At 73.1% G+C, this 112,914-nt stretch carries 99 protein-coding genes and 1 riboswitch (1 of these 100 running past the window's edge); of the genes, 41 read left to right on the top strand and 58 right to left on the bottom strand.

The features are described from left to right. Positions 1-77: 77 nt before the first annotated feature. Positions 78-1,676: an ABC-F family ATP-binding cassette domain-containing protein gene (locus OG764_RS26910; protein WP_328971006.1), complete on the bottom strand. Its 1,599-nt coding sequence runs from the start codon at positions 1,674-1,676 to the stop codon at positions 78-80. A gap of 132 nt (positions 1,677-1,808) precedes the next feature. Next, positions 1,809-2,558, bottom strand: coding sequence for a hypothetical protein (locus OG764_RS26905; RefSeq protein ID WP_328971005.1), 750 nt, complete (start codon positions 2,556-2,558; stop codon positions 1,809-1,811). 149 nt (positions 2,559-2,707) lie between these two features. On the opposite strand from OG764_RS26905, the gene ypfJ reads away from it, so the two are divergent. Together ypfJ and OG764_RS26895 are read left to right on the top strand one after the other, a co-directional pair. Beyond that, positions 2,708-3,598, top strand: coding sequence for a KPN_02809 family neutral zinc metallopeptidase (gene ypfJ / locus OG764_RS26900; RefSeq protein ID WP_328971004.1), 891 nt, complete (start codon positions 2,708-2,710; stop codon positions 3,596-3,598). A gap of 59 nt (positions 3,599-3,657) precedes the next feature. Further along, on the top strand, positions 3,658-4,053 hold the full coding sequence (locus tag OG764_RS26895) for a VOC family protein (RefSeq protein WP_328971003.1): 396 nt from the start codon (positions 3,658-3,660) through the stop codon (positions 4,051-4,053). 99 nt (positions 4,054-4,152) lie between these two features. Here the strand turns inward: OG764_RS26895 and OG764_RS26890 are convergent, their stop codons facing one another. Further along, positions 4,153-5,556: a hypothetical protein gene (locus OG764_RS26890; RefSeq protein ID WP_443056056.1), complete on the bottom strand. Its 1,404-nt coding sequence runs from the start codon at positions 5,554-5,556 to the stop codon at positions 4,153-4,155. Between the two features lie 213 nt (positions 5,557-5,769). After that, positions 5,770-6,897 (bottom strand): alpha/beta hydrolase, encoded by a 1,128-nt coding sequence (locus OG764_RS26885; protein WP_328971002.1) that lies wholly within the window; start codon positions 6,895-6,897, stop codon positions 5,770-5,772. Between the two features lie 295 nt (positions 6,898-7,192). Here OG764_RS26885 and OG764_RS26880 point away from each other — a divergent pair, with 295 nt between their 5' ends. The 7 genes from OG764_RS26880 (at position 7,193) to OG764_RS26850 (ending at position 16,009) form a co-directional block, all read left to right on the top strand. Then, positions 7,193-8,452 carry an inorganic phosphate transporter gene (locus OG764_RS26880; RefSeq protein ID WP_328971001.1) on the top strand — a complete coding sequence of 420 codons (1,260 nt, stop codon included), beginning with the start codon at positions 7,193-7,195 and terminating at the stop codon, positions 8,450-8,452. A gap of 31 nt (positions 8,453-8,483) precedes the next feature. Continuing rightward, positions 8,484-8,705, top strand: a complete 222-nt coding sequence (locus OG764_RS26875) for a hypothetical protein (protein ID WP_328971000.1) — start codon at positions 8,484-8,486, stop codon at positions 8,703-8,705. A 251-nt stretch (positions 8,706-8,956) separates the two neighbouring features. Then, a riboswitch (cobalamin riboswitch) is annotated at positions 8,957-9,081 on the top strand. A 57-nt stretch (positions 9,082-9,138) separates the two neighbouring features. Continuing rightward, complete coding sequence (locus OG764_RS26870) at positions 9,139-10,110, top strand: cobalamin biosynthesis protein (RefSeq protein WP_328970999.1); 972 nt, start codon at positions 9,139-9,141, stop codon at positions 10,108-10,110. Next, positions 10,107-11,657: a cobyric acid synthase gene (locus OG764_RS26865; protein WP_328970998.1), complete on the top strand. Its 1,551-nt coding sequence runs from the start codon at positions 10,107-10,109 to the stop codon at positions 11,655-11,657. Before OG764_RS26870 ends, OG764_RS26865 begins: the two co-directional genes overlap by 4 nt. A gap of 187 nt (positions 11,658-11,844) precedes the next feature. Further along, complete coding sequence (locus tag OG764_RS26860; RefSeq protein WP_328970997.1) at positions 11,845-13,959, top strand: putative cobaltochelatase; 2,115 nt, start codon at positions 11,845-11,847, stop codon at positions 13,957-13,959. Continuing rightward, entirely contained in the window at positions 13,959-14,558 is a 600-nt protein-coding gene (gene cobO / locus OG764_RS26855; protein WP_328970996.1) for a cob(I)yrinic acid a,c-diamide adenosyltransferase, read from the top strand. Before OG764_RS26860 ends, cobO begins: the two co-directional genes overlap by 1 nt. A gap of 5 nt (positions 14,559-14,563) precedes the next feature. After that, entirely contained in the window at positions 14,564-16,009 is a 1,446-nt protein-coding gene (locus OG764_RS26850) for a cobyrinate a,c-diamide synthase (protein ID WP_328973186.1), read from the top strand. Positions 16,010-16,023: 14 nt separating this feature from the next. Here the strand turns inward: OG764_RS26850 and OG764_RS26845 are convergent, their stop codons facing one another. After that, the gene (locus OG764_RS26845) at positions 16,024-16,761 is read right to left on the bottom strand and encodes a ZIP family metal transporter (protein WP_328970995.1); all 738 of its coding nucleotides are present in this window, start codon (positions 16,759-16,761) and stop codon (positions 16,024-16,026) included. Positions 16,762-16,829: 68 nt separating this feature from the next. Here OG764_RS26845 and cobC point away from each other — a divergent pair, with 68 nt between their 5' ends. Continuing rightward, positions 16,830-18,278, top strand: a complete 1,449-nt coding sequence (gene cobC / locus OG764_RS26840) for an Rv2231c family pyridoxal phosphate-dependent protein CobC (protein ID WP_328970994.1) — start codon at positions 16,830-16,832, stop codon at positions 18,276-18,278. A gap of 271 nt (positions 18,279-18,549) precedes the next feature. Here cobC and OG764_RS26835 read toward each other — a convergent pair whose 3' ends face one another. Both OG764_RS26835 and OG764_RS26830 read right to left on the bottom strand, forming a co-directional pair. Further along, a complete protein-coding gene (locus OG764_RS26835) occupies positions 18,550-19,500 on the bottom strand; it encodes an SCO1860 family LAETG-anchored protein (RefSeq protein WP_328970993.1) in 951 nt (316 codons plus the stop codon). 347 nt (positions 19,501-19,847) lie between these two features. Next, the gene (locus OG764_RS26830; protein ID WP_328970992.1) at positions 19,848-20,948 is read right to left on the bottom strand and encodes an amidohydrolase family protein; all 1,101 of its coding nucleotides are present in this window, start codon (positions 20,946-20,948) and stop codon (positions 19,848-19,850) included. 230 nt (positions 20,949-21,178) lie between these two features. Between OG764_RS26830 and OG764_RS26825 the strand changes: the two genes are divergently transcribed. Beyond that, a complete protein-coding gene (locus OG764_RS26825; protein WP_328973185.1) occupies positions 21,179-22,261 on the top strand; it encodes an aminotransferase class V-fold PLP-dependent enzyme in 1,083 nt (360 codons plus the stop codon). Between the two features lie 143 nt (positions 22,262-22,404). Here the strand turns inward: OG764_RS26825 and OG764_RS26820 are convergent, their stop codons facing one another. The 8 genes from OG764_RS26820 to OG764_RS26785 all read right to left on the bottom strand — a co-directional run bounded on the left by OG764_RS26820 (position 22,405) and on the right by OG764_RS26785 (position 30,812). Next, the gene (locus tag OG764_RS26820) at positions 22,405-23,478 is read right to left on the bottom strand and encodes an aminotransferase class V-fold PLP-dependent enzyme (RefSeq protein WP_328970991.1); all 1,074 of its coding nucleotides are present in this window, start codon (positions 23,476-23,478) and stop codon (positions 22,405-22,407) included. 107 nt (positions 23,479-23,585) lie between these two features. Further along, positions 23,586-24,296 (bottom strand): DsbA family oxidoreductase, encoded by a 711-nt coding sequence (locus OG764_RS26815; protein WP_328970990.1) that lies wholly within the window; start codon positions 24,294-24,296, stop codon positions 23,586-23,588. 159 nt (positions 24,297-24,455) lie between these two features. Further along, complete coding sequence (locus OG764_RS26810; protein ID WP_328970989.1) at positions 24,456-24,998, bottom strand: GNAT family N-acetyltransferase; 543 nt, start codon at positions 24,996-24,998, stop codon at positions 24,456-24,458. A 58-nt stretch (positions 24,999-25,056) separates the two neighbouring features. Continuing rightward, on the bottom strand, positions 25,057-26,511 hold the full coding sequence (locus OG764_RS26805) for a peptidoglycan D,D-transpeptidase FtsI family protein (protein ID WP_328970988.1): 1,455 nt from the start codon (positions 26,509-26,511) through the stop codon (positions 25,057-25,059). Positions 26,512-26,573: 62 nt separating this feature from the next. Continuing rightward, positions 26,574-27,260: a response regulator transcription factor gene (locus OG764_RS26800; protein ID WP_328973184.1), complete on the bottom strand. Its 687-nt coding sequence runs from the start codon at positions 27,258-27,260 to the stop codon at positions 26,574-26,576. Positions 27,261-27,316: 56 nt separating this feature from the next. After that, positions 27,317-28,606 (bottom strand): sensor histidine kinase, encoded by a 1,290-nt coding sequence (locus OG764_RS26795; RefSeq protein ID WP_443056247.1) that lies wholly within the window; start codon positions 28,604-28,606, stop codon positions 27,317-27,319. Between the two features lie 107 nt (positions 28,607-28,713). After that, complete coding sequence (locus OG764_RS26790; protein WP_328970986.1) at positions 28,714-29,586, bottom strand: hypothetical protein; 873 nt, start codon at positions 29,584-29,586, stop codon at positions 28,714-28,716. 455 nt (positions 29,587-30,041) lie between these two features. Further along, positions 30,042-30,812, bottom strand: coding sequence for an IclR family transcriptional regulator (locus OG764_RS26785; protein ID WP_328970985.1), 771 nt, complete (start codon positions 30,810-30,812; stop codon positions 30,042-30,044). Between the two features lie 176 nt (positions 30,813-30,988). Here OG764_RS26785 and OG764_RS26780 point away from each other — a divergent pair, with 176 nt between their 5' ends. The 4 genes from OG764_RS26780 (at position 30,989) to OG764_RS26765 (ending at position 34,798) form a co-directional block, all read left to right on the top strand. Beyond that, positions 30,989-32,590 carry an aldehyde dehydrogenase (NADP(+)) gene (locus tag OG764_RS26780; RefSeq protein ID WP_328970984.1) on the top strand — a complete coding sequence of 534 codons (1,602 nt, stop codon included), beginning with the start codon at positions 30,989-30,991 and terminating at the stop codon, positions 32,588-32,590. A gap of 388 nt (positions 32,591-32,978) precedes the next feature. Further along, the gene (locus OG764_RS26775; RefSeq protein WP_328970983.1) at positions 32,979-33,200 is read left to right on the top strand and encodes a hypothetical protein; all 222 of its coding nucleotides are present in this window, start codon (positions 32,979-32,981) and stop codon (positions 33,198-33,200) included. A gap of 92 nt (positions 33,201-33,292) precedes the next feature. After that, complete coding sequence (locus OG764_RS26770) at positions 33,293-34,540, top strand: TerD family protein (RefSeq protein ID WP_328970982.1); 1,248 nt, start codon at positions 33,293-33,295, stop codon at positions 34,538-34,540. Between the two features lie 78 nt (positions 34,541-34,618). Next, positions 34,619-34,798, top strand: coding sequence for a hypothetical protein (locus OG764_RS26765; protein ID WP_328970981.1), 180 nt, complete (start codon positions 34,619-34,621; stop codon positions 34,796-34,798). Between the two features lie 121 nt (positions 34,799-34,919). Here OG764_RS26765 and OG764_RS26760 read toward each other — a convergent pair whose 3' ends face one another. Both OG764_RS26760 and OG764_RS26755 read right to left on the bottom strand, forming a co-directional pair. Next, a complete protein-coding gene (locus OG764_RS26760) occupies positions 34,920-36,365 on the bottom strand; it encodes an alkaline phosphatase PhoX (protein ID WP_328970980.1) in 1,446 nt (481 codons plus the stop codon). 167 nt (positions 36,366-36,532) lie between these two features. Next, positions 36,533-38,077 carry a hypothetical protein gene (locus OG764_RS26755; protein ID WP_328970979.1) on the bottom strand — a complete coding sequence of 515 codons (1,545 nt, stop codon included), beginning with the start codon at positions 38,075-38,077 and terminating at the stop codon, positions 36,533-36,535. 271 nt (positions 38,078-38,348) lie between these two features. Here OG764_RS26755 and OG764_RS26750 point away from each other — a divergent pair, with 271 nt between their 5' ends. The 3 genes from OG764_RS26750 (at position 38,349) to OG764_RS26740 (ending at position 41,118) form a co-directional block, all read left to right on the top strand. After that, the gene (locus OG764_RS26750; RefSeq protein ID WP_328970978.1) at positions 38,349-40,181 is read left to right on the top strand and encodes an endonuclease/exonuclease/phosphatase family protein; all 1,833 of its coding nucleotides are present in this window, start codon (positions 38,349-38,351) and stop codon (positions 40,179-40,181) included. Positions 40,182-40,242: 61 nt separating this feature from the next. Then, on the top strand, positions 40,243-40,701 hold the full coding sequence (locus OG764_RS26745) for a GNAT family N-acetyltransferase (RefSeq protein WP_328970977.1): 459 nt from the start codon (positions 40,243-40,245) through the stop codon (positions 40,699-40,701). A gap of 162 nt (positions 40,702-40,863) precedes the next feature. Next, positions 40,864-41,118 carry a hypothetical protein gene (locus OG764_RS26740; protein ID WP_328970976.1) on the top strand — a complete coding sequence of 85 codons (255 nt, stop codon included), beginning with the start codon at positions 40,864-40,866 and terminating at the stop codon, positions 41,116-41,118. Between the two features lie 163 nt (positions 41,119-41,281). Here OG764_RS26740 and dapD read toward each other — a convergent pair whose 3' ends face one another. Both dapD and OG764_RS26730 read right to left on the bottom strand, forming a co-directional pair. Next, on the bottom strand, positions 41,282-42,259 hold the full coding sequence (dapD, locus tag OG764_RS26735) for a 2,3,4,5-tetrahydropyridine-2,6-dicarboxylate N-succinyltransferase (RefSeq protein WP_328970975.1): 978 nt from the start codon (positions 42,257-42,259) through the stop codon (positions 41,282-41,284). Between the two features lie 9 nt (positions 42,260-42,268). Beyond that, positions 42,269-43,486, bottom strand: coding sequence for an MFS transporter (locus tag OG764_RS26730; protein ID WP_443056245.1), 1,218 nt, complete (start codon positions 43,484-43,486; stop codon positions 42,269-42,271). A gap of 216 nt (positions 43,487-43,702) precedes the next feature. Here OG764_RS26730 and OG764_RS26725 point away from each other — a divergent pair, with 216 nt between their 5' ends. Continuing rightward, positions 43,703-44,581 carry a winged helix-turn-helix transcriptional regulator gene (locus OG764_RS26725; RefSeq protein WP_328970974.1) on the top strand — a complete coding sequence of 293 codons (879 nt, stop codon included), beginning with the start codon at positions 43,703-43,705 and terminating at the stop codon, positions 44,579-44,581. A 118-nt stretch (positions 44,582-44,699) separates the two neighbouring features. On the opposite strand, the gene OG764_RS26720 is transcribed toward OG764_RS26725, so the two are convergent. Together OG764_RS26720 and OG764_RS26715 are read right to left on the bottom strand one after the other, a co-directional pair. Further along, positions 44,700-45,242, bottom strand: a complete 543-nt coding sequence (locus OG764_RS26720) for a TetR/AcrR family transcriptional regulator (protein WP_328970973.1) — start codon at positions 45,240-45,242, stop codon at positions 44,700-44,702. After that, complete coding sequence (locus tag OG764_RS26715) at positions 45,242-45,562, bottom strand: DMT family transporter (RefSeq protein WP_328970972.1); 321 nt, start codon at positions 45,560-45,562, stop codon at positions 45,242-45,244. The genes OG764_RS26720 and OG764_RS26715 overlap by 1 nt, the downstream gene beginning before the upstream one ends. A 96-nt stretch (positions 45,563-45,658) precedes the next feature. Between OG764_RS26715 and OG764_RS26710 the strand changes: the two genes are divergently transcribed. Next, positions 45,659-46,876 (top strand): hypothetical protein, encoded by a 1,218-nt coding sequence (locus OG764_RS26710; protein ID WP_328970971.1) that lies wholly within the window; start codon positions 45,659-45,661, stop codon positions 46,874-46,876. Positions 46,877-47,002: 126 nt separating this feature from the next. On the opposite strand, the gene OG764_RS26705 is transcribed toward OG764_RS26710, so the two are convergent. The 8 genes from OG764_RS26705 to OG764_RS26670 form a co-directional block, all read right to left on the bottom strand. Then, positions 47,003-47,350 (bottom strand): metal-sulfur cluster assembly factor, encoded by a 348-nt coding sequence (locus OG764_RS26705; protein WP_328970970.1) that lies wholly within the window; start codon positions 47,348-47,350, stop codon positions 47,003-47,005. Next, positions 47,347-47,808, bottom strand: coding sequence for a Fe-S cluster assembly sulfur transfer protein SufU (gene sufU, locus OG764_RS26700; RefSeq protein ID WP_328970969.1), 462 nt, complete (start codon positions 47,806-47,808; stop codon positions 47,347-47,349). The genes OG764_RS26705 and sufU overlap by 4 nt, the downstream gene beginning before the upstream one ends. A 30-nt stretch (positions 47,809-47,838) precedes the next feature. After that, positions 47,839-49,095 carry a cysteine desulfurase gene (locus OG764_RS26695; RefSeq protein ID WP_328970968.1) on the bottom strand — a complete coding sequence of 419 codons (1,257 nt, stop codon included), beginning with the start codon at positions 49,093-49,095 and terminating at the stop codon, positions 47,839-47,841. Next, positions 49,092-49,856 (bottom strand): Fe-S cluster assembly ATPase SufC, encoded by a 765-nt coding sequence (gene sufC, locus OG764_RS26690; protein WP_328970967.1) that lies wholly within the window; start codon positions 49,854-49,856, stop codon positions 49,092-49,094. The genes OG764_RS26695 and sufC overlap by 4 nt, the downstream gene beginning before the upstream one ends. Positions 49,857-49,863: 7 nt before the next feature. After that, positions 49,864-50,181, bottom strand: a complete 318-nt coding sequence (locus tag OG764_RS26685; protein ID WP_328970966.1) for a non-heme iron oxygenase ferredoxin subunit — start codon at positions 50,179-50,181, stop codon at positions 49,864-49,866. Then, complete coding sequence (sufD, locus tag OG764_RS26680; RefSeq protein WP_328970965.1) at positions 50,181-51,359, bottom strand: Fe-S cluster assembly protein SufD; 1,179 nt, start codon at positions 51,357-51,359, stop codon at positions 50,181-50,183. The genes OG764_RS26685 and sufD overlap by 1 nt, the downstream gene beginning before the upstream one ends. A gap of 85 nt (positions 51,360-51,444) precedes the next feature. Then, positions 51,445-52,866, bottom strand: a complete 1,422-nt coding sequence (gene sufB / locus OG764_RS26675) for a Fe-S cluster assembly protein SufB (RefSeq protein WP_328970964.1) — start codon at positions 52,864-52,866, stop codon at positions 51,445-51,447. Beyond that, positions 52,863-53,600: a helix-turn-helix transcriptional regulator gene (locus OG764_RS26670; protein ID WP_328973182.1), complete on the bottom strand. Its 738-nt coding sequence runs from the start codon at positions 53,598-53,600 to the stop codon at positions 52,863-52,865. Before OG764_RS26670 ends, sufB begins: the two co-directional genes overlap by 4 nt. 228 nt (positions 53,601-53,828) lie before the next feature. On the opposite strand from OG764_RS26670, the gene OG764_RS26665 reads away from it, so the two are divergent. From OG764_RS26665 to OG764_RS26650, 4 genes are all read left to right on the top strand, one after another. Further along, positions 53,829-54,755 (top strand): ABC transporter ATP-binding protein, encoded by a 927-nt coding sequence (locus tag OG764_RS26665; protein ID WP_328970963.1) that lies wholly within the window; start codon positions 53,829-53,831, stop codon positions 54,753-54,755. A gap of 76 nt (positions 54,756-54,831) precedes the next feature. Next, positions 54,832-55,614 (top strand): ABC transporter permease, encoded by a 783-nt coding sequence (locus OG764_RS26660; RefSeq protein ID WP_328970962.1) that lies wholly within the window; start codon positions 54,832-54,834, stop codon positions 55,612-55,614. A 96-nt stretch (positions 55,615-55,710) separates the two neighbouring features. Then, positions 55,711-56,892: a hypothetical protein gene (locus tag OG764_RS26655; RefSeq protein WP_328970961.1), complete on the top strand. Its 1,182-nt coding sequence runs from the start codon at positions 55,711-55,713 to the stop codon at positions 56,890-56,892. Positions 56,893-56,896: 4 nt separating this feature from the next. Further along, positions 56,897-57,886, top strand: a complete 990-nt coding sequence (locus OG764_RS26650) for a COX15/CtaA family protein (protein ID WP_328970960.1) — start codon at positions 56,897-56,899, stop codon at positions 57,884-57,886. A gap of 27 nt (positions 57,887-57,913) precedes the next feature. Here the strand turns inward: OG764_RS26650 and OG764_RS26645 are convergent, their stop codons facing one another. The 3 genes from OG764_RS26645 to OG764_RS26635 all read right to left on the bottom strand — a co-directional run bounded on the left by OG764_RS26645 (position 57,914) and on the right by OG764_RS26635 (position 60,464). Next, positions 57,914-59,023 (bottom strand): amidohydrolase family protein, encoded by a 1,110-nt coding sequence (locus OG764_RS26645; RefSeq protein WP_328970959.1) that lies wholly within the window; start codon positions 59,021-59,023, stop codon positions 57,914-57,916. A 163-nt stretch (positions 59,024-59,186) separates the two neighbouring features. Then, entirely contained in the window at positions 59,187-59,498 is a 312-nt protein-coding gene (locus OG764_RS26640) for a hypothetical protein (RefSeq protein WP_328970958.1), read from the bottom strand. A gap of 24 nt (positions 59,499-59,522) precedes the next feature. Then, positions 59,523-60,464, bottom strand: coding sequence for a heme o synthase (locus OG764_RS26635; protein WP_328970957.1), 942 nt, complete (start codon positions 60,462-60,464; stop codon positions 59,523-59,525). Between the two features lie 289 nt (positions 60,465-60,753). Between OG764_RS26635 and tkt the strand changes: the two genes are divergently transcribed. Genes tkt through pgl form a run of 5 tightly spaced genes read left to right on the top strand, consistent with a single transcriptional unit; the run spans position 60,754 to position 67,403 of the window. Next, positions 60,754-62,862, top strand: coding sequence for a transketolase (gene tkt / locus OG764_RS26630; protein WP_328970956.1), 2,109 nt, complete (start codon positions 60,754-60,756; stop codon positions 62,860-62,862). Positions 62,863-62,897: 35 nt separating this feature from the next. After that, the gene (gene tal, locus OG764_RS26625) at positions 62,898-64,016 is read left to right on the top strand and encodes a transaldolase (RefSeq protein WP_328970955.1); all 1,119 of its coding nucleotides are present in this window, start codon (positions 62,898-62,900) and stop codon (positions 64,014-64,016) included. Between the two features lie 2 nt (positions 64,017-64,018). Further along, on the top strand, positions 64,019-65,548 hold the full coding sequence (gene zwf / locus OG764_RS26620; protein ID WP_328973181.1) for a glucose-6-phosphate dehydrogenase: 1,530 nt from the start codon (positions 64,019-64,021) through the stop codon (positions 65,546-65,548). After that, on the top strand, positions 65,545-66,618 hold the full coding sequence (gene opcA / locus OG764_RS26615; protein ID WP_328970954.1) for a glucose-6-phosphate dehydrogenase assembly protein OpcA: 1,074 nt from the start codon (positions 65,545-65,547) through the stop codon (positions 66,616-66,618). The genes zwf and opcA overlap by 4 nt, the downstream gene beginning before the upstream one ends. Before the next feature lie 2 nt (positions 66,619-66,620). Then, the gene (gene pgl / locus OG764_RS26610; protein WP_328973180.1) at positions 66,621-67,403 is read left to right on the top strand and encodes a 6-phosphogluconolactonase; all 783 of its coding nucleotides are present in this window, start codon (positions 66,621-66,623) and stop codon (positions 67,401-67,403) included. A 128-nt stretch (positions 67,404-67,531) separates the two neighbouring features. Here pgl and pgi read toward each other — a convergent pair whose 3' ends face one another. The 13 genes from pgi to OG764_RS26545 all read right to left on the bottom strand — a co-directional run bounded on the left by pgi (position 67,532) and on the right by OG764_RS26545 (position 83,300). Next, positions 67,532-69,187: a glucose-6-phosphate isomerase gene (gene pgi / locus OG764_RS26605; RefSeq protein ID WP_328973179.1), complete on the bottom strand. Its 1,656-nt coding sequence runs from the start codon at positions 69,185-69,187 to the stop codon at positions 67,532-67,534. A gap of 150 nt (positions 69,188-69,337) precedes the next feature. Next, positions 69,338-69,673 carry an RNA polymerase-binding protein RbpA gene (locus tag OG764_RS26600; protein ID WP_328970953.1) on the bottom strand — a complete coding sequence of 112 codons (336 nt, stop codon included), beginning with the start codon at positions 69,671-69,673 and terminating at the stop codon, positions 69,338-69,340. A 151-nt stretch (positions 69,674-69,824) separates the two neighbouring features. After that, the gene (gene secG, locus OG764_RS26595; RefSeq protein WP_328973178.1) at positions 69,825-70,055 is read right to left on the bottom strand and encodes a preprotein translocase subunit SecG; all 231 of its coding nucleotides are present in this window, start codon (positions 70,053-70,055) and stop codon (positions 69,825-69,827) included. Positions 70,056-70,199: 144 nt separating this feature from the next. Further along, on the bottom strand, positions 70,200-70,985 hold the full coding sequence (gene tpiA / locus OG764_RS26590; RefSeq protein WP_328970952.1) for a triose-phosphate isomerase: 786 nt from the start codon (positions 70,983-70,985) through the stop codon (positions 70,200-70,202). A 7-nt stretch (positions 70,986-70,992) separates the two neighbouring features. Further along, on the bottom strand, positions 70,993-72,204 hold the full coding sequence (locus OG764_RS26585; RefSeq protein ID WP_328970951.1) for a phosphoglycerate kinase: 1,212 nt from the start codon (positions 72,202-72,204) through the stop codon (positions 70,993-70,995). A 131-nt stretch (positions 72,205-72,335) separates the two neighbouring features. Further along, positions 72,336-73,340: a type I glyceraldehyde-3-phosphate dehydrogenase gene (gene gap / locus OG764_RS26580; RefSeq protein ID WP_328970950.1), complete on the bottom strand. Its 1,005-nt coding sequence runs from the start codon at positions 73,338-73,340 to the stop codon at positions 72,336-72,338. Between the two features lie 208 nt (positions 73,341-73,548). Beyond that, a complete protein-coding gene (locus OG764_RS26575; RefSeq protein WP_328970949.1) occupies positions 73,549-76,503 on the bottom strand; it encodes a M14 family metallopeptidase in 2,955 nt (984 codons plus the stop codon). A 168-nt stretch (positions 76,504-76,671) separates the two neighbouring features. After that, positions 76,672-77,661 (bottom strand): DNA-binding protein WhiA, encoded by a 990-nt coding sequence (gene whiA, locus OG764_RS26570; protein WP_328970948.1) that lies wholly within the window; start codon positions 77,659-77,661, stop codon positions 76,672-76,674. After that, positions 77,652-78,737 carry a gluconeogenesis factor YvcK family protein gene (locus OG764_RS26565; protein WP_328970947.1) on the bottom strand — a complete coding sequence of 362 codons (1,086 nt, stop codon included), beginning with the start codon at positions 78,735-78,737 and terminating at the stop codon, positions 77,652-77,654. Before OG764_RS26565 ends, whiA begins: the two co-directional genes overlap by 10 nt. Next, positions 78,734-79,684, bottom strand: a complete 951-nt coding sequence (gene rapZ, locus OG764_RS26560; RefSeq protein ID WP_328970946.1) for an RNase adapter RapZ — start codon at positions 79,682-79,684, stop codon at positions 78,734-78,736. Before rapZ ends, OG764_RS26565 begins: the two co-directional genes overlap by 4 nt. Continuing rightward, entirely contained in the window at positions 79,681-81,726 is a 2,046-nt protein-coding gene (uvrC, locus tag OG764_RS26555) for an excinuclease ABC subunit UvrC (protein ID WP_328970945.1), read from the bottom strand. Before uvrC ends, rapZ begins: the two co-directional genes overlap by 4 nt. 132 nt (positions 81,727-81,858) lie before the next feature. Then, the gene (locus OG764_RS26550; RefSeq protein ID WP_328973177.1) at positions 81,859-82,671 is read right to left on the bottom strand and encodes a hypothetical protein; all 813 of its coding nucleotides are present in this window, start codon (positions 82,669-82,671) and stop codon (positions 81,859-81,861) included. A gap of 5 nt (positions 82,672-82,676) precedes the next feature. After that, positions 82,677-83,300, bottom strand: coding sequence for a papain-like cysteine protease family protein (locus tag OG764_RS26545; RefSeq protein WP_328970944.1), 624 nt, complete (start codon positions 83,298-83,300; stop codon positions 82,677-82,679). 240 nt (positions 83,301-83,540) lie between these two features. Here OG764_RS26545 and OG764_RS26540 point away from each other — a divergent pair, with 240 nt between their 5' ends. Beyond that, positions 83,541-84,527, top strand: coding sequence for a hypothetical protein (locus OG764_RS26540; RefSeq protein ID WP_328970943.1), 987 nt, complete (start codon positions 83,541-83,543; stop codon positions 84,525-84,527). Positions 84,528-84,615: 88 nt separating this feature from the next. Here OG764_RS26540 and OG764_RS26535 read toward each other — a convergent pair whose 3' ends face one another. Next, positions 84,616-85,032: a Rieske (2Fe-2S) protein gene (locus OG764_RS26535; RefSeq protein WP_328970942.1), complete on the bottom strand. Its 417-nt coding sequence runs from the start codon at positions 85,030-85,032 to the stop codon at positions 84,616-84,618. A gap of 92 nt (positions 85,033-85,124) precedes the next feature. Between OG764_RS26535 and OG764_RS26530 the strand changes: the two genes are divergently transcribed. Then, positions 85,125-85,988 carry a carbohydrate kinase family protein gene (locus OG764_RS26530; RefSeq protein WP_328973176.1) on the top strand — a complete coding sequence of 288 codons (864 nt, stop codon included), beginning with the start codon at positions 85,125-85,127 and terminating at the stop codon, positions 85,986-85,988. 334 nt (positions 85,989-86,322) lie between these two features. On the opposite strand, the gene uvrA is transcribed toward OG764_RS26530, so the two are convergent. Next, complete coding sequence (uvrA, locus tag OG764_RS26525; RefSeq protein WP_328970941.1) at positions 86,323-89,403, bottom strand: excinuclease ABC subunit UvrA; 3,081 nt, start codon at positions 89,401-89,403, stop codon at positions 86,323-86,325. A gap of 173 nt (positions 89,404-89,576) precedes the next feature. Here uvrA and OG764_RS26520 point away from each other — a divergent pair, with 173 nt between their 5' ends. The 3 genes from OG764_RS26520 (at position 89,577) to OG764_RS26510 (ending at position 92,688) form a co-directional block, all read left to right on the top strand. Beyond that, complete coding sequence (locus tag OG764_RS26520; RefSeq protein ID WP_328970940.1) at positions 89,577-90,281, top strand: maleylpyruvate isomerase family mycothiol-dependent enzyme; 705 nt, start codon at positions 89,577-89,579, stop codon at positions 90,279-90,281. Positions 90,282-90,339: 58 nt separating this feature from the next. Beyond that, positions 90,340-90,996 carry an MBL fold metallo-hydrolase gene (locus OG764_RS26515; protein WP_328970939.1) on the top strand — a complete coding sequence of 219 codons (657 nt, stop codon included), beginning with the start codon at positions 90,340-90,342 and terminating at the stop codon, positions 90,994-90,996. A gap of 408 nt (positions 90,997-91,404) precedes the next feature. Then, the gene (locus tag OG764_RS26510; RefSeq protein WP_328970938.1) at positions 91,405-92,688 is read left to right on the top strand and encodes an MFS transporter; all 1,284 of its coding nucleotides are present in this window, start codon (positions 91,405-91,407) and stop codon (positions 92,686-92,688) included. A 120-nt stretch (positions 92,689-92,808) separates the two neighbouring features. On the opposite strand, the gene OG764_RS26505 is transcribed toward OG764_RS26510, so the two are convergent. From OG764_RS26505 to OG764_RS26485, 5 genes are all read right to left on the bottom strand, one after another. Beyond that, positions 92,809-93,792: a TerC family protein gene (locus tag OG764_RS26505; protein WP_328970937.1), complete on the bottom strand. Its 984-nt coding sequence runs from the start codon at positions 93,790-93,792 to the stop codon at positions 92,809-92,811. A gap of 318 nt (positions 93,793-94,110) precedes the next feature. After that, positions 94,111-96,141 carry a TerD family protein gene (locus OG764_RS26500; RefSeq protein ID WP_328970936.1) on the bottom strand — a complete coding sequence of 677 codons (2,031 nt, stop codon included), beginning with the start codon at positions 96,139-96,141 and terminating at the stop codon, positions 94,111-94,113. A 47-nt stretch (positions 96,142-96,188) separates the two neighbouring features. Continuing rightward, positions 96,189-96,767 carry a TerD family protein gene (locus tag OG764_RS26495; protein WP_328970935.1) on the bottom strand — a complete coding sequence of 193 codons (579 nt, stop codon included), beginning with the start codon at positions 96,765-96,767 and terminating at the stop codon, positions 96,189-96,191. Positions 96,768-96,918: 151 nt separating this feature from the next. Next, positions 96,919-99,057, bottom strand: a complete 2,139-nt coding sequence (uvrB, locus tag OG764_RS26490) for an excinuclease ABC subunit UvrB (protein WP_328970934.1) — start codon at positions 99,055-99,057, stop codon at positions 96,919-96,921. 51 nt (positions 99,058-99,108) lie between these two features. Further along, positions 99,109-99,960, bottom strand: a complete 852-nt coding sequence (locus tag OG764_RS26485) for an MHYT domain-containing protein (protein WP_328970933.1) — start codon at positions 99,958-99,960, stop codon at positions 99,109-99,111. 297 nt (positions 99,961-100,257) lie between these two features. Between OG764_RS26485 and OG764_RS26480 the strand changes: the two genes are divergently transcribed. The 3 genes from OG764_RS26480 to OG764_RS26470 all read left to right on the top strand — a co-directional run bounded on the left by OG764_RS26480 (position 100,258) and on the right by OG764_RS26470 (position 103,400). Beyond that, positions 100,258-101,319 carry a glycerophosphodiester phosphodiesterase gene (locus tag OG764_RS26480; RefSeq protein ID WP_328970932.1) on the top strand — a complete coding sequence of 354 codons (1,062 nt, stop codon included), beginning with the start codon at positions 100,258-100,260 and terminating at the stop codon, positions 101,317-101,319. A gap of 47 nt (positions 101,320-101,366) precedes the next feature. After that, a complete protein-coding gene (locus OG764_RS26475) occupies positions 101,367-101,912 on the top strand; it encodes a methylated-DNA--[protein]-cysteine S-methyltransferase (RefSeq protein WP_328970931.1) in 546 nt (181 codons plus the stop codon). Positions 101,913-102,191: 279 nt separating this feature from the next. Next, the gene (locus tag OG764_RS26470) at positions 102,192-103,400 is read left to right on the top strand and encodes an MFS transporter (protein ID WP_328973175.1); all 1,209 of its coding nucleotides are present in this window, start codon (positions 102,192-102,194) and stop codon (positions 103,398-103,400) included. An 84-nt stretch (positions 103,401-103,484) separates the two neighbouring features. Here OG764_RS26470 and OG764_RS26465 read toward each other — a convergent pair whose 3' ends face one another. After that, complete coding sequence (locus tag OG764_RS26465) at positions 103,485-103,853, bottom strand: cupin domain-containing protein (protein ID WP_328970930.1); 369 nt, start codon at positions 103,851-103,853, stop codon at positions 103,485-103,487. A gap of 138 nt (positions 103,854-103,991) precedes the next feature. On the opposite strand from OG764_RS26465, the gene OG764_RS26460 reads away from it, so the two are divergent. Next, positions 103,992-104,927 carry a pseudouridine-5'-phosphate glycosidase gene (locus OG764_RS26460; protein WP_328970929.1) on the top strand — a complete coding sequence of 312 codons (936 nt, stop codon included), beginning with the start codon at positions 103,992-103,994 and terminating at the stop codon, positions 104,925-104,927. Beyond that, on the top strand, positions 104,924-105,865 hold the full coding sequence (locus tag OG764_RS26455; RefSeq protein ID WP_328970928.1) for a carbohydrate kinase family protein: 942 nt from the start codon (positions 104,924-104,926) through the stop codon (positions 105,863-105,865). The genes OG764_RS26460 and OG764_RS26455 overlap by 4 nt, the downstream gene beginning before the upstream one ends. 9 nt (positions 105,866-105,874) lie before the next feature. On the opposite strand, the gene OG764_RS26450 is transcribed toward OG764_RS26455, so the two are convergent. After that, entirely contained in the window at positions 105,875-106,525 is a 651-nt protein-coding gene (locus tag OG764_RS26450) for a uridine kinase (protein WP_328970927.1), read from the bottom strand. Positions 106,526-106,616: 91 nt separating this feature from the next. On the opposite strand from OG764_RS26450, the gene OG764_RS26445 reads away from it, so the two are divergent. Then, positions 106,617-108,056, top strand: a complete 1,440-nt coding sequence (locus tag OG764_RS26445) for a WGR domain-containing protein (RefSeq protein ID WP_328970926.1) — start codon at positions 106,617-106,619, stop codon at positions 108,054-108,056. A 27-nt stretch (positions 108,057-108,083) separates the two neighbouring features. On the opposite strand, the gene OG764_RS26440 is transcribed toward OG764_RS26445, so the two are convergent. Continuing rightward, positions 108,084-108,488, bottom strand: coding sequence for a cupin domain-containing protein (locus tag OG764_RS26440; protein WP_328970925.1), 405 nt, complete (start codon positions 108,486-108,488; stop codon positions 108,084-108,086). Positions 108,489-108,691: 203 nt separating this feature from the next. Between OG764_RS26440 and OG764_RS26435 the strand changes: the two genes are divergently transcribed. Beyond that, positions 108,692-109,351 carry a DUF2293 domain-containing protein gene (locus tag OG764_RS26435; protein ID WP_328970924.1) on the top strand — a complete coding sequence of 220 codons (660 nt, stop codon included), beginning with the start codon at positions 108,692-108,694 and terminating at the stop codon, positions 109,349-109,351. A 13-nt stretch (positions 109,352-109,364) separates the two neighbouring features. On the opposite strand, the gene OG764_RS26430 is transcribed toward OG764_RS26435, so the two are convergent. The 3 genes from OG764_RS26430 to OG764_RS26420 all read right to left on the bottom strand — a co-directional run. Then, on the bottom strand, positions 109,365-110,054 hold the full coding sequence (locus OG764_RS26430; protein ID WP_328970923.1) for a chaplin: 690 nt from the start codon (positions 110,052-110,054) through the stop codon (positions 109,365-109,367). A gap of 140 nt (positions 110,055-110,194) precedes the next feature. Further along, positions 110,195-111,403 (bottom strand): SWIM zinc finger family protein, encoded by a 1,209-nt coding sequence (locus OG764_RS26425; protein ID WP_328970922.1) that lies wholly within the window; start codon positions 111,401-111,403, stop codon positions 110,195-110,197. Further along, positions 111,400-112,914, bottom strand: partial view of a DEAD/DEAH box helicase gene (locus tag OG764_RS26420; protein WP_328970921.1) — the 3' portion only. It continues 1,377 nt past the right edge of the window; 1,515 of the gene's 2,892 nt are visible here — the last part of the coding sequence; its start codon lies off the right edge, out of view — the gene reads right to left on this strand; its stop codon occupies positions 111,400-111,402. Before OG764_RS26420 ends, OG764_RS26425 begins: the two co-directional genes overlap by 4 nt.

The following is a 112,914-nucleotide window of genomic DNA, read 5'->3' as shown; positions in this document are numbered from 1 at the left end:
GAGACCGTCTCACTCAGATGATGGATCACCCATGGGCCGAATGATCCAGAACGCCGTGGATCACCCGCCGCGCGGCCTCAGGCCAGCGCCACCAGGTCCTTGTAGTCGGGGCCCCACAGGTCCTCGACGCCGTCCGGGAGCAGGATGATGCGCTCCGGCTCCAGGGCGTCGACCGCGCCCTCGTCGTGCGTGACGAGGATGACGGCGCCCTTGTACGTGCGCAGCGCGCCGAGGATCTCCTCGCGGCTGGCGGGGTCGAGGTTGTTGGTGGGCTCGTCGAGGAGGAGCACGTTGGCGGAGGAGACGACCAGGGTGGCCAGGGCCAGCCGGGTCTTCTCGCCGCCGGAGAGCACGCCCGCAGGCTTGTCCACGTCGTCGCCGGAGAACAGGAACGAGCCGAGGGTCTTGCGGACCTCGACCAGGTCCAGGTCGGGGGCGGCCGAGCGCATGTTCTCCAGGACGGTGCGCTCCGGGTCCAGGGTCTCGTGCTCCTGGGCGTAGTAGCCGAGCTTGAGGCCGTGGCCGGGGGTGACCTCGCCGGTGTCCGGCTTCTCGGTGCCGGAGAGCAGCCGCAGCAGGGTGGTCTTGCCGGCGCCGTTGAGGCCGAGGATGACGACGCGGGAGCCCTTGTCGATGGCCAGGTCGACGTCGGTGAAGATCTCCAGGGAGCCGTACGACTTGGACAGGCCCTCTGCGGTGAGCGGGGTCTTGCCGCAGGGCGCGGGGTCCGGGAAGCGCAGCTTGGCGACCTTGTCGGAGACGCGGACCGCCTCCAGGCCGGAGAGCAGCCGCTCGGCGCGCTTGGCCATGTTCTGCGCGGCCACGGTCTTGGTGGCCTTGGCGCGCATCTTGTCGGCCTGCGAGTTGAGGGCGGCGGCCTTCTTCTCGGCGTTCTGGCGCTCGCGCTTGCGGCGCTTCTCGTCGGCCTCGCGCTGCTGCTGGTAGAGCTTCCAGCCCATGTTGTAGACGTCGATCTGGGAGCGGTTCGCGTCGAGGTAGAAGACCTTGTTGACGACGGTCTCGACCAGGTCGACGTCGTGGGAGATCACGATGAAGCCGCCGCGGTACGTCTTGAGGTAGTCGCGCAGCCAGACGATCGAGTCGGCGTCGAGGTGGTTGGTGGGCTCGTCGAGGAGCAGCGTGTCGGCGTCCGAGAAGAGGATCCGGGCGAGCTCGACGCGGCGGCGCTGACCACCGGAGAGGGTGTGCAGCGGCTGGCCGAGCACCCGGTCGGGCAGGCCGAGGGCGGCCGAGATGGTGGCGGCCTCGGACTCGGCCGCGTACCCGCCCTTGGTGAGGAACTCGGTCTCCTGGCGCTCGTACTGGCGCAGGGCCTTCTCGCGGGTGGCGCCGGCGCCGGTGGCGATGCGCTCCTCGTTCATCCGCATCTTCTTGATCAGTACGTCGAGCCCGCGCGCGGAGAGGATCCGGTCGCGGGCGAGTACGTCGAGGTCGCCGGTGCGCGGGTCCTGCGGGAGGTAGCCGACCTCGCCGGAGCGGGCGATGCTGCCGGCGGCCGGCTGCCCCTCGCCCGCGAGGCACTTGGTGAGCGTGGTCTTGCCGGCGCCGTTGCGGCCGACGAGGCCGATGCGGTCGCCCTTGGCGACGCGGAAGGACGCGGACTCGATGAGGACGCGGGCGCCGGCGCGCAGCTCGATGCCGGTGGCGGTGATCACGGAAATACTCCAGGGCGGTATGGACGGCGGAAGGACAGCGCTGCTCGCGCCTTTGAGGCAGGGCGCGATTCTTCGACGCCGCTAATGCACAAGGAGATGTGACATGAGGACCAGTCTAACGGGGGTGCGCAACTACTTTCCGGGGCTGTGAGTGGCCTCACCCGGGCGCTCGTTGCCCAGCGGCCTGCGGTGCGGGCCGACTCGGCCGAGGGAGTCGACGGCGATCACGCCGTCCGTCCACGACGCGTCCGGTCCGGTGCAGGGCCGGGCGATCAGCAGGACGGCGCCCAGGCGGGCCTGCCGGGCCGGGTCGTGGGCGCAGCCGGGCGGGGCGGTGGCGATCCAGCGCAGGTCGCCGTCGGCGGTGCGGAACGCGGCGATCCGGGCGGGGGTGACGACGGCGATCATGCGGGCCGCCGGGTCCAGGGGCTGGAGCACGCCGGCCGGGTCGGCGGGCAGGCCGGGCACGGCCCGGTGCCAGCGGACCGTGCCGTCGGCGGGTGCGGTGTCGGTGACCAGGCCGTCGTCCCAGAGGGTGAGGGCGTGGCCGGGGTGGGACCGGACGACGAGCGGGCGGCGGCCGTCCCGGCGGTACGTCCACACCGGCGGGCCGCCGGCGGGCGGGCGGCCCTCGACGGCGTCGCCGTGCAGGCGGGGTACGGGGTCGGGGACGGTTCCGAGGACGGGGGCGGCGGCGGGCCCGGGGGCGCCGGCGGTGGCGGGCCGGGGGGTGAGGCGGTCCCCGAAGGGGGCGGGGCCGGCGTGCCGGGCGGCGGCGCCCGCCAGCGGCAGGGCAAGGAGGGCGAGGGCCAGGGCCAGGCCCGGCGGCGGGAGGGCACGGCGGATCCGGCGGCGCCGGCGGCCGGGCGGGGGGCTGGTCACGGGCCCCGGATCCTAGCGGCGCGGGGGGCCGGGGGGCGGGCACCGGGGGCGGTGGTCCCCCGTTCGGCCCTCGCCCAGCGCCGGAGGGGAGGGTACGCACCAGGATGAAGGGGTCGGTGTTCGACGCGGGACGACGAGGGTGGTGCGGGATGCAGTTCGACGACGACGCCAACCTGGACACGTCGGAGGTCCAGGATGTGCGGGGCAGCCGCATCCCCGGCGGCAAGGCCACCGTCGGCGGTGGCATCGCCGCCCTGATCGCGCTGGTGCTGGGACTGCTCTTCGGGGTGGGTCCGGAGCAGCTGGGGCTGTCGTCGGGGGACGATCCGCCGGCCGCGAGCGCGTCCTCGGCGGCGCAGGTGCAGACGGCCTGCCGGACCGGGGCGGACGCCAACAGACGGGAGGACTGCCGGATGGTGGCGGTGGTCAACAGCGCGCAGGACTTCTGGCGGCAGGAGTTCGGCCGGCGCGGCGGCCGGTACTCGCCCGCGCAGACGGTGTTCTTCACCGGCCGCGTGGGCACGGCGTGCGGTTCGGCGACCTCGGCGGTGGGCCCGTTCTACTGCCCCGCCGACCACAAGGTCTACCTGGACCTCGGGTTCTTCGAAGAGCTGCGGACCAAGTTCGGGGCCAGCGGCGGCCCGTTCGCGCAGGCGTACGTGGTCGCGCACGAATACGGGCACCACATCCAGAACCTGACGGGCACTCTGCAGAAGGCGCAGGACGGCCGGCAGGGCGCGAACAGCAACGCGGTCAAGGTGGAGCTGCAGGCCGACTGCTACGCGGGGGTGTGGGCGCGCAACGCCACCCGGACTCCGGACGAGACCACGGGCCGGCCGCTGATCACGACCCTGACGGACGAGGACATCAACGACGGGCTGAGCGCGGCGGCGGCGGTCGGCGACGACCGGATCCAGGAGAAGTTCCAGGGCCGGGTGAGCCCCGAGTCGTGGACGCACGGCTCGGCCGAACAGCGCCGGCAGTGGTTCTACGAGGGGTACCGGACCGGCGACATGGCCCGGTGCAACACCTTCCGCTGAGCGCCACGACCGCCTGCCACACTGTGGCGCGGGTCACGTTACGAGAGGGAGTGATCGTCATGGCAGGCGTTCCGTCCATCTGTCCGACACTGCTCTACAGCGACGCGGCGGCGGCCATCCAGCAGCTGACGGAAGCGTTCGGTTTCACCCGGGTCGCTGTGTACGAGGGTGACGACGGCAGCGTGATGCACGCGGAGCTGGCGTACGGGAACGGCGTGGTGATGCTCGGCAGCAAGGGCCGCGGCGGGGTCTTCGACTCGGCGATGGCGGGCGCCGGGCCCGCGGGGGTCTACGTGGTGGTGGAGGACGTGGACGCGCACCACGCGCGGGCCGTGGAACACGGCGTGGAGATCGTGACGCCGCCCACCGACCAGGACTACGGCTCCCGCGACTACCTCGCCCGCGACCCGGAAGGCAACCTCTGGAGCTTCGGCACGTACGCCCCCACCCTCTGACCCGCCCTCAGCCTGAGCGGGCCGATCCAGCCTCGCCGGCGAGGCTGGAAGTTGCTCCTCGGGCGGCCTGCGAGGCTGAAGGGGAGGTGGGCGGCGGGGTCATTCGCCGCCGGTGTGGACCTGGAAGGCGGCTCGGCGGAGGGCTTTGGCCAGGGCCGGGTCGGGGTGTGCGGCCGCCAGGGCGATGAGCACCTGGACGGTACGCGGATGCCCGACGGCCCGCACCTCGTCCAGCAGCCGCGGCACCGTCGTCCGCACCGCCGAATCCAGATGCCGCACCAACAGCTCCGCCTCGCCGTGGTCGGCGACGGCCGCAGCCGTGTCCACCCACAACCAGGTGCTCTCCTCCCGGGTCAACGCGTCCTGCGCGTCCTCGGGATCGGCGCCGTCGTGCTCCGCCAGCCACAGCAGCGCGTACGGCCGCAGGGCGGATTCCCCGGCCGCGGCCCGCACCTCGGGCTCGGCGGGGGCGCCGACCACCCGGAGCGCCTCGAAGGCCAGGCCCCGTACGAGCGCGTCCTCGCCGCGCGCGGCCTGGAGGAGTTCGGTGACGGCGCTGCCGACCGGCCGGGCCGCGAGCCAGGCCCGGTACTCGGCGCGCGCCGGACCGGGCGTGAGCCGGGCGCAGCCGCGGAGCATCGCGGCGGCGGACTGTTCGATGTTGCCGGCGGGGCTCTGCGCGGCGACGCAGATCTGCTCCAGCTTGACCCAGACCGCCCAGCTGCCGAGCGGTGTGAGGGTGGCTCGGGCGGGGCCGAGGGTGAGCGCGTCGACGGCGCCGAGGCAGCCGAGGGCCCAGCGCAGCAGCCGGGCGAGGGAGGCGGCGTCCGGGGAGGGCGCCGTCTCGGGGGTGCCGTAGGGGACTTCGCAGCGCTCGTCGCGGAGTTCGGCGACGCGCTGGCCGAGCATGTCGAGCAGGGCGGGCACGGTGACCGGGCCGGCGGAGAGCTGGAGGAGGGAGAGCAGCTGCGGCATCGCCTCGACCACCTCGGCGACGGCGGCGGGTGCGATGCCGTCGGGCGCGGGGTGGATGAGGGACCAGGCGTCGAAGACGGCGACCCAGCCGCGGAGCACGGCGGAGTCGTCGCGGTCCCAGGCGTGCAGCCGCCAGCCGGGGCGGGCGCTGCCGCCGTGCACCTCGACGAGGCCGGAGAGGCGGGCGCGGTCCCAGCCGACGCGGACCTGGCCGGACGTCAGGCCCAGTTCGGCGGCGGCCTGTTCGACGTCGGCGTCGGAGAGCAGCGGTCGCGGCCCGGTGTATCCGGTGCCGGCCGCGTTCGCGGTGCGCCGCTCGGCCCAGCGGGCCAGTCTGGCGGCGTCGGAGAGTGAAGCCCTGACGCGTTGTGCGAGTTCGGCCGGGCCGGGGGTTCCCTCGGGCGGCCGGGGCGCGGGCCGGGTTCGCCGGTTCGTCACCGCCGTACGTGCCGTGGTGATGGAACGCGGCGAGACGAGTCGGAGTCTGGAGTCGCGAGCCAACTGCTCATCAGGCTTTCGGGACGTCACGAGGAGCAGTCTCGCCCGTCCTCGGCCGAAAGCCCAAACGGAACCGGTCGTTACCGCTGGTGGCAGAGGGTACAGATCGGGACAAGACGACCGGCTCCGGCGTGACTCCGCCGGTTCTCCGGCGCTCCGGGGCGCCGTCACCCCCACGGCGGACCCTTCCGTCACATCAGGCACACCACACCCGCCGGTCACGTCAAGAGGATGCGGCCGACGTCACATCAAAGGGGTGAGGAAGCGTCGCAGCGCCTCTTCGTACGCGGCGGGCGAGGCGTTCCACATCGCGCCGTGCGGGGCGTCGGCGACGGGGTGCAGGGAGACGAGTCCGGGGCGGCTCGCGGCCAGCTCCCGGGAGAGCCCCCAGGGGGCGAAGGTGTCGCCGGGCCCGTGGAAGATCAGGACGGGGACCCGCAGCCCGGCCGGGTCGGCGGCCTCGGGCAGCCGGTCGCCGCGCAGCCCGGCCCGGCCCTCGGCGGCCCGGATCGCCAGCGGGAGCAGCGGGCCGGGGGTGCGGCGGGCGGCGGCGAGGGCGCGCAGGGTGAGGTGCCAGTCGAGGACGGGCGAGTCGAGTACGAGTCCCGCGACGCGGTCGCGCAGGGCGGAGCGGGAGGCGGCGTGCAGGGCCATGGCGGCGCCGGTGGACCAGCCGTGCAGGACGACCCGCTCGGCGCCGAACCGCACGGCGTAGCGGATCGCGGCGTCCAGGTCCCGCCATTCCGATTCGCCGAGGTGGCAGAGGCCGTCCGGGGAGGGCGGGGCGCCGAGGTCGTTGCGGTAGGCGAGGTCGAGGACCGGCATCCGCTGCGCGTGCAGGAAGGGCATGAGGTTCATGGCGTGCTCGCGGGTGGCGCCGAGGCCGTGCACGGTGATCACCCAGGTGCGGCGGGCGCCGGGCAGGAACCAGGCGGGCAGCGCGCCGAGCTCGCCGGGCACGTCCACGTCGGCGTGGTCGAGGCCGAGGGCGGTGCGCGGGTTGCCGCGGTACAGCTGAGGGGTGAGGCGGACCCGCAGGCCCGGGGTGAGCTCGCCGTGGGTGATCCGTTCGAGCCGGCGTACGACGGTGTCGGGGGCGTGCGGGGCCTCGCCGAGCACCGGCCCCACCACGGCGTGCACACCGGGCGCGTCGAGTCCGTAGACGCCGGGCAGCAGGGCGGGCAGGGCGCGGGTCAGCTCGACCCGTCCGGCGTCGGCGGAGTGGACGCTGAGCCGGGGGCTGCCGGGCAGGGGCTGTCCGGGGGCGGGCCGCAGGGCCGCGTCGCCGGCGTACCGGCCGGCGGCGACCGCGGCCGCGCCGGCGCCGATGAGGGTGGTGACGGCCGCGGCCGTCACTGTTGCGGTGCGCACCGCTCCAGTGTCGGGCGAGTGCGGCGGACCGGCCAGTTCGCAGGGTGATCTGGATCTCTTCGGGGTCCGGGCGCGGCCCGCCGTAACCGGCGGAAACCCTTCCGGTCTGCTTCCGTTTACGTGGCTCTGACGTGCGTAAATCGCAGCAGGCAGGAAAAATTCGGAGCAAATCGCCACGGTGGGGACCAGTCGGCCGTCGAGCCGGTACACCACTCCGACCGTGTCAGTTCATCTTCCGTTCACCCAGGTTGCCTACGGTCGCCGAGCCACTGACCTCAAACAGAAGCCTGGGTAAATGGAGCACATAACGCTTCTCCTCGGGATCGTGATCGTCACCGCTCTCGTGTTCGACTTCACGAACGGTTTTCACGACACTGCCAACGCGATGGCCACCACCATCTCGACTGGCGCTCTCAAGCCCAAGACGGCGGTGGCCATGTCCGCCGTGCTCAACCTCGTCGGCGCATTCCTGTCCGTGGAGGTCGCCAAGACGATCTCCAAGGGCCTGGTCAACGAAGAGGGCATCCAGCCTGAAGTGATCTTCGCGGCACTGGTCGGCGCGATCCTCTGGAATCTCGTCACCTGGCTGGTCGGCCTGCCGTCCAGCTCGTCGCACGCCCTGATGGGCGGCCTGATCGGTGCCGCGGTCGCTTCCGCCGGCATCGGAGCCGTCAACGGCGACGTCGTCGTCACCAAGGTGCTGATCCCCGCGATCGCCGCGCCGATCGTGGCCGGTGTGGCCGCGATGCTGGCCACCAAGGTCACGTACAAGGTCGGCGGCAAGGTGGGCGACAAGACGTCCGCCAAGGGCTACCGGGCCGGGCAGATCGCCTCGGCCGGTCTCGTCTCCCTCGCGCACGGCACCAACGACGCGCAGAAGACGATGGGCATCATCACCCTGGCACTCGTCGCCGGCGGCGCCATCGCGCCCGACGCGAACCCGCCGGTCTGGGTCATCGTCTCCGCCGGCATGGCGATCGCGCTCGGCACCTACCTCGGCGGCTGGCGCATCATCCGCACCATGGGCAAGGGCCTGACCGACCTGCAGCCGCAGCAGGGCTTCGCCGCCCAGACCTCGGCCGCGAGCGTCATCCTGGCCTCCTCGCACCTGGGCTTCTCGCTCTCCACCACCCACTCGTGCTCCGGCGCGGTGATGGGTGCCGGCCTCGGCCGCAAGGGCGGCGTGGTCCGCTGGTCCACCGCCACCCGCATGTTCGTCGCGTGGGGCCTGACCCTGCCGGCCGCCGCGCTGGTCTCCGCCGGCGCCGAGCTGGTCATGCGCACGGGCGACATCGGCATCGCCGCCGTCACCGCCTTCCTCGTGGCCTCCTGCTTCGCCATCTGGCGGATCTCGCGCCGCCAGGTCGTCGACCACCACAACGTGAACGAGGTCGACGAGGCCGCGGAGCAGCCCGGCGTCGTGACCACCGCCATCGCGGCCGTCACCCCGCCCCCGGCCGGCACCACCGCCGCCGTCACCGACGAGGACCTGAAGGCCACCATCCCGGCCCCGGCCCACGGCGAGACCCCGGCCGCTCCGGCCGCCGCGGTCTGACGCGGCCGGACCAGAACAGAGGATCAGCAGTATGAAGATCGACTGGGCAGCTCTCGGCTCCGTCTTCGGGGTCAGCCTCACCGCCACCGTGGTGCTCGTCACCCTCTTCACCCTCGGTCTCGTCGGCCTCTCCAAGCACGAGGCCGCCACCGAGCAGGGCGGCACCGCCGCCCTGGCCCGTACCGGCGCCTACGCCGCCTTCGCGCTGTGCGCGGCGGCCGTCGCCTACGGGATCTACCTGATCGTCATCTGACGACCGTCGCGAAGCTCCCCCGGAGGACGCCTCAGGGGGAGCTTTCGCGTACCCGCGCGGGCCCGTCGGCGCTCGGCCCGGGGCCGTCCGGCGCTCGCCCGAGGGTCCGCTGCGGGCCCGCTGCGGGCCTGCTGTGGGCCTGCTGTGGGCCTGCTGTGGGCCTGCGCACACTGTCCCGCCGCAGGTCAACGGCGAGTTGACGGGCCATCTCGCAGCGTGGTGGACTGCCCGAGCCAATACGGCGGCAGGAGAGGAAGTCCGGTGTGAATCCGGCGCGGTCCCGCCACTGTCACCGGGGAGCGCTCCCCCACCGTGCGTCACGGCCCCCCGCGGGCTGGAAGGCCGGGGGAAGCGTCGATCCGGGAGCCAGGAGACTCTCACCGCCGGTCACGTCGAACCAGGGCGCGGACCCTGAGTGAGGACATACCTGCCCATGCGTGCCGATCGCGTTTTCGCGTACGGCGCGGCGGCCGGGCTGATCGGCGACCGGATCCTGGGCGATCCGCGCCGTGGGCACCCCGTCGCCGCCTTCGGCCGTGCCGCCGCCGCCGTGGAACACGTCCTGTGGAAGGACGACCCCCGCCGGCAGCGCGGCCGCGGAGCCCTGCACACCCTGCTCTGCGCCGGGGGCGCGGCCGCCCTGGGCGCGCTCGGCTCCCGGGCCGTGCGGACCGCCCCCGCCCCCCTACGGATCGCCCTGACCGCCGCCGCCACCTGGACCGTCGTCGGCGGCACCTCGCTGGGCCGGGAGGCCCGTGCCATCGGCGGGGCGCTCGCCGCCGGCGACGCCGACGTGGCCCGGGAGCGGCTCCCCCACCTGTGCGGGCGCGACCCGCACTCCCTCGACGAGCAGCAGATCGCCCGGGCCGTGGTGGAGTCCGTCGCCGAGAACACCTCGGACGCCGTGGTCGGCGCGCTCGTGTGGGGCGCCGTCGCGGGCGTCCCCGGGCTGCTCGCCTTCCGCGCCGTGAACACGCTGGACGCGATGGTCGGGCACAAGTCCCCCCGTTACCTGCGCTACGGCTGGGCCTCGGCGCGCCTGGACGACGTGGCCGGCTGGCCGGGCGCCCGGCTCACCGCGGCCGCGGCCGTCCTCGCGGGTCCGGACCGTCGGGGGGCGGTCCGGGCCTGGCGTGCCGATGCCGCCAAACACCCCAGCCCCAACGCCGGCCCGGTGGAGTCGTCGTTCGCCGGCGCGCTGGGCGTGCGGATGGGCGGCACCCTCGCGTACGCGGGCCGCGTCGAGCACCGCCCGGTCCTGAACGGGGCGGCGGGGCGGCCGGTCCGGGCCGCCGACATCGAACGGGCGGTACGGCTCTCCCGCCGGGTGACCTGGCTGGCGCTGGGCGCCTGCGTGGCGGGCCGCTCGCTCGTCTCCTCGTACGTACGGAAGGGACGCCGATGAGCGGGGCACTGGGGGGCGGACTGCTGGTGGCCGGCACCACCTCGGACGCGGGCAAGAGCGTGGTCACCGCGGGCATCTGCCGCTGGCTGGCCCGCCAGGGGGTGAAGGTGGCCCCGTTCAAGGCGCAGAACATGTCCCTGAACTCCTTCGTGACGCGCGAGGGCGCCGAGATCGGCCGGGCCCAGGCCATGCAGGCCCAGGCGGCCCGGGTGGAGCCGACCGCGCTGATGAACCCGGTGCTGCTCAAGCCCGGCAGCGACCGCAGCAGCCAGGTGGTGCTGCTGGGCAAGCCGGTGGGCGAGATGAGCGCGCGGGGGTTCTTCGGCGGTCCCGCGGGGACGGCCGGACCGGCCACGCCCGGCGGCCGGGAGCAGCTGCTGGGCGTGGTCACGGACTGCCTGGCGCAGTTGCGGGGCACGTATGACGCCGTGATCTGCGAAGGCGCCGGCAGTCCGGCCGAGATCAACCTGCGGCGCACCGACATCGTCAACATGGGGATCGCGCGGGCCGCCCGCTTCCCCGTCGTCGTGGTCGGCGACATCGACCGCGGCGGGGTCTTCGCCTCCTTCTTCGGAACCACCGCGCTGCTGGGCGCCGCCGACCAGGAACTGGTCGCGGGCTACCTCGTCAACAAGTTCCGCGGCGACGTCTCGCTGCTGGAGCCGGGCCTGGAGATGCTGCGCGGCCTCACCGGCCGCGCCACCTTCGGGGTGCTGCCGTTCCAGCACGGGCTGGGCATCGACGAGGAGGACGGGCTGCGGGTCTCGCTGCGCGGCGCCGTCCGCGAGTCGGTGGTGGCGCCGCCGGTCGGCGAGGACGTCCTGCGGATCGCGGTCTGCGCCGTCCCGCTGATGTCGAACTTCACGGACGTGGACGCGCTGGCCGCGGAACCCGGCGTGGTGGTGCGGTTCGTGGACCGGGCCGAGGAACTGGCCGACGCCGACCTGGTGGTCGTGCCCGGCACCCGCGGCACGGTGAAGGCCCTGGAGTGGCTGCGCGAGCGCGGTCTCGCCGCGGCGCTGGCCCGGCGGGCCGCCGAGGGGCGCCCGGTGCTGGGGATCTGCGGCGGCTTCCAGGCGCTGGGCGAACTGATCGAGGACGACGTGGAGTCGCGGGCGGGCACCGTCGAGGGCCTCGGACTGCTTCCGGTCCGGGTCCGCTTCGCCGCGGAGAAGACCCTCGCACGCCCGGTGGGCAGTGCCCTCGGCGAGCGCGTCGAGGGCTACGAGATCCACCACGGGGTGGCCGAGGTGCTCGGCGGAACTCCCTTCCTGGACGGCTGCCGGGTGGGCGAGGTGTGGGGCACCCACTGGCACGGATCGCTGGAGAGCGACGGCTTCCGCCGGGCGTTCCTGCGGGAGGTCGCGCGGGCCGCCGGGCGGCGGTTCACCCCGGCCCCGGACACCTCCTTCGGAACCCTGCGCGAGGAGCAGCTGGACCTGCTGGGCGACCTGATCGAGGAGCACGCCGACACGGACGCGCTGCTGCGGCTGATCGAGACGGGGGCCCCGGCGGGGCTGCCGTTCGTGCCGCCGGGTGCGCCGTGAGGGGCGCGGCCCTGCGGGGCGGTTCCCCTACCCGCCCCTTCCCGAAACCGGGCTCTGCCCGGACCCGCGCCTCGATCGCCGGCGAGGCTGACGGCGTGCACCACATCCAGCCCCGCCGGCGATTGAGGCGCGGGGGCCGGGGCGGAGCCCCGGCAACGGTCCGCACCATCGAAGGAGTGAGCAACGCATGAGCAGCACGCCCTACCCGTTCACCGCAGTGGTCGGCCAGTCCGACCTGCGGCTGGCGCTCCTGCTCAACGCCGTGAGCCCAGCGGTCGGTGGTGTGCTCGTGCGCGGCGAAAAAGGGACCGCCAAGTCCACCGCCGTCCGCGCGCTGTCGGCGCTGCTGCCGCAGGTGGACGTCGTGCCCGGATGCCGGTTCTCGTGCGCGCCCGGGACGCCCGACCCGGCCTGCCCCGACGGCCCGCACGAGCCCGGCCCGGGTCAGGCCCGGCCCGCCCGCATGGTCGAGCTGCCCGTGGGCGCCTCCGAGGACCGGCTGGTCGGCGCACTCGACATCGAGCGGGCCCTGGCGGACGGCGTGAAGGCCTTCGAGCCCGGGCTGCTCGCGGCCGCGCACCGCGGAATCCTGTACGTGGACGAGGTCAACCTGCTCCACGACCACCTGATCGACGTCTTGTTGGACGCGGCCGCGATGGGCGCCTCCTACGTCGAGCGCGAGGGCGTCTCCGTCCGGCACGCCGCCCGCTTCCTGCTCGTCGGCACCATGAACCCCGAGGAGGGCGAGCTGCGCCCGCAGCTCCTCGACCGGTTCGGCCTGACCGTCGAGGTCTCGGCCTCGCGGGACCCCCAACAGCGCGTCGAGGTGGTCCGCCGCCGGCTCGCGTACGAGGACGACTCCGCCAACTTCGCCGCCCGCTGGGCCGGTGACGAGGAGGCCGTACGGGCCCGGGTGGTGGCCGCGCGGGCGCTGCTGCCGAAGGTGGCGCTGGGCGACGCGGCGCTGCTCCAGATCGCCGCGGCCTGCGCCGCGTTCGAGGTGGACGGCATGCGCGCCGACATCGTCATGGCGCGCACCGCGACGGCGCTGGCCGCGTGGGCCGGGCGTACGGCCGTGCGCAAGGAGGACGTCCGGCAGGCTGCGCTGCTGGCGCTCCCGCACCGGCGCCGCCGCAATCCCTTCGACGCGCCCGGGCTGGACGAGGACCTGCTGGACCGGATCCTCGACGGACTGCCCGACGACGAGCCGGAGCCCGAGCCGGAGCCGGAGGGTCCGGGCGACGACGGGCCCGAGGGCGGCCCGGACGGCGGCGGACCCGACGGCGGCCCCGGCAACGGCGGGGTGCCCCCGCAGGGCGGCGCGCCCGACGGGCCGCAGCAGGACGGGGAGCCCGAGCCCCCGCAGGACCCGGCCGCGCCGGAGCCCGAGGGGCCGGGCCCGGAGCAGGATGCCCAGCCGGAGCCTGCGCGCGGCTCGGCGCCCGAGCAGGCCGCCGTACGCGCCGCCGCCCCGTTCCGTACGAAGGTCCTCAGCGTGCCCGGTCTCGGCGAGGGCGCGTCCGGGCGGCGCTCGCGGGCCCGTACCTCGCACGGCCGCACCACCGGCGCGCACCGGCCCCGAGGGCAGCTGACGAAGCTGCACCTGGCGGCGACCGTGCAGGCGGCCGCCCCGCACCAGCGGGCCCGCGGGCGTTCCGGTCCGGGGCTGCTGATCCACCGCGACGACCTGCGGCAGGCGGCCCGCGAGGGGCGCGAGGGGAACCTCGTGCTGTTCGTGGTGGACGCCTCCGGGTCGATGGCGGCCCGGCAGCGGATGAGCGCGGTGAAGGGCGCGGTGCTGTCGCTGCTGCTGGACGCCTACCAGCGGCGCGACAAGGTCGGTCTGGTCACCTTCCGGGGCAGCACGGCCGAGCTGGCGCTGCCGCCCACTTCCTCGGTGGACGCGGCGGCCGTGCGGCTGGAGCGGCTGCCGACCGGGGGCCGCACCCCGCTCGCCGCGGGCCTGCTGAAGGCCCGTGAGGTGCTGCGCGTCGAGCGGCTGCGGGACCCCTCGCGGCGGCCGCTGCTGGTCGTCGTCACCGACGGGCGGGCCACGTCGGGCCCGGACGCGGTGGGGCAGGCGGCCCGCTCGGCGCGGCTGCTCGCGGACGGCGGCGTCGCATCGGTGGTCGTGGACTGCGAGTCCGGGCCGGTGCGCCTCGGCCTGGCGGGGCGGCTCGCGGCCGACCTGGGCGGCACGGCCGTGACCCTGGACGGGCTGCGGGCCGACTCGATCGCGGGCCTGGTCAAGGACGTACGTACGGCTTCGGACATCAACCACAGCAACAGGAGGGCCGCGTAATGCCCCAGGGACAGCCGAGCGTCATCCCGCAGGACGGTCTGACGACGCGCCAGCGCCGCAACCGCCCGCTGGTCTTCGTGCACACCGGCCCGGGCAAGGGCAAGTCGACGGCCGCGTTCGGTCTGGCGCTGCGCGCCTGGAACCAGGGCTGGCCGATCGGGGTGTTCCAGTTCGTCAAGTCGGCGAAGTGGAAGGTCGGCGAGGAGAACGCGCTGAAGGTGCTCGGTGCCTCCGGCGAGGGCGGCTCCGTCGTCTGGCACAAGATGGGCGAGGGCTGGTCGTGGGTGCAGCGCGACGCGCAGCTCGACAACGAGCAGGCGGCCAAGGAGGGTTGGGAGCAGGTCAAGCGCGACCTGGCGGCCGAGACCCACAAGCTGTACGTGCTCGACGAGTTCGCGTACCCGATGCACTGGGGCTGGATCGACACCGACGAGGTGATCGAGGTGCTGCGCACCCGTCCCGGCACCCAGCACGTGGTGATCACCGGCCGCAACGCGCCGGAGAAACTGGTGGAGTTCGCGGACCTCGTCACCGAGATGACCAAGGTCAAGCACCCGATGGACACGGGTCAGAAGGGCCAGAGGGGCATCGAGTGGTGAGTTCCGTGCAGATCCCGCGGCTGGTCGTGGCCGCGCCCTCGTCGGGCAGCGGGAAGACCACCGTCGCGACCGGCCTGATGGCGGCGTTCACGGAGCGCGGCCTGGCCGTGTCGCCGCACAAGGCCGGTCCGGACTACATCGACCCCGGCTACCACGCGCTGGCCACCGGGCGGCCGGGGCGCAACCTGGACGCCTTCATGTGCGGGCCGGAGCTGGTGGCGCCGCTGTTCGCGCACGGCTCGGCGGGCTGCGACCTGGCGGTGGTCGAGGGCGTGATGGGCCTGTACGACGGGGCCGCGGGCCGCGGTGAGCTGGCTTCCACGGCGCACGTGGCGAAGCTGCTGCGGGCGCCGGTGGTGCTGGTCGTGGACGCGTCCTCGCAGTCGCGGTCGGTGGCGGCGCTCGTGCACGGGTTCGCGTCCTTCGACCCCCAGGTGCGCATCGGCGGCGTGATCCTCAACAAGGTCGGCTCGGACCGGCACGAGGAGATGCTGCGGGAGGCGCTGGACGAGGCCGGGATGCCGGTGCTGGGCGTCCTGCGCAGGGCTCCGCAGGTGTCGGCGCCCTCGCGGCACCTGGGGCTGGTACCGGTGGCGGAGCGCCGCGCGGACGCGCTGGAGTCCGTACGGGCGCTGGCCGATCAGGTGCGTGCGGGCTGTGATCTGGAGGCGCTGCTGGCGCTGGCCCGGACCGCGGGCCCGCTCTCCTGCGAGCCGTGGTCGCCGGTGTCCGAGCCCGAGCGCAAGGCGACGGTGCCGTCGTTCGAAGCGCCGGGCCCGGAGTTCTGGTTCACGCCCGAGCGCCCGGTGATCGCCGTCGCCGGCGGGCCCGCGTTCACGTTCTCGTACGCCGAGCACACCGAGCTGCTGGCGGCCGCCGGCGCCGAGGTCGTCGCCTTCGACCCGCTGCACGACGAGGCGCTGCCCGAGGGGACGGCCGGGCTGGTCATCGGCGGCGGCTTCCCCGAGGTGTACGCGCCGGAACTCGCGGCGAACGAGCCGCTGCGCAAGGCGGTCGCGGAGCTCGCGGCGGCGGGCGCGCCGGTCGCCGCGGAGTGCGCCGGGCTGCTGTACCTGGCCCGGTCGCTGGACGGGAAGCCGATGTGCGGGGTTCTGGACGCGGACGCCCGGATGTCGGAGCGGCTGACGCTCGGCTACCGGGAGGCGGTGGCGGTCTCGGACAGCCCGCTCGCGGAGGCGGGGACGCGGCTGCGCGGGCACGAGTTCCACCGCACGGTGATCGAGCCGTCCGCCGGGCCGTCCGCGGCCTGGGGGTTCGCCCTGCCGGAGCGCCGGTTGGAGGGCTTCGTGCAGCGGGGTGTGCACGCCAGCTACCTGCACACGCACTGGGCCGCTGTGCCTTCGGTCGCCCACCGGTTCACCGGTGCCGCCGCCGCCTGGGCGGGGGCGGTCGCCGCGGCCGCGGCCGGAGTGGGCGGCGACAGACCGTGACCCCGGCGCACCCCTCACTCCGCGATGCCCACCACCAGCCAGATGCCGGCGACGCCGCCGACGGTGCACAACAGGGTGGACAGCGCGGGGTGCTTGTGGTGCGCCTCGGGGAGGATCTCGGCCGCCGCGAGGTACAGCAGGACACCGCCGAAGAAGCCGAGATAGGCCCCGAGCGCTTCCTTCGGAAGAGTGAAGAGCAGAGTGGACGCCGCGCCCACGACGGGGGCCGCGGCATCCGCGAAGAGCATCATGAGGGCCTTGCGGCGGGCGTTGCCGTAGAGGCTCGTGAGGGTGTACGTGTTGAACCCGTCGGCGAAGTCGTGGGTGATGACGGCGAGTGCGACCGCCACCCCCATCCCGCCGCCCACTTGGAACGCCGCCCCGAGCGCCACGCCGTCGGCGAGGCTGTGGGCGACCATCGCGGCGGCGGCGGTCAGGCCGACCTGCGGGACCCGGCCGTCCGGGCCGCTGCCGTTCTCGGCGCCGTGCGCTGCCTGGCGTACGGCCAGCAGCCGCTCCCCGACGTGTGCGACGAGGAAGCCGGCCACGAACAGCAGCAGGGCGACCGGCACGCCGAACACCGGGCTGCCGGCCGCCTCCAGCGCCTCCGGCAGCAGGTCCAGGCCCACCACGCCGAGCATCAGCCCGCCCGCGAGGCCCAGCACGAGGTGGCGGCGGTCGGTGACGCGCTGCGCCGTCCACCCGCCTGCCAGGGTCATCAGGAACGCGCCCAGTGCCACGATCACCGCCATACGCCCCTGCTTACAGACTGGCGGGCTTTCGTGCACGCTGATCCCCCACGTTTCGAGAGGACCCTGGATTGACCGGTCACATATCCGGCGCTGCTCCGGCACGCGTCGTCGTCGGTGTGGGTGCCCGTACGGGCGTGTCCGTGGACGAGGTCTGCGCGCTGGTCGAGGTCGCGCTGAGCGGGGCGGGCCTGCCGCGCAGCGCCGTCACGGCGCTGGCCACGGTCGAGGGGAAGGCCGGGGAGGCCGGGATCGTGGGGGCGGCCGAACGTTTCGGGGTGCCGCTGGTGTCGTACGGGGCGGGGGTGCTCGCGGGCATCGCGGTGCCGCATCCGTCCGCGGAGGTCCGGGCGGCCGCCGGCACGCCCTCGGTGGCGGAGGCCGCGGCGCTGGCCGGCGGCGGCCGGCTGCTGGTGCCCAAGACCCGCTCGGCCGGGGCGACCTGCGCGGTGGCGGTGGCCCCGGCGGCGGTGCAGCACGACCTGCGCCACCACGGGGACGCGGAGGTGCGGGGCGCCGCCGGGGCGGGTCTCGTCGACCTGGCTGTCAACGTGCGCTCCGACACCCCGCCGGGCTGGCTGCGGCAGCGGATCGCGGGCTCGCTGGACGGGCTGGCCGCCTACCCGGACGGGCGGGCGGCCCGGGCGGCGGTCGCGGCCCGGCACGGCCTGCCGGTGGAGCGGGTGCTGCTGACGGCGGGCGCGGCGGAGGCGTTCGTCCTGCTGGCGCGGGCGCTGCCGGTGCGCCGGCCGGTCGTGGTGCACCCGCAGTTCACGGAGCCGGAGGCGGCGCTGTGGGACGCGGGGCACACGGTGGAGCGGGTGCTGTTGCAGGAGTCGGACGGCTTCCGGCTGGATCCGGCGACGGTGCCGGACGACGCGGACCTGGTGGTCGTCGGCAATCCGACCAACCCGACGTCGGTGCTGCACCCGGCGGACCTGCTGGCGAAGCTGGCCCGGCCGGGCCGGTTCCTGGTGGTCGACGAGGCGTTCATGGACGCGGTGCCGGGCGAGCGGGAGGCCCTCGCGGGGCGCACCGACGTGCCGGGGCTGGTGGTGCTGCGGAGCCTGACCAAGACGTGGGGGCTGGCGGGGCTGCGGATCGGCTACGTGCTGGCCGAACCGGAGACCATCGCGGCGCTGGAGCGTGCGCAGCCGCTGTGGCCGGTGTCGACGCCCGCGCTGGTGGCGGCGGAGGCGTGCGTGTCGGAGCGGGCGCTCGCGGAGGCGGAGGCGGCGGCCCGGCAGATCGCGGTGGACCGGGCCCACCTGCTGGCCGGGCTCGGGGAGTTCGACGAGATCCGGGCGGCGGGGCCGGCCGAGGGGCCTTTCGTACTGATCCGGCTGGAGCACGCGGACGAGGTGCGGGAGCGGCTGCGGCGTCTGGGGTTCGCGGTCCGGCGGGGCGACACGTTCCCCGGTCTGGGGCCGGACTGGCTGCGCCTGGCGGTCCGCGACCGCGCCACCACGGGCCGCTTCCTCCAGGCCCTCGACCAGGCCCTCACCCTGGCCGGCCACTGACCCCCGCCCCGGCGGCAACACCCAGCCTCGCCGGCGCTTGAGGCGGCCTGAACGGGCAGCCCCCGCCCCGGCGGCAACACCCAGCCTCGCCGGCGTTTGAGGCGGCCTGAACGGGCAGCCCCCGCCCCGGCGGCAACACCCAGCCTCGCCGGCGCTTGAGGCGCGGGTCCGGGCGGAGCCCGGTGCCCGGCGGAGCCGGGTTGCCTTGGGGCTCCGCCCCGAACCCCGCGCCTCAAGCGCCGCCGAGGCTGAAGACGGCCCGCCGGGCCGGTCAGACGCGGCCTCGGCTCCCACGCCCGCGCGTGAGCGCCAACGCTCCGGCACCGGCGCCAAGCAACAGCAGCGCACCCCCCGCGACGTACGGCGTCATGGAGGAGCCCCCGGTCTCCGCCAGGTTCTCCCCCGTCCCCCCGGATTGCGGCTTCACGTCGTTCTTCACCTCCGGCTTCACGACGGCGGGCTTGGCCGGCTTGCTGGGCTCCGGGGTCGGCCGGGTGGCGGTCGGCGCCTTGCAGGTGGCCTGGGCCAGGACGACCTCGCCCTCGACCTCGGCGACGTTCAGCTTGAGGGGGTTGACGGAGACCCGCAGCCGCAGGGCGGTCGCGGCCGCCGTGCGCGAGGTGGTCTCGGTGCTCGACAGGTCGAGGGTGACCTCGCCGACGGCCGGGACGGTCACCTTGGTGGTGCCGCCCGAGGTCAGCGTGACCTTTTTGCCGAGCACGGTGACCGCGCCGAGGACGTTGGACGTGGCGACGGGCCGCTTGCCCGCCTCGCAGACCGCGCGGGAGGTGACCTCGTCGACCTGGATCAGGGAGAGCAGCGGCAGTCCGGGCAGGTGGACCCGCGCGTGGGCGAGGTTCGCGTAGCCCTCGGCGCGGTGCCGGTCGGCGGTCGCCCGCGCGGTGGCCGCGTCCGCCCTCAGCACCTGGAACGGGCGGCCCTGGTCGACGCCGTCCAGGGTTACGCTGAGCGCCGTCTTCCCGGCCGACGCCGGGGCACTGACCTCGTTCAGGGACGCCTTGAGCGGTACGTGGACGGTCTTGTTGAGCAGCCCGATGTCGAGTCCGGTGCGCAGGACGACGGCGCTCGCCTTCCCGTCCCCTCCGGTGGTGGCGTGCGCGGGACTCGCGGCGGCCAGGGCGAGGGGGCCTGCAGCCAGCGCGGCGGCGGCCAGCGCGGCGGAGGAACGGCGTGCGGGCATGCGGAAGGTGTTGCTGTTCAAGGTGGTGGAACCCCCAACGAGAAATGGAGCCGGCGGCGCAGCCAATGGGGGACATCGCGTGCGCCGAGGGCTTCGACTCGGGAATCTTTACGCACTGAGAGTGAACGGGCGGCAACCTGAGGTGAGTTCACTCCAAAGGGGGGTTTCCGTGCTCACATTCGAATCTAAGGGCACGGGGGTTCCCAAACACCCCGTCCGTCACGGGCAGAGGTGGCGCGAGCCCGCGCCCGCACCACCTCCACGCGCCCGCGCAGCGCTCCGGCGACCATCGGGAACGAGCCACGCCGGGGCCGGGTAACGGCCCGTCAACACGGCTCCTCGACCGCCGTGGCCGCCATGGCCGCCGGTCAGGCGACGGGCCGCCCGTTCAGCACGACCCGTCGCGGATCGGCCAGTACGCCGACGTCCGCGCGCGGGTCCGACCCGTACACGACGAGGTCGGCCGGTGCGCCCTCGACCAGCCCGGGCCGGCCCAGCCACTCGCGGGCCCGCCAGGCCGTCGCCGACAGCGCGTCACCCGCCGGCAGGCCCGCCTTGACCAGCTCCGCGACCTCGGCGGCGACCAGCCCGTGGGGCAGCGAGCCGCCGGCGTCCGTGCCGACGAAGACCGGCACGCCCGCGTCGTACGCCGCGCGGACCGTGTCGTAGCGCCGCTCGTGCAGCCGCCGCATGTGCGCGGACCAGCGGGGGAACTTCGACTCGCCGCCGTCGGCGAGACGGGGGAAGGTGGCGATGTTCACCAGGGTCGGGACGATCGCCACGCCGCGCTCGGCGAACAGCGGGATCGTGTCCTCGGTCAGCCCGGTGGCGTGCTCGATGCAGTCGATGCCCGCCTCGACCAGGTCCCGCAGCGAGTCCTCGGCGAAGCAGTGCGCGGTGACGCGGGCGCCCAGCCGGTGGGCCTCCGCGATGGCCGCCTCGACCTCGGCGCGCGGCCAGCAGGCGGTCAGGTCGCCCGCGTCCCGGTCGATCCAGTCGCCGACGAGCTTGACCCAGCCGTCGCCCCGCTCCGCCTCGCGGGCCACGTAGGACACCAGGTCCGCGGGCTCGATCTCGTGGGCGTAGTTGCGGATGTAGCGCCGGGTGCGGGCGATGTGGCGGCCCGCCCTGATGATCTTCGGGAGGTCGGGCCGGTCGTCGATCCAGCGGGTGTCGGACGGCGAGCCGGCGTCGCGGATCAGCAGGGTGCCGGCGTCCCGGTCGGCCAGCGCCTGCTTCTCGCTCGTCGCGTCGTCGACCGGCCCGTGCCCGTCGAGGCCCACGTGGCAGTGGGCGTCGACCAGCCCGGGCAGGGCCCAGCCGGTCACCGTCACGGTCTCGCGGGCGGTGACCGGGCGTTCGAACGACACCCGCCCGCCGATCACCCACAGCTCGTCGCGGACCTCCTCCGGCCCGACGAGCACCCGCCCCTTCACGTGCAGCACAGCCTGATCAGCCTGATCGCTCATGCCCGCACTGTACGAGGCGCCCCGGGGACCGTACGAGGCCTCCCGGGGGCGCCGGTTAGGCTCGGGGCACAGCCCCGGACGATCCCGGACGTAACCGGACGCCTCCGGCCGGCTCCGGCCGCCTCCCTCGCGTCCGCCACGGCCCGACCCCGTCCGCCACGGCCCCGACCAGCCCCACCGCACCACCCCGTACGGTTCCGAACGAAGAGAGCAGCAGCGTGAATCCCGCCGTGCCCCACCCCTTCCTGGACCTGGCCCCGCTCACCGCGGAGCGCTTCGCCTCGATCGAGAGGCGGGTCGCGGCCCTGCTCTCCACCCGGCAGGACGTCGTGATCACGCAGGGCGAGGCGCTGCTGCCGCTGGAGGCGTGCATCCGGTCGGGGGCGCGGCCCGGTTCGACCGCGCTGAACGTCGTCACCGGCCCGTACGGGACCACCTTCGGCAACTGGCTGCGCGACTGCGGCGCCGACGTCGTCGACCTGGTGGTGCCGTTCGACTCGGCGGTCACCGGCGCGCAGGTCGCGGCGGCGCTCGCGGACCGCCCGGAGATCGACTTCGTGTCGCTGGTGCACGCGGAGGCGGCGACCGGGAACACCAACCCGGTCGCGGAGATCGGCGAGGCCGTACGGGCCCACGGCGCGCTGTTCATGCTGGACGCCGTGGCCTCGACGGGCGCCGAGCCGCTGCTCCCCGACGCGTGGGGCGTCGACCTGTGCGTGATCGGCGCGCAGAAGGCCCTGGGCGGGCCGGCCGGGGTGTCGGCCGTGTCGGTCAGCGAGCGCGCGTGGGACCGGTTCGCGGCGAACCCGGCGGCGCCGAGGCGCTCGTACCTGTCGCTGCTGGACTGGAAGGAGCGCTGGATCGACGGCGGGCGCAAGGCGCTGCTGCACGCGCCGGCGCAGCTCGAGATGCTGGCCCTGGAGGCGTGCGCCGAGCGGGTCGAGGCGGAGGGCCTGGCGGCGGTGGAGCGGCGGCACGCGGCCGCCGCGGCGGCCGTCCGGGCGGGCGCGGTGGCGCTCGGCGGCGGCGTCTGCCCGTACGTGCGGGAGGCGGCCGCGGCCGCGCCGGTCGCGACGACCCTGCGGGTCGCGGACGCCTCGCTGGTCGCGGCGAAGGCCGTGGCGGCCGACCCGGCCGTGCCGGTGGCCGCCGGCGGCGGGGCGCTGGCCTCGCAGATGCTCCGGGTCAACCACTACGGTCCGGCGGCCTCCTTGGCCACCGTCCGCGCCTCCCTGACCGCCCTGGCCACCGCCCTCGGCGTGCCCGCGGCCCCGGCCCTGGACGCGGCCGAGGCCGCCTGGGCGGCACGCTAGTGCTGTGACCGGCAAACCTCTCCGGCCACAGGACCAGCGGTGGGCGCCCCGGCCTGTCCGGCGCCGCCGGTTCGCCGGGCGCGCCCGCTCGGCATGCGGGCGCGCGTCGGCGGGTGGTCGGGGTGTGGGCGGTCCGGGGCGCGTCAGCGGGTGGTGGGGCGGTCGGCGAGGGCGTTGAGGAGGCGGTCCACGTCGGCCTCGGTGTTGTAGAGGTGGAAGGACGCGCGCAGGGCGCCGGCGCGGGCCGCGGTGAGGATGCCCGCCGCGGCCAGTTCCGGCTGCCGGTCCGCGAGCCCCGGCACGGCCACGATCGGGGCGCCGCCCGGCACCGGACGGTGGCCGAGCTCCGCCAGGCCGGCCCGGTAGCGGGCGGCGAGGGCGGTGTCGTGGGCGTGGACGGCGGCCATCCCGACGCCCAGCAGGAGTTCGAGCGCGGGCTCGGCGGCGTGGTAGGCGAGGAAGGCCGGGCTCTCGTCGAACCGGCGGGCGGTGTGCGCGAGTTCCGGCATGGGCCCGTAGGTGGCGTCCCAGATCGACTCCGCGGCCACCCAGCCCGCGTACAGGGCGGGCAGCGCCTCCTGCGCCTCCTCCGACACCGTGAGGTAGGACGCGCCGCGGCTGGCGAGGAGCCACTTGTAGCCGGCCGTGACGGTGAAGTCGTACGGGCTCGCGTCGAAGGGGAGCCAGCCCGCCGCCTGCGTGGCGTCCACCAGCATCCGCGCCCCGTGGCCGGCGCTGGCGGCGCGGACCGCGGCCAGGTCGGCCTGCCGTCCGTCCGCGGACTGGACCGCGCTCAGCGCGACCAGCGCGGTGCCGCTGTCGACCGACTCGGCCAGCGACTCCAGCGGCGCGAACCGCACCTTGAGGTCGCCGCGCACCACGAACGGGTTGATCACCGAGGCGAAGTCGTCCTCGGGCAGCAGCACTTCCGCACCGGACGGCAGTGCGGCGGCGACCAGGGCGACGTGCGTGGCGACCGCGGAGCCGAGGGCCACCCGGTCCGGGCCCACCCCCACGAGGCGGGCGAAGGACTCGCGGACCCGCGCGATCCGCTCGAAGTCGCCGAAGCCGGCGGCCTCGCCGGCGCCGGCCGCCTCCGCCATCTCCCGTACCGCCGCGACACCGCGGCGCGGCATGATCCCGCAGGTGGCCGTGTTGAGGTACGTGGTCGTGCGCGCGAACTCCGCGCCGGTCAGTTCGGCAAGGGGAAGGTCCATGCGCCCACTCTGGGCCCCCTCCGACCCAAAGTCCATTGACTAAAATCCCATGACGGACCTAAGTAATGCTTATAGATGCACGTCGGAGGGGTAAGAGCAGGAGATCGTCAGGCGCCGGGGGACGGAACGGCGCAGGCGCCGTCGGGGTCGCAGGCTTCGGCCGCGACCGTCTCGACCTCGTCGCGGCCCTGCCAGGCCTGCTCCAGCGCCTGAGTGAAGACCTCGGCGGGCTGCCCGCCCGAGACGCCGAAGCGACGGTCGAGGACGAAGAACGGCACGGCGTTCGCGCCGAGTTCGGCCGCCTCCCGCTCGTCGGCGCGCACCGCGTCCGCGTACGCGTCCTCGTCGGCGAGGACCGCGCGGGCCTCGGTCTCGTCCAGTCCGGCTTCGACGGCGAGGGCGATCAGCACCTCGGGGTCGAACACCGAGCGCTCCTCGGCGAAGTTGGCGCGGTACGCGAGGTTCAGCAGCGCGTCCTGGCGGCCGCGGTCGGCGGCCAGGTGCAGTAGCCGGTGGATGTCGAAGGTGTTGCCGTGGTCCCGGCCCTCGGTGCGGTAGCCGAGCCCCTCGGCGCGGGCGTTCTGGGCGACGTTCTCCTCCATGCCGCGCGCCTCCTCGACGGTGCGCCCGTACTTCCGGGCGAGCATCTCGACGACGGGGCCGGTGTCGCCCTTGGCGCGGTGCGGGTCGAGCTCGAAGGAGCGGTGCACGACCTCGATCGCGTCCCGGTGCGCGAACGCGGCCAGCCCCTTCTCGAACCGGGCCTTGCCTATGTAGCACCAGGGGCAGGCGATGTCGCTCCAGATCTCGACGCGCATGTCTTCCTTCTCTCCGGTCCGTGGGTCGGGGTGGCCGTGCGGTGACGCAGCCGGTGCGGAGGGATCCCCTCCGGTCACCGGGCAGCACAACAAGCCCCCCGCCCGCCCCATTCCCGCCGACCGCCCCGACCCCACCGGATCACCGCGACACCAGGCCGCCTAGTCCCCCGCGCGCCCCGCTCCGGCGGTGCCGCCGACGCCGTCCGGCGCCGCGGATCCGCTGCCGCGGAAGGGCGGTACCGCGAGCCACAGGACGCGGTGCGAGCCGGCACGCGGATCCGGCTCGGCGGGCCGCCAGCCGTGCGCGGCGTAGAAGGCCTGGGCGCGGAGGTTGTGCTCGTAGACCTCCAGCCGGGCGCGGACCACCCCGGCGCGCCGCCACACCTCGACGCACACCGCGTGCAGTTCGCGGCCGATGCCCTGGCGCCAGTGGCCGGGGTCCACGTGGAGCTGGGTGAGCGTCATCTCGCTGTCGACGACCCGGAAGGCCGCGACCCCGGCCACCTTGCCACGCCGCTCGGAGCACAGGACGCTGCCGTCGCCGCGCTCGACCGCGCGCGCCCACCCCTCGCGGGTGCGGGCGAGTTCGGCCTCGCCCTGGTAGGCCTCTTCCGGGATCCGGCCGCTGTAGTACGTGGCGCGCGCCCGGGTGTGGAGCGCGGCGATCTCGTCGAGGTCTGCGGGGAAGGCGTTCCTGATCATGGGAGGGGAGACGCTTCCGGCATCCGGACCGTTCCCGCCGCCGACGTGGCGTGCAGCACTACTTCCCCAGCGCGGCCGCCATCATCTTCTGGGCGACGGGAGCCGCCAGCTTGCCGCCCGCGATCTCGGAACGGTCGGTGTCCGAGTTCTCGATCACCGCCGCCACCGCCACCTGCTTGCCGCCGGCCTTGCCGTACGAGGTGAACCAGGCGTACGGGTTCAGGCTGTTGTTCACGCCGCGCTGGGCGGTTCCGGTCTTGCCACCGACCTCGGCGCCGCTCACCTTGGCGGTGCCGCCGCCTCCCTCCTCGACCACGGTCCGCATCGCGTCGCGGATCTTCGAGGCGGTGTCCTCGCTCATGATCTCGGTGGATTCGGCGTCCTTGAAGCTCTCCAGCACGTTGCCGTTGGCGTCGGTGACCTCGGAGACCATGTGCGGGGCGACCAGCTTGCCGCCGTTCTCGATGGCCGCCGAGACCATCGCCATCTGGAGCGGGGTCGCCGTCACGTCGAACTGGCCGATGCCGGTCTGCGCGACCTGGTCGGGCGACATCTTCTTCCGGGGGTAGTTGCTCGCCGTGGCGCGCACCGGGATGTCCTGCTTCTCGTCGTTGAAGCCGAACTTCTGCGCCATGTCGAGCATCTTGTCCTGGCCCAGCTTGTAGGCGAGGTGCGCGAAGACGTTGTTGCAGGAGTACCGCAGCGCGGTCCGCAGCGAGGCGTTCTTGCAGGGCGCCGAGGCACTCTCGTTCTTCAGGACGTACCGGGTGCCGGGCAGGGTGTACGGGTCGGGGCTGTCGGTGGGCTCGTCGATGGAGTCGTAGAGCCCTTCCTCCAGCGCCGCCGCCATGGTGACCAGCTTGAACGTCGAGCCGGGTGCGACCGGCTGGCGCAGGGCCAGGTTGAGCATGGCCTTGCCGTTCTCGGCGGACAGTTCCTTCCAGGCCTTGCCGTCCTTCTTGGTGCCGCCGGAGATCCGGCCGGGGTCGTAGGACGGGTTGACCACGATGCCCAGGACCGCCCCGGTGGCCGGGTCGATCGCGACGGCGGCGCCGGTCTTCCCCTTGAGCGCCTCGTAGCCGGCCTTCTGCACCGCCGGATCGATGGTGGTCAGCACGTTGCCGGGGTCGGACCGCTTGCCGGTGAGCACGTCGAGCGGGTCCTTGAGCCGGTTGTCCGACCCGTCGAGCACCTTTTCGTACAGCTTCTCCAGCTGGTTCTTGCCGAAGACCTGCGAGCTGTAGCCGGTGACCGGCGCGTACAGCGGGCCGTCGGTGTAGGTCCGCATGTACGCGTAGTTGCCCTGGTCCACCTTCTTGGAGCCGGTCACCGCCTTCCCGCCCACGATGATGTTCCCGAGCGGGCCCGAGTACCGCGCGATGGTCGTCCGTGTGTTGTTCTCGTCGTCTGCGAGGGCCTGGCCTTGGTACGCCTGGACCCAGGTGACCCGCACGAGCAGAGCGAGTACCAGGAGCAGACAGAAGACCGACGCACGCCTGATCGTTTTGTTCATCCCTCTGGATGACGCACGAACCGGCCCGGGCGTTCCGGTCTGCCCCGTTTGTGGCGGGGTTCTCAGCTTTTCCTCATCATCAGACCTCCTTCGAAGGCGGCGATGACCGCCTGGGTGCGGTCCCGCGAGCCCGTCTTGGCCAGGACGGCGGCCACGTGCGTCTTGACGGTGGCCGGGCCCACTCCGAGCCGCTCGCTGATCTCGTGGTTCGACAGCCCGCCGGCCATCAGGCGCAGGACGTCCGCCTCCCGCCCGGTGAGCCGCGCCGCCCACGCCGGGGCCGCCGGCTCCCGCCGGGCGTGCTCCGCCGCGAGGGCCCGGACGGCGGCGGGGAAGAGCACCGAGTCACTGCGGGCGACCAGCCGGACCGCCCCGATCAGCTCCTCGGCCGCCGCCCGCTTGAGCAGGAACCCGGCGGCCCCGGCCCGCAGCGCCTCGTACACGTAGGCGTCGTTCTCGAAGGTGGTCACGACCACGACCCGCGGCGGCTCGGCCAGGGTGGCGAGGATCTGCTCGGTGGCCCGGATCCCGTCGATACCGGGCATCCGCACGTCCATGAGGACCACGTCGGGCCGCAGCTCACGGACGACGGACACCGCCTCGGCCCCGGTGGCGGCCTCCCCCACCACGTCGAGGTCCGGCTCGGCATCGAGGATCACCCGCAACGCCGTGCGCACCATCCGCTCGTCGTCGGCCACCACCACCCGCAACACGCCCCCACCAGGCCCCCCGGCCGACCCGCCGGACATCGACCCGCCGGACATCGACCCGTCGGACATCGAATCCCCGGCCTCGGGCTGCCCGGTCACGGCCGGGGCCCCGGCCGGGCGGCGAGGGGGAGGGCAGCGCGCAGTCGCCAGTGGCCGTCGCGCTCCCCGGCCTCGGCCGCGCCGCCCAGCAGCGCGGCCCGCTCCCGTATCCCGTGCAGGCCGCGGCCCCCGGTGCCGCCCCCGGTCTCGCGGCCGGCAGGCACCGCCGCCGCCCCGGCCGTCGGATTGGTCATCACGATCTCCAGCTCCTTCCCGTCTGCGTCCCCGTCCACCGCGATCCGCACGGCCACGGGCCCCGTGCCGTGTTTCAGCGCATTGCTCAGGCCCTCCTGGACGATCCGGTAGGCCTCCCGCGAGACGGTCTGCGGCACTCCCGACCAGTCCCCGCCCACCGCCTCCACCGCGATCCCGGCCGCGCGGGTCCGGTCCAGCAGCCCGTCCAGATCGGCAGCCAGTGTCGGTGCCGGTGCGGTGTCCGGCCGCGCCCCGTCGCCGTCCCTCAGCAGCCCCAGGACGGTGTCCAGCTCCCCGACCGTGCGCCGGGTGGTCTCCTCGATCGCCGCCAGCGCCTCCCGTACGAATTCCCGGTCCGTGTCGAGCACCCTGCGGGCCGCGCCCGCCTGCAGGGTGACCGCGCTGAGCGCGTGGCCCACCGAGTCGTGCAGCTCCCGCGCCAGCCGGTTGCGTACGGCCAGGTCGGCCGCCCGCTCCTCCGCGGCGGCCAGCCGGTCGGCGGGGGTCGGCCCGAGCAGCACCGGTGCCAGCCGGGCCAGCAGCGCCCCGGCAGCCGCCGCACAGCCGGCCAGAGCCACCAGCAGCGCCAGTCCCACCAGCGGAGCCACGAGCACACCGCCGTGGGAGAACCAGGGGTACACGACGGTCTGTGAGTGCCGCACCCGCGATGAGAACGGCACCACCAGCAGCACCAACGCCATCGGCGGCACGGCCAGGGTGAGGCCGCTGAGCACCGCGCCCACGCCCAGGTGCAGGGTCCACCAGCCCGAGGTCCGCCCGCGCGCGGCCCAGGTCCGGGCGGGCCCGTCGGCCAGCCGTTCCCCCGGCACCGCGCACATCGCCCGTACCGCGGCCACCGACATCGGCCGCACCAGCCGGAACACTCCGCTGACCGCGACCACCGGCAGTGCCATGCCGTACGCCATCAGGGAGAGCCCGAGCGAGCTGAACGCGCTCCGACCGCCGGTGAGGACACTGCCCACCACCCCGGCGAGCAGGAAGTACGGCATGAACAGGGCGCCGCCGAGTATCAGGTGCACCCACCGCAGCCCGGCCGCGGCCCCCGCGAGCCGCGCGGCCGCCCGCCGCAGCCGACGCCCGGCGCCGACCCCGGCCTCAGCGCCGGCCCCGGCCCCAGCCCCGGCCCCAGTCCCAGTCCCAGTCGCGGCCGCGGTCCCCGGACTGTTCCGTGCGGCGCTCACACGGTGCGGCGGGCCGTGAGGAACCGGGTCAGGACCGCCGCCACGATGCCCCCAGTGATCATTTGGCCAGCGTAGGCGAACAACAGTGCGGTGGGGGCCTGTTGGTCCGTGTCGAACAGCTCACCCGCCAAGGCGATCGTCATCCAGGCGCCCCAGCAGGCGGTGGCGGAGGATCCGATCCAGGCGACGGCCAGCGGCATGCGCGCCCGAACCCGGCCGCCGCGGGCGAGTATCAGTGCTCCCGCCCCCGCGCCAAGGGCGAAGAGCGCGTGGACGCCGTGCATCATGCGGGCTGTGGAGGATTCCGCGTCCACCCCGGCCCCGCCGAGCCCAGCGGCGCCCCCGAACGCCCAGTACAGGTGGGGCGCGGCCACCGCCAGGGCGGCCACCGCCGCCGCACCGGCCGCGACACGGGCCGCGTCCGTCATCCGGGCACCGAGGGGCCCCTGCCAGCGTCTGCCCCACCGCTCCCGGGCGTACGGCACGAACAGGCCGGCCAGCGCGAGGGCCTGGACGATGAAGCCGGTGTAGACGACGGCGAACACCCACGGTTCGAGGAAGGGCTCCGCGTCCGCCTTCAGTGGCGTGCCCCCGAAGGCCTTCAGCACCAACTGGGCCGGATACCCGGCGCATATGGGCGCCAGCAGCCCGGTCGCCACGTACACCGGCACGGTCAGCAGCCAGGCCGGAACCCGCAGCCCCCACGGCCGGGTCAGCAGCAGCACCAGGACGGCGAGGGTGGCGTCCATGGCGATCGTGGTCGCGTTGGCCACGGTGAGCGTGAGGTCCGGGTCCCGCAGAACGCTGCCTTCGGGTATCCCGATGTGACTCCCCGCCACCCAGGCCGTCTTGAGCGCGAGGTAGGGCACGGTGGCCGCCAGCGCGACGGCCCGCAGAGCCCGGCGCGCGGGAGTGAGTGAGCCTCCGGCGACGGTCCGGGCCGACGTGGATACCGAGACAGGGGCGGAGATGGAGACGGAGACGGAGGCGGGCGCAGGGCCAGGTTCGCGAGCCGAGGCAGAGACAGGGGCAGGGACAGGGACAGAACGAGAAGGAGTGGGAGCGGGAGCGGGAGAGACAGGTTCAGGGGCAGGGGCGGCGCTTCGCGTGGTCATGACCCCACCATCCCGGCCGACCACCACCCTCCACCTCCCCCGCCGAGGGGATCCGCCTCCCCCACGCGGGGGAGAAACGCCCACTACCCCGGGTGCCCCACCCGGCCCGGCTGCCCCGCGCCCGGGCGTCCCCACCCGGCCCGGCAGCCACTCGCCCCCGCCGACCGCGGCTGCCTCTCAGCGCCGCCGCGACGACGCCCGACCCCCGCTCAGAGCCGCCGCGTCGCCAGTATCAGGCGGTCTCGGGCGTCGAACAGCGCGGCCTTGATCACCTGCTCGTGCCCCGGGGTCAGCCGGGCGCCCGGCACCGAGCAGCTGATCGCGTCCCGGGCCGGCGTGCGGTACGGCACGGCCACCCCGAAGCAGCGCAGCCCGAGGGTGTTCTCCTCGCGGTCCACCGCGTAGCCCTGTTCCCGCACCAGCGCCAGCTCCTCGATGAGCACCTCGCGGTCGGTGATGGTGTGCTCGGTGACCGGCTTCAGCCGCTCCGGCAGCAGGGCGCGCACCTGCTCGTCGGTGTGCGTGGCCAGCAGCGCCTTGCCGAGCGCCGTCGAGTACGCGGGCAGCCGCCGGCCGACCCGGGTGAAGGGGCGCAGGAAGTGCTGGGACTGCCGGGTGGCGAGGTACACCACGCTCGCCCCGTCCAGCCGGGCCAGGTGGATGGTCTCGGTGGTGTCGTCGGAGAGCCGGTCCAGGGTGGGCCGCGCGGCCGCGACCACCTCGTCGCCGTCGATGTACGAGCTGCCGACCAGGAGCGCGCGGACCCCGATCCCGTACCGGGTGCCGGTCGTGTCCGTCTCCACCCAGCCCAGGTCGACCAGGGTGCGGAGCAGCATGTAGAGGCTGGACTTGGGGTACCCGATCGCCTCCTGGATCTCGGCCAGGCTGTGCAGGCCCGGCCGGGCCGCGCACCACTCCAGCAACTCGACCGTGCGGACGGCGGATTTGACCGGTGCCGCCCCTGACTCGGCTGTAGCCATCGCCTCTTTGCCCCTCTTGTCATGCGTCCGGTGCGGAAATAGAGTCCGGACCAGAACCGATCATTCACCCTTACGAACGCCGTTCAGAATACTGAACGGACTCGCGCGGGCCAGTACGGACCCGGAGCCCCCGCAGGGCCGGGCCGGCCCGGGCAGATCCAGGAGGCAGTGGCGCCATGGCAGCAGCACCAGTCTGGAGTGTGGACCCCCGCACCGGGAAGCAGCGCGAACAGGTTGCGGCGCAGGCCACACCCCAGGCGGTGGACGCGGCCGTGCGAGCGGCGCACGACGCGCGCACCGCGCTCGCCGACCGCACCGCCCGGATCGCCTTCCTGCGCGCCGCGGCCCGGACGCTGGACGAGGCGGTGGCGGCCGTGGTCGAGACCGCCGACGCCGAGACGGCCCTCGGCACCGCCCGCCTCACCGGTGAACTCGCCCGCACCACCTACCAGCTGCGCGCCTTCGCCGACCTGGTCGAGGAGGGCGGCTACCTGGACATCCGGATCGACCACGCCGATCCCGCGCTCACCCCGCCCCGCCCGGAGCTGCGCCGCTACAAGGTGCCGCTGGGCGTCGTCGCCGTGTACGCGGCCTCGAACTTCCCGCTCGCCTTCTCGGTCCCCGGCGGCGACACGGCCAGCGCCCTCGCGGCCGGCTGCCCGGTGGTGGTCAAGGCGCACCCCGACCACCCCGCGACCTCCGAACTCTGCGGCGCGCTGCTGCGCCGGGCCGCCGTCGAGGCGGGGCTGCCCGAGGACGTCGTCACCGTCGTGCACGGCTTCGACGCGGGGCTGGAACTGATCCGCCACCCGCTGGTGACCGCGGCCGGATTCACCGGTTCCATCCGGGGCGGGCGGGCCCTGTTCGACGCGGCCGCCGCCCGGCCGGTGCCGATCCCCTTCCACGGCGAGCTCGGCTCGCTCAACCCGGTCGTGGTCACCGCCGCGGCCGCCGCCGAGCGCGCCGAGGAGATCGGCGCGGGGCTCGCGGGTGCGATGACCCTCGGGGTCGGCCAGTTCTGCGTGAAGCCCGGCCTGGTGCTGGTGCCGGAGGGCCCCGACGGCGACCGGGTCGCCGAGGCCCTCGCCAAGTCCGTCGCCGGGACCGCCCCCGGTGTGCTCCTCGACCTCCGGATGCGGGACAACTTCCTGGCCGGGGTACGTGAGCGGGTCGCGCTTCCCGGGGTGACCGCGCCGGTCGCGCCGGGGGCGGGCGCGGACGCGCCTGCCGAGTCGGGCGCGGACGCCGATGTCGGCGCCCGTGCCGGTGGCGGCTCCGGTGAGCTGACGGTCGGCGCGGGCTTCCTCTCGGTGCCCGCCCGTCACCTGACCGAGCCCGAGGGCCCGTACGGGCTCCTGCTGGAGGAGTGCTTCGGTCCGGTCACCGTCCTCGCGCGGTACGCCGGCCAGGACGAGGCGGCCGCGGTGCTGGGGCGGCTCCCCGGGAACCTCAGCGCCACCCTCCAGCTGTCGGACGCCGAGGCGGCGGGCGCGGCGGGCCCGGCCGCGGAACTGATCGCCCAGGCGGCCTCGCTGGCCGGGCGGGTCCTGGTCAACGGCTGGCCCACCGGCGTGGCCGTGGCGCCCGCCCAGCACCATGGCGGGCCGTACCCGGCGGCGACCTCGCACTCCACCTCGGTCGGTGGTACCGCGATCGAGCGGTGGTTGCGGCCGGTGGCCTACCAGTCCGTACCGGATGGACTGCTTCCGGCGGAGTTGCGCGAGGGGAATCCGCTGGGGCTCCCCCGCCGGGTGGACGGCTCCCCCGCCAACGCCTGACTCCCGCCCCCGCCCAGCGCCCCTCGGCTCCGCCGGCTGACCGTGGCGCGCCGATTCAGCCTCGCCGGCGTTCGAGGCGCGGGTCCGGGCGGAGCCCGGTGCCCGGCGCCAGCCGGGTTGCAGTCCCGGGGCTCCGCCCCAGACCCCGCGCCTCAAACGCCGGCGAGGCTGGATGTGCCCCGCTCAGGCCGAGGTTCGCCTCAGGGCGTTGGCGAGGCTGGAGGTTGCCCCAGGGCACCGGCAAGGCTGAGGTGGGCTCTGCCCAGCCCCGCGCCTCAAACGCCGGCGAGGCCGGGGGTCGGCCGGACGGCACCCCGGGCCCCCGGCGGTGTCCGGGCGGGCAGAAAGTGCGTTGCCGGGTCGTGGGGTGGGGCGCCAGACTCGGGGGGTGCCCAGACCCCATGGATTCACGTACGAGCAGCGCGGCGACGGCAGCGTCGTCATCACCCACCAGGGCCGGGCCGCGGGCACCCTCCGCGGCGGCCGGGCCGAGAAGTTCCTGGCCGAGGTGGAGTCCGGGGACGGGCAGCTGGTGATGGCCCGGTGGACCGGCGCCTACAAGTTCGGCAACGAACGCGCCGCCCGCAACCACCCGCGCAACCGCCGCTGAGCCGCCGAGCGGCCACTGAGCCGCCCGGCCGAACTTCCCGCAGGGTAAGGGAACGGCAAAGGCACTCCGGTCGTTCACCGGGCATGACCGCTATGACCCCTGGTTCGAACCTGCCGCTGAACACCGTCCGCGTGACGGTCGACGTGGCCGCTCCGGTACGGCTCGACGTGTCCGGGCTGCTGCTCGCCGCGGACGGCAAGGTCCGCTCCGACGACGACTTCATCTTCTACAACCAGCCGTCGGGTCCCGGCGTCGCCTACCGGTCCGGCGGCGGTACGGCTCCCGACGCGATCGTCGTGGACACCTCCGCCGTTCCGCCCGGCATCGAGAAGATCGTGGTCACGGCCAGTCCGGACGCCGCGGGGCAGAGCTTCCAGGGCATCGAGCCCACCGCGACCGTGCGCAACGCGGACGACGGCAGCGTCATCGCGTCCTTCACCCCGCCGCAGCTGGGCTCCGAGACCGCGCTCGTGGTCGTCGAGGTCTACCTGCGCGGCGGGGTCTGGAAGGTCCGCGCGGTCGGCCAGGGGTATGCGAACGGCCTGGCGGGCATCGCCACCGACTTCGGCGTGTCCGTGGACGAGCAGCCCGCCGCCGCGGCCCCCGTCGCCCCCGTGGCCCCGCCGGCGCCCCCCGCCCCGCCGGCCGCCCCGCAGCCCGGCGCATGGCCGGCCCCGCCCGCGACCCAGGCCCCGCCGGCGCCCCCCGCACCCCCCGCAGCCCCCGCGCCGCCCGTCGCCGCCCCGGCCGCCGCCCCGAGCGGCAAGATCAACCTCGACAAGGGGCGGGTCAGCCTCCAGAAGAACCAGACCGTGTCCCTCGTCAAGGGCGGCCGCCCGCTGCTCTCGCAGGTCAAGATGGGCCTCGGCTGGGAGCCCGCGTTCCGCGGCAAGGACATCGACCTCGACGCCTCGGTCATCGCGTACGGCCCGCAGCGCAACCACCTGGACAGCTGCTACTTCGGCAAGCTCTCCATCCTGGGCGGCTCGATCAAGCACTCCGGTGACAATCTGACCGGTGACGGCTCAGGGGACGACGAGGTGATCGTGGTCGACCTGGGCCGGCTGCCCGCCGAGGCCACCGGTCTGGTCTTCACCGTCAATTCGTTCTCGGGCCAGAAGTTCACCGAGGTCGCCAAGGCCTACTGCCGCCTGATCGACGCGGCCACCGGCGAGGAGCTGGTCCGCTTCGACCTCACCAGCGCCGAGCCGCAGACCGGCGTGATGATGGCCAAGCTGATCCGCCAGTTCTCGGGCGAATGGGAGATGACCGCCCTCGGCGAGTTTGTGAAGTCGCGCACAGTCCGGGGCATGGTCAAGCCCGCTGCGCAGGCACTTTGACGAAAGGGCGGGTCCGAGGTGACACATTCAGGCGATATTCGAGGATGACTGTCAGTGCCCGCCCCTAACCTGGATCCCATGTACGACACACTCATGCCTGCGGGCCCGGCTCGCCCATCCGCCGCCGAGGCGAATGAGGCGATACGGCTGCTCGTGGAAAACCTCGCGGGCGAGGAGTGGCCGGCCGAAGCCTACGAATTCCTGCTGGAGGAGTGGGCCGCGGCCTCGCGCGCGGAAGCCGAGGCGGCCGAGCTCTGATCCGGACGACGCAGGGAAGGGCCGGCCGCGCCACGCGCGGCCGGTCCTTCCCCGTCCCGGTCCCGGTACCCTTCCTGGCCCCCGTCCCGGTCCCCGTCCTCGTCCCGCTCGGGCCGGTGGATCAGTGCTTGCGGCGCCACGGGCCGGTGATCGCCAGCATGATCCCCGGGTCCTGGATGCTGGCGAACAGCGTCCGGCCGTCGGGCGAGAAGCAGACCCCGGTGAACTCCGAGTACTCCGGCTCCGCCTCGGTGCCGATGTTCAGCTCGTTGCGCGCCAGCGGGTAGGTACGTCCGCTCTCGGTGGCACCGAAGAGGTGCTGCAGCCCGGAGCCGTCCTCGGCGATGATCAGACCGCCGTACGGGGAGACGGTGATGTTGTCGGGCCCGTCGTAGCCGCCCTCCACCGACGGGTCGGCGTTCACCCCGATCAGCACCGTCAGCCGGACCGTGCGGCGCTTCGGGTCGTAGAACCAGACCTGGCCGTCGTGCGCCGCACCCGGGCTCTCCTCACGCGCGAACGAGGAGACGAAGTACGCCCCGCCGTCGGCCCACCACATGCCCTCCAGCTTCCGGGCCCGGGTGACCTCGCCCTCGCCGAACTGCTTGCGGACCGGCACCGTACGGGCGTCGCGGTCCGGCACGTCCACCCAGTCGACGCCGTAGACGGTGCCGATCCGGGTGGCCCGGGACAGGTCGTCCACGAACCGGCCCGAGCTGTCGAAGCACTTGGCGGCCTGCAGCACGCCCGCGTCGTCGGCGAGGGTGCGCAGCCGGCCGCGGCCGTGCCGGAAGCCCTGCGGCGGGACCCAGCGGTAGAGCAGGCCGTTCGGGCCGGAGGCGTCCTCGGTGAGGTAGGCGTGACCGCGCTTGGGGTCGATGACCACGGCCTCGTGCGCGTACCGGCCGAACGCCTTGACGGGCCGCGGGTCCTGGTTGGCGCGCCGGTCGTGCGGGTCGACCTCGAAGACGTAGCCGTGGTCCTTGGTCATGCCGTTCTTGCCCGCGAGGTCCTCGTTCTCCTCGCAGGTCAGCCAGGTGTCCCAGGGGGTGCTGCCGCCGGCGCAGTTGGTGGACGTGCCGGCGATGCCGACCCACTCGGCGACCTCGCCGCCGCGCCGGACCTCGACGACCGTGCAGCCGCCGGCCGCGCCCGGGTCGTAGACGAGCCCCTCGGTCAGCGGCACCGGGTACGCCCAGCCCGAGCGCTTGCCCTTCAGCTCGTGGTTGTTGACGAGCAGCGTGACCCCGCGGTGGCCTTCGAAGGCGGCGGTGCCGTCGTGGTTCGAGGGCGTGGACTCGCCGGACTCCAGCTTCGTGACACCGCTGTGCGTCAGGACGCGGTACGAGAATCCGGCGGGCAGCGCGAGGAGGCCGGCCGGGTCGGCGACCAGCGGACCGTACCCCGGCGCGCAGTGCTTGCCGTCCGCGCCGGCGCCCTGCGCCGTGCTCTCGTCGGCGGCCAGGGCGCCGGGGGCGGTGGCCAGGGCCCCGACCGTGCCGGTGAGGGCGACTCCGGCTCCCGCGATCGCGGTGCGGGCGGTGAATTCTCTGCGGCTGAGCGGCATCGGTTCTCCTTGTGGGGACGCGTGCGCCTGTACGGGCGTCCCCCGGAGGAAGTCCGGGGGAGGTCGCGGACAGGCTCGCGGCCGTGCCTGAACGGCAGTTGAACTTCCCGCGAAGGACGGTCGCCCCGTTGGATGAAAACCGGCCCGGCGGCCGGATTCCGTCCGTGTCAGCCCTGCCGCGAGCGCGCCTTGAACGCCGCCTTCCGGGCCTCCTTCGCCGCCTTCTTGTCGGGGTGCAGCCGGCCCATGGCCTCCAGCACCTCCGCGGTGGCCGGGTGCGCCACCCGCCAGGCCGCGTCGAAGAACCCGCTGTGCCCTTCGGTCAGTCCGGCCATCAGGGCTGCCAGCCCCTCCGTCTCCCCGTCCGCGGCCAGCTGGGCCGAGATCGTGTCCACGGTGAGCCAGAAGACCATGGCCTGGTCCGGCACCGGCACGTCTGCGGCGCCGCGCTCGGCCAGCCAGACCCGGGCCAGCCCGCCCAGTTCCGGATCGTCGAGCACCGCGCGCACGGCGGGCTCGGCGGCGCCGTCCGTGAGAGCAAGCGCCTGCTGGCAGCGCAGCCTGCGCAGCGGGCCGCCGGCGTCGCCGCCCCGCGCGGCGGCCAGGAGTTCGGCCGCGGCGCCCGGCACCTCGCGGCGGGCGAGCCACTGCTCGATCTCCGCCTGCGCCGTGTCCTCGGAGAAGTACGAGACGGCGTCCAGCAGGGCATCGGCGCCCTTGTCCGCGAAGTCGCCGACGGCGGGGGCCTCCACCCCGGCCTCCTGCATCCGGGCGCGGACGCCGAACAGGCCCAGCGGGGTGAGCCGCACCAGCCCGTACCGGGACACGTCCTCCACGTCCTCCGCGTCCTCGCCCCCTTGCCCGGCACCGGCACCGGGCACACCCTGCGCCCCCGCCGGGAGCGCCCCGTCCCCGAACGCCCCGTCCGCGTACGCCTCGTCCGATTCGTCCACCTCGGCCATCAACGCCTCGTCCACCGGCCGGTATTCGACCAGCCCGATCGGCTCCAGCTGCCGGAACTGGTCGTCGAGCCGCATCATCGCGTCGGAGACCTGTTCCAGCACCTCGTCGGTCGGATCGGCCATGTCGTCGGGCACGATCATCGAGGCGGCGAGCACCGGCAGCGGAACCGGCCCGTGCGCGGCCCCGCCTTCCGCGACGGTGAGCAGGTAGAGGTTGGCGAGCACCCCGTCCAGGAACTCCGATTCGCGCTGCGGGTCCCAGTCCAGCCGTCCGAAGTCGATCTCGCCGCCGGAGTCCAGCGCGTCCACGAGGTCGTCGAGGTCCGGCACGGCCGCGTCGGCGAGCACGGCGTCCAGGGCGGTCAGCCACAGGTCCAGGACGTCGGCGGGCGCGCCGCCGGCGACCAGCCCGAGTTCCTCGCCGTGCACCACCGTGCCGCCGGTGTCGCCGGCCCCGCCGGTGTCCTCGGCTTCCTCGGTCACCTCCACCAGCCCGGTGTCCACGGCGATCCGCCAGGCCTCGCTCGCGTACGCGAGGCCCTCCGGGTCCTCGTCGAGGCCGAGGTGCACCGCCGCCTGCGGCAGCAGCTCCTCGACGAGCTCGCCGCCGGCGCCGACCCTGGTGGCGGGCCCGGCCCAGCGGGCGAGGCGCACCGCGCGGGCGAGCAACGGCGTCCCGAGGGCGTCTCGGGCGAGCTCCGCGTCGGAGTGCAGCCGTACCGGCGGCAGCGTGGGGCGCTCTGCGGACATCGGGTGATTCTCCTCGTCGCGGTGGGGTGCAAGGTCGGGGCGCAGGTCGGGTCCGGACGCGTGCGGGACCGCCTTGGGCGGGCCCCAGCGTAGACGCATTTCACCGCATCCCGGCCGGTTCATCGCACCGTCAGGTTCCGTACCCCCGGTAGACCTTGACAACATCCCTGGTCACACAAGACATTGACGCGCGTAGATCTATGCAGATCGCACCGCCACTCCGTTCCCTCATCAACACACCGGAGTCCTGCCCATGCGTTCCCGTCCTCAGGTGACCGGACCCCTTTCCCGTTCCGCCGCCGTCGCGGCCGTCGTGGCCACCGCCCTGGCCACCGGCCTGCTCGCCGGAACCACCGCCGCCGCCGACGGCGAGGCCTCCCTGCGCGTCCACGACATCCAGGGCGCCACCCGAATATCCCCGTACGCCGGCAAGCAGGTCGCCGGCATCGAGGGCGTCGTCACGGGCGTCCGCACCTACGGCTCGCGCGGCTTCTGGATCCAGGACCCGCAGGCCGACGACGACGCGGCCACCAGCGAGGGCGTCTTCGTCTTCACCAGCTCGATCCCGACCGTCGCGGTCGGCGACGCCGTCCAGGTCTCCGGCCTGGTCGGCGAGTACGTCCCCGGTGGCCTGAACTCCGGCAACCAGTCGGTCACCCAGATCAGCAAGCCCACCGTGACGGTGGTCTCCTCCGGCAACGCGCTGCCCGAGGCCGAGCACATCAACGAGTACTCGGTTCCGGAGCTGTACGCGCCCCAGGGCGACGCGGCCGCGGCCGGCAGCATCAACGGCCTCACCCTGGACCCGTCCACCTACGCCCTCGACTACTACGAGTCGCTGGAGGGCATGAACGTCCGCGTCGGCACCTCCCGCGTCGTCGGCGCCACGGACCCGTACGCCGAGCTGTGGGTCACCGTGAAGGGCTGGGAGAACAACACCCGGCGCGGCGGCACCCTCTACGGCTCGTACGAGTCGCAGAACACCGGCCGCCTGCAGATCCAGCAGCTCGCGCCGCTGGCGCAGCAGCCCTTCCCGGTGGCGAACGTCGGCGACAAGCTGACCGGCATCACCGAGGGCCCGCTGGACTTCAACCAGTTCGGCGGCTACACGCTGGTCGCGCGCACCCTGGGCACCCTCCAGACCAAGGTCCTGGAGCGCGAGAAGACCAAGGCGCAGAAGCCGGGCGAGCTCGCCGTGGCCACGTACAACGTCGAGAACCTCGACCCGAGCGACGCGCAGGAGAAGTTCGACGCGCTCGCCAAGGCGGTCGTCGAGAACCTCGCCTCGCCCGACATCGTCGCCCTGGAGGAGATCCAGGACAACAACGGCGCGAAGAACGACGGCACCGTCGCCGCCGACCAGACCCTGGTCAAGTTCACGGACGCGATCAAGGCCGCGGGCGGCCCCGCCTACCAGTGGCGTTCGATCGACCCGGAGAACAACAAGGACGGCGGCGAGCCCGGCGGCAACATCCGCCAGGTCTTCCTCTTCAACCCGGAGCGGGTCTCCTTCACCGACCGCGACGCGGGCAACGCGACCACCGCCACCGGTGTCGTCGCCGACGGCGGGCACGCCGCGCTGACCCACTCCCCCGGCCGGATCGACCCGGCGAACACCGCCTGGGAGGCCAGCCGCAAGCCGCTCGCGGGCGAGTTCGTCTTCCGCGGCCGCACCGTGTTCGTCATCGCGAACCACTTCGGCTCCAAGGGCGGCGACGAGGCCCTGACCTCGCACCACCAGCCGCCGGTGCGTTCCTCGGAGGCCAAGCGGCTGCTCCAGGCTCAGGCCGTGAACACCTTCGTGAAGGACCTGATCTCGGTCCAGCGCAACGCGAAGGTCGTCGTCCTCGGTGACATCAACGACTTCGAGTTCTCCGGGACCACGAAGGCGCTGACCGACGGCGGCGCGCTGTACCCGGCGGTCAACTCGCTGCCGCGCTCGGAGCGGTACTCGTACGTGTACCAGGGCAACTCGCAGGTGCTGGACCAGATCCTGACCAGCCCGGCGGTCAAGAACTTCACGTACGACAGCGTGCACATCAACGCGGAGTTCGCCGACCAGAACAGCGACCACGACCCGCAGGTGCTGCGCTTCCTCCCGTAGTCGGGGAGGAGGGCGGGTGCCCGGCCGCCGTCCCGGCCGGGCACCCTGCCACACTTCGGCCATGATCTTCCGAGTTGCCGTCCGCGCGGACCTGCCCGCGGTCCTCGCCCTGCTGGCCGACGAGGAGCGGGTCGTCGACCCGGCCTCGATCGTGGTCGGCGAGGCGCACGAGCGGGCCTTCGCCGACATCGAGCGCGATCCGCGCAACGAAGTACTGGTGCTGACCGAGGCGGATCCGGACGGCGCCGTGCTCGGCTGCCTGCAACTGACGTACATCCCCGGGCTGGGCCAGGGCGGCGCCGAGCGCGCGCTGGCCGAGGCGGTCCGGGTCCGGGCCGACCGGCGCGGCGGCGGTCTGGGCCGGGAGCTGATGGCGCGGGCCACGGAGCGGGCCCGGCGGCGCGGCTGCGCACTGCTCCAGCTGACCAGCAACAAGCGGCGCTCCGACGCGCACCGTTTCTACGAGTCGCTCGGGTACGCGCGCAGCCACGAGGGCTTCAAGCTGCCGCTCGGCGACTGAGCCGGTCCCCGCGGGAGTCCCCAAAAGGGCGTTCCCGGGCCAAGTCGGGACTTTCGGCACTAGCGTGATCCTCGCCACAACGACCGGCGTTTTGGGCCGGTTGTGGTGTTGAGTGTCCCCACGCCCGAATGATTGTGCCCCGCTCCCCGCCTGGAGGACCGCGTGTTCACCTCCATCTCACTGGCTCAGCAGATAGGCCTCGGCGTCCTGCTGGTGGCCGCCCTGGTCTGGGTGCTCGGCCTCGGCCACATGCTGTGGGACAGCCGCTTCCACCACCCGGAACCGGGTGCGTACGAGGGTCTGGCCGTCATCCCGGCGCAGCGCAGCGCGGCCGGGCATCCGATGGAGCGGGTCCAGCTGACTCCGGAGGAGCAGGAGGCCTTCGCGGGCCTGGTGCGCACCATCCCCCTGAACTGAGCCCCATCCCCCCGGACTGAGCCCCCCCCCTGAGTCGCGGTCCGACCCGTCGGGCCCCTCCCCACGGGCGCTGCCCCGCCCCGTGATGTGCGACAGCCCGCCGACCGGAGTCCGGTCGGCGGGCTGTCGCACGTCGCAGGGCGGGCGCCGGGGGCGCGCCGGCTCAGTTGTGGCTGTGCAGGACGTCGTTGAGGCCGCCCCAGACCGCGTTGTTCGGGCGGGCCTCGACGGCGCCCGTGATGGAGTTGCGGCGGAAGAGGATGTTGCTCGCGCCGGAGAGCTCCAGGGCCTTGACGACCTGGCCGTCCGGGAGGCTGACGCGGGTGCCCGCGGTCACGTACAGGCCGGCTTCGACGATGCACTCGTCGCCGAGCGCGATGCCGATGCCGGACTCGGCGCCGAGCAGGCAGCGCTCGCCGATGGCGATGATCTGCTTGCCGCCGCCGGACAGGGTGCCCATGGTGGAGGCGCCGCCGCCGATGTCGGAGCCGTTGCCGACGACGACGCCGGCGGAGATCCGGCCCTCGACCATGGAGGTGCCGAGGGTGCCGGCGTTGAAGTTGACGAAGCCCTCGTGCATGACGGTGGTGCCCTCGGCGAGGTGCGCGCCGAGGCGGACGCGGTCGGCGTCGGCGATGCGCACGCCCTTGGGGGCGACGTAGTCGGTCATCCGCGGGAACTTGTCGATCGAGGTGACCTGGAGGTGCAGGCCCTCGGCGCGCGCGTTGAGGCGGACGGTCTCGACCTGGTCGACGGCGACCGGGCCCAGCGAGGTCCAGGCCACGTTGGCGAGGAGGCCGAAGACGCCGTCGAGGTTCTGGCCGTGCGGCTTGACGAGACGGTGGCTGAGCAGGTGCAGGCGCAGGTAGGCGTCGTGCGCGTCCAGCGGCTTGTCGTCGAGCGAGGAGATGACGGTGCGGACGGCGACCACCTCGACGCCCCGGCGCGCGTCCGGGCCCAGGGCCTTGGGCGCGGCCTCGCCGAGGAGCTCGACGGCCTGCTCGGCGGTGAGCCGCTCGGTGCCGGCCGGGCCGGCCTCCGCGACCAGCTCGGGGGCGGGGAACCAGGTGTCGAGGACGGTGCCGTCGGCGGTGATGGTGGCAAGTCCGGCGGCGACGGCGCCGGTGGTACGCGTAGTCATGCCCGAACGCTAACCGGCGACGGCCGCTGCGGGCGAACCGGTCTCATGTGCCGGTCGCGCCGCGGGCCGGCGGGTCCGGCGGCCCGCGTACAGCACGGTCGCGCCGGCCGCGCCGCCCAGCAGCGCGCACAGCGGCCACAGCAGTCCGGGGGCGGTCGCGTACAGGGCGCCGCCCAGGGGCGGGCCGAGGACGACACCGACCACGGAGACCCCGGCGTACAGGCTCTGGAAGCCGCCGACCGCGTGGGCGGGCGCCTCGTCGGCCATGTACGCGGTGGCGGTGGTCTTGTAGAGGATCTCGCCGAGGCTGAGCAGGACCATCATGGCGACGGTGGTGGCGATGCCGACGCCGAGGAGCAGCATGCCGTATCCGGCGCCGACCAGAACCAGCCCGGTGCCGATGACGCCGAGGGCGGGCCGGTTGCGCAGGGTGAGGGCGGCGGGGAGTTCGAGCAGCAGGATGACCCCGCCGTTGATCGCGACGATCAGGCCGAAGGCCCGGGTGCCGATGCCGTGGTCGGCGAGGAAGACGGGGAAGGTCGAGTACTGCTGGCGGTAGACGATGTCGATGACGACGATCGCGCCGAGCAGGACGAGCACGGCGGGCCGGGCCCGCAGTTCGCGCCGGAGGCCGCGGCCCCGACCCCCGTCCGGGGCCGCGGCGCTCCGGGCGGCGCCGCGCGCCGGGACGACGCGGGCGGTCCACAGGGCGAAGAAGAGCGTGCCCAGGCCGTCGCCGACGAAGAGCCAGTCGTACGACAGGCCGGTGGCGAGGAGGGCGCCGAGCGGCGGGCCGATGGTGAAGCCGCCGTTGGAGGCGCAGCGGATGACGGCGAAGGCCTGGCGGCGGGCGCCTTCGGGGACGGTCACGGCGACCAGGGCGGCGTTCGCGGCGCGGACCACGCCCGAGGCGTACTGGGCGGCGGGCAGGACGGCGTACAGGAGCGGGGTGGGCACCAGCGGCAGGCAGAGCAGCACCGCGCCGCCGACCGCGGAGGCCGCGAGCAGCACCCGGCGGTGGCCGTGCCGGTCGCCGAACCAGCCGCCGGTGAAGTTGCCGGCGACCAGGCCGACTCCTCCGATGCCGGTGACCAGGCCCGCCTCGGCGGTGCCCAGGCCGCGCGGCCCGGTCAGGTACACGAAGACGAAGACGAAGGTGAAGCTGACGACCGCGTTGACGAACACCCCGCCCGCGAGCAGCCACACCGCCTTCGGCACGTCCTTCAGCCCGAGCGGTGCGCCCTTCGAGCCGTGCGGCACTTGCCCGGACTCGCGCGCCACTTGCCCGGACTCGTGCGGTACTTCCTTGGACCCCTTCGGCACGAACGACCCCCCGTACGCGTACTTAGTCAGTTCCTTTTGGGAACTCACTCGTGCCGGCAACCTACCATGGGCTCATGACAGTCCCCGAGCAGCGCCCGCCCCGCCGAAGGGAGCCGGGAGATGCCCCAGCGCACCGGCCTCGGTGACGCCGACTGCGCCATCGCCCAGGCGCTCGACGTCGTGGGCGACTGGTGGACCCTGCTGGTCGTCCGCGACGCGGCCCGCGGGCTGTCCCGGTTCGAGGAGTTCCAGCGGGAGCTGGGCGTCTCCCGCAAGGTGCTCACGGAGCGGCTGAAGCTCCTCGTGGACGCCGGGGTGCTCACCCGCGAGCCCTACCAGGAACGCCCGGTGCGGCACGCGTACCGGCTGACCGCGCGCGGCCGGGCGTTGCTGCCCGTCCTGGTGGCGCTCCAGGACTGGGGCGACACGTGGGTGCTGGGCGAGGGCGAGACCACGGCGACGGCCGCGGAGGCATCGCGGGAGGCCGAGCGGGTGCACGCGCTGGCGGGCACCCGGCTGCCGGACCTGCTGCTGCCGGACCAGGACGGGGAGTTGCGCGATCCCGTCGCGGACACCGCGCACACGGTCCTGTACTGCTTCCCGGGAGCGTACGCACGGGCCGAGGCGTACCCGCCGGGCTGGGCCGCCATCCCGGGGGCCCGCGGCTGCACCCTGGAGTCGTGCACCTACCGGGACCGGCTGGCGGAGTTCACGGCGGCGGGCGCGACGGTGACCGGGGTGTCCACCCAGCGGCCGGACGAGCAGCGGGAGTTCGCCCGCGCGGAGGGCCTGGGCTTCCCGCTGCTGTCGGACGCGGACCTGGGGCTGACGGCGGCGCTGCGGCTGCCCACCTTCCGGGCGGCGGGGGTGAGCCGGCTCAAGCGGCTCACCCTGGTGGTGGACCGGGACCGTCGGATCCGCGAGGTCTTCTATCCGGTCCAGGACATCGCGGCGAGCGTCACGGCGGCGCTGGCATCACTCGGCACCGCGCGCGATTAGGCCGCCACCGCGGCGGGGACGCGGCCCGGAGGCTCGGGGCGGCAGCCCCCGAGCCTCAGCGCAGGAGCCCGGCGGCTCAGCGCAGGAGCCCGGCGGCTCAGGGCAGCAGCCGGGCGGCTCAGGGCAGCAGCCGGGCGAGCGTGTCCCGCGCCCAGGCCTCGTCGTACGGCGCTCCCGTGAGCAGCACCTGGAGGCAGATCCCGTCCATGGCGGCCACCAGCGCCCGGGCGGTGCCGGGGTCGGTGCGGTCCGCGAGCAGCCGTTCCATCGCCTCGTACCACTCGGCGGCCACCGGGCGCAGGGCCGGCCGGCGCAGCGCGGCGAGGTAGAGCTCGTACTCCAGTTCCGCCGCCGGCCGGTCGCCGACGAGCCACTCCCCCAGCAGCCGGGCCAGCACCTCGGCGAGGCCGGCGCCGGGGGCGGCCGCGTGCCGGTAGGCGGCCGCGCGCCGGGTGAAACCCTCGTTCGTCCGCCGCAGCGCCGCGACGAGGAGTTCGTCGAGGGTGGCGAAGTGGTAGGTGGTCGAGCCCAGCGGGACGTCCGCCTCGGCCGCGACCGAGCGGTGGCTCAGCCCCGCGATGCCCTTCGCCCCCACCACCCGGATCGCCGCGTCGATGATCCGGGAGCGGCGCTCGGGGTCGTGGCGGCGGGCGCCGGCCATCAGTGCGCGCCCCCCAGGTTCAGGAGCACGACCCCGCCGATCACCAGGGCGATCCCGGCCAGTTTGGCGGCACTGGCCGCCTCCCCGAGGAAGATCATGCCGATCGCGGCGATGGCGGCGGTGCCGACGCCGGCCCAGATCGCGTAGGCGGTGCCGACCGACATCGACTTCAGGGTCTGGGCGAGCAGGGTGAAGGCGATGACGTAGCCGAGCAGCGTGCCGAGCGACGGCCACAGCCGGGTGAATCCGTCGCTGTACTTCATGGCGGTGGTTCCGGCGACTTCCGCCGCTATGGCGGCGGCGAGGAGCGCGTAGGGCATGTGTACCACCGTACACAACGATGCGTACGACCGTACACAACGGCGCGGGATACGGTGTGCCTTCCATCAGGGGACGGGACTCGGTACGGAGTGCAGATGACGCAGAACACGGGGTGGGGCCCGCAGCCGTGGGGCGGGTGGCTTCCGCCGCTGCCGCCGCAACCGGGGGTCGTGCCGCTGCGGCCGCTCGGCATCGGCGAGATGATCGGCGGCGCCTTCAGCACCATCGGCCGCTACTGGAAGACGCTGTTCGGCATCACCCTGGCCACCCAGGCCCTCGGCATCCTGGTGCTGGCCGTCGGCAGCGGCATCGCGTACGCCGCCGTCCACGAGGACCTCTCGATCCTGCTGGACACCACGTACGGCGACGACCCGTCCGCCGAGCACGCCCGCCGGGTGCTGGCCGCCGCCGTCCCGCTCGGCGCGCTCGCGCTGCTCGTGATGCTGCTGGGCATGGCCGTGGCCGCCACCCTCGCCCCGGCGGTCCTCCAGGAGGCGGTGCTCGGCCGCCCGACGCCGTTCCGCGCGATGTGGCGCCGCACCTGGTCGCGGCTCCCGTCGGTGGTGGGCACGTTCGTCCTCACCGGCCTGATCGTCGGCGCACCGATGGCGGCGGCCGTCGCCCTGGCCGCCGCCACGGCGGCCCTCGCGGCGGGCGCGGGCGGCGGGGAGGACGCGTCCGGGCTCGTCGTGCTGTTCCCGCTGTTCGTCCTGGCGGCCGCCCCGGTGAGCACCTGGCTGGGGGTCCGCCTCAGCCTGGCGCCGGCCGCCTCGGTCTGCGAGGCGCTGGGGCCGGTCACGGCGCTGCGGCGCTCCGCGCACCTGGTCCGGGGCGCCTGGTGGCGCGCGTTCGGCACGTTCCTGCTCGCCGGGCTGGTCGCGGCGATCCTGTCGTACCTGATCCAGCTGCCGTTCGTCTTCGTCGGCTTCCTCGGACTGATCCCGGCCATGCTCGAAGGCTCCGGCGACAGCGCGCCCACCGCCGGGATGATCGGCGGGTTCGTCCTGTACGCGGGCTGCCTGCTGCTGGGCACGGTCGTCAGCCAGGTGTTCCAGATCGGCTTCGTGCAGTTGGTCTCCGGCCTGGTGTACGTGGACCGGCGGCTGCGCCGCGAGGACCTCGCCGGCAGCCTCCTCGCGGCGAACTTCCCGCCCTCGGGCCCGCCCGCACCGCAGGGCCCGCACGGCGTACCGGGACCGCAGGGGCCGTACGGACCGCAGAGCCCGTACGGACCGCCCGGCCGGACGGGTCAGGGAGGACCGGCGGGTCAGCCTGGTCCGTACGGCGCGCCGGGACCCACCGACCGACCGTGAACCAGGCGGCGCGGGACGGACAGCGCACGCCAAAGGCCCCGGGCGGATGCCCGGGGCCCTGGTGTGCACGGGTGTGCCTCGGCCTTTGCAGGCCTGGCCGGCCGTTGCCGGCCGGATCCGCCGGTGTCAGCCGACGTTGAAGCCGAGGGCGCGGAGTTGTTCGCGACCGTCGTCGGTGATCTTGTCCGGGCCCCACGGGGGCATCCAGACCCAGTTGATGCGCAGCTCGCTGACGATGCCGTCGGTGGCCGACTTCGCCTGGTCCTCGATGACGTCCGTCAGCGGGCAGGCCGCCGAGGTCAGGGTCATGTCGAGGGTGGCGATGTTCGCGTCGTCGATGTGGATCCCGTAGATCAGGCCCAGGTTGACGACGTCGATGCCCAGCTCCGGGTCGACCACGTCGTAGAGGGCCTCGCGGACCTCTTCCTCGGTGGCCGGCTTGATGGTCGCCTCCGGCGTTGCGTTCTCGGTCATGCCGTCTTCCTCTCGGCGTCGCCCAGAACCTGGGCGGTCGCGTCCTTCCAGGCCATCCAGCTCAGCAGAGCACACTTCACGCGAGCCGGGTACTTGGAGACGCCGACGAACGCGACCGCGTCCTCCAGCACCTCCTCCATGGCCTCGTCGGGCTCGATCTTGCCCTTCGACTGCATCATCTCCAGGAACACGCCCTGGATCTTCTGCGCCTCGGCCAGGTCCTTGCCGACGAGCAGCTCGTTCAGTACGGACGCGCTGGCCTGGCTGATGGAGCAGCCCTGGCCCTCGTAGGAGACGTCGGTCAGCGTCTCCCCGTCGTACTTCACGCGCAGCGTGATCTCGTCACCGCACGTCGGGTTGACGTGGTGCACCTCGGCGTCGCCGTCGCGCAGACCGCGCCCGTGCGGGTGCTTGTAGTGGTCCAGGATCAGTTCCTGGTACATCGAATCCAGCTTCACAGCGGCCCTCGTCGCCCCTCGTCGTCCTCGTTATCCGAAGAAGTTCCGTACGTGCTCCAGCCCGTCGATCAGTGCGTCGACCTCGGCGGGAGAGGAGTACAGGTAGAACGACGCCCGAGTGGTCGCAGGAATTCCGTACCGCAGGCAGACCGGGCGCGCGCAGTGGTGTCCCACGCGGACCGCGATGCCCTGCTCGTCCAGTACCTGGCCCACGTCGTGCGGGTGGATGTCGCCCAGCGTGAAGGAGATCGCCGCGCCGCGGTCCTCGGCCGTGGTGGGGCCGATGATCCGCAGGTCGGGGACCTCCAGGAGGCGCTTGACGGCGTACTCGGTGATCGCGTGCTCGTGCGCGGCGATCTTGTCCATGCCGATCGCGGTGAGGTAGTCCACGGCCGCGCCGAGGCCGACGGCCTGCGCGATCGGGGGCGTACCCGCCTCGAACTTGTGGGGCGCCGGAGCGTACGTCGAGGCGTGCATCGACACGGTCTCGATCATCTCGCCGCCGCCGAGGAACGGGGGCAGGTCCTCCAGCAGCTCCTGGCGGCCCCAGAGGACGCCGATGCCGGTCGGGCCGCACATCTTGTGGCCGGTGAAGGCCACGAAGTCGGCGCCGAGCGCCTGCACGTCCAGCGGCATGTGCGGAGCGGCCTGCGAGGCGTCGATCAGCACGAGCGCGCCGACGTCCTGGGCGCGCCGGACGATCGCCTCGACCGGGTTGACCGTGCCCATGATGTTGGAGACCAGCGTGAAGGAGACGATCTTCGTCTTCTCCGTGATGACCTCTTCGATGTTGGACAGGTCGAGCCGGCCGTCGTCGGTGAGGCCGAACCACTTCAGCTTCGCGCCGGTGCGCTGCGCGAGCAGCTGCCACGGCACGATGTTGGAGTGGTGCTCCATCTCCGTGATGGCGATCTCGGTCTCGCGGTCGACCCGGTAGGGCTCGTCCGCCCAACCGAGCATGTTCGCGACCAGGTTGAGCGACTCCGAGGCGTTCTTGGTGAAGATCACCTCGTCGCGGCTCGGCGCGTTGATGAAGGCGGCGACCTTGTCGCGGGCGCCCTCGTACAGCGCCGTGGCCTCCTCGGCGAGCACGTGCACGCCGCGGTGGACGTTGGCGTTGTGCTGCTCGTAGTACTCGTTCAGCGCGTCGAGCACCTGGCGCGGCTTCTGCGAGGTCGCCGCGTTGTCCAGATAAACGATCTTCTTCCCGTCGTGGACCACACGATCCAGCAGGGGGAAGTCCTTGCGGATCGCCTCGATGTCGAGGAGGCCGGGCAGCTGTGTCACGCGGTCGCGCCACCCTTCACGTACTTGTCGTAGCCCTCGGCCTCCAGCTGGTCGGCGAGCTCGGCGCCGCCGGACTCGGCGATGCGGCCGTTCGCGAAGACGTGCACGAAGTCGGGCTTGATGTAGCGCAGGATGCGCGTGTAGTGCGTGATCAGCAGGGTGCCGACCTCGCCGGTCTCGCGGACCCGGTTGACGCCCTCGGAGACGATGCGCAGCGCGTCGACGTCGAGGCCGGAGTCGGTCTCGTCGAGGATCGCGATCTTCGGCTTGAGGAGCTCCAGCTGGAGGATCTCGTGGCGCTTCTTCTCACCGCCGGAGAAGCCCTCGTTGACGTTGCGCTCGGCGAAGGCCGGGTCCATCTGGAGACGCTCCATGGTCTCCTTGACCTCCTTCACCCACAGCCGCAGCTTGGGGGCTTCGCCGCGGACGGCCGTGGCCGAGGTCCGCAGGAAGTTGGAGACCGAGACGCCGGGGACCTCGACCGGGTACTGCATGGCGAGGAAGACACCGGCGCGGGCGCGCTCGTCGACGGACATCTCCAGGACGTCCTCGCCGTCGAGGGTCACGGTGCCACCGGTGATGGTGTACTTCGGGTGACCGGCGAGCGAGTACGCCAGGGTGGACTTGCCGGAGCCGTTCGGACCCATGATGGCGTGCGTCTCACCCTGCTTGACGGTGAGGTCGACGCCCTTGAGGATCTCGCGGGCACCGTTTTCGGCCTCGACGGAGACGTGCAGGTCGTGGATTTCAAGCGTAGCCATGGATGCCTCAGGACTCCTGGGTGAGGGAGACGAGCACGTCGTCCCCTTCGATCTTTACGGGGTAAACGGGGACGGGGCGCGTCGCGGGAAGTCCGGACGGCTTGCCGGTGCGCAGGTCGAAGGCGGAGCCGTGGAGCCAGCATTCGATCTGGCAGTCCTCGACCTCGCCCTCCGAGAGCGAGACGTTCGCGTGCGAGCAGATGTCGTGGATCGCGAACACCTCCCCCTCGGTGGAGACGATGGACACCGGCGTACCGTCGAGCTCCACCCGCTTCGGGGTGTCCTCGGTCAGTTCACTCAGCGCACAGGCCTTCACGTACGTCATCAGACGGACGCTTCCAGCTCGGCCTCGATCTTGGAGATCAGGCGGTCCTCGATGTCCTGGACGCCGATCTGCTGAACGAGCTCGGCGAAGAAGCCGCGCACGACCAGGCGGCGGGCCTCGTCGGCCGGGATGCCGCGGGCCTGCAGGTAGAACAGCTGCTCGTCGTCGAAGCGGCCGGTCGCCGAGGCGTGGCCGGCGCCGGCGATCTCGCCGGTCTCGATCTCCAGGTTCGGGACCGAGTCGACCCGCGCGCCGTCCGTGAGGACGAGGTTGCGGTTCATCTCGTACGTGTCGGTGCCCTCGGCGGTCTTCTGGATGAGGACGTCGCCGATCCACACCGCGTGCGCGCCTTCGCCCTGGAGCGCGCCCTTGTAGACCACGTGGGACTTGCAGTGCGGGGCGTCGTGGGTGACCAGGAGGCGGTGCTCCTGGTGCTGCTTGGCGTCGGTGAAGTAGACGCCGAGCAGTTCGGCCTCGCCGCCGGGGCCCGCGTAGCTGACGCGCGGGTGCAGGCGCACCAGGTCGCCGCCGAAGGTGACGACGACGGACTTGAAGCTGGCGTCGCGGCCGACCAGGGCGTTGTGCTGGGAGCAGTGGACGGCGGTGTCGTCCCAGTCCTGCACCGACACGACGGTGACCTTGGCGCCGTCGCCGATGAGGAAGTCCACGTTGGCGGCGCGCACGCCGTCGCCGGTGTGGTCGATCACGATGATCGCCTCGGCGAAGGCCTGCACGTCGAAGACGGTGTGGCCGAAGGTGGTGCCGCCCTCGCCGTGCAGCGAGACGCGCACGGGCTCGGTGAGGACGGTCTCCTTGGGCACGGTGACGACCGTGGCCTTGGCGAACGACGAGAAGGCCTGGGCGGCGATCCGGTCGACGGGCGTGCCGGCCTTGCCGATGCGCTCGTCGCCGCGGTCCACCGACTCGACGGTGACCCCTTCGGGGGCGTCGATCTGGGCCTTCATCGACCCGTTCGCGATGGCGGTGCCGTCGTGCAGCCCGCGCAGCCGCTCCAGCGGAGTGAAGCGCCACTCCTCCTCGCGGCCGTGCGGCACGGGGAAGTCCGCCACGTCGAAGGACGGGGGCGCGCTCATCCGGGTGGCGACGGTGGACTCGGCGGCCACCGCGATCGCGCCGGCGGTGGTCGATCCCGCCGGAATGTTCTGAGCCTCAGCCATGGCTGTCGTGTTGCTCACTCTCTTAAAAAGCACTGCGTACGTCGAAGAATGCCGCGGTGCTGCGGTCGGGTCGGGCGGGTCGGCGTCAGCCGACGGAGCCCTCCATCTGCAGCTCGATCAGCCGGTTGAGCTCCAGCGCGTACTCCATGGGCAGCTCCTTCGCGATCGGCTCCACGAAGCCGCGCACGATCATGGCCATGGCCTCGAACTCGGTGAGGCCGCGGGCCATCAGGTAGAAGAGCTGGTCGTCGGAGACCTTGGAGACGGTCGCCTCGTGGCCCATCGTCACGTCGTCCTCGCGGACGTCCACGTAGGGGTACGTGTCCGAGCGGGAGATGGTGTCGACCAGGAGCGCGTCACAGAGCACGTTGGACTTGGAGCCGTGCGCACCCTCGCCGATCTCGACCAGGCCGCGGTACGAGGTGCGGCCCCCGCCTCGGGCCACCGACTTGGAGACGATGTTCGAGGAGGTGTTCGGCGCCATGTGGACCATCTTGGAGCCGGCGTCCTGGTGCTGGCCCTCGCCCGCGAAGGCGATGGAGAGGGTCTCGCCCTTGGCGTGCTCGCCCATCAGGTAGACGGCCGGGTACTTCATGGTGACCTTGGAACCGATGTTGCCGTCGATCCACTCCATGGTCGCGCCCTCGTACGCCACGGCGCGCTTGGTGACCAGGTTGTAGACGTTGTTCGACCAGTTCTGGATCGTCGTGTAGCGGCAGCGGCCGCCCTTCTTCACGATGATCTCGACCACGGCGCTGTGCAGCGAGTCCGAGGAGTAGATCGGGGCGGTGCAGCCCTCGACGTAGTGGACGTAGGCGTCCTCGTCGACGATGATCAGCGTCCGCTCGAACTGGCCCATGTTCTCCGTGTTGATACGGAAGTAGGCCTGCAGCGGGATGTCGACGTGGACACCCTTCGGGACGTAGATGAACGATCCGCCCGACCACACCGCGGTGTTCAGCGAGGCGAACTTGTTGTCACCGACGGGGATGACCGTGCCGAAGTACTCCTGGAAGAGCTCCGGGTGCTCCTTCAGCGCGGTGTCCGTGTCGAGGAAGATGACGCCCTGCTCCTCCAGGTCCTCGCGGATCTGGTGGTAGACGACCTCGGACTCGTACTGGGCCGCGACACCGGCGACGAGGCGCTGCTTCTCCGCCTCGGGGATGCCGAGCTTGTCGTACGTGTTCTTGATGTCCTCGGGCAGTTCCTCCCACGAAGCGGCCTGCTTCTCGGTGGAGCGCACGAAGTACTTGATGTTGTCGAAGTCGATGCCGGAGAGGTCGGAGCCCCAGGTCGGCATGGGCTTCTTGCCGAACAGGCGCAGACCCTTCAGGCGCAGGTTCAGCATCCACTCGGGCTCGCTCTTCTTCGCCGAGATGTCGCGGACGACGTCCTCGTTGAGCCCGCGCTTGGCGGCGGCGCCGGCCGCGTCGGAGTCGGCCCAGCCGTACTCGTAATTGCCCAGACCCTCGAGTTCGGGGTGAGCAGTCTCCGTGGGGAGAGTCATGCGGGGTTCCTCCCGGCCGTGCTTGCAGATGCTGATGGGTGAGCCTGTGCGGCGCTGCGCGGAATGAACGTGGTGCACACTCCGTCGCCGTGGGCGATCGTGGCCAGACGCTGTACGTGTGTCCCGAGCAGGCGGGAGAAGACCTCGGTCTCCGCCTCGCACAGCTGCGGGAACTGCTCGGCAACGTGGGCGACCGGGCAGTGGTGCTGGCAGAGCTGTTCACCGCTGTGCGGACCGGGCGCGCTTTTCGCGATAGCAGCGTACCCGTCCGCGGTCAACGCCCTGGCCAGTGCCTCGGTGCGGCCCTCGGGGGCGGCCGCGTCGACGGCCTGCCGGTAGGTCTCGGCCGGTACGGCCAGCCGGGCCCTGGCGAAGGCGGCGACGGCCGCCTCCCCCTGTTCGCCACCGCCGGCCGCCTGCGCGATCCAGTGCAGGGCGTCGGTGGCCAGCGAGTCGTAGGACTGGTCGAACGCGTCGCGTCCGCAGTCGGTGAGCGCGAAGACCTTCGCGGGCCGGCCCCGGGTGCGCGCCCCGTAGACGCGCTGCTCGCGGGCGGCGACCACGTCGTCCGCCACGAGGGTGTCGAGGTGGCGTCGTACGGCGGCCTGGGTGAGGCCGAGGCGCTGCGCGAGGTCGGCGACGGTCGAGGGACCGTGGTCCAGGATCGACCGCGCGACCCGGTTGCGGGTTGACCGCTCTCCGGGCGCGAGCTCCCCCTGCGGGGTCTCGATCATCCGTTCGCCGTATTTCACAACGCCATTGTTGCGTAATTAAGCGAGACCCCACAAGCCGTGATGGACGCCACTCCGGGTGGCATCCATCACTAAGGGTTACCTAATCAATCGACGGAGAGTAATTCAGAATCAAGCAATCCGGTTTGGCTTCGGGCCCCCCGCCCAGGTCACCCCGGGCCCGATGCCCCCGGGACCTGCCACCCCCTCGCCCTCCGTAGACTCCCCCGCATGAGCAACGATCCCGCCGTGGAAATCCGCGGACTGGTGAAGCGGTACGGCACCAAGACCGCGGTGGACGGGCTGGACCTCACCGTCCGTGCCGCGGCGGTGACCGCGGTGCTCGGCCCCAACGGCGCGGGCAAGACCACCACGGTGGAGACTGCCGAGGGCTACCGCCGCCCCGACGCGGGCACCGTGCGCGTCCTCGGGCTCGACCCGTTCGCCCAGGCCGAGGCCCTGCGGCCGCGGATCGGCGTGATGCTCCAGTCCGGTGGGGTGTACTCCGGCGCCCGCGCCGTCGAGATGCTCACCCACATGGCGAAGCTGTACGCCCACCCCCTGGAGATCGCCCCGCTCGTCGAGCGCCTCGGCCTCGGCGGCTGCGGGCGCACCCCCTACCGCCGGCTCTCCGGCGGCCAGCAGCAGCGCCTCGCGCTCGCCATGGCCGTCGTGGGCCGCCCCGAGCTGGTCTTCCTCGACGAACCGACGGCCGGCCTGGACCCGCAGGCCCGCCGGGCCACCTGGGAGCTCGTGCGCGAGCTGCGCGCCGACGGGGTCGGCGTGGTCCTCACCACCCACCACATGGACGAGGCCGAGCAGCTGGCCGACGAGGTCGCCGTCATCGACGCGGGCAAGGTCATCGCCCACGGCACCCCGGAGAGCCTGTGCCGCGGCGGCGCCGAGAACACCCTGCGCTTCACCGGCCGCCCCGCCCTCGACCTCGCCTCCCTGCTCAAGGCCCTGCCGCACGGCACCGAGGCCGCCGAGCTCACCCCCGGCAACTACCGGGTCACCGGCAGCGTCGGACCCCAGCTGCTGGCCACCGTCACCTCCTGGTGCGCCCAGCACGGCGTGATGCCCGACCGCCTCTCCGTCGAGCGGCACACCCTGGAGGACGTCTTCCTGGAGCTCACGGGCCGGGAGCTGCGCTCGTGACGCGGACCGCCACGACGCCGAAGGTCACGACGCCGACCGCCGTGACGCCGACCGCCACCGGTAAGGAGCTGCGCGCATGAGCGCCGGTACGTTCACCCCCCGCCCGGGGGCCGCACCCGTGTCCCGCATGGTCGCCGCGCAGACCGCGCTGGAGACCCGGATGCTGCTGCGCAACGGCGAGCAGCTGCTGCTCACCGTGATCATTCCGGCGCTGCTGCTCGTCCTCTTCTCCTCCGTCGACATCATCAGCCTGCCCGGCGGCGAGAGCGGCCCGCAGGAGCGGGTGGACTTCCTCGCCCCCGGCGTGCTGGCGCTGGCCGTGATGTCCACCGCCTTCACCGGGCAGGCCATCGCCACCGGCTTCGACCGCCGCTACGGCGTGCTCAAGCGGCTCGGCGCCTCGCCGCTGCCGCGCTGGGCCCTGATGGCGTCCAAGACGCTGTCCGTGCTGGTCACCGAGGTGCTGCAGATCGCCCTGCTGACGGCGATCGCCTTCGCGCTGGGCTGGTCCCCCCAGGGGAACCCGCTGTCGGTCGCCGCGCTGGTCCTGCTGGGCACCGCCGCCTTCTCCGGGCTCGGCCTGCTGATGGCGGGCACCCTCAAGGCCGAGGTGACGCTGGCCGCCGCCAACCTGGTCTTCCTGCTCCTGCTGGTCGGCGGCGGAGTGATCGTGCCGCTGGAGAAGTTCCCGGACGCGGTCCGCGACGTCCTCGCCCTGCTGCCGATCTCGGCGCTCTCGGACGGGCTGCGCGACGTGCTCCAGCACGGCGCCGCGATGCCGTGGGGCGACCTCGCCGTCCTCGCCGTGTGGGCGGTCCTGGGCCTGGGCGCGGCCGCGAAGCTCTTCCGCTGGGAGTGACCTTCCCGCGAGGATGTACTCGTCCGTAACCTGGCGGCGCCCGCGAGCGGGCGCGCCGGCCGGAAGCGGTGGGCGGGACCGAGGGGAGGGGGCGGCATGACGCAGCGGGAGGCCGCTCTGCGGCTGGACGAGCAGTGGGCCCGGGTCAGGTCGGGGGAGCTGGACGCCGGGCCGGCGGAGCAGGCCCGGATGCTCGACGAACTGATCACGGCGCTGCGCCGGCCGGCCGAACAGGACCCGGAGTGCACCGCCCGGCTCGGACTGCGCCTGGGCGACCTGGCCGCCCGACGGTTCGCCCACGGCGACCGGGCGGGGGCGCTGTCCGCGGTGGACGAGGCGCTGGCCCATGCCCGGCGCGCCGCCCCGCACTCCCCCGAGTACGCCCGCTGGTACGCGCGCGGTCTGATCAACCATGGGGTGTGGCTCGCCTGGCCGCTCAGCGACGAGCGGCGGCTGCCCCGGCACCCGCTGGGCCCGAGCGCCGAGGACGGCCCGGATCCGATGGAGCGCGCGGCGGGCGAGCGGGCCCGGGACCTGACCCGGGCGGCCGTCGAGGTGTGGCTGGGGCTGACCTCCGACGACGGCGTGGACCCGGTCAACCGCCGTGGGCTGGCCCAGGCGAAGGTGTTCCTCGCCGACCGGCTGGCCGAACTGGGGCTGGCCCACGACGCGGTGGCGTGGTCGGTGTCCGCCGAGAACGACTTCCGCTTCCTGCTGGCCGCGCCGGCCGGCCACGGCGGCGGCGCGCCGGACGACGAAGCCCTGGAAGAGGCCCGCGAGGAAGCCGCGGAAGCCCTCGCGCACCTGGCCCGCCAGTTGGAGCTGCGGCTGCGCTACCTGTCCTTCGACAGCCTGGAACGGCTGCGCGCCGACGGCCTGCTGCCGGACCGGCTGCTGCCGCAGGCCGTGCTCGCGGCCCGCATCCAGGGTGCCGGCGCCGAGGAGATCGCGGACCGCCTGCATCTCGATGCGGACACGGTTGCCGGCTTCCTGGCGAGCCGCCCCTGGCGTGCGGTGTGGCGGCTCGACGTCCGCGAGCCGGGCGGGCTGTGGACCGTACAGGGGTATCCGTGGCACAGCTCGGCCGAGGTGACCGACCGTACGGCCGAGGACGTGGGGGCCGGGCTGATAAGGGAGTTCACGGCCTCGCCGGACCATCCGGGGCCGGCCGCGCACTGGCGGGTGCACGTGTGGTGGCACGAGGAGGGCGACCCGGCGGGTTCCCGCTTCCGGCTGATGCACGCGCCCGGCACCGGTGCGGACCGGCCCCCCTCGTGAAAGTTTGCACAAGGCGCGGCCTACGATAGGGCCCGTGTTGAACCCCCTCGCCTTCATCGCCCGGCGCTGGACGCCCACACCCCGGGCGCTCCGGCGTGCCGCGCTCGCCGCACTCGTGATGAGCGTGGCCATCGTCGTCACCGGCGGGGCCGTGCGCCTCACCGGATCCGGTCTGGGCTGCGACACCTGGCCCAAGTGCACCGACGACAGCCTCTTCGCGACGCCCGCTCAGGGCTTCCACGGCGCCATCGAGTTCGGCAACCGGATGCTGACGTACGTGCTGTGCGCGGCCGTCGGGGCGGCGATCATCGCGGCCCGGTCGACCAAGCCGTGGCGCCGGCCGCTGACCCGGCTGGGCTGGGCCCAGTTCTTCATCGTGATGGGCAACGCCGTGCTCGGCGGCATCACCGTCTGGACCGGCCTCAACCCGTACAGCGTGGCGGGCCACTTCCTGCTCGCCACCACGCTCATCACCGTGACCACGGTCACCTGGCAGCGCACCCGCGAGGGTGACGGCGCGCCCCGGCCGCGGGTGCCGCGGCCGGTCCGCAAGCTCTCCTGGGCGCTGCTGGCGACGACGTTCGTGCTCATCGCCGCGGGCACCGTGGTGACGGGCTCGGGTCCGCACGCCGGTGACAGCAGCGACGTCGCGCGGATGCCGTTCGACTGGGAGTCCGTCGCCCACCTGCACGCGATCGCCGCCTGGCTGGTGTGCGCGCTGGCGCTGGCGATGTGGCTGGTGCTGCGGGTGGTGGACGCCCCGGACGACACCCGGGCCCGCGCCCGGGACCTGCTGATCGTGCTGGTGGCGCAGGGCGGCATCGGCTACGTCCAGTTCTTCACGAAGCTGCCGGAGGCGCTGGTCGCCGCGCACATGCTGGGCTCCTGCCTGGTGTGGATCGCGGTGGTCCGGGTCGCCCTGAGCCTGCGGGAGCGCCCGGTGGCCACCGCGGACATCCCGGCGCAGAACGACCCCGAGCTCAGCCGGGTCTAGTCCGTCCGGTCGCCGCGGCCGGCGGGTTCAGCCCGCCAGGCCGTAGACGCGGCGGGCGTTGCCCGCCGCGATCATGGCGGCGACGCGTTCGGCGTCCCGGTGGGACCAGGCGCCGTCGCCGACCCAGCCGCCGAGCACCCGGGCCAGCGCCTCGCGGAACACCCGGGCTCCCACCACGTGGAGTTCGGGCAGTGTGCCGCCGCCGCTGGAGAACAGCAGTTTGCCGAACGGCGCGAGTTCCAGGAGTTCCGCCAGGACCTCGGCGGCGCGCGCCCCGGTGTGCGCGAGCGCCGGGCCGAGGTCGGCGTACACGTGCGGGAAGGCGCCCGCGAGGTGCGCGGCGTGCCGGTGGTACGGGTAGCCGTGCAGCAGCACCAGGTCGGTGCCCAGGCCCGCGGTGGCCCGTACGAAGTCCGTGAGCAGGGTGGGGTCCGTACGGTCGATCCGCTGGTGCGGGTCGCCGGCGCCGGCGTGCAGCTGGAGCGGCAGCCCGGAGGCCACGGCGCTCCACAGCAGGTGCCGCAGGAGGACCGGATCGCGCACCTCGCCGCCCTTGGGCCGGCGGGCCAGCCAGCGTCCGGCGGCGCCCCGCACCTCGCCGGGGCCGGGCGGCTCGGGGGCGAAGGCGAGGGCGCTGCTGGCACCCGCGACCGAGGTGAAGGCGACGGCGCTGTGCGCGGCCGCGTGCACCGCCTCGGCGAGGTTGGCGAGGAAGGACTCGACGGTGCCGGAGGTGTCCGCTACCTGCTCGGCGAGCAGTTCGAGGCGGACGATCTCATGGGCCTCGGCGTCGCCCGCGGCGGCGAGTTCCCCGGGGTCGGTCAGGTCGCCGGGCAGGCCGGTGTCGACCAGGTAGGTGGAGATTCCGGAGCCGCGCAGCAGCCGCCGCCCCGATTCGAGCACGCCGAGCTCCCGGCGCCGGGCCAGGTAGCGGGCCGGCGCGCAGTGCGGTTCGAGGCCGAGCAGCGGCGGGCACCAGCGGCGCACGGCGAAGCCGGTCTGCGTGTCGAAGAAGGTGGTGCCGGCGGCCGCCGGGCCGGTGGCCCGGGCCAGGTGGGCCTCGAAGGTGCCGAGGCCCAGCTCCGTGCGGAGCACTCCGTGGCAGTACTGGTCCACCAGGGACGGCGTGTCGATCATCCGGGCATCCCGTTGTGGACGTCGGGGTCCCCCCGGACGGGGTCCGGGAGGACGTGCTTCCACACGTCCTAACGGGTGACCCCGGTGTCAGGTGTTGCTCGTGCTGTTGCCCGAGCGCTGCCCCCGACGCCGACGGCTGCCGCGGCGGCGCGGCCGGCCGCTGCTACTTGCCGCCGCCGAGCTGGAGGCCGGCCATCCGCTTCCATTCGTACGGGCCGGTCTTCACCTTGGCGGCGAAGTCCCCGTCGAACTCCTCGTGGAGGGTGAGTCCGGCCTTCTGGGCGGCCTGCTGGGCCACCGCGTGGCTGGGGGCGACCAGGTCGCCCCAGCCGCCGTCCTCGCCGACGAGCACGATCCGGGTGCCCATCTGTCCGATGTACGCGAGCTGCCCCTCGGCGCCGCCGTGCTGCTGGGCGAAGGCACCGATCTGCTTGGCCAGTCTGGCCGCGATGCGCTCCTGCTTGGTGTCTGCCATGGACAACATGCTACCGGTGAGTAATCAACGGAGGAAGGGATCCACGGCCACCGCCACGAAGAGCAGCGACACATAGGTGATGGACCAGTGGAACAGGCGCATCTCCTTGAGCTTCGCGCCCGTGATCCCGGCCTTGGCCCGCGCCTGCAGCGCGTGCGCCTCCCACAGCCACCAGCCGCCGGCCACCAGCGCGACCGACGTGTAGAACCAGCCGGTGTAGCCGAGCGGGGTCAGCAGCAGCGAGACGGCGACCATCACCCAGCTGTAGAGGACGATCTGCCGGGCCACGACCGTGTTGCCGGCCACGACCGGGAGCATCGGCACGCCGACCCGGGCGTAGTCGTCCTTCACCTTCATGGACAGCGGCCAGTAGTGCGGCGGCGTCCAGAAGAAGATGACGAGGAAGAGGATGACCGCGGCCCAGGAGACCTCGTTCTTGACCGAGGACCAGCCGATGAGCACCGGCATGCAGCCCGCGATGCCGCCCCAGACGATGTTCTGGGCGGTACGCCGCTTCAGCAGCATCGTGTAGACGACGACGTAGAAGAGCAGCGCGCCGAGGGCGAGCGCGGCGGACAGCCAGTTGACGAGCAGTCCGAACCACAGCGTCGAGATCACGCCGAGCGTGATGCCGAAGACCAGCGATTCGCGCGGACTGACCATGCCGGTCACCAGCGGACGCTGGGCCGTGCGGTCCATCAGCGCGTCGATGTCGCGGTCGATGTACATGTTCAGCGCGTTGGCGCCGCCCGCGGACAGGTAACCGCCGAAGCAGGTCGCGAAGACCAGCCAGAGCGACGGCACGCCCTGTTCGGCGAGGAACATCACCGGCACTGTGGTGATCAGCAGAAGTTCGATGATCCGCGGCTTGGTCAAAGCCACGAAAGCCATGACCCGGGCCCCGAACGGCCGGTGATCGGGGCTCGTCCCGAGTACCCCCGCTGGACGGGATTCGACGGCCGTCACGCACACCCCTGACAGAGACTCCCAGCAAGCTCCCGCAAGGCCCGTCCATCATGTGAACGTCCCGTGAGGCTTGCGCGTACCACGCCACTCTAGACGTTGCCCATACGTGGCCCCGCGCGGGGGTGGCGTCGTGTTGGGCCGGGAGCCGTAACCCCGGCTCCGATATCCGGACGCGGCGGCGGCGAGCACTCGAATAGCTGCACGCCGCCGCGGGGGTAGGCTCGGAATCGCAGCCGGTGCACCGTCCGTCACCGGTTCTCAGACATTGGGAGAGGAGCCCTGACCCACGGTGAGCACCAAGCCGACCAGCACAGAGCTCGACTGGACCGAACTGGACCAGCGGGCCGTCGACACCGCCCGCATCCTGGCCGCTGACGCGGTCCAGAAGGTCGGAAACGGCCACCCCGGTACGGCGATGAGCCTGGCCCCCGCCGCGTACACCCTCTTCCAGAAGGTGATGCGGCACGACCCGGCGGACCATGAGTGGGTCGGCCGCGACCGCTTCGTGCTCTCCGCGGGGCACTCGTCCCTCACTCTTTACACCCAGCTCTACCTGGGCGGCTTCGGCCTGGAGCTGGACGACCTCAAGGCGTTCCGCACCTGGGGCTCCAAGACCCCCGGCCACCCGGAGTACGGCCACACGGCCGCCGTCGAGACCACCACCGGCCCGCTGGGCCAGGGCATCGCCAACGCGGTGGGCATGGCCATGGCCGCCCGCTACGAGCGCGGCCTGTTCGACCCGGAGGCCGCCGCGGGCACCTCCCCGTTCGACCACATGGTCTACGCGATCGCGGGCGACGGCTGCCTCCAGGAGGGCATCTCCCACGAGGCGTCCGCGCTGGCCGGCCACCAGAAGCTCGGCAACCTGGTGCTGCTGTGGGACGACAACCACATCTCCATCGAGGGCGACACCGAGACGGCCGTCTCCGAGGACACCCTCAAGCGGTACGAGGCGTACGGCTGGCACGTCCAGCGCGTCGCGCAGCAGGAGAACGGCGACCTCGACCCGAAGGCGCTGTTCGCCGCCCTCCAGGCCGCCAAGGCCGAGACCGAGCGCCCCTCCTTCATCGCGATGCGCTCGATCATCGCCTGGCCGGCCCCGCACGCCCAGGGCACCGAGGCCTCGCACGGCTCGGCGCTCGGCGACGACGAGGTCGCGGCCACCAAGCGGGTCCTCGGCTTCGACCCGGAGCAGACCTTCGAGGTCTCCGACGAGGTCATCGCCCACGCCCGCAAGGCTCTCGACCGCGGCCGCGAGGCCAAGGCCGCCTGGGAGAAGGACTTCTCCGCCTGGCGCACCGCCAACCCGGAGCGCGCCGCGCAGTTCGACCGCATCCAGGCCAACGAGCTGCCCGAGGGCTGGGAGGGCGAGCTCCCCGTCTTCGAGCCCGGCAAGGGCGTCGCCACCCGCGCCGCCTCCGGCAAGGTGCTCGGCGCCCTCGGCGCGGTCATCCCGGAGCTGTGGGGCGGCTCGGCCGACCTGGCCGGCTCCAACAACACCACGATCGACAAGAACTCCTCGTTCCTGCCGGTGGGCAACCCGCTGCCGGAGGCCGACCCGTACGGCCGGACCATCCACTTCGGCATCCGCGAGCACGCCATGGCCGCGGCCATGAACGGCATCGCGCTGCACGGCCACACCCGCATCTACGGCGGCACCTTCCTGGTGTTCTCCGACTACATGCGCAACGCCGTCCGCCTGTCCGCGCTGATGCACCTGCCGGTGACGTACGTGTGGACGCACGACTCCATCGGCCTCGGCGAGGACGGCCCGACCCACCAGCCGGTCGAGCACCTCGCCGCGCTGCGCGCCATCCCGGGCCTGAACGTGGTCCGTCCGGCGGACGCGAACGAGACCGCCCTCGTCTGGCGCGAGATCCTCAAGCGCCACACCAAGGTGTTCGGCAAGGGCGCCCCGCACGGCCTGGCGCTCACCCGCCAGGGCGTTCCGACGTACGCCCCGAACGAGGACACGGCCAAGGGCGGCTACGTGCTGTTCGAGGCCGAGGGCCCCGACGGGAAGACCGCCGCCGCCGAGGTCGTCCTCATCGGCACCGGCTCCGAGGTCCAGCTCGCCGTCGCCGCCCGCGAGGCCCTCCAGGCCGACGGCGTGCCGACCCGCGTGGTCTCGATGCCGTGCGTCGAGTGGTTCGAGGAGCAGGACCAGGCGTACAAGGACAGCGTCCTGCCGCCGTCGGTCAAGGCCCGCGTGGCCGTCGAGGCCGGCATCGGCCTGACCTGGCACCGCTACGTGGGCGACGCGGGCCGGATCGTGTCGCTGGAGCACTTCGGAGCCTCGGCCGACGCGAAGGTGCTGTTCCGGGAGTTCGGCTTCACCGCCGAGGCCGTGACCGCCGCCGCCCGCGCATCGCTCGCAGCCGCCGCCGACGCGCGCTGACACCGGCACCAGAACTAGTAGGAGATGCAACTCTCATGACAGACGCACTCAAGCGCCTCTCCGACGAGGGCGTGGCGATCTGGCTGGACGACCTGTCCCGCAAGCGGATCACCTCCGGCAACCTCGCCGAGCTGATCGACCAGCAGCACGTGGTCGGTGTCACCACCAACCCGGCGATCTTCCAGAAGGCCATCAGCGGCGGCGAGGGCTACGGCCAGCAGCTCGCCGACCTCGCGGCCCGCAAGGTCACCGTGGACGAGGCCATCCGCATGATCACGACGGCGGACGTCCGTGACGCCGCCGACATCCTGCGCCCCGTCTACGACGCGACGCAGGGCCAGGACGGCCGGGTCTCCATCGAGGTCGACCCGCGCCTGGCGCACGACACCGCGGCGACCATCGCCGAGGCCAAGCAGCTCGCGTGGCTGGTGGACCGCCCGAACACGCTCATCAAGATCCCGGCGACCAAGGCCGGCCTGCCGGCGATCACCGAGGTCATCGGCAAGGGCATCAGCGTCAACGTCACGCTGATCTTCTCGCTGGAGCGCTACCGCGAGGTCATGGACGCCTACCTGGCGGGCCTGGAGAAGGCCAAGGCCGCCGGCCTGGACCTCTCCAAGATCCACTCGGTCGCGTCCTTCTTCGTGTCCCGCGTGGACTCCGAGATCGACAAGCGCCTCGACGGCGTCGGCACCGACGAGGCCAAGGCCCTCAAGGGCAAGGCGGCGCTCGCCAACGCCCGTCTGGCCTACGAGGCCTTCGAGGAGGTCTTCTCCTCCGACCGCTGGGCCGCGCTGGACAAGGCGCAGGGCAACAAGCAGCGTCCGCTGTGGGCCTCGACCGGCGTCAAGGACCCGTCGTACAAGGACACCCTGTACGTGGTGGACCTGGTCGCCCCCGGCACCGTGAACACCATGCCCGAGGGCACCCTGGAGGCCACCGCCGACCACGGCGAGGTCTCCGGCGACACCATCCGCGGCACCTACGCGCAGTCCCGCGCGGAGCTCGACGCGGTCGCGAAGCTGGGCATCTCGTACGACGATGTCGTTCAGCTGCTCGAAGACGAGGGCGTCGAGAAGTTCGAGCAGTCCTGGAACGACCTGCTGAAGTCGACCGAGGCGGAGCTCGCGCGCCTCGCCCCCACGGAGGCCTGAGCATTTTGTCTGTAAACGGAGCGAACCCGCTTCGTGACGCACAGGACCGGCGGCTCCCGCGCATCGCGGGGCCGTCCGGCCTGGTCATTTTCGGCGTTACGGGCGACCTCTCGCGCAAGAAGCTGATGCCGGCCGTCTACGACCTGGCCAACCGCGGGTTGCTGCCGCCGGGCTTCTCCCTCATCGGCTTCGCCCGCCGCGAGTGGGAACACGAGGACTTCGCGCAGGAGGTCTACGAGGCCGTCAAGGAGCACTCCCGTACGCCGTTCCGGGAAGAGGTCTGGCAGCAGCTCGTCCAGGGCTGCCGGTTCGTGCAGGGCGACTTCGACGACGACACGGCGTTCGAGACGCTGAAGGCGACGATCGAAGAGCTCGACAAGCAGCAGGGAACGGGCGGCAACTTCGCCTTCTACCTGTCCGTGCCGCCGAAGTTCTTCCCCCAGGTCGTCCAGCAGCTCAAGAAGCACGGGCTGGCCGAGAAGGAGGGCTCCTGGCGCCGCGCGGTCATCGAGAAGCCGTTCGGCCACGACCTGGCCAGTGCGCAGGAGCTCAACAAGATCGTCCACGAGGTCTTCCCCCGTGACGAGGTCTTCCGGATCGACCACTACCTCGGCAAGGAGACCGTCCAGAACATCCTGGCGCTCCGCTTCGCCAACACGATGTTCGAGCCGATCTGGAACCGGTCCTATGTGGACCACGTGCAGATCACCATGGCCGAGGACATCGGCATCGGCGGCCGGGCCGGGTACTACGACGGCATCGGCGCGGCCCGCGACGTCATCCAGAACCACCTCCTCCAGCTCCTCGCGCTGACGGCGATGGAGGAGCCCGGCTCCTTCCACCCCAAGGCGCTGGTGGCGGAGAAGCTCAAGGTCCTCACGGCCGTCGAGCTCCCCGAGGACCTGGGCAAGCACACCGTGCGCGGCCAGTACTCGGGCGCGTGGCAGGGCGGCGAGAAGGTCGTCGGCTACCTCGAAGAGGACGGCATCGACCCCAAGTCGAAGACCGACACGTACGCCGCGATCCGCCTGGAGATCAACAACCGCCGCTGGGCGGGGGTCCCGTTCTACCTGCGGACCGGCAAGCGGCTGGGCCGCCGCGTCACCGAGATCGCGGTGATCTTCAAGCGCGCCCCGTACCTGCCGTTCGAATCGGGCGCCACCGAGGAACTGGGGCAGAACGCCCTGGTCATCCGGGTGCAGCCGGACGAGGGCATCACGGTGCGCTTCGGCTCCAAGGTCCCGGGCACCTCCATGGAGGTCCGCGACGTGACGATGGACTTCGCGTACGGCGAGTCGTTCACGGAGTCCAGCCCGGAGGCCTACGAGCGGCTCATCCTCGACGTGCTCCTCGGCGACGCGAACCTCTTCCCGCGCCACCAGGAGGTCGAGCTGTCCTGGAACATCCTCGACCCGATCGAGCAGTACTGGGACAAGCACGGCAAGCCCGCGCAGTACCCGGCGGGCACCTGGGGACCGGTCGAGGCGGACGAGATGCTCGCACGAGACGGACGGAGCTGGCGCCGGCCATGAAGATCGACCTGACGGAGACCACGTCCAGCAAGATCAACAGCGCCCTGGTGCAGGCCCGCCGGGACATCGGGACGCCGGCGATCGGCATGGTGCTCACGCTGGTGATCGTCACCGACGAGGAGAACGCGTACGACGCGCTCAAGTCGGCGAACGACGCCTCCCACGAGCACCCCTCGCGGATCATCGTCGTGATCAAGCGCGTCAGCCGCTCGCCCCGCAGCCGGCGGGACGCGCGACTCGACGCGGAGGTGCGCGTCGGCACCGACTCGGGCACCGGCGAAACGGTCGTGCTGCGCCTGCACGGCGAACTGGTCGACCACGCCCAGTCCGTCGTCCTGCCGCTGCTGCTGCCGGACGCCCCCGTGGTCGTCTGGTGGCCGGAGGGCGCGCCCGCGGACCTCGCGGGCGACCCGCTGGGCGCCCTCGGCCAGCGCCGCATCGCGGACACCTACGCGGCCGAGGACCCCATCGGGGCCCTCTCCGCGCGGGCGGCCGCGTACGCGCCGGGCGACACGGACCTGTCCTGGACCCGGATCACCCCGTGGCGCTCGATGCTCGCCGCGGCCCTGGACCAGCAGCCCGTGCGGGTCACCTCGGCGGTCGTCGAGGGCGAGGACGAGAACCCCAGCTGCGAGCTGCTGGCCATGTGGCTGGCGGACCGCCTGGAGGTCCCGGTCCGCCGGACCCGGTCGCGGGGTCCGGGCCTGACCGCCGTACGCCTGGAGAGTTCGGACGGCGCCATCGTCCTGGACCGGGCGGACGGCTCGCTGGCCACGCTGTGCATGCCGGGGCAGCCGGACCGCGCGGTGGCGCTCAAGCGCCGCGACACGGCCGAGCTGCTCGCGGAGGAGCTGCGCCGGCTGGACCCGGACAACACGTACGAGTCCTCGGTGAAGTTCGGCGTGGAGCGGCTGGCGGCCCAGGCGAAGGCGGCGCCCGCTGCGGCGGAGCCGGCGGCCGCCGGGACCGCGGACGAGCAGGCGGCGGACGCGTCCGCCGCCGCGTCGTCCGAGTCCGCGCCCGCACGCAAGACGGCGAAGCCCGCCGCCAAGAAGGCGGTCGCCAAGTGAGCATGACGACTCCCCAGGTCGTCGTCCACCGCGACAAGGACCTGATGGCGCAGGCCGCCGCGGCCCGGCTGATCACGAAGATCGTGGACGCCCAGGCCGCGCGCGGCTCGGCGTCCGTCGTCCTCACGGGCGGCCGCAACGGCAACGGGCTGCTCGCGGCCCTCGCCGCGGCGCCCGCCCGGGACGCGGTCGACTGGTCGCGTCTGGACCTGTGGTGGGGGGACGAGCGGTACCTCGCCGCGGACGACCCCGAGCGCAACCACACCCAGGCCCGGGCGGCCCTGCTGGACGCGGTGCCGGTCGACCCGGCGCGGGTGCACGTCATGCCCGCCTCGGACGGCCCGTACGGCGCCGACGTGGACGCGGCCGCGGTCTCGTACGCCGACGAGCTCGCGGCGGCGGCCGGCCCGGAGGACCACGGCCCGGTGCCGCGGTTCGACGTGCTGATGCTGGGCGTGGGCCCGGACACGCACGTCGCCTCGCTCTTCCCGGGGCACCCGGCGGTGCGGGAGACCGGGCGGACGGTCGTCGGGGTGCACGGCGCCCCGAAGCCGCCGCCGACCCGCATCTCGCTGACCCTCCCGGCGATCCGGGCGGCCCGCGAGGTGTGGCTGCTCGCCGCGGGCCAGGACAAGGCGGGCGCGGTCGCCATCGCGCTCGGCGGCGCCGGCGAGCTCCAGGCACCGGCCTCGGGCGCGTACGGACGGACCCGGACGCTGTGGCTGCTCGACCGGGCTGCGGCCGCCCAACTCCCGCCGCAGCTCTACCCGCCGGCCTCCGCGTAGGCACGGAAGCGCGATGGGCCCCGCTCCCCTCGGAGAGCGGGGCCTTTCGCGTGCACCGGCCGGGCGGGGTGCATCATCCGGCCCCGGCGGCGTTTGGGGCGCGGGGTCCGGGGCGGAGCCCCGGAACGTCAGCGCCCGCGCAGCTCCCGGTACTTGGCCACCAGAGCAACGCTGGACGGGTCCAGCCCCGGCACCTCGGCCCCCTCGGTCAGCGCCGGCTCCACCCGCCTGGCGAGCACCTTGCCGAGCTCGACGCCCCACTGGTCGAAGGAGTCGATGTTCCACACCGCGCCCTGGACGAACACCTTGTGCTCGTACAGCGCGACCAGCTGACCCAGCACCGACGGGGTGAGCTCCGACGCCAGGATGGTCGTCGTGGGGTGGTTGCCGAGGAACGTCTTGTGCGGCACCAGCTCCTCCGCCACCCCCTCCGCCCGCACTTCGTCGGGCGTCTTGCCGAAGGCCAGCGCCTGCGTCTGCGCGAAGAAGTTCGCCATCAGCAGGTCGTGCTGGGCGGCGAGCGCCGGCTCCAGCTCCGCGACCGGCCGCGCGAAGCCGATGAAGTCCGCCGGGATCACCTTGGTGCCCTGGTGGATCAACTGGTAGTACGCGTGCTGCCCGTTGGTGCCCGGCGTGCCCCACACCACCGGGCCGGTCTGCCAGTCCACCGGATTGCCGTCGCGGTCCACGGACTTGCCGTTGGACTCCATGTCGAGCTGCTGGAGGTACGCGGTGAACTTCGAGAGGTAGTGGCTGTACGGCAGTACCGCGTGCGCCTGCGCGTCGAAGAACTCCCCGTACCAGATGCCCAGCAGGCCCATCAGCAGCGGCGCGTTGGCCTCCGGGGGCGCCGTACGGAAGTGCTCGTCGACCAGCCGGAAGCCGGCGAGCATCTCGCGGAAGCGGTCCGGGCCGATCGCGATCATCAGCGACAGGCCGATGGCCGAGTCGTAGGAGTAGCGGCCGCCGACCCAGTCCCAGAACTCGAACATGTTGGCCGTGTCGATGCCGAACTCCGAGACCTTCCCGGCGTTCGTGGACAGCGCCACGAAGTGCCTGGCGACCGCGGCCCGGTCTCCGCCGAGCCCGTCCAGCAGCCAGCCGCGCGCGGACGTCGCGTTGGTGATGGTCTCGATGGTGGTGAAGGTCTTGGAGGCGATGACGAACAGCGTCTCGGCCGGGTCCAGGTCCCGCAGCGCCTCGTGCAGGTCGGCGCCGTCCACGTTGGAGACGAAGCGGACCGTCAGGTCGCGGTCCGTGAAGGGCCGCAGCACCTCGTACGCCATCGCCGGACCGAGGTCGGAGCCGCCGATGCCGATGTTGACGACGGTGCGGATCCGGCGCCCGGTGTGGCCGGTCCACTCCCCCGACCGCACCCGGTCGGCGAAGGCCGCCATCTTGTCGAGGACCGCGTGCACCTCGGGGACGACGTTGGCCCCGTCCACGTCGATCTCGGCGTCCGCGGGCGCCCGCAGCGCCGTGTGCAGGACCGCCCGGTCCTCGGTGGTGTTGATCTTCTCGCCGCGGAACATCGCCTCGCGGAGGGCGGCCACCCCGGTCGCCTCCGCCAGGTCCCGCAGCAGCCCCAGCGTCTCGTCGGTCACCAGGTGCTTCGAGTAGTCGATGTGCAGGTCGCCGACCTGCAGCGTGTACGAGGAGCCGCGGCCCGGGTCGCCCGCGAACAGCTCCCGCAGGTGCGTGCCGCCCAGTTGCTCGCGGTGCTTGCCCAGAGCCGCCCACTCGGGGGTCCGGTTGAGCCTGGTACGGCCACCGCCTGCGTTCATCTCGGCCATAGCAAATCATCCCGTCCTGTTGTGCCCCGCCGTGCTCCAACCTAAAGGATCAGGGGCGTGGCTTCGCACACGACAAACACAAGGGCCCGGCCTGCGGAAGTCTTCACTTCCGCGGGACGGGCCCGTGGTCACTCACATGCGTCAGATCTCGCCGCGGAGCTTGGCGAGCGCCTCGGCGAGGATCGCCTCGCCGTCGGCGTCGGTGCGCCGCTCCCGCACGTAGGCGAGGTGCGTCTTGTAGGGCTCGGTACGCGGCGGAGCGGGCGGATGCTCCCGGTCCTGACCGGCCGGGAACCCGCAGCGCGGGCAGTCCCAGGTGTCCGGCACCTGTGCGTCACTGGCGAAGCTCGGCTGCGTCTCGTGCCCGTTCGAGCACCAGAAGGAGATGCGCAGGCGCGGCGCGGACTCGCCGCGCTCCGCCTCGCCCATCGGCCCCGCTCCGACCCGACTTCCACGGATCGCGTTGCCACTTGCCACGGTCGTAACTCCCTGCGTGGTAGCCCGGACAAGCCCTGTCCGCTGCGCGAAGGCAGGTGGAGATTCTAGCAGTTGGCCACGTCGCCGGGCGGCGCCGTGGCCAAGGTCGGATCCCGCCCGGCTCGCGCCGGCGGGACCCTTCGGGGATCGGTCAGCTGTCCAGCTTCATGATCAGGCCGAGCGCGACGATGCACGCGAACCACAGCAGACCGATCACCACGGTGATGCGGTCGAGGTTGCGCTCAGCGACGGAGGAGCCGCCGACGGACGACTGCATGCCGCCGCCGAACATGTCGGAGAGGCCGCCGCCCTTGCCCTTGTGCATCAGCACCAGCAGCATCAGCAGCAGGCTGAAGACGATCAGGGCGATCGAGAACCCCATAATCACGGCTGGATCCTACTTTCCTGGGCTTTCCGGGATTTCCGGGACTTTCCTGGAATGGAAGCGGGGGCCGGGCGACTGTCTCAGCCACCGGCCCCCGCAAGGGTACGACGGATCCGTCCTACCGCCTACTCACAGCAACTCTCACTGGTCGCGGAAGCGGACGATCTTGACGAACTCATCCGTGTCCAGGGCCGCGCCGCCGATGAGGGCGCCGTCGACATCGGGCTGCGCCATGATCGCGGCGATGTTGCCCGACTTCACGGAGCCGCCGTACTGGATGCGGACCTTGTCGGCCAGCTCCTGGGAGTACAGCTCGGCCAGCCGGCCGCGGATCGCCCCGCAGACCTCCTGGGCGTCCTCGGGGGTGGCGACCTCGCCGGTGCCGATGGCCCACACCGGCTCGTAGGCGATCACGACGGTCTCGGCCTGCTCGGCCGGGAGGTCCTTGAGTCCGCCGTCGACCTGGGCGAGCGTGTGCGCGACCTGGTTGCCGGCCTTGCGGACGTCGAGGCCCTCGCCGACGCACAGGATCGGGGTGATCCCGTGCTTGAAGGCGGCCTTGACCTTGGCGTTGCAGAGGGCGTCGTCCTCGCCGTGGTACTGGCGGCGCTCGCTGTGGCCGACGGCCACGTACGAGCACTTCAGCTTGGCGAGCATCGGGCCGGAGATCTCGCCGGTGTACGCGCCGGAGTCCTGCGCCGAGATGTCCTGGGCGCCGTACTTGATCTTCAGCTTGTCGCCGTCGACCAGCGTCTGGACCGAGCGCAGGTCGGTGAAGGGCGGCAGCACCGCGACCTCGACCGCGTCGAAGTCCTTGTCGGCGAGGGCGAAGGCGAGCTTCTGCACGTGGGCGATGGCCTCGAGGTGGTTGAGGTTCATCTTCCAGTTGCCCGCCATCAGCGGGGTGCGGGTGGTCTGGTTCGTCATGGGGGTGTCAGTTCTCCAGTGCCGCGATGCCGGGGAGCGTCTTGCCCTCGAGGTATTCGAGGCTGGCGCCGCCGCCGGTCGAGATGTGTCCGAAAGCGTTCTCGTCGAAGCCGAGCGTACGCACGGCCGCGGCGGAGTCGCCGCCGCCCACCACGGTGAAGGCGCTGCTGTCCAGGAGCGCCTGCGCGACGGCCGAGGTGCCGCCCGCGTAGTCGGGGTGCTCGAAGACGCCCACGGGACCGTTCCAGAACACGGTCGCCGCGTCGGCGATCTTCGACGCGTACAGCTCGCGCGTCTTCGGGCCGATGTCCAGGCCCTCCTTGTCGGCGGGGATGGCGTCCGCGTCGACGGTCTCGAAGACGGCCGGGGTCTTGCCCTTGAGGTCGGGGAATTCCGTGGAGACCAGCACGTCGACGGGGAGCACCAGCTCGACGCCGGTGTCCTTGGCGCGCTCCATGTACTCGGTGACGACCGGGATCTGGTCCTCCTGCAGGAGGGAGATGCCGACCTCGTGGCCCTGCGCCTTGAGGAAGGTGTACGCCATGCCGCCGCCGATGAGGATGCGGTCGGCCTTGCCGAGCAGCTCGTCGATGACGGCGAGCTTGTCGGAGACCTTGGCGCCGCCGAGCACGACCACGTACGGGCGCTTGACGTCGGCGGTGAGCTTCTGGAGGACGCCGACCTCGGTGGCGATGAGGTGGCCGGCCGCGTGCGGGAGGCGCGCGGGCAGGTCGAACACCGAGGCGTGCTTGCGGTGGACGGCGCCGAAGCCGTCACCGACGTACACGTCGGCGAGCTCGGCGAGCCGGTCCGCGAAGGCGCCGCGCTCGGCGTCGTCCTTCGAGGTCTCGCCGGGGTTGAAGCGCAGGTTCTCGATGACGGCGACCTGGCCGTCGGCGAGCGCCGCGACGGTCTCCTTGGCGGAGGCGCCGACGGTGTCGGTGGCGAACGCGACGTCCTGGCCGAGCAGTTCGCCCAGGCGCTGGGCGGCCGGGGCGAGCGAGAAGACCGGGTCCGGCTCGCCCTTGGGGCGGCCGAGGTGCGAGGCGACGACCACGCGGGCGCCGGCCTGGGCGAGCTTCGCGATGGTCGGCTGGACGGCGCGGATGCGGCCGTCGTCGGTGATCTTGCCGTTCGCGAGCGGGACGTTGAGGTCCGCGCGGACGAACACGCGCTTGCCCGCGACGCCTTCGGCGAGAAGTTCGTCGATCGTCTTCATTGCTGGTGTGACTCCTTTGAGCGCTTCGCCCGGGTCGGGCGAAAAGGGGACAGGGCAAGCGACAGGGCCCGAGCGGCGCTTCGTTGCGCTGTTCGGACCCTGTGCTCACATCGTGGTGCCTGCCCTGAGACCTAGAGCTGGCCGCCGACGAATTCGGTGAGGTCGACGAGACGGTTGGAGTAGCCCCACTCGTTGTCGTACCAGCCGATGACCTTGACGCTCTTGCCCTGGACCATGGTCAGGGAGGAGTCGAAGGTGCAGGAGGCGGGCCAGTTCACGATGTCGGAGGAGACGATCGCGTCCTCGGTGTAGTCGAGGATGCCCTTCAGCTGGCCCTCGGCGGCCTTCTGGAACGCGGCGTTGACCTCGTCCTTGGTCGCCTCCCGCTCCAGCTCGATGACCAGGTCGGTCACGGAGCCGGTGGGGACGGGGACGCGCATCGCGATGCCGTCGAGCTTGCCCGCGAGCTCGGGGATGACCAGCGCGGTGGCCTTGGCGGCGCCCGTGGTGGTCGGGATGATGTTCTCGGCGGCGGCACGCGCGCGGCGCAGGTCCGAGTGCGGGAAGTCCAGGATGCGCTGGTCGTTCGTGTACGCGTGGACCGTGGTCATCATGCCCTTGACGATGCCGAAGTTCTCCAGGAGAACCTTGGCCATCGGCGCCACGCAGTTGGTGGTGCAGGAGGCGTTGGAGATGACGTGGTGGTTGGCCGCGTCGTACTTGTCCTGGTTGACGCCCATCACGATCGTGATGTCCTCGTCCTTGGCCGGAGCCGAGATGAGGACCTTCTTCGCGCCGGCCGCGATGTGCTTGGCGGCGTCGGCCTTCTTCGTGAAGATGCCGGTCGACTCGATGACGATGTCGGCGCCCAGCTCGCCCCACGGCAGGTTCGCGGGGTCGCGCTCCGCGAAGGTCTTGAAGGTGTTGCCACCGACCGTGATGGTGTCCTCGGTGTGGCTGACCTCGGCCTTGAGGCGGCCCAGGATGGTGTCGTACTTGAGCAGGTGCACGAGCGTCGCGTTGTCGGTCAGGTCATTGACACCGACAATCTCGATGTCCGCCCCCTGCTCCAGGAGCGCCCGGAAGTAGTTGCGGCCAATACGGCCAAAACCATTGATGCCTACGCGGATCGTCACGAACCGATCTCCTCGTTGGTGCGCCGGCCTGTCCGCCGGCGAGCTGTATGGGATGTCCCCGACCGCTTCCGACCCTACCTCTCCGTGAGCCTTTGAGTGACATCGAATGGCCCCGGACACTCCCCGGGCCCCCGGCCGGGACCGGCCCCGGCCACCCGTACCAGGCCTTCGGTACGGGCGGCCGGACTTCGGCCCCGGTCACGCAGAGTCAGCGGCGGAGGGAGTGCAGTGCCTTACCGATGAGTACCGAGCGGTCCGCGGGGGCGGTGAGGTGCTCCAGCCCGAATCCGAGGAGGACCGTGTCACGCGTTGTGACCGATGCGAACGACCGGAACAGCTCGCCCGTACGGGACCAGTCGCCCGGAACCTCGGGGCTTCCGGCCGGCGAGCCCTGGGCGGTCCAGCCGCCCAGCGAGGTCTCGAAGCCCTCGACGTCCCGCTCCGCGCCCGCGACGACGAGCTTGGCGTCGTCCGCGAACACCCCGCGGCCGCCCGAGCTCGGGTCGGTGATGTAGGAGAGGGACACCTCGACCTTCTTGCCCGCGTAGGCGCTCAGGTCGAAGCCGGTCTGCTGCCAGCCGTTTGAGGAGCCGGTGAAGCTGTTCCAGGCGCCGCTGGTGCCGGTGGCGGTGCAGCCGCCACCGGCGACGGTGAGGTAGTGGCGCAGGAACGGCTGGCCGTTGACGAAGAACCCGCCCCCGCACTCCTCCGGCACGGTGGCGGAGGTGAGGCCGGAGGCCTCGGGCAGGGTCGTCCAGTCCTCGGCGCCCGCGGTGTGGGCCTCCAGGACGGCGTGGTCGTAGCCCGGCTCGACGTTCCAGTTGAGCGCGACCTTCAGCTGCGGCCTGTCGGCGGCCGAGACCCCGGTCAGGTCGACCGTCCGCACCAGCCGCTTCCAGTCGCTGTCCTCGTGCGTGGCCGAGGCCATGTACGAACCGGCGTACGGGGCGTACGGGTTGACGACGCCCTTGTACGTGCCGCCCTGCGCGCTCTTGAACTGCGGGAACTGCGCCGGGGCCAGGGCCTCGGAGGTGACGGTGTACGCGCCGGGGGCGTTCAGCGGGTTCCCGGCGACGTCGCCGAGGGGACCGCCCGCGCCGGCCAGCGCCCTGGCGCCGGTGAAGCCGGTGGCGCCGCGGGCGTTGGCGCGGCCGTAGGCGCCGAGCCAGTACTGGCTGAAGTCGTCGGTCAGCGCGCGGCCGACCTGGGCGCGGCCGCCGGCGAGTTCGCCGGCCTCGATCAGCTTGCCGCCCTCGTTGAGGTAGTCGCGCAGGGCGAGCTGGGTGGCGCCGCCGGGCGCCTGGGCGCCGGTGTAGTGGACGGCGGTGCGGAAGTGGGACAGCACGCCGAGGGCGTGCGGCGCGCCCTGGGTGGCGACGTCCCAGACCACGGCGGAGCGGCCGTTGGCCCGCAGGGCGTCCACGTACGCCTTGGCGTGCTGCGCCGGGGCGCCCTCCTCGGCGATCACGAGGACGTCCGCGCGCGGGCGGGTGGCGACGGTGTACGAGAAGTAGTTGCTGGCGACGGTCCGGCCGGAGGCGTTGCGGCCGGTGAACCAGACCTCGACGGTGTCGCCGCGGCCGGCGCCTTCGACCTTGGCGCGGTACTCGTCGAAGCGCAGGTTGTCCTCGCCGCCGTAGATCTCGCCGCCCTTCCAGGGCTTGAGGTCCGCGCGGTGGGTGCGCCCGCCGTTGATGCGGTAGTTGAGCTTCTTGTCGCGCAGCGCCTTGCGGGCGGTGACGGACACCGGCTGGGCGCCGCCGCGGGCGTAGGAGGTGGCGAACCGGTTCGGCGTGAAGTCGGCGGCGGTCATGCCCACCGAGGAGGTCGCCCGGTCCGGGTGCGAGGCGGTCTCGGCGACCGACAGCGCGAACGGCACGTTCTTGGCGTACTCGGCCTGGATGAGCTTCTCGTCGTCCGGGAAGTTGAAGCCGGAGGCGCAGTCCTCGGGCTTCCACGCGTCGTTCGGGTCGCTCTCGGAGGCCGTCTGGCAGGTCGTCATCTCCGGCGTGAACATCATGACGCCGTTGACGTTGGCCGCGTGGCCGTCGGCGTCGCCGTTCGTCGTGTACAGCTCGGAGGAGACCTGCGGGTAGTAGCCGGGGACGGCCGGCTTCTCCGGGGTGCCGGCGAGCGCCTTGTAGATCACGTCGTCGGGGGTGGGGGTGGCGACCTGCCAGCCCACGCCGTAGAGGATCAGCTCGGCGGCCGAGTGGTAGTTGATGCCGTACTCGAAGCCTATGCGGCGCTCGAACCGGTCGAGGGCCTTGGTCTCGGGCTCCGAGTTGGGGCCGGTGCCGCGGTAGGTCTCGTTGTACCGGCTGGGCGAGGAACCCTCGTCGTCGTACGCCCACTTGTAGGCGAAGTTCCGGTTGAGGTCGACGCCGTCGCCCGTGCCGTGCTCGCCGTCGCCGTTGTTGTCGCGCATGTTCTTGCGCCACAGCCGGTCGCCGTCGGGGGCGTGCGTGTAGTCGTAGCCGTCCGGGTTGGCGGAGAGCAGGAACCACATCTCGGTGGTGTTCACCAGCCGGGTGATCCGCTTGTCCTTGCCGTAGCCGTCCAGGACGTGGTGCATCAGCCGCCGGGTCATCTCCGGGGTGATCCACTCGCGGGCGTGCTGGTTGGACATGTAGAGCACGGAGGGCCGGGAGCCGTCCTTGGTCTGCCGGGCGCCGCGGGTGACCTTGAGCGCGAGGATGTCCTGGCCGCGGACGGTCTTGCCGATGGAGACGACCTTGGCCAGGCCCGGGTTGGCCTGGGCGGTGCGGACGATCTCCTCCTTGAGACCGCCGGGGCCGCTGTACGGGCGGAAGACCCCGTCCCCCGCGGCCCGGGCGCGGGCCGCGGCCTTCGCCGGGAGCCGGCGCTCTGCGAGCTTCACGCCCTGCGCGCCGAGCGCCTCGGCCTGGGCCCCGGTGAGGAACAGCTCGACCCGGGCGGTGCCCTTGGCCGGAGCCCGCTCGCTCAGCTCGTGGCCGTCCTGGCCCGCCGCGAGGACGAGCGGGACCTGCTCGCGGGTGATGTCGGCGTCGTAGACCCGTACCTCGTCGGCTGCCGGTGCGGTGCTGTCGCCGCCGGACTGCGCCTGGGCCACCGGGACGGCGGCCATCGAACCGAGGACGAGTGCGCTGGCGGCGAGGATCGATCTCGCACGGTGCCTCATGGGCCCCCCTGGGCGTCGTGTGCCACGAAAGTGGATGGACGTAAGGCTCACGACCCCACATGACCATGTCAATACAACGTGCCGAAACGCGGCCGGAACACGCCGAAAGGGACCTGCACGCGGGTGCGCAGGTCCCTTTCACGGTCGTCACGGGCGGAGGGGGCTCCGTCAGCCGGCCATGTTGTCGGCCATCTCCTCGGTCAGGTTCGACTCGGTGCCCGGGATGCCCAGGTCCTGGGCCCGCTTGTCGGCCATCGCGAGCAGCCGCCGGATCCGGCCGGCCACCGCGTCCTTGGTCAGCGGCGGGTCGGCGAGCGCGCCGAGCTCCTCCAGCGAGGCCTGCTTGTGCTCCATGCGGAGCCGGCCGGCCGCCGCGAGGTGCTCGGGCACCTCCTCGGCGAGGATCTCCAGGGCGCGCTGTACGCGGGCCCCGGCGGCCACGGCCGCCCGCGCCGAGCGGCGCAGGTTGGCGTCGTCGAAGTTGGCCAGCCGGTTGGCGGTGGCGCGGACCTCGCGCCGCATCCGCCGCTCCTCCCAGGCGAGCACCGACTCGTGCGCGCCGAGGCGGGTCAGCAGGGCGCCGATGGCGTCGCCGTCGCGGACCACCACCCGGTCCACCCCGCGCACCTCGCGGGCCTTGGCCGCGATGGAGAGCCGGCGGGCCGCGCCGACCAGCGCGAGTGCGGCCTCGGGACCCGGGCAGGTGACCTCCAGCGAGGAGGACCGGCCGGGCTCGGTGAGCGAGCCGTGCGCCAGGAACGCGCCGCGCCAGGCCGCCTCGGCATCGCAGGTGGCACCGGAGACCACCTGCGGGGGGAGACCCCGGATCGGGCGGCCGCGGCCGTCCACGAGGCCCGTCTGGCGGGCCAGCTGGTCGCCGCCCGCGACGACGCGGACCACGTAGCGGCTGCCGCGCCGCAGGCCGCCGGGGGCCATCACGACGAGGTCCGAGGAGTGTCCGAAGATCTCCAGGATGTCCTTGCGCAGCCGGCGCGCCGCGATCCCCGTGTCGAGTTCCGCCTCGATCACGATCCGGCCGCTCACCAGGTGCAGACCGCCCGCAAACCGAAGGATCGCCGAAACCTCCGCCTTCCTGCAGCAGGTCCGGGTGACGGGGAGCCGGGAGATCTCATCCTTCACCGCTGCCGTCATCGCCATGGGCCGATCCTTCCATGCATCCGAAAAATACGGTCGTACGCGGCGGCGAGCAGCTCCGGGTCGTGCTTCGCAGAGAAACCCCCGGAGCCGTCGGCCTGGGAGGTAACCCCAAGCCTGGCCGCAACCGGCGCCAGCTCGACCGCGGCGCCGAACCGCTTGGCGGCATCGGCGAGGGACTCGCGGTCGGGCACGGCAGCCTCGTCGGCCAGCACCACGTCCAGGGCGAGTTTAGGGGCGTGTCGGGCCAAAACCTCCAAATGACGCTGCGGAGAGAAGCCTTCTGTTTCCCCGGGCTGGGGAGCGAGGTTCAGCGACAGCACCCGGCGTGCCCGGGTCTCGACCAGCGCATCGAGCAGCTGGGGCACCAGCAGGTGCGGGATCACCGAGGAGAACCAGGAGCCCGGGCCGAGCACCACCCAGTCCGCGTCGAGCACCGCCTCGACCGCCTCCGGGACGGCCGGCGGGTCGTGCGGCACGACGTGCACGGACTGCACCTCGCCGGGCGTGAGCGCCACCGTGGCCTGCCCGCGGACGGTGTCCACGTCGTCCGGGCGAGCCGGATCGTGGCCCCGTACCAGCGCCTGCAGCTCCAGGGGCACCGCCGACATCGGCAGCACCCGGCCCTGCGCGCCCAGCAGCTTCCCGACCAGGTCGAGGGCGCTGACGTGGTCGCCGAGCTGCTCCCACAGGGCCACGATCAGCAGGTTGCCGACCGCGTGCCCGTGCATCTCGCCCTTGCTGGCGAAGCGGTGCTGGATGACCCGGGCCCAGGTCTGGCCCCAGTCGTCGTCGCCGCACAGCGCGGCCAGCGCCTTGCGCAGGTCGCCGGGGGGCAGGACGCCGAGCTCCTCGCGGAGCCGGCCGCTGGAGCCGCCGTCGTCGGCGACGGTGACCACTGCCGTCAGGTCGCCCGTGATCCGGCGCAGGGCCGCCAGGGACGCCGACAGGCCCATGCCGCCGCCGAGGGCGACGACCTTGGGCTGGGCGCCGCGCCTGCGGGCCGCCCGGGGCGCGGACTCGTCGCGCCCCGGGGTCAGCCGGCGCAGGCGGCGCAGCCGCAGGCTCCTGCCGGTCACTCGCGCCCCATGTCCCGGTGTACGACGACGGTCTCGACTCCCTCGGAGGCAAGGCGGGCGGCGAGCTTCTCGGACATGGCGACGCTGCGGTGCTTGCCGCCCGTGCAGCCGACCGCGATCGTCACGTACCGCTTGCCCTCGCGCCGGTAGCCCGCGGCGATGAGCTGGAGGAGCTCGGTGTAGCGGTCCAGGAACTCCTTGGAGCCGGGCTGGTCGAAGACGTAGTCCGACACCTCGGTGTTCAGGCCGGTGAAGGGGCGCAGCTCCGGGACCCAGTGCGGGTTCGGGATGAAGCGGCAGTCGACGACGAGGTCGGCGTCGACGGGCAGGCCGTACTTGTAGCCGAAGGACATGACGGTGGCCCGCAGCTCGGGCTCCTCGTCGCCGGCGAACTGGGCGTCCATCTTGGCGCGCAGCTCGTGCACGTTCAGGCTGGAGGTGTCGATGACCAGGTCGGCGTCGCCGCGCAGCTCGCGCAGCAGGTCGCGCTCGGCGGCGATGCCGTCGACGATGCGGCCGTCGCCCTGGAGGGGGTGCGGGCGGCGGACCGACTCGAAGCGGCGGACCAGCGCGTCCTCGGAGGACTCCAGGAAGACGATCCGCCGGGTCACCCCGCGGCTGTCGAGGTCGGAGAGGGACTCGCGGAGGTTGTCGAAGAAGCGGCGGCCGCGGACGTCGACGACGACGGCGATGCGCGCCACATTGCCCTGGGAGCGGGCGCCCAGCTCCACCATGGTGGGGATCAGCGCCGGGGGGAGGTTGTCGACGACGAACCAGCCGAGGTCCTCCAGGCACTTCGCGGCCGTACTGCGGCCGGCTCCGGACATGCCGGAGATGATCACCAGCTCGGGGATGGCCGCCTCGGCGGCCGCGGCTGCCTCCACGCTCGTGCCCGTACTCACCTGTGCTCCGTCTCGGTCGTGCACTGTTGCGTCGTGCTCGGTCATTGCCGGTTCCCCCGTTCGGACGAGCTCCCCGCGGGCGCGGGGGTCTCATCCTCAATGATCTCTCCTGTCGCCGTGTTGACGGCAGGGCCGGCGGGGACCGCCCGGGCGAGGGCCGCGGCCACGGTCTCGGCCGTCTTGCGGCCTATGCCGGGGACCTCGCAGATCTGGTCGATTGTCGCCTGTCTCAGTCTTTTCACCGAACCGAAGTGTTTGATCAAGGCTTGTTTGCGCGTCTCGCCCAGTCCCGGCACCGCGTCCAGCGGGCTCGCCTTGATCCGCTTGCCGCGCTTGCTGCGCTGGTACTGGATGGCGAACCGGTGCGCCTCGTCGCGCACCCGCTGGAGCAGGTAGAGGCCCTCGCTGGTGCGGGGCAGCACCACCGGGTCGTCCTCGCCGGGCAGCCAGACCTCTTCCAGCCGCTTGGCCAGGCCGCACACGGCGACGTCGGTGATCCCGAGCTCGTCGAGGGCCCGCTGGGCGGCCGCGACCTGCGGCTGCCCGCCGTCGACGACGACGAGCTGCGGCGGGTACGCGAAGCGGCGCGGCCTGCCCTCGTCGTCCCGGTCCTGCGGCACCTCGCCGTCCCCGTCCTCCGCGCCCCACTCCCCCGTACGCAGCTTCTCCTGGAGGTAGCGGCGGAAGCGGCGGGCGACGACCTCGTGCATGGAGCGGACGTCGTCCTGCCCCTCGCCGTGCCAGACCTGGGTGTCCCCGACCCGACCCTTGATCTGGAAGCGCCGGTACTCGCTCTTGCGGGCCAGGCCGTCCTCGAAGACGACCATGGACGCCACGACGTCGTCGCCCTGCAGGTGGGAGATGTCGAAACATTCGATGCGCAGCGGCGCGCCGTCCAGGTCCAGGGCCTCGGCGATCTCCTCCAGGGCCCGCGAGCGGGTGGTGAGGTCGGCGGCCCGCTTGGTCTTGTGCAGAACCAGGGACTGCTGGGCGTTGCGCCGGACCGTCTCCATCAGGTCCTTCTTGTCACCGCGCTGCGGGACCCGGAGGCTGACCTGCGCCCCGCGGCGGCCGCCGAGCCATTCGGCGACGGCGGGCGCGTCCTCGGGCAGCGCCGGGACGAGCACCTCCTTGGGGACGCCCTCGCCCTGCTCCTCGCCGTACAACTGCTGGAGGGCGTGTTCGACGAGGCCGGCGGTGTCGACGGCCTCGACCTTGTCGGTGATCCATCCGCGCTGGCCGCGGACCCGGCCGCCGCGGACGTGGAAGATCTGGACGGCGGCTTCGAGCTCGTCCTCGGCGAGAGCGAAGATGTCGGCGTCGGTGGCGTCGGCGAGGACGACCGCGTTCTTCTCCATGGCGCGGCGCAGCGCCCCTATGTCGTCGCGCAGCCGGGCCGCCTTCTCGTACTCCATCTCCTCCGCCGCCTCGTGCATGAGGCGTTCCAGGCGGGAGAGGTAGGTGCCGGTGCGGCCGGCCATGAAGTCGCAGAAGTCCTCGGCGAGTTCGCGGTGCTCCTCGGGGGTGACCCGGCCGACGCAGGGGGCCGAGCACTTGCCGATGTAGCCGAGCAGGCAGGGGCGGCCGATCTGGGCGGAGCGCTTGAACACCCCGGCAGAGCAGGTCCGCACGGGGAAGACGCGGAGCATCAGGTCGACGGTCTCGCGGATGGCCCAGGCGTGCCCGTACGGGCCGAAGTAGCGCACGCCCTTCTTCTTGGGGCCGCGCATGACCTGGACCCGCGGGTATTCCTCGTTCAGGGTGACGGCGAGGGAGGGATAGCTCTTGTCGTCCCGGTACTTGACGTTGAACCGGGGGTCGAACTCCTTGATCCACGAGTATTCGAGCTGGAGGGCCTCGACCTCGGTGGAGACGACGGTCCACTCGACGGAGGCGGCCGTGGTCACCATCGTGGCGGTGCGCGGGTGGAGTCCGGCGACGTCCTGGAAGTAGCTCGCCAGGCGCTGGCGCAGGCTCTTGGCCTTCCCGACGTAGATCACCCGGCGGTGCTCGTCGCGGAATTTGTACACCCCGGGGGTATCGGGGACCTGTCCCGCCTTGGGGCGGTAGCTGGAGGGGTCGGCCATGGCATCCACCCTACTGGCGGGGTGCGACAACCGGGCCTACCGGCGGGTGCGACAACCGGGCCCTGAGGCACGGCGACGACCGGGCCCGTCTGCCGGGCCCGGTCGTCTTCGTGCCGTGGTGCGCCGTGCCCGCTAGCCGCGGGCGGTGGCGGTCCGCCGGGTTCTGCGGAGCGCCAGGGCGCCCAGTGCGCCGAGGGCGAGTGCGCCTCCGGTGGCCCCGGCCGCCAGGGGTACGGCGGACGGGGAGTCCTGCGGGGCGGGCGCGGCTACCGTGGGGGCGTAGCCGCCGGCCTTGCCCGCCTTGGCGTAGGCGGAGCCGGGCAGTTTGCCCCCGTAGGCCTTCGCGACGCGGGTGCGGTACGCGGCCAGGGTGGTGCCGCGGGATCCGACCACGCGGACGGCGTCCTGGTCGAGCGGCAGGACCCGGGAGCCCTTGGCCACGTACCAGGCGTCGATCTGGGGCTCTCGGAAGACCGTGCCGCCGGGGAGCGTGCGGGCCCCCTGCGCGGCGTAGCGGAATTCGTCGTCGCCGGTGGCGATGTTCACCACCTGCCAGCCCCGGTCCGTCTTCGCCGTCCACAGGGCGGCGAGCTGGCCGTCCGAGGCGACCGCCTTGCTGACGAGGAACTCCAGCCGGGCCACCGGGGCGCCGGCCTTCCCCGCGACGAACTCGGGCGAGAGGTAGTGGACGGGCAGGGCCGCGCCCTCGATGCGGGGCCGGGCCGCGGTGAGCGCGACCTTGCCCTCGCGGGCGAAGAACCGGGACAGCGTCGACAGGGTGGCGGGTGCCGCGGCGGCCTCGTGGGCGGCGGCACGGCTGCCGGGGTCGGCGGACGGGGGCTGCGGGGTGACGGCCGAGGCCTGCGGGGCGAGGCCGAGCAGGGCCGCGGCGAGGACGGCGCCGAGGGTGGTGGCGCGCAGCCGCTTCGGGGTCGTGGAGGTCATCGCGGTCACGCCCCGATCCGGTAGAGCGAGTGGGTCCAGGAGAAGGAGCTGTTGTTGACGTACCAGGAGTGCGAGGCCCAGTTGTAGCGGTCGCTGGAGGGCCACGGGTCGCCCCAGTACACCCAGCTGTTGTCGGTGTCGTAGCCGTAGACGACGTGCATGTGCCCGCCGCCGGACGACCACTGGATGCGGGTCTCGATCGGGCGGTTGGCGTCGACCTCGGTCTGGACGGTGGAGTAGCGCAGCCAGCCGTTGACGTACGAGCCGGAGTTGATGCCCGCCCAGGCGAGGCCGGTCTGCACGTTGCCCAGGGTGGCCTGGTTGTTGGGGCAGTCGTAGCCCTGCTGGCGGTTGAAGGCGGCGTTGCAGAACTGGTTCTGGGTGTAGGTGCGGCCGAAGTAGGTGGCGATGGTGTTGCCGCTCGCGGCCCAGCACCAGTTGGTCTTCTGCTGGGCCTGCATCGTGATGCCGAGGCGCTTCCATATGTAGGCACCGGTCGGCGACTGTTCTGACTGCTGTACGTTGCCCGGCCCGGCGGCGGGCACGGCGGTTGCGGTGCCGACGGGCAGGGCGAGCAGCAAGGCGGTGACGACGGCGGCCAGGGTCAGCCGCCCCTTCGTGTGGCGCATCGCGTTCCTCCCGAGTGGGGATTTCGTGGGGATGGAGGAGCGCGTCCGGACGCTGTGGAGGAGCATCATGGTGTTGTCGCGACCAGGTCAACAGGCTTCAATACGCGGTGACATTGCAATGTGAATGGCGGAACGCCGGTGTGAACAGCTGACACCGCACCACCAGGTTCCCCGGCGTCACCGGCACGGATTCCCGCCTTCACTGCCACACCGCACGTGAACGTTCACAGAGGAGTCACCATGGGGCGGACCACCGGCCCGGCCCCGCTTGCCCCGGGCGCCGCACGAGCGTCGGAGGCCGTCGCCGGCCAGCTCGAACAGCTGCTGCTCGGGGGCCCCTTCCACCTCGCGCTGCGGGCCGCGCTCGCGGCCCGCGGCCTGCCGCTCCACCGGGTCCAGCACCGGCTCGCGGCACGCGGCATCAAGGTCGGGGTGACCAGCCTCAGTTACTGGCAGCAGGGGGCCCGGCGCCCGCAGCGCGCCGAGTCGCTCAAGGCGGTACGGGCCCTGGAGCAGATCCTGGAACTGCCCGAGGGCTCGCTCGTACGGCTGCTGGTCCCCGGCGGGCCGCCCCCGGAGGCGCCGCATCCGGCCCGCCCGACCGCCCGGCCGTACCGCGCGCTGGTCGCCGCGGGCGCCGCCGTCGAGGAGCTGCTGGCCGGGCTGGAGGTCCCCGCGGACGGCGGCCTGCACACGGTGGGCCACCACGAACGGGTCCGCATCGGGCCCGCCCGCGAACTCCTGGGCCGCGACTCCCAGCACGTGCTGCGCGCCCACCGGGACGGGGTCGACCGCTACCTGGCCATCCACCACGGCGATCCGGGGTGCGACCCGGCCCGGGTCGAGGTCCGCGCGCACGAGAACTGCCGTACCGGGCGGGTCCGCTGGGACCGCGACACCGGGGTGGTCGTCGCCGAGCTGCTCTTCGACGCCCGGCTGCGGGCCGGGGACACGTACGTCTTCGGCTACGGCTTCGAGGACGGCACCGGCGGGCACAGCGTCGAGTACCTGCGCGGCTTCAGCTATGCGGGCGGCCAGTACGTGCTCCAGGTCCGCTTCGACGAGGCGGCCCTGCCGGTGCGCTGCCGACGCTTCACGCAGAGCGCGCCGGGCGCCCCGCGCGCCGACCTCGCCGACCTCACGCCGAACGGCCGGCACCGCGCCGTCCACCTGCTCGAACAGGGCGTCCGGCGGGGCCTGGTCGGCATCGCGTGGGACTGGGACTGACCGCCCGGAGCCGGGCGCCGGGCGCCGGGCGCCGGGTGGTGCGGGGGTGCGGGGCGTTCGCCTGGGCGGGGTGGCGCTCGCGCGGGGGTCAGCCGGCGATGAGCTTGCCGCCCTCGGCCCGCACGGGCACCTCGGGCAGCGGGTCGGTGGCCGGGCCGCGCAGCACCTTGCCGGTGGCGACGTCGAAACGGCTGCCGTGGCAGGGGCAGTTGCCCTCGCCGTCCTCGATCTTGTCCAGGACGCAGCCCGCGTGGGTGCACTGGGCGCTGAAGGCCTTGTACCGGCCCTCCGCCGGGCAGCTCACGACCAGCTTGCGCTCCCGGAACAGCTTCGCGCCGCCCACCGGCACGTCGGCGGCGGCTCCCACCTCCACCGGCGCGGTCGGCGTCGCGGGGGTGCGGCCACCGCTGTTGCCCTCCGTGGAGCAGGCGGCGAGCGTCGCACCGGCGCCGGCCAGGGCTGCCCCCTTGAGGACGGTGCGGCGGGCGGCAGACTGCTCGGGCATGGCTTCTCCACGGTTCGGGGTGCGGGGATGTGGTTCCCGACGATACCGGGGGCCCCGGAGCGCGGTACCCCCGCATGGGATACCTTCCCCGCGTGATCGTCGTCGGCGGAGAAGCACTGATCGACCTGGTTCCCGCGGCCGGGGGAATGCTGCTGCCCCGGCCGGGCGGCGGACCGTACAACACCGCGCTCGCCCTGGGCCGGCTCGGCGCCCCGGCCGCCTTCTGCTCGCGGGTCTCCACGGACGGCTTCGGCGAGACCCTGCTCGCCGGGCTGCGGGCGGCGGGCGTGGACCTGTCACTGGTCGAACGCGGCCCGGAGCCCACCACCCTGGCCGTGGCCTCGGTCGGCGCCGACGGCTCCGCCGCGTACGGCTTCTACACCGAGGGCACCGCCGACCGGCTCTTCTCCCTGCCGGCCGCGCTGCCGCCCGCCGCCCGGGCGCTGGCCCTGGGCACCTGCTCCCTGGTGCTGGAGCCCGGGGCGAGCGCGTACGAGGCCCTGCTGCGCCGGGAGTCGGACCGCGGGCTGCTCACCCTGCTCGACCCGAACATCCGCCCGGCCCTGATCCCCGACCCGGCGGCCTACCGGGAGCGGTTCCTGTCCTGGCTGCCGTACGTCCGCGTGCTGAAGCTGTCCGAGGAGGACGCGCGGTGGCTGGGCGGCGGGACCGAGGCCTGGCTGGCGGCGGGCCCGTCCGCGGTCGTGGTCACCCGCGGCGCCGCGGGCCTGTCGGTGACGACCCGCGACGGCGAGCACCACAGCGTGCCGGGGTGCCGGGTGGAGGTGGCGGACACGATCGGGGCGGGCGACACCGTGAACGCGGCGCTGCTGCACCGGCTGACCGTCGAGCCCGGCGCGCCCGACTGGCCCGCCGTCCTCTCCTACGCCGCCCGAGCCGCCGCCCTCACCTGCACCCACCCGGGCGCCACCCCGCCCTACGCGTCGGAGCTGTAACCCCACGCCTCCAGCCCCGCCGGCCGGCCTTGGCCCCCTCCGGCTTCGCCGACGCCCTGAGGGGCAACTCCAGCCCCTCCGGCGTTTGAGGAGCGGGTCCGGGCGGAGCCCGGTGCCCGGCGCCAGCCGGGTTGTTCGTTGGGGCTCCGCCCCAAACCCCGCGCCTCAAACGCCGGCGAGGCTGGAGGTGGCGCCTCAGGGTGCCGGCGGGGCTGGAGCGGGCTCTGCCCAGGCCCGCGCCTCAAACGCCGGCGAGGCTGGGAATTGCGCCCCAGGGCACTGACGAGGCTGGGGCGGGCCCCGCCCGAGGTCCCCGCCTCGTCGGCGCCGGGGGTCAGGCCTTGCGGGTGCGTGCCGGCTTGGCCGCAGCCGTCTTGGCGACCGCCTTCTTCGCCGCGGCCTTCTTCGCCGCCGGCACCACCGCCTCGTCCGCAGCCGCCTTCGCCGCCTTGGCGGCGGACGTCTTGGCGGCGGACGTCTTGGCGGCCGCGCCGCCCTTGGCCGCCGTCTTCCTCGCAGCGCTCCGCGCAGCCGGCTTCCGCGCGGCCGGTACCGACGCCGCGTCGCTGACCCGGTCCGCTCCCAGGATGTCCCGCAGGAACTTGCCGGTGTGGCTGTCGCCGACCGACGCGACCTGCTCGGGCGTGCCCTCGGCCACCACCAGGCCGCCGCCGTAACCGCCTTCGGGGCCCATGTCGATGACCCAGTCCGCGGTCTTGATGACGTCCAGGTTGTGCTCGATGACGATCACCGAGTTGCCCTTGTCGACCAGCCCGGACAGCACCTTGATCAGCTTCGAGATGTCCTCGAAGTGCAGGCCCGTCGTCGGCTCGTCCAGGACGTACACCGTCCGGCCCGTGGAGCGCTTCTGCAGTTCGGAGGCCAGCTTCACGCGCTGCGCCTCGCCGCCGGAGAGGGTGGGCGCGGACTGCCCCAGGCGCACGTACCCGAGGCCGACCTCGTGCAGGGTGCGCAGGTGGCGGGCGATGGTCGGCACCGCCTCGAAGAAGCCGAGGGCCTCTTCGATCGGCATGTCCAGGACCTCGGCGATGGACTTGCCCTTGTAGTGGACTTCCAGGGTCTCGCGGTTGTAGCGCGCGCCGTGGCAGACCTCGCACGGCACGTACACGTCCGGCAGGAAGTTCATCTCGATCTTGATCGTGCCGTCGCCGGAGCAGTTCTCGCAGCGGCCGCCCTTCACGTTGAAGGAGAAGCGGCCGGGCAGGTAGCCCCGGACCTTCGCCTCCATCGTCTCCGCGAACAGCTTGCGCACGTGGTCGAAGACGCCCGTGTACGTGGCCGGGTTGGAGCGCGGGGTGCGGCCGATCGGCGACTGGTCCACGTGCACGACCTTGTCGACCAGGTCGTCGCCGTCGACCCGGGTGTGCCGGCCGGGCACCGACCGGGCACCGTTCAGCTCGCGCGCCAGGTGGGTGTACAGGATGTCGTTGACCAGGGTCGACTTGCCCGAGCCGGAGACGCCGGTGACGGCGGTGAGCACGCCCAGCGGGAAGGACACGTCGATGTCCTGGAGGTTGTTCTCGCGCGCGCCGTGGACGGTCAGCTTGCGCTCGCCGTCCACCGGCCGCCGGGTGTCCGGCAGCGCGATCGACTTCTTCCCGGACAGGTACTGCCCGGTCATCGACTCCTCGTTGGCCAGGAGCTCCTTCAGCGAGCCGCTGTGCACGACCTTGCCGCCGTGCTCGCCGGCGCCGGGGCCGATGTCCACGATCCAGTCGGCCACCTTGATGGTGTCCTCGTCGTGCTCGACGACGATCAGGGTGTTGCCCATGTCGCGCAGCCGCACCAGCGTCTCGATCAGCCGGTGGTTGTCGCGCTGGTGCAGGCCGATGGACGGCTCGTCCAGTACGTACAGCACGCCGACCAGGCCGGAGCCGATCTGCGTGGCCAGCCGGATCCGCTGGGCCTCGCCGCCGGACAGGGTGCCGGCGGCCCGGCTGAGCGACAGGTAGTCGAGGCCGACGTCGACGAGGAAGCGCAGCCGCTCGTTGACCTCCTTCAGCACCCGCTCGGCGATCTTCTTGTCGCGGGCGTCCAGGCGCAGCCGGCCGAGGAAGTCGGCGCACTCGCTGATCGACATCGCCGACACCTCGGCGATGGACTTCTCCATCACCGTGACGGCCAGCACGATCGGCTTGAGGCGGCTGCCCTCGCAGGTCGGGCAGGGCACCTCGCGCATGTAGCCCTCGAAGCGCTCGCGGCTGGAGTCGCTCTCCGCCTCGGAGTGGCGCCGCTTGACGAACGGCACCGCGCCCTCGAAGGCGGTGGTGTAGGCGCGCTCCCGGCCGTAACGGTTGCGGTAGCGGACCTGGATCTGGGTCTTGTGCCCGTACAGCAGCGCCTTCCGGGCGCGCTGCGGCAGGCCCGCCCACGGGATGTCCGTACGGAAGCCCAGCTCGTCGGCGAGCGCGCCGATCAGGCGCTGGAAGTAGTCCTTGGTGTGTCCCAGGGACCAGGGCGAGACCGCGCCCTCGTCGAGGCTCTTGTCCTCGTCCGGGATGATCAGCTCGGGGTCGACCTCCATGCGGGTGCCGATGCCGGTGCAGTCCGGGCACGCGCCGAAGGGCGAGTTGAAGGAGAAGGACCGCGGCTCCATCTCCTCGAACGACAGGTCGTCGTACGGGCAGTAGAGGTGCTCGGAGAACATCCGCTCGCGCTCGGGGTCGTCCTCCGCGAGGTCCACGAAGTCGAGGATGACCATGCCGCCGGACAGCCCGAGGGCGGTCTCCACCGAGTCCGTCAGGCGGCGCTTGGCGCTGTCCTTGACGGTGAGGCGGTCGACGACCACCTCGATGGTGTGCTTCTCCTGCTTCTTCAGCACGGGCGGCTCGGAGAGCTGGATCGTCTCGCCGTCGACCCGGGCCCGGCTGTAGCCCTTGGTCTGGAGGTCGGCGAAGAGGTCCACGAACTCGCCCTTGCGCTCGCGCACCAGCGGCGAGAGCACCTGGAACCGGCTGCCCTCGGGCAGGGCGAGCACCTTGTCGACGATGGCCTGCGGCGACTGGCGGGAGATCGGGCGCCGGCACTCGGGGCAGTGCGGCTTGCCGATGCGCGCGAAGAGCAGGCGGAGGTAGTCGTAGACCTCGGTGATGGTGCCGACCGTGGAGCGCGGATTGCGCGAGGTCGACTTCTGGTCGATCGAGACGGCCGGGGACAGCCCCTCGATGAAGTCGACGTCGGGCTTGTCCATCTGGCCGAGGAACTGCCGGGCGTACGAGGACAGCGACTCGACGTAGCGGCGCTGCCCCTCCGCGAAGATCGTGTCGAACGCGAGGGAGGACTTGCCCGACCCCGAGAGCCCGGTGAAGACGATGAGTGAGTCGCGGGGCAGGTCGAGCGAGACGTTCTTGAGATTGTGCTCGCGAGCGCCGCGGACGATGAGACGGTCGGTCACGCCGGTCCGCACCTTTCTTGAGAGAGCGGGGGACGGGTCCCCTGTCCCAGGGTATGGGGGCGGCCACACCAGTGCGCCGCGGTGAGGATTCCGAGCTTATAGCACGCGCATTCGATTTGCGGCGGTCGGAAGGCTCCTTCACCCGAAGGAGTGGCGGAGCTATCGTCGGGCGCATGAACGATCACGTACATGACCTGGCGCTCCTCGGCTCGGCGACCGACCGTCTGCTGGCCTCGCTCGCCACACTCGACAACGCGGCACTGGCCGAGGCGTCACGCCTGCCCGGCTGGAGCCGCGGCCACGTCCTGGCCCACCTCTCCCGCAACGCGGACGCACTCGTCAACGTGTTCGAGGGCCGTCCGATGTACGCGAGCGCCGACGCCCGCGACGGCGACATCGAGCGCGACGCGCCCCGGACCCTCGACGCGCAGATCACCGACCTGCGCGAGAGCACGGCCCGTTTCCTGGCCACCACCGAGCCGGCCCAGGACTGGTCCCGGACCGTGGAGCTGCGCAACGGCGTCAAGGACGCCGCCGCGAACATCCCGTTCCGCCGCCTCATCGAGGTCGAGCTGCACCACGTCGACCTCAACGTCGGCTACGAGCTGGAAGACCTGCCCGACGAGTTCACGCAGCGGGAGATCACCTTCCTCGCCGACCGCTGGTCCGGCCGCCCCGAGGTGCCCCCGGTGACCCTCGTACTCGGGGACGGGGACGGGGACGGGGACCCCACCTGGCACACCGGCGGCACCCAGGGCGCTCCCGTGACCCTGAACGGCACCGGCGCCCAGCTGCTCGGCTGGCTGGCCGGCCGCGGCGACAAGGGCGCCCACCTGACCGTCACCGGCGGCGACCTCCCCACCCTGCCCCCGCTCTAGACCGTCTCTTCCGGATCTTGTAGAGACGACCTGGGCCACGACGAATTAGGCTGCCGACATGACATACAGCGGAGCGGTGAAGGTTGGCGGGCCGGCGGACGTGCACGAGCTCGCGGACCTGATGATTTCCAAGGTCGCGGTCGGCCCGATGGACAACAACGCGTACCTGCTGCGCTGCCGGGCGACCGGCGAGCAGCTGCTGATCGACGCGGCCGCCGAGGCGCACACCCTGCTCGCGCTCATCGGGGACGACGGCATCGCCTCCGTGGTCACCACGCACCGCCACGGCGACCACTGGGGCGCGCTGCAGGAGGTCGTCGACGCGACCGGGGCGCGGACGTACGCGGGCCGCGACGACGTCGAGGGCATCCCGGTGCCCACGGACGTGCCGGTGGGCGACGGCGACACGATCCGGGTCGGCCGGGTCGAACTGACCGCGCGGCACCTGGTCGGCCACACCCCCGGCTCGATCGCCCTCGTCTACGACGACCCGCACGGACACCCCCACGTGTTCACCGGCGACTGCCTCTTCCCGGGCGGGGTCGGCAACACCCATGACGACCGCGACGCCTTCACGAGCCTGCTCGACGGGGTCGAGGCCAAGCTGTTCGGCGCGCTGCCGGACGAGAGCTGGGTCTACCCGGGACACGGCGGCGACACCACGCTCGGTGCCGAGCGCCCGCACCTCGCGGAGTGGCGCGAGCGCGGCTGGTAGCGGATCCCGGCCTGCCCTCCCACCCGTGATCCGGGCCGGAGGGCAGGTCACGGGCCGTCCCTCGGCTCCCGGGGCCGCGCCCGTACGTCAACACCGCACCGCCGGGAACTCGTTCGGGTCGAGCACCCCGGGACCACGCTCCGTGACGACCCCGGGCCGGGTAGACGGAGCCCCATGCAAGAACCCCACGCCTCGACCCCGCCCCCGGACCTCGAACCCCTCACGGCCCCGGCTCCCACCACCGGTCCGGCTCCAGAGCCCCCTGCCACCCGGCTCGACGGCAGCCCCCAGCCTCGTCCGGGGGTACCCCCGGGCGGAGTCGGGGGGAGTTCGAGGCTCGTGGTCCCGGGCGGGGACCCGGAAGCGCAACCCGGCCCCGCCGGGCCCGCGCAGCGGACCTCGACCGGCATGCCCCGCCTGGCCGCCGCCTCGCTCGCGGGCACCGCCATCGAGTTCTACGACTTCTTCGTCTACGGCACCGCGGCCGCGCTCGTCCTCGGCCCGCTGTTCTTCCCGACCTTCTCGCCGCTCGCCGGCACCCTCGCCGCCTTCGGCACGTTCGGCGTCGGGTTCGTGGCCCGGCCGCTCGGCTCCGCCGTCTTCGGCCACATCGGCGACCGCTACGGCCGCCGCCCCGTCCTGCTGGCCTCGCTGCTGCTCACCGGGCTCGCCACGGTCGCCGTCGGCTGCGTCCCGACGTACGCCTCGATCGGCGTCGCCGCCCCCGTCCTCCTGCTCGTCCTGCGCTTCCTCCAGGGGTTCGGGCTGGGCGGCGAGTGGGGCGGCGCGGTGCTGCTGACCGCCGAGCACGCCCCGGCCCGGCGCCGCGGACTGTGGACGAGCTTCCCGCAGGTCGGTCCGCCCATCGGCTTCCTGCTCGCCAACGGCGTCCTGCTGGCGCTGTCGGCCGCCCTCACCGACGCCCAGTTCCGCTCCTGGGGCTGGCGGGTGCCGTTCTGGGCGGCGGGCGTACTGGCCGCCGCCGGGCTGCTGCTGCGCGCCACCCTGGAGGAGACGCCCGAGTTCCGGGCGCTGGCCGCGTCCGGACAGCGGGCCGAGGCGCCGCTCGCCGAGGTGTTCCGCGGCCACTGGCGGCTGGTGCTGCTCACCGCCGGCGCGCTCGCGTCCGCGTACGCCGTCTTCTACACGGTGACCACCTGGTCGCTGGCGTACGGCACCGAGCACCTCGGGGTGGGCCGGACCACCATGCTCGCCTGCATCATGGCCGCGGTCGCCGTCCTGGGCGTCGCCACCCCGGTCTGCGCCGTGCTCGGCGACCGCTACGGGCGGCGGCCGCTGTGCCTGGCCGGCTGCGCGGCGACGGCGCTGTGGATGTTCCCGATGGCCGCCCTGCTGCGCACCGGCAGCCCGCTGCCGATGGCCTTGGGCTTCGTCGGCGCGCTGACCGCCCTGGCGGCGGTGTTCGGGGTGATCGCCGCCTACCTGCCGGAGCTGTACGAGCCCCGGGTCCGCTGCACGGGCGCGGCCGTCGGCTACAACCTGGGCGGGGTGCTGGGCGGCGCCCTCACCCCGATCGTGGCGACCGCGCTGGCGAGCGGCACGGGACCGCCGTGGGCGGTGGCCTCGTACCTGGCCGGCCTCTCCCTGGTCAGCCTCTGCTGCTTCGCGCTGCTGCCGGAAACCGTCCCGGTGCCGCACCGGGCCACCGCGGCCGAACCGCTCGCCGCCTGACGGGCGGCGGCACCGTACGCGGCCGACGGCCTGCGGGCCGCCGCGGCGCGCGGGTGCGGATACGGCCGGAGCCGGCCGGGGCGCTGCCCCGGCCGGCTCCTGTGGTCCTGCCCCGCGCGGTCAGGCCTCGACCGACTCCTTGGCCTCGGCGGCTTCCGCCGCCGCCTGCTTCTTCGAGGCGATCAGGCTGGTGATCGTGGTGATGACCAGGACGCCGCAGATGACCGCGAGCGAGAACGGGATGGAGATCTCGGGGACGTCGACCCCGTTCTCGTGCAGGGCGTGCAGCACGAGCTTGACGCCGATGAAGCCGAGGATGACCGACAGGCCGTAGCTGAGGTGGACCAGCTTCTTGAGCAGGCCGCCGATGAGGAAGTACAGCTGTCGCAGGCCCATCAGCGCGAAGGCGTTCGCGGTGAAGACGATGTACGGGTCCTGGGTGAGGCCGAAGATCGCCGGGATCGAGTCCAGCGCGAACAGCACGTCGGTGGTACCGATGGCGAGCATGACGACCATCAGCGGGGTCAGGACGCGCTTGCCGTTCTTCTGGATGAAGAGCTTGGTGCCGTGGTACTGGTCGGCGACGCCGAACCGCTTCTCGACCGACTTGAGGAGGCGGTTCTCCTCGAACTCCTCTTCCTCGTCGTCGGAGCGCGCCTCCTGGATGAGCTTCCAGGCGGTGTAGATCAGGAACGCGCCGAAGATGTAGAAGATCCAGGAGAAGTTGGCGATGACCGCGGCGCCGGCCGCGATGAAGATCGCGCGCAGTACCAGGGCGATCAGGACGCCCACGAGCAGCACGCGCTGCTGGAGGTGGGACGGGACCGAGAACTTCGCCATGATCAGGACGAAGACGAAGAGGTTGTCGACGCTCAGCGACTTCTCGGTGATGAAGCCGGCGAAGAACTCGCCGGACGCCTGGCTGTTGCCGAAGAACAGCAGGCCGAGTCCGAAGAGGACGGCGAGGACGATCCAGACGACCGTCCAGGTGCCGGCTTCCTTGATCGACACGTCGTGCGGCTTGCGGCCGATGAAGAAATCGGCGCCGATGAGGATGCCCAGACCCAAGATGGTCAGCACCCAAAGGGTCAACGAAACGTCCATTACGCCTCCGGCAGATCGCTATGGCTCAAGGTCAGCGTCATCGCTGCCGGAGGTCTCTTCCACCCGGACGGCCGATCGGCCGCGGGCCGCCGCCCCGGGACCGATGGCGGTCCGTATTGACGGGAACGACGTGCAGAAACAGCAGGAATACTCCCCTCCGCACACATAAGAGTACCGGGAGAGACCGCCAAAGGTAAAGGGATGCCCAAAGAAAGGTCAGCTGGCGGTCATCGGCAGGTCAGGGAGTGGTCTGCGGGGGCCGGAGGAAAGGAGCGCGGCCGACGGAGTCCCGTCGAGGGCGTGTTCGGCGCAGGGCGGTCAGTGGCCGTAGCCGTAGCTCCGGCCGGCCGGGCCCGGGCGCTCCGCGATCCTGGCCAGCACCCGCTCCAGGACCGCGCCGCCCGACGGGGGCAGGCTCGGTTCGAAGGTCCAGGCGTGGCCCACCCAGGGGTCCGCGAGGTGGTCGTCCGGCACCGGCGACAGCCGCAGCATCGACTTCCAGAGCGGGTCGAGCAGCGGCCCGTAGGCCGAGGCCTCGTCGCGGTCCGCGACCATCAGCAGGTGGACGCCCACCGCCGGCCCCTCGTCCGCGAGGTAGCGCAGCCGTGTGACGGCGCGGTCGTCGAACCCGTGCGGGAAGTCGTGGACGATCAGCAGCTGATCGGCGGTGTCGAGGTCGGGCGGCAGCGAGTCGGGCGCCCCTCCGCGCACCGCCATCTGGACCAGGTCCACCCGCCGGGTGAGCCGGGCCAACAGCTCGGTGACCCCGTCGGCGCCGCCGGCGGCGGGACCCGCGAGCAGCCCGGCCTGCCGCAGCGGCGCGAGGGCCTGCGCACCGGCCCCGGCCGGGTCGATGGCGTGTACGCGGAAGCCGCCGGCCGGGTGGACGGCCAGCAGGCGTACGGCGTGCGCGACGGCGGTGTCCAGGGCGAGCCGGCGCAGCGGCGCGGTGTCCATCGTCATCGCCGCCTCCGAGCCGGTGCGGCCGCTGTCGATCCACACACCGCGCTCCAGCGGCAGCCGGACCAGCATGGGGATGCGCAGGTCGGGCCGCTCGGGCAGGTGCAGATCGCCGAGCCGGAGCGACATCGGCCGCTCGTCGGGCAGCCGGTGGTCCTGCCACTGCGGCGCGTCCCAGCGTGCGAAGGCGGCGGGCAGGGCCGGTTCGACGACCGCCGATTCGGCGGCCAGCCGGTCCAGGTCGCGGTCGAGTACGGCGGCCGCCTGGGCCACCAGTTCGTCACGGCGGGCCCGGGCCGCGTCGCGGGCGGCGTCGCCGGTGCCGCCGATCCGGCTCCGCGGGTCCGAGAGCGCCTGGTCCAGCTCGCGGTCCAGGCGGGATTCGGCGAAGTCGACGGCGCTGCGGTAGGCGGCGACCGAGCGCGCCGCGTCCTCGAACATGCCCCAGACCTGGTTGTGGAGGCGCTCCTCCATCGACCAGCCGGTGGCGTCCCCGGCGACCGGCGGCGGCGCCTCGCCCGGCCCGGCCGCGGGCACCGCCGGCCCCGGGGGCGGCGCCTCGGTCCGTGCCCGGCGCGGATGCGCGTAGTTGATGCCGCCCCCGGACAGCGGCGTACCCGAGGTGCCGGGCACTCCTGAGGCGCTCGGCAAGCCCGGTGCACCCGAGGCATCCGGCGTACCCGAGGCACCCGGCAGGCCCGGTGTGCCCGGGTACGGCACGCCGGAGACGGGCACGTCGTCCGACGGGCCCGCACCACCGGCTCCGGTCGCGGTCGTGGCTGTGGCCGTGGTCGCGTCGGGCGAGCCGCCCGGGACCGGCAGGGTGGAGGGACGGGGCGGAGACGGTACGGCCGCCGCGTGCGCCTCGGCGGCGAGGGCGGCCGCCGCCGGGGCCGGCAGCCCCTGGTCGGCGAAGAGCCCCGCGAGCCCGTCGGCGTACCCCTGGCCGACCGCCCGCACCTTCCAGGCGCCCTGGCGCCGGTACAGCTCGAAGCCGACGACCGCGGACTCTGCGTCGAGCCCCGTGAGGGTGAAGCCGGCGATGTCGCCGCCGTCCTCGCCCAGCAGCGCGAGGTGCGGCGCGGGGACCGCCCCGAACCGGGCGGGTCCGCCCGCGGGCAGCGCGAGCAGCACCCCGATCCGGTGCACGGCCGCCGGGACCGCGTCGAGGTCGACCGTGACCCGCTGCCCGGCGGCGACGGCCGCCGGGACCTCGGCCCCGGGGAGCTGCGGCCGGCCGGGATGGGCGACCGAGTCGGGTCCGGGGAGCCGGCCCCGCTCGTCGCCCAGGGTGGCGCCGACGAGCACGGGAGTGCCCGCCGAGACCCGGATCTCCACCCGCGTGTGCGGCAGCGGGTGGTTCTGCCCCCGCACCAGCTCGGCCGTCATCGCCGTCGTTCCCCCGTCGTGTCCGGTCGTGCGTACTGCTGCCGTGCCTACAGGTGGGGGACGATCGCCGGGAGCAGGTCCTGGAAGGTGCGGCCGTTGGCCGCATTGCCCAGGGCCGTCATCTTCCAGCCGCTGCCCGCCCGGTGGACCTTCGCCATGATCTGCGCCGTGTACTGGCCGCCGCCGTCGAGCGTGTAGCGGGCCAGCTCCTGGCCGTTCGTCTCGTCCACGATCCGGCAGAAGGCGTTCTCGACCTCCTGGAAGGTCTGGCCGGTGAAGGAGTTCACCGTGAAGACGATCTGGTCGACGTGCACCGGGACCCGCTGGAGGTCGACGAGGATCGCCTCGTCGTCGCCGCCCTGGCCGACGCCGCCGACCAGGTTGTCACCGGTGTGCCGGACCGAGCCGTCCTCGCTGACGAGGTGCCGGAAGAAGACCACGTCGACGGGCTGCTTGTCGGCGAAGAGCACGGCCGAGGCGTCCAGGTCGATCTCCCGGGTCCGCGAGCCGAACAGCCCGCGGCGCTTGGCCGCCTGCCATCCCAGGCCCATCCGCACCGCGGTCAGGGTTCCCCCGTCGGCCTTCTCCAGGCTGATGGCCTGCCCCTTGGTCATGTTGACCGTCACGCGCTGTCCCCTCTCCTAGCGATCCTCACGCGGCGAGTTCCCGCGGCTGCCCTGCCGTGCCCAACCCTACGCACCGGCACCGGCGAACCGGCCGGATGCGTACGAATCTGTGTCTCTCCTGAGACACACCCACGAAACCCGCCCGCCGGGCTCAGGCGATGCCCGCCTCCTTCATCTGCCGCAGCTCCTTCTTCAGCTCTCCGACCTCGTCGCGGATCCGGGCCGCGACCTCGAACTGGAGGTCCGCGGCGGCGGCCCGCATCCGCGCGGTCATCTCCTCGATCAGCTCGGCCAGTTCGGCGGCCGGCCGGTCGGTGAGGACCTCCCTCTTGGCCCCCTTGGCGGCCTTGCCGCCGCCCTTGGCCGCCTTGCCGCCGAGCGCGGGCACGGGCGCCTTGGCCCCCTTGCCCTCCTTGGCCTGCCGGTATCCGCTGCCCAGCAGCTCCTCGGTGTCGATCTCCTCGCGGGCGATCGTCGCGACGATGTCGTTGATCTTCTTGCGCAGCGGCTGCGGGTCGATGCCGTTCGCCGTGTTGTACGCGACCTGCTTCTCCCGGCGGCGGTTGGTCTCCTCGATGGCCTTCTCCATCGCCGGGGTCATCTTGTCGGCGTACATGTGGACCTCGCCGGAGACGTTGCGCGCGGCCCGGCCGATGGTCTGGATGAGGGAGGTCCCGGAGCGCAGGAAGCCCTCCTTGTCGGCGTCGAGGATCGCGACGAGCGACACCTCGGGCAGGTCGAGGCCCTCGCGGAGCAGGTTGATGCCGACCAGGACGTCGTACTCGCCGGCCCGCAGCTCGCGCAGCAGCTCGATGCGGCGCAGCGTGTCCACGTCGCTGTGCAGGTAGCGGACCTGGATGCCGAGCTCCAGGAAGTAGTCGGTGAGGTCCTCGGCCATCTTCTTGGTGAGGGTGGTGACCAGGACCCGCTCGTCCTTCTCGGTGCGCTTGCGGATCTCGTGCACCAGGTCGTCGATCTGGCCCTCGGTGGGCTTGACGACGACCTCCGGGTCGATGAGGCCGGTCGGCCGGATGATCTGCTCGACGAAGCCGTCGCCGCGCGAGAGCTCGTACTTGCCGGGAGTGGCGGACAGGTAGACCGTCTGGCCCACCCGGTCGAGGAACTCCTCCCACTTCAGGGGCCGGTTGTCGAGCGCGGAGGGCAGACGGAAGCCGTGGTCGACGAGCGTCCGCTTGCGGGAGGCGTCGCCCTCGTACATGGCGCCGATCTGAGGGACCGTCACGTGCGACTCGTCGATGACCAGAAGGAAGTCTTCGGGGAAGTAATCAATGAGGGTGTGCGGCGCGGACCCGCGCTCCCGGCCGTCCATGTGGAGCGAATAGTTCTCGATGCCGGAACAGGAGCCGATCTGCTGCATCATCTCCAGGTCGTACGTGGTGCGCATGCGCAGCCGCTGGGCTTCCAGCAGCTTGCCCTGCTTCTCCAGCTCGGCGAGTCGGTCGGCGAGCTCGGTCTCGATCCCGGCGATGGCCTTCTGCATGCGCTCGGGGCCGGCGATGTAGTGGCTGGCGGGGAACACGTACAGCTCGCGGTCCTCGCTGATGACCTCGCCGGTCAGCGGGTGGAGCGTGGACAGCGCCTCGATCTCGTCGCCGAACATCTCGATGCGGACGGCGAGCTCCTCGTAGACCGGGAAGATCTCGATGGTGTCGCCGCGCACCCGGAAGGTGCCGCGGGCGAAGGCCACGTCGTTGCGCGTGTACTGGATGTCGACGAAGCGGCGCAGCAGCTGGTCGCGGTCGATCTCCTCGCCGACCTTGAGGGGGACCATGCGGTCCACGTACTCCTGCGGGGTGCCGAGGCCGTAGATGCAGGAGACGGACGCGACGACGATCACGTCGCGGCGGGTCAGCAGCGAGTTGGTGGCGGAGTGCCGCAGCCGCTCCACCTCCTCGTTGATCGAGGAGTCCTTCTCGATGTAGGTGTCCGACTGCGGGACGTACGCCTCGGGCTGGTAGTAGTCGTAGTACGAGACGAAGTACTCGACCGCGTTGTTCGGCAGGAGCTCGCGGAACTCGTTCGCCAGCTGGGCCGCGAGGGTCTTGTTCGGCGCCATGACCAGGGTCGGGCGCTGGAGCCGCTCGATCATCCAGGCGGTGGTCGCCGACTTTCCGGTGCCGGTGGCGCCGAGCAGTACGACGTCCTTCTCACCCGCGCGGATGCGCTTCTCCAGCTCGGCGATGGCCGCCGGCTGGTCGCCGCTGGGCTGGTAGGGACTGACCACCTCGAAGGGGGCCACCGTGCGTTCGATCTTCGATACGGGCCGCATGACACCACCGTACGACTCCCCACTGACACACCGGTCGCCTCGCGCCCCGCGTCAGGGTTCCCGCGGGTACGAGGAATCCTCGTAGGTCGGCCGGGCGGGCCACACCGGGCGCTGGGGCACGGGCTCCCGGTACCGCACCTCGCCGGGCTTCTGCCAGTCCTGGGTGCCCATGACCAGCAGCGGGTCGAACATGACCACCACGGCGGCCACGATCAGGAAGACCACCGGGCCGATCAGCAGGGGTGCCAGCAGGGTGGTGGGCCGGTCGCCGGCGAGCTCCCCGTACCCGCCGCCGATCCGGACCCGCAGCGCGGTCATCGCGGTGTAGTGCATGCCGGTGACGGCGAGCCCCATCACCAGGCTGGCGCCGATCGCGGGCAGCAGTCCGCGGACGCTGACGGCGGCCCAGAGGGCGGCGGTGGAGGCGACGACGGCGACGACGACCGACAGCGCCACCACTTTCGTGTCGTACTCCAGGTGCCCGTGCAGCCGCATGCCGGCCATGCCCAGGTAGTGCATGGAGGCGACGCCGAGGCCGGTGATGGTGCCGCCGGTGACGAGGGACATCGGGGTGCTGCCCCGGTATCCCACGATGAAGATCCCGATCCCGACCATCACGATCGCAACTCCGAGGCTCGCGAACGTGGTCCGTTTGTCGTAGTTCAGTGGCGACTCGGCGACGGAAAAGCCCATCATCGCAATGAAATGCATGGTCCAGATTCCGGATCCGATGGCGGTCGCCCCCAGGGCCAACCAGCCGGGCCGCCAGGAGCGCTCGACGAGGAGGGACCGGGTCGTGCAACGGAGTCCGAGCGCGCCGCCCAGGCAGGCCATGAGGTACGCCGCGAGGGGCGTGATCAGGCCATAGCTGAAGCCGTCGACCGTGCCGTACGTGCCGGACATCGCGCCCGTTCCGTGCATCCTCGCCCGCCCTTCACCCGTTCCAGGCCGTCTTCCAGTCGAACTCGTGCTGGTGCGTGCCCGATTGATGGCGAGATTAGGCCGAACGGGCAACCTCGCGCACCGCCTCCGGCCAGATTGGCCCGCCCGATTTCCGCCAAGGCGCCGTTCCGGACGGATTCGTTCACTCTGCGGTCATCCGCGGCCCGTCCCCCGTTGCTGATGCGCTGTCACGCTGCCTGTGGTCACCACCGCGTCGCCCGCCGGTCCGCCCGGCTGCCGACACCGAGGAGAACGCACATGTTCGTACGATCCTTCGCGGCGGCCGCCGCCGCCCTCCTGGGCCTCACCTTCGTCATCCCGGCGGGCTCCACCGTCGCCGGCGCCCCCTCCGCCTCATCGGCCTCGTCCACCTCATCTGTCTCCTCTGCCGCTTCCGGCGCCGCCGTGCCCGCCGCGCGGTCCGCCGCCCCGCCCCCGGCCGCCGGCGCGCCCGCCGCGGCCTCCGGCGGGCCGGGTCCGGCCGCCGGGCAGGGCGGGCCGCGCGGCCGCGCCGTGCGCGTCCAGGACCCGTACCGGCTGAATGCCCCGGTCGTCCTCGCCCACCGGGGGGCCTCCGCGTACGCCCCTGAGAACACCCTCGAGGCGATCGACTACGCCGCCCGCCTGGGCATCGACTGGGTCGAGAACGACGTCCAGCGGACCAAGGACGGCGTGCTCGTCGTCATCCACGACGACACCCTCGCCCGGACCACGAACGTCGAGAGCGTCTTCCCCGGCCGGTCCCCCTGGCGGGTCGGGGACTTCACGGCGGCCGAGATCGCCCGGCTGGACGCGGGCAGCTGGTTCGGCGCCGCGTACGAGGGCGCCCGGGTGCCCACCCTCCGGCAGTACCTGCGCGAGGTCGGGCTGAACCAGCAGCGGCTGCTCCTGGAGATCAAGAAGCCCGAGCTGTACCCGGGCATCGAGCTCGACGTCCTGCGGGTGCTGGACGAGGAAGGCTGGCTGGACGAGCACCACGTGACACACCGTCTGGTGGTCCAGAGCTTCAGCGCCGCCTCCGTACGGACCGTGCACCGCGAGCGGCCCGACCTGACCACCGGCTTCCTCGGCACGCCCCGGGTCTCCGAACTGCGCGACTACGGGGCCTTCACCGACCGGATCAACCCCGCGTACACCACCATCTCCAAGGAGTGGGTCGCCGCGGTGCACGCCGTCCCGGGCGCCCACGGGCGGCGGCTGACGGTGGACGCCTGGATCGTCAACGACGCGGCGACCGCGCGGCGGGTCCGCGACCAGGGCGTCGACGGGCTCATCTCGAACAACCCGGACGTGGTCAGAGACGCCGTGGGCGGCTACTGACCGCCTGCCGGCCGGGCACTGTCAGTGCCCGGCCGTACGGTGGTGGCGTGAACGAGAACAGCGACGGGCAGCAGCTCGAATGGACCCTGGCGGACAGCGCCGTCGGCCCGCTGTTCCTCGCCGCCACCGGCACCGGGCTGGTCCAGGTGGGGTTCCACGGCGAGGAGCGGATGGGCGGCGCCCTGGAGGCGCGGCTCGGCCTGACGGCGGTGCGGCCGCCGGCGGGCCACGAGGTCCTGCTCGCCGAGCCGATACGCCAGATCCGCGCGTACTTCGCCGGCGAGCTGAGACGGTTCCGGCTGCCCCTGGACTGGCGGTTCAGCGCCGGTTTCAACCGCCAGGTCCTCCAGGAGCTGGCCCGCACCGTGCCGTACGGCACGGTGGTGGGGTACGGGGACCTGGCCGCGCGGGTCGGCCAGCCGGGCGCCGCCCAGGCCGTGGGGGCGGCCATGGGGTCCAATCCGCTGCCGGTGGTCGTGCCGTGCCACCGGGTGGTGGAGAGCGACGGCGGTCTGGGCGGCTTCGGTGGCGGCCTGGAGGCCAAACGCATCCTGCTGGCGCTGGAGGGCGTGCTGCCGCAGCCGCTCTTCTGATCCGCCGGCCGCCCCGCCCGGCCTTCCGGCCTCCTACGCCCCGCCCTGCCTTCCGGCCTCCTCGCCCGGCGCGGCCTGGCCGGTCGGAGCTGTGCCGGGGGTGCCGGGCCGGGCCCGGGCGGGCCGGTCGGAGCTCTGCCGGGCTCACCCGTGTACCGATCCGGTAAGGGGTGCGACACTTCGCCGGTGACTACTGACTCTTCTCCCCGCGCACAGCCCGGCCCGGCGGTGACGGCCGCCGATCTCCCCGCGCTCCAGCGGCGGATCTCCCGGGTGCTCATGGCGACGCAGATGGTCAGCAGTCTCGGCGTGCCCATCAGCATCGCGCTGGCCCCGGTGCTGGCCACCGAGATCAGCGGCTCGGAGGAGCTCTCCGGGCTGGCGTCGAGCGCGGCCGTGGCCGGTACCGCGCTGGTGTCGCTGCCGCTCGCGGCCCTGATGACCGCGCGCGGCCGCCGGCCGGGCCTGGTCGTCGCCTACCTGACCGGCGCGGTGGGCGCGGGCCTGGTCGTCCTCGCCGCCGCCGTCGGCAGCTTCCCGCTGCTGCTGCTCGGCATGGCGCTGTTCGGCGCGGCGTCCTCCGCGAACCTCCAGGCCCGGTTCGCGGCCGCCGACCTCGCGGCCCCCGACCACCGGGCCCGGGCGATCTCCACGGTGGTGTGGGCGAGCACGATCGGGGCGGTGCTGGGCCCGAACCTGTCCGCACCCGCCAGCCACGGATTCGCCGGCACCTCCATACCCGAGACGGCGGGCCCCTTCGTGTGGGCCGCCGGGATCTTCGTCCTGTCCGCCGCCCTGGTGACCGTCCTGCTGCGGCCGGACCCGCTGCTGACCGCGCGGGCGCTGGCCGGGCCCACCGGGCAGAGCGCCGCCGCCCGGTCCCTCAAGGCCGGGTTCGCCGCGGTGAAGGCCTCGCCGCGGGCCCGGCTCGCGCTGGTCACCATCGCCGTGTCCCACACCACGATGGTGTCGATCATGGTGATGACCCCGCTGGACCTCAGCCACCACGGCGCCGGTCTCAGCCTGATCGGCCTCGTGATCAGCGGTCACATCGCGGGCATGTTCGCCTTCTCGCCGGTGATGGGCTGGCTCTCCGACCGGCTCGGCCGGCTGTCGGTGATCGGGCTGGCGGCCGGACTGTTCTCCATCGCCGCGCTGCTCGCCGGCACGGCCGGGCCGCGGCACGAGCAGACCGCCGCGGGCCTGTTCCTGCTGGGGCTCGGCTGGTCGGCGGGCATGGTCTCGGGCTCGGCCCTGCTGACCGACTCGGTGCCGCAGGCCGCCCGGGCCGCGGTCCAGGGCCTCTCCGACCTGACGATGAACACGGCGGCGGGGGTCGGCGGCGCGGTGGCCGGCCTGGTGGTGGCGCAGGCCGGCTACGGCTGGCTCAACGCGATCGGCGCGGCCCTGCTGCTGCCGATGGCGGGCCTCGCCCTGCTCACCGCCCGCCGGCACCCGGCCGGGGCGGGCAAGGGCGACGCCGCCTGAGCCGTGGGCGCCCGCGGGGCCGCGGCCGTGGAGCCGGAGCCCCAGCCGCAGCCGCAGCCGTAGCCGTAGCCGTAGCCGTAGCCGTCAGAGGGTGATGTGGTACGCCTTGCGGAGCGTCTCGTGGACGGTCCAGGTGGTCTTGTCGCCCTCGCGGAGCACACAGGCCGTGCCCGGTCCGACCTCCAGCGTGTCGCCGCCCTCGACCTCGATGGTGGCGCGACCGCTGATCACCACGAAGAGTTCGTTGGCCTCGGTGTCCGTGACCACGCCCGGGGTGATCTGCCAGATGCCCCGCAGCTGCTTGCCGTCCGGGGACTCCCACAGGACCTTGCCGGTCACCACGGGGTCGCCGGAGACGATCTGGGAGGGGTCGAGGTCTTCGGTCTCCAGTTCGGCGTCCGCGATGGACACGGCGAACGAGGCGGGGGCGGGGGTCTGGTCACTGGTGCTCATGGCGCGTCACCCTAGCCTGCCGGTCCGGCCCGCCAGGGTGGCCAACGCGTCCATGATCAGGTGCGCCGACCCGTCACCCTGTCCACCCGGCGGCGCGGGCGCGTTTGGGGGCCCGTCTCCCGCGCCATGGATGGGTACATGCCACTGCACTCATCGGCCGTACCGGTCCTGTCGGAGGAAGTCCGGGAGGCGATGGCCCGGCAACGGCCCGTCGTCGCCCTGGAATCGACGATTCTCGCCCATGGCCTGCCACGCCCGCGCAACCTGCTGGTGGGGACGGAGCTGGAGGCCCTGGTCCGCTCGGAAGGCGCCGTACCGGCCACCGTCGCGGTGCTCGACGGGGTGCCGTACGCGGGCCTGGACAAGGATCAGCTGGAGCGGATCGCGGGTGACGACGCGGTGCGCAAGCTGGGCCACCGCGATCTGGCGCCCGCGATGGCGGCGGGCGCCTCGGGGGCGACCACCGTCTCGGCCACCGCGTTCCTGGCCGCGCGGGCGGGCCTGCGGGTCTTCGCCACCGGCGGGCTGGGCGGTGTGCACCGGGAGTGGACGCGGACCCAGGACGAGTCCGCGGACCTGGCGCTGCTGGCGCGGACCCGGATCACGGTGGTGTGCGCGGGCGTGAAGTCCATCCTGGACGTGCCGGCCACGCTGCAGCGCCTGGAGACGCTGGGGGTGGGCGTGATCGGGTACGGCACCGACCGTTTCCCCGGCTTCTACCTGGCCAGTTCCGGCGAGCCGGTGGACTGGACCGTGCACACGCCCGGGGAGGTGGCCGGGGTGATGGCCGCGCAGGACGCCCTGGACGGGCCCGCGTCGGCGCTGCTGGTCGCGAACCCGGTGCCGGTGGCGAAGCAGCTCGATCCGGCGCTGCACGACCGGGTGCTGGCGGAGGCCCTCGCGGAGGCGCGGGAACGCGGTGTCACCGGGCAGGCGGTGACGCCGTTCCTGCTGGAACGCCTGGTCACGCACACCGGAGGGGCGTCCCTGGAGGCCAATCTGGCGGCCGTGCGCGGCAACGTACGGCTGGCGGCGCGGATCGCCGCCGCCTGGGCGGAGCGGGCGGCGCGGTGACCGGCTCGTCGGTGGCGGGGTCCGCCGCGACGGGGTCCCCGGTGGCCGGGTCCCTGCTCGTCGTGGGCGATGTGATCACGGACGTGGTGGCGGTGCACGCCCGGCCGCTGGCCCCGGCGACGGACACGGCGGCCCGGATCCGCACGCTGCCCGGCGGGGCGGGCGCGAACGCGGCGTGCTGGGCGGTGCACGCGGGCCTGCGGAACGTCGGCCTGCTGGCCCGGGTGGGCGCGGAGTCGGCCGGATGGCACGAGGAGGCGCTGGTACGTGCGGGGGTGCGGGCGCGGCTGGTCCTCGATCCGCACGAGCCGACCGGCACGGTGGTCTCGCTCGTGGACGGGACGGCCGAGCGGACCTTCCTGACGGACAGCGGCGCGGCGCTGCGGCTGTCGCCCGCGGACTGGTCGGCGGAGCTGCTGGACGGGGTGTCCCACGTGCACGTGTCGGGGTACCTGCTGTTCGCGGAGACCAGCCGGGAACTCGCCCGGCTGGTGCTGCGTGCGGCGCGGGACCGCGGGGTACCGGTGAGCGTGGATCCGGCGTCGGCGGGATTCCTCGCGGCGCAGGGGGCGGATCGTTTCCTCGCCGACATCGCGGGCGCCGGGATACTGCTGCCCAACGAGGCGGAGGCCCGGCTGCTGGCGGGGCTGCCGGCGGACGCGGACCCGTCCCTGGCGGCCGCCGAGCTGAGCCGGCGGGTCCCGCTGGTCGTGGTCACGCGGGGCGCGGCGGGCGCGCTGGTGGCCGAGGGCGGCGAGGTCACGGCCCGGGTGCCGGGCACCCCGGCGCGGGCGGTGGACTCGACGGGCGCGGGCGACGCGTTCACGGGCGGCTTCCTGGCCGCGCGGCTGGCGGGCGCGGACCCGGCGACGGCCGCCGCGTCCGGCTGCCGGGCGGGCGCGGCGGCGGTGACCCGCCTGGGCGGCCGCCCGGCGTGAGGCCGCCCGTCAGGCGGGCGGCAGTCCGGACCAGGCCGGGTGCCGGGGGTCGTCGGCGCGTACGAGGACGTCGGCGGCCTCCGTCGGCTCGGTCTCGGACTCGTAGCGGGCGAAGGCCGGCAGCGTCCAGCGCTCGCTCTCGCGGGTGCGGCGGGCCAGCGCACCGGCGGACAGGCCGACGTGCACGCTCAGGTCGAAGGGGAACCAGTGCCGCAGCAGCAGCGGCCCGTGCACGATCAGCACGCCGCCGGGCGGGAGTTCCGCGTACGGGCTGCGCGTGGCCCGGTCGGTGACGGGGTCCCAGAGGTCGGGCAGCAGCCGCCCGCTGCCGTCCGGCTCCGCCGGCACGAACACCTCCCGCCACAGGGCGGGGACGTCGTACCACTCGTCGAGGTAGCTGTCGGCGTCCTCGCGGCCGTGCTCGAAGCGGAGGGAGGCGGGCCGCAGGAACCCGTCGGCGGCGACGGCCAGTACGGGACGTCCGCGCAGCCGCAGCGCGTCCGCGACCAGGGCGGCCAGCGCGCCGGTGTCCGCGGCGGGCGCCCCGTCGATCGCCACGCGCACCCGGCCGCCCGGCGGCGCGGACGTGCGGAGCGGTCCGTCGAGATGGCGGGCGAGGGCCTCGGCCATCCGTTCCCAGGTGATCGGTTCCAGCTGCACGGGCCCATTGTCAGTGGTCGACCCTAGCTTGGTGATCAGTGGATCTGCGGTGGGCGAAGTCCGCCGGATCCGGCCTGGGGAGGGGTCTGCCATGTCTCGGAACACCACGTATCTGGAGCTGTCTCAGGAGGACGGCGGTGCCCACAAGTTCTACGAGGTGACCGTCGACGGGACCGCGGTGTCGGTGCGGTACGGGCGGATCGGCGCGGACGGCCAGACGCAGGACTCCGCCTTCCCCACAGCCGCGAAGGCGCAGGCCGCCGCCACGAAGAAGATCGCGGAGAAGATGCGCAAGGGGTACGCGCCCGCGGTCCGGGGGCAGCGCGCGGCCCGGGCGGTGACCCGCCGCCAGGTGACGGCGGCGCCTTCGACGGCGCGGGCCGTGGCCCCGGTGCTGTGGCGGTTCCGCACGGGGGCGGCGGCCTTCGGCATCCACGTGGACGAGGACCGCTGCTGGGTCGGCAATCAGTCGGGCGACGTGTACACGCTCAGCCACAGCGGCGAGGTGCTCGCCCGCTATTCGCTGCCGGACGGCGTCAAGTGCCTGGTGGCGGACGAGTTCTGGATCTATGCGGGCTGCGACGACGGCACGGTGTACGACCTGTCGTCGAAGGTGCCCTTCGGTGCCTACGACATCGCCGCGGACGTGGACATCTTCTGGCTGGACATCCGCGAGGGCGTGCTGAACGTGGCGGACCGCAACGGCGGCCTGACGGTCATCGACCACGAGGACGAGTTCCAGTGGTCCCGGCGCTCCTCGGGGTCGAACGCGTGGATGGTGCGGGCGGACGACCGAGCCGTCTACCACGGGCACAGCGAGGGCGTGACGGCGTACGCACCCGACGGCAGCGGCGAGTTGTGGCACACCCGGACCGACGGCGGCGTGCTGTTCGGCTGGCAGGAGGAGTCCGCGGTGTACGCGGGCACCGGGCGGCACACCGTGCAGCGGCTGGCGAAGGACACCGGCGCGGTGGAGGCCACCTACCGGTGCGACGCGGCGGTGTACTCGTGCGCGACCTCGCCGGACGGCCGGCACGTCTTCGCCGGCGACCTGGCCTCGTCGGTGTACTGCTTCGACGCCTCCGGGCACCGGCTGTGGAAGCTGGGCACCGGCGCCGGGGCGGCCCTGTCGATGCAGTACCTGAACGGGAAGCTGTACCTGGTCACCACGGACGGCTCGCTGGTCTGCGTGGACGCGAGCGAGGCGGCCATCGCGGCGGCCGAACAGGGCACGGTGCCGACGGCGGTGGACGTGAAGTCCGCTGCGGCGCTGCCGACGTACACCCCGGCGGCGTCTCCCGCAGCGGTGGCGACGGTCACCGTGGCGCCCGCGGGGGCCGTGGTCGTCGAATGCGTGCAGGTCGGCGGGCGGCTGCGGGTGCAGGTGGTGTCGGGCGGCTTCGAGCCCGGCTGGCACGTGCAGTTCCCGCGCGGCATCCGCGAGGCCGGAGCCCGCTACGTGGTGGACGGCCTGCATCCGTCCGTCGGCGGCTTCTACCGGGTGCGCGGCGAGATACACCGCCTGGTCTGAGCGGCGGGCCGGGTCGGACGAGACGGCCTAGTGGGGGGCGCAGGCCGGGGGGTCGACGTCCACGGACAGCGGGCTGCCCTTGGGCAGCACGTAGGTGACGTAGAGGACCACCGGTTCGGTGCCGTGGTTGCGGCCGATGTGGACGTCGCCGCGGCCCCCGGGTTCGAAGACCACCGAGCCTGCCCCGCTGACCTCCACCGAGCAGTCGTCCAGGGTCCGGGTCAGGGTGCCCGACTTGACCACGGCGACCACCTGGCCGGGGTGGTAGTGCCAGCCGGTGTGGCCACCGGGCTGGATGGTGACCTCGCGGACGATCACGTCGGTGGGGCCCTGGCCCTTCACCTTCACGCCCGCGTTCGCGGTCCCGGCGGCCAGCACCACCCCCGAGATGCCCGACCCGGCAGTCGCCGGCGCCGCCTTCGGGGCCAGCACCGGCCCCGCTCCGCGCGCCGCGGCGACTCCCCGCACCCGTATTCGCCGTCCCTGCCCGTCACCCCGCACGCAAACCCCTCCCCCATCCGGCTCATTGACACAAACGGACCACACCCTAGATCCAATTCCCCTGGAACCAAGATCGGTTGGTGAATCCGTGCGGGAGAGGTGCGAGCGGATCCCGGCGGCGGTATCAACCGGGCATGAATCTCGTCGTCTTCGAAGTGCCGAAGCCCGTGCACTGCGCGGAGTGCCGGCGGGGGCCGCTGCCGATGCTCGTCCGCGAGGAGGGCGTGCCGCGCTGCCTGGACTGCGCCGACCTCGGGCATCTCGTCTACCTGCCGCGCGGCAACGCCGCGCTCACCCGGCGGGCCCGCGAGGGCAGTTCGCTGTACGCGGTGGTCGTCCGGTACGTCAGGCGCCGGCGCCGCCACGAACGGCAGGGGCTGCTCGTCGAGGAGGAGGCGCTGGCCCGCGCCGAGGTCCGCTGCCTCGCGGACGCCGAGGCGCGGGCCCGCCGGCGCGCCCGCGACCAGGTGCGGCGGGCGGCCGCGGACACGCGCTTCACGGCCGCGTTCGCCGCGGAGATACAGCGGCTGTTCCCCGGCATCCCGCCGGAACGCGCCCTGGCGGTCGCCGCGCACGCCTCGGCGCGCGGCAGCGGCCGGGTGGGCCGCACCGCGGCCGGACGCGCCCTCGACGAGGACGCGGTCTCGGTCGCGGTGCGGGCCTCGGTACGCCACGACGACACGGACTACGACGCGATGCTGATGGCGGGAGTCCCCCGCTACCAGGCCCGCGCCCGGCTGGCGCCGCGCATCGAGGCGATCCTGACGGCCTGGCGGCACCCGGAGGCCGCGTAGACCGGTCCGGGGACTATCGGGCGGCGGAGGGACGGAAGCGGCGGTAGAGGACCGCGCCGCCCAGCAGCAGGGCGGCGCCGGCGGGCGCCGCGTAGCCGAGCCCGTCGGCCCCGGTGTGGGCCAGTGCGGGGGTGACCGGCTTGGCGGGCGCGGGCGGCGCCACCACCGGGCGGACCACCGGGGGCTTGCGGGGCGGCTGCTGCGGCGGCTTCGCGCCGCTGCGCCCGGGCTCCGTACCGTTGACGGACGTGTTGCCGGTGGAGCTGTTGCCGACGCCGACGACGTTCACCGAGTTGCCCGAGACGTTGACCGGGAGGTCGACCGGGAGCTGGACCGCGTTCCCGGAGAGCACCCCGGGCGAATCCTTTCCGCGACCTTCCGCCACGGCGCCCCCGGCATTCCGGGGCCCCGGCCCCGGTTTGGACCCGTACGGCGTCGCCCGCGGCGCATGGTCCCCCTCGTTCACGCAGGTGTTGCCCGCGGCCGGGTTGAGGAGCCCCACCACGCTGACCGTGTTCCCGCAGGCGTTCACCGGCACGTGGACCGGAAGCTGCACCAGGTTCCCGGACAGCAGTCCCGGCGACCCTGCGGCCTGCCCCGCGGCACCCGTGTCCGCGAACGCGTACCCGGCGGCCCCCGCCACCGACAGCGCACCGCTCGCGACGACCGCCGCGATCAAGCCGTTCCGACGACTCTGCCGCATCAGTTTCCCTGCCTTCCGGAGGAGTTCACGGGCGTTCCGCCCGCACCCGGATCAACGCGGTAAACCCGTTCGGGTTATAGAGCCGGTACTCATTTCACTCCATCGTGTACTGGGACCTCCGTACTTCCCGATCTTCGCCCTCACGGGCGGCGCAGGGCCTCGACCGGGTCCGGGCACGGGGGGCCGGCGGGCCACCAGTCGGGCTCGGGCCCGGTGCCCGCGTACGGGTACCAGAGGCCGTCGCGGCCCAGACGGATTTGGCGGCCGCCCGCCGTGAGGGCGTTGCGGTGCGGGCGGAACTGGCCCTCGCCCGCGGCCAGGAGCGCCGGGCCGGCCCGGTCGAAGGGGCCCGCGGGCGGGTCCCACGCCTCCTCCAGTACGGCGAGCCCGGCCCGCCCGCCGTGCCGCCAGGCCGTGGCGGCGCGCGCCAGGTCGGTGGTGGACCGGCCGGTGGCCCGGGCGAGGTCGCGGTAGAGCACGCGGGCCTGGCCCGTCAGGCCCTGCGTGGGATGCGCGGCGGCCAGCCGGACCGCGTCCTGCCAGAGCGTCAGCCCGGCGATCGGGTCCCGCCCGGTGCCGAGGATCGCGTGCGCGCGCGCCGCCGCGTCCGTCGCCAGCTGGTCCAGGGCCAGCGGGTCCGGGGCGCCCGGCCCCTCCGGGTACGACGGCGGGTGCGCGGGGACGGCCGGGTCCGGCAGCGGGGCGGGCAGCGGCGGCAGGCTCCGGGGCGCGACGGCGGTACGGGCCGGCACCCCGGGCAGGCCGGCGGCTTCCGCCGTCTGTTCGCGGGCGGCGTGCGCGGCATTGCGCCGGGTCAGCTCCTCGACGACCTCGCGCTCGCCGCGGCCGCGCAGCAGCAGGAGCACGAACGGGTCCTCGTCCAGGAGGTGCGCCACCCGGTAGCAGAGCGCCGCCGCGTGCTTGCACGGCGGCGGGCCGGAATCGGGGCAGGAGCAGCGGGGCACCAGCTCGCCCGGGCCGGGGAGCAGCGCTTCGGCGAGGCCCTGCGGCACCTCCCGTTCGAGGAGGGCCGCCAGGTAGGCGGGGTCGGCGGCGGTCCGTTCCAGGAACACCTCCCAGTCCTCCGCGTCGAACACCGCCAGGCCGATCTCGGTGCGGTACGGCCGGGACCGGCTGCCCCGCACGTACGCCACCAGCCGGCCGGGGGTGACGGTGACCGCCTCGACGTGGCCCTCGGCCGCGTAGCTGCGGCCGCGCGCGAGGCGCCCGGAGTCCCGGGACCGCTCCTCCAGGGCGGCCACCCAGGCCCGCCCCCACCAGGTGGTGGCCTCCGGCCCGCCGTGCAGCGTGTCGAAGGTGCGGCGGCGGTCGTCCCGCGCGGTGATCATGAGGGCCTGCGCAGGGAGACGAGATCGGCGAGGTCGGCGTCGGACAGTTCGGTCAGGGCGGTCTCGCCGGTGCCGAGCACCGCGTCGGCCAGGGCCCGCTTGGAGGCGAGGAGTTCGGCGATGCGGTCCTCGACGGTGCCCTCGGCGATCAGCCGGTGGACCTGCACGGGCTGGGTCTGCCCGATCCGGTACGCCCGGTCGGTGGCCTGCTCCTCGACCGCCGGGTTCCACCAGCGGTCGTAGTGCACGACGTGTCCGGCCCGGGTGAGGTTCAGCCCGGTGCCGGCGGCCTTCAGGGACAGCAGGAACACCGGCACCTCACCGGACTGGAAGCGGTCGACCATCTCCTGTCTGCGGTCCACCGGGGTGCCGCCGTGCAGCAGTTGGGAGGACACCCCGCGCGCGGTCAGGTGGTCGGACAGCAGCCGGGCCATGGTCACGTACTGCGTGAAGACCAGCACGGACCCGTCCTCGGCGAGGATGGTGTCCAGGAGCTCGTCCAGCAGGGCCAGCTTGCCGGAGCGGTGTGCGATCCGCGGCCGGTCCTCCTTCAGGAACTGCGCCGGGTGGTTGCAGATCTGCTTGAGCGAGGCGAGCAGCTTCATGACCAGTCCGCGGCGCGCGATGCCTTCGCTGGCCTCGATCAGCGCCATGGTCTCCGTGACCGCCGCCTGGTACAGCGAGACCTGCTCGCGGGTGAGGGCCACCGGGTGGTCGGTCTCGGTCTTCGGCGGCAGTTCGGGGGCGATGCCCGGGTCGGATTTCCTGCGGCGCAGCAGGAAGGGCCGCACCAGCCGGGAGAGCCGGGCCACGGCCTCCTCGTGTCCCGGGTTCTCGCCCTGCTCGGCGGCCCGCGCGTGCCGGGCCCGGAAGGCGGTCAGCGGGCCCAGCAGCCCGGGCGTGGTCCAGTCGAGCAGGGCCCACAGCTCGGACAGGTTGTTCTCGACGGGGGTGCCGGTGAGCGCGACCCGGGCCGGCGCCGGGATCGTCCGCAGCGCCTTCGCGGTCGCGGAGTACGGGTTCTTCACGTGCTGGGCCTCGTCGGCGACGACCATGCCCCAGGCCTGCCCGGCCAGCCGCTCGGCGCTCGCGCGCATCGTCCCGTACGTGGTCAGGACGAAGCCGCCGGCGAGCCCGTCGAGGCTGCGGGTGCTGCCGTGGAAGCGGCGCACGGCCACGCCCGGCGCGAACCTCTCGATCTCCCGCTGCCAGTTGCCCAGCAGCGAGGCCGGGCAGATCACCAGGGTGGGCTCCGGCCGCGCCCGGTGCAGGTGCAGGGCGATCAGCGTGACCGTCTTGCCCAGGCCCATGTCGTCGGCGAGGCAGCCGCCCAGGCCGAGCGAGGTCATCAGGTCCAGCCAGGCCAGCCCGCGCTGCTGGTACTCGCGGAGCACCGCCGCCAGCCCCGGCGGCTCGGGAAGCGGCGCGAGCTCCCCGGTCAGCCGGGCCCGCAGGGCCGCCAGCGCACCGACGGGCACCGCGGCCACCGGCTCCCCGTCGACCTCGGCCGT

It is taken from the genome of Streptomyces sp. NBC_00239, from assembly GCF_036194065.1.
Lineage (GTDB): Bacteria > Actinomycetota > Actinomycetes > Streptomycetales > Streptomycetaceae > Streptomyces.
Note: the sequence above shows the minus strand (reverse complement) of the source record. Positions and strands in the feature narration are given on the sequence as shown.

Bases quoted from the DNA above. Each gene is read 5' to 3' on its own strand.
- ypfJ (WP_328971004.1), top strand. From the start codon at position 2,708: ATGCAGTTCGACGACGACGCCAACCTGGACACGTCGGAGGTCCAGGAT.
- OG764_RS26895 (WP_328971003.1), top strand. From the start codon at position 3,658: ATGGCAGGCGTTCCGTCCATCTGTCCGACACTGCTCTACAGCGACGCG.
- OG764_RS26880 (WP_328971001.1), top strand. From the start codon at position 7,193: ATGGAGCACATAACGCTTCTCCTCGGGATCGTGATCGTCACCGCTCTC.
- OG764_RS26875 (WP_328971000.1), top strand. From the start codon at position 8,484: ATGAAGATCGACTGGGCAGCTCTCGGCTCCGTCTTCGGGGTCAGCCTC.
- OG764_RS26870 (WP_328970999.1), top strand. From the start codon at position 9,139: ATGCGTGCCGATCGCGTTTTCGCGTACGGCGCGGCGGCCGGGCTGATC.
- OG764_RS26865 (WP_328970998.1), top strand. From the start codon at position 10,107: ATGAGCGGGGCACTGGGGGGCGGACTGCTGGTGGCCGGCACCACCTCG.
- OG764_RS26860 (WP_328970997.1), top strand. From the start codon at position 11,845: ATGAGCAGCACGCCCTACCCGTTCACCGCAGTGGTCGGCCAGTCCGAC.
- cobO (WP_328970996.1), top strand. From the start codon at position 13,959: ATGCCCCAGGGACAGCCGAGCGTCATCCCGCAGGACGGTCTGACGACG.
- OG764_RS26845 (WP_328970995.1), bottom strand. From the start codon at position 16,761: ATGGCGGTGATCGTGGCACTGGGCGCGTTCCTGATGACCCTGGCAGGC.
- OG764_RS26830 (WP_328970992.1), bottom strand. From the start codon at position 20,948: ATGAGCGATCAGGCTGATCAGGCTGTGCTGCACGTGAAGGGGCGGGTG.
- OG764_RS26820 (WP_328970991.1), bottom strand. From the start codon at position 23,478: ATGGACCTTCCCCTTGCCGAACTGACCGGCGCGGAGTTCGCGCGCACG.
- OG764_RS26815 (WP_328970990.1), bottom strand. From the start codon at position 24,296: ATGCGCGTCGAGATCTGGAGCGACATCGCCTGCCCCTGGTGCTACATA.
- OG764_RS26810 (WP_328970989.1), bottom strand. From the start codon at position 24,998: ATGATCAGGAACGCCTTCCCCGCAGACCTCGACGAGATCGCCGCGCTC.
- OG764_RS26805 (WP_328970988.1), bottom strand. From the start codon at position 26,511: ATGAACAAAACGATCAGGCGTGCGTCGGTCTTCTGTCTGCTCCTGGTA.
- OG764_RS26800 (WP_328973184.1), bottom strand. From the start codon at position 27,260: ATGTCCGGCGGGTCGGCCGGGGGGCCTGGTGGGGGCGTGTTGCGGGTG.
- OG764_RS26785 (WP_328970985.1), bottom strand. From the start codon at position 30,812: ATGGCTACAGCCGAGTCAGGGGCGGCACCGGTCAAATCCGCCGTCCGC.
- OG764_RS26780 (WP_328970984.1), top strand. From the start codon at position 30,989: ATGGCAGCAGCACCAGTCTGGAGTGTGGACCCCCGCACCGGGAAGCAG.
- OG764_RS26770 (WP_328970982.1), top strand. From the start codon at position 33,293: ATGACCCCTGGTTCGAACCTGCCGCTGAACACCGTCCGCGTGACGGTC.
- OG764_RS26765 (WP_328970981.1), top strand. From the start codon at position 34,619: ATGTACGACACACTCATGCCTGCGGGCCCGGCTCGCCCATCCGCCGCC.
- OG764_RS26760 (WP_328970980.1), bottom strand. From the start codon at position 36,365: ATGCCGCTCAGCCGCAGAGAATTCACCGCCCGCACCGCGATCGCGGGA.
- OG764_RS26755 (WP_328970979.1), bottom strand. From the start codon at position 38,077: ATGTCCGCAGAGCGCCCCACGCTGCCGCCGGTACGGCTGCACTCCGAC.
- OG764_RS26745 (WP_328970977.1), top strand. From the start codon at position 40,243: ATGATCTTCCGAGTTGCCGTCCGCGCGGACCTGCCCGCGGTCCTCGCC.
- dapD (WP_328970975.1), bottom strand. From the start codon at position 42,259: ATGACTACGCGTACCACCGGCGCCGTCGCCGCCGGACTTGCCACCATC.
- OG764_RS26725 (WP_328970974.1), top strand. From the start codon at position 43,703: ATGCCCCAGCGCACCGGCCTCGGTGACGCCGACTGCGCCATCGCCCAG.
- OG764_RS26720 (WP_328970973.1), bottom strand. From the start codon at position 45,242: ATGGCCGGCGCCCGCCGCCACGACCCCGAGCGCCGCTCCCGGATCATC.
- OG764_RS26715 (WP_328970972.1), bottom strand. From the start codon at position 45,562: ATGCCCTACGCGCTCCTCGCCGCCGCCATAGCGGCGGAAGTCGCCGGA.
- OG764_RS26710 (WP_328970971.1), top strand. From the start codon at position 45,659: ATGACGCAGAACACGGGGTGGGGCCCGCAGCCGTGGGGCGGGTGGCTT.
- OG764_RS26705 (WP_328970970.1), bottom strand. From the start codon at position 47,350: ATGACCGAGAACGCAACGCCGGAGGCGACCATCAAGCCGGCCACCGAG.
- sufC (WP_328970967.1), bottom strand. From the start codon at position 49,856: ATGGCTACGCTTGAAATCCACGACCTGCACGTCTCCGTCGAGGCCGAA.
- OG764_RS26685 (WP_328970966.1), bottom strand. From the start codon at position 50,181: ATGACGTACGTGAAGGCCTGTGCGCTGAGTGAACTGACCGAGGACACC.
- sufD (WP_328970965.1), bottom strand. From the start codon at position 51,359: ATGGCTGAGGCTCAGAACATTCCGGCGGGATCGACCACCGCCGGCGCG.
- sufB (WP_328970964.1), bottom strand. From the start codon at position 52,866: ATGACTCTCCCCACGGAGACTGCTCACCCCGAACTCGAGGGTCTGGGC.
- OG764_RS26670 (WP_328973182.1), bottom strand. From the start codon at position 53,600: ATGATCGAGACCCCGCAGGGGGAGCTCGCGCCCGGAGAGCGGTCAACC.
- OG764_RS26665 (WP_328970963.1), top strand. From the start codon at position 53,829: ATGAGCAACGATCCCGCCGTGGAAATCCGCGGACTGGTGAAGCGGTAC.
- OG764_RS26660 (WP_328970962.1), top strand. From the start codon at position 54,832: ATGAGCGCCGGTACGTTCACCCCCCGCCCGGGGGCCGCACCCGTGTCC.
- OG764_RS26655 (WP_328970961.1), top strand. From the start codon at position 55,711: ATGACGCAGCGGGAGGCCGCTCTGCGGCTGGACGAGCAGTGGGCCCGG.
- OG764_RS26645 (WP_328970959.1), bottom strand. From the start codon at position 59,023: ATGATCGACACGCCGTCCCTGGTGGACCAGTACTGCCACGGAGTGCTC.
- OG764_RS26640 (WP_328970958.1), bottom strand. From the start codon at position 59,498: ATGGCAGACACCAAGCAGGAGCGCATCGCGGCCAGACTGGCCAAGCAG.
- tal (WP_328970955.1), top strand. From the start codon at position 62,898: ATGACAGACGCACTCAAGCGCCTCTCCGACGAGGGCGTGGCGATCTGG.
- opcA (WP_328970954.1), top strand. From the start codon at position 65,545: ATGAAGATCGACCTGACGGAGACCACGTCCAGCAAGATCAACAGCGCC.
- pgl (WP_328973180.1), top strand. From the start codon at position 66,621: ATGACGACTCCCCAGGTCGTCGTCCACCGCGACAAGGACCTGATGGCG.
- pgi (WP_328973179.1), bottom strand. From the start codon at position 69,187: ATGAACGCAGGCGGTGGCCGTACCAGGCTCAACCGGACCCCCGAGTGG.
- secG (WP_328973178.1), bottom strand. From the start codon at position 70,055: ATGGGGTTCTCGATCGCCCTGATCGTCTTCAGCCTGCTGCTGATGCTG.
- tpiA (WP_328970952.1), bottom strand. From the start codon at position 70,985: ATGACGAACCAGACCACCCGCACCCCGCTGATGGCGGGCAACTGGAAG.
- OG764_RS26585 (WP_328970951.1), bottom strand. From the start codon at position 72,204: ATGAAGACGATCGACGAACTTCTCGCCGAAGGCGTCGCGGGCAAGCGC.
- OG764_RS26575 (WP_328970949.1), bottom strand. From the start codon at position 76,503: ATGAGGCACCGTGCGAGATCGATCCTCGCCGCCAGCGCACTCGTCCTC.
- whiA (WP_328970948.1), bottom strand. From the start codon at position 77,661: ATGGCGATGACGGCAGCGGTGAAGGATGAGATCTCCCGGCTCCCCGTC.
- rapZ (WP_328970946.1), bottom strand. From the start codon at position 79,684: ATGACCGAGCACGACGCAACAGTGCACGACCGAGACGGAGCACAGGTG.
- uvrC (WP_328970945.1), bottom strand. From the start codon at position 81,726: ATGGCCGACCCCTCCAGCTACCGCCCCAAGGCGGGACAGGTCCCCGAT.
- OG764_RS26550 (WP_328973177.1), bottom strand. From the start codon at position 82,671: ATGACCTCCACGACCCCGAAGCGGCTGCGCGCCACCACCCTCGGCGCC.
- OG764_RS26545 (WP_328970944.1), bottom strand. From the start codon at position 83,300: ATGCGCCACACGAAGGGGCGGCTGACCCTGGCCGCCGTCGTCACCGCC.
- OG764_RS26540 (WP_328970943.1), top strand. From the start codon at position 83,541: ATGGGGCGGACCACCGGCCCGGCCCCGCTTGCCCCGGGCGCCGCACGA.
- OG764_RS26535 (WP_328970942.1), bottom strand. From the start codon at position 85,032: ATGCCCGAGCAGTCTGCCGCCCGCCGCACCGTCCTCAAGGGGGCAGCC.
- OG764_RS26520 (WP_328970940.1), top strand. From the start codon at position 89,577: ATGAACGATCACGTACATGACCTGGCGCTCCTCGGCTCGGCGACCGAC.
- OG764_RS26515 (WP_328970939.1), top strand. From the start codon at position 90,340: ATGACATACAGCGGAGCGGTGAAGGTTGGCGGGCCGGCGGACGTGCAC.
- OG764_RS26510 (WP_328970938.1), top strand. From the start codon at position 91,405: ATGCCCCGCCTGGCCGCCGCCTCGCTCGCGGGCACCGCCATCGAGTTC.
- OG764_RS26505 (WP_328970937.1), bottom strand. From the start codon at position 93,792: ATGGACGTTTCGTTGACCCTTTGGGTGCTGACCATCTTGGGTCTGGGC.
- OG764_RS26500 (WP_328970936.1), bottom strand. From the start codon at position 96,141: ATGACGGCCGAGCTGGTGCGGGGGCAGAACCACCCGCTGCCGCACACG.
- uvrB (WP_328970934.1), bottom strand. From the start codon at position 99,057: ATGCGGCCCGTATCGAAGATCGAACGCACGGTGGCCCCCTTCGAGGTG.
- OG764_RS26485 (WP_328970933.1), bottom strand. From the start codon at position 99,960: ATGTCCGGCACGTACGGCACGGTCGACGGCTTCAGCTATGGCCTGATC.
- OG764_RS26480 (WP_328970932.1), top strand. From the start codon at position 100,258: ATGTTCGTACGATCCTTCGCGGCGGCCGCCGCCGCCCTCCTGGGCCTC.
- OG764_RS26470 (WP_328973175.1), top strand. From the start codon at position 102,192: ATGGCGACGCAGATGGTCAGCAGTCTCGGCGTGCCCATCAGCATCGCG.
- OG764_RS26465 (WP_328970930.1), bottom strand. From the start codon at position 103,853: ATGAGCACCAGTGACCAGACCCCCGCCCCCGCCTCGTTCGCCGTGTCC.
- OG764_RS26460 (WP_328970929.1), top strand. From the start codon at position 103,992: ATGCCACTGCACTCATCGGCCGTACCGGTCCTGTCGGAGGAAGTCCGG.
- OG764_RS26445 (WP_328970926.1), top strand. From the start codon at position 106,617: ATGTCTCGGAACACCACGTATCTGGAGCTGTCTCAGGAGGACGGCGGT.
- OG764_RS26435 (WP_328970924.1), top strand. From the start codon at position 108,692: ATGAATCTCGTCGTCTTCGAAGTGCCGAAGCCCGTGCACTGCGCGGAG.
- OG764_RS26430 (WP_328970923.1), bottom strand. From the start codon at position 110,054: ATGCGGCAGAGTCGTCGGAACGGCTTGATCGCGGCGGTCGTCGCGAGC.
- OG764_RS26425 (WP_328970922.1), bottom strand. From the start codon at position 111,403: ATGATCACCGCGCGGGACGACCGCCGCCGCACCTTCGACACGCTGCAC.